General features: G+C 72.2%; 110 protein-coding genes, 3 tRNA genes, 1 other RNA gene and 1 riboswitch (1 of these 115 cut by a window edge). Of the genes, 56 read left to right on the plus strand and 58 right to left on the minus strand.

All coding sequences use genetic code 11. The annotated features are described in order from the left end of the window. Positions 1–125, plus strand: the end of a protein-coding gene (locus ACFQQL_RS04230; RefSeq protein ID WP_382391570.1) for a tannase/feruloyl esterase family alpha/beta hydrolase. 1,531 nt of this gene lie to the left of the window's left edge; the window shows 125 of its 1,656 coding nt (coding positions 1,532–1,656); the start codon falls outside the window, past its left edge; its stop codon occupies positions 123–125. A 17-nt stretch (positions 126–142) separates the two neighbouring features. Here the strand turns inward: ACFQQL_RS04230 and ACFQQL_RS04235 are convergent, their stop codons facing one another. From ACFQQL_RS04235 to ACFQQL_RS04245, 3 genes are all read right to left on the minus strand, one after another. Beyond that, complete coding sequence (locus ACFQQL_RS04235; protein ID WP_465253990.1) at positions 143–952, minus strand: MBL fold metallo-hydrolase; 810 nt, start codon at positions 950–952, stop codon at positions 143–145. A 4-nt stretch (positions 953–956) separates the two neighbouring features. Then, entirely contained in the window at positions 957–1,937 is a 981-nt protein-coding gene (locus ACFQQL_RS04240; protein WP_382391574.1) for a serine protein kinase RIO, read from the minus strand. Between the two features lie 1,012 nt (positions 1,938–2,949). Beyond that, complete coding sequence (locus tag ACFQQL_RS04245; protein ID WP_382391576.1) at positions 2,950–3,657, minus strand: transaldolase family protein; 708 nt, start codon at positions 3,655–3,657, stop codon at positions 2,950–2,952. 114 nt (positions 3,658–3,771) lie between these two features. Between ACFQQL_RS04245 and ACFQQL_RS04250 the strand changes: the two genes are divergently transcribed. The 7 genes from ACFQQL_RS04250 (at position 3,772) to ACFQQL_RS04280 (ending at position 10,067) form a co-directional block, all read left to right on the plus strand. Further along, positions 3,772–4,725, plus strand: a complete 954-nt coding sequence (locus ACFQQL_RS04250) for a ribokinase (protein ID WP_382391578.1) — start codon at positions 3,772–3,774, stop codon at positions 4,723–4,725. Next, positions 4,725–5,123, plus strand: coding sequence for a D-ribose pyranase (gene rbsD / locus ACFQQL_RS04255; RefSeq protein ID WP_382391580.1), 399 nt, complete (start codon positions 4,725–4,727; stop codon positions 5,121–5,123). The genes ACFQQL_RS04250 and rbsD overlap by 1 nt, the downstream gene beginning before the upstream one ends. Before the next feature lies 1 nt (position 5,124). Beyond that, positions 5,125–5,964, plus strand: coding sequence for a GntR family transcriptional regulator (locus tag ACFQQL_RS04260; protein WP_382391582.1), 840 nt, complete (start codon positions 5,125–5,127; stop codon positions 5,962–5,964). A gap of 96 nt (positions 5,965–6,060) precedes the next feature. Next, the gene (locus tag ACFQQL_RS04265; RefSeq protein ID WP_382391584.1) at positions 6,061–6,633 is read left to right on the plus strand and encodes a glucose-6-phosphate isomerase family protein; all 573 of its coding nucleotides are present in this window, start codon (positions 6,061–6,063) and stop codon (positions 6,631–6,633) included. A gap of 1 nt (position 6,634) precedes the next feature. Then, the gene (xylB, locus tag ACFQQL_RS04270; RefSeq protein WP_382391586.1) at positions 6,635–8,140 is read left to right on the plus strand and encodes a xylulokinase; all 1,506 of its coding nucleotides are present in this window, start codon (positions 6,635–6,637) and stop codon (positions 8,138–8,140) included. Further along, positions 8,137–9,141 (plus strand): NAD(P)-dependent oxidoreductase, encoded by a 1,005-nt coding sequence (locus ACFQQL_RS04275; protein WP_382391588.1) that lies wholly within the window; start codon positions 8,137–8,139, stop codon positions 9,139–9,141. Before xylB ends, ACFQQL_RS04275 begins: the two co-directional genes overlap by 4 nt. Then, on the plus strand, positions 9,138–10,067 hold the full coding sequence (locus ACFQQL_RS04280; protein ID WP_382391590.1) for a shikimate dehydrogenase family protein: 930 nt from the start codon (positions 9,138–9,140) through the stop codon (positions 10,065–10,067). Before ACFQQL_RS04275 ends, ACFQQL_RS04280 begins: the two co-directional genes overlap by 4 nt. 103 nt (positions 10,068–10,170) lie before the next feature. On the opposite strand, the gene ACFQQL_RS04285 is transcribed toward ACFQQL_RS04280, so the two are convergent. From ACFQQL_RS04285 to ACFQQL_RS04300, 4 genes are all read right to left on the minus strand, one after another. Continuing rightward, positions 10,171–11,193, minus strand: coding sequence for an ABC transporter substrate-binding protein (locus tag ACFQQL_RS04285; protein ID WP_382391592.1), 1,023 nt, complete (start codon positions 11,191–11,193; stop codon positions 10,171–10,173). Between the two features lie 61 nt (positions 11,194–11,254). Further along, positions 11,255–12,181, minus strand: a complete 927-nt coding sequence (locus ACFQQL_RS04290; RefSeq protein ID WP_465254020.1) for an ABC transporter permease — start codon at positions 12,179–12,181, stop codon at positions 11,255–11,257. A gap of 113 nt (positions 12,182–12,294) precedes the next feature. Continuing rightward, positions 12,295–13,839 (minus strand): sugar ABC transporter ATP-binding protein, encoded by a 1,545-nt coding sequence (locus ACFQQL_RS04295; protein WP_382391596.1) that lies wholly within the window; start codon positions 13,837–13,839, stop codon positions 12,295–12,297. 262 nt (positions 13,840–14,101) lie between these two features. After that, entirely contained in the window at positions 14,102–15,118 is a 1,017-nt protein-coding gene (locus ACFQQL_RS04300; protein WP_382391598.1) for a LacI family DNA-binding transcriptional regulator, read from the minus strand. Between the two features lie 167 nt (positions 15,119–15,285). On the opposite strand from ACFQQL_RS04300, the gene ACFQQL_RS04305 reads away from it, so the two are divergent. After that, the gene (locus ACFQQL_RS04305; protein WP_382391600.1) at positions 15,286–17,235 is read left to right on the plus strand and encodes a rhamnogalacturonan lyase; all 1,950 of its coding nucleotides are present in this window, start codon (positions 15,286–15,288) and stop codon (positions 17,233–17,235) included. A 64-nt stretch (positions 17,236–17,299) separates the two neighbouring features. Here the strand turns inward: ACFQQL_RS04305 and ACFQQL_RS04310 are convergent, their stop codons facing one another. After that, positions 17,300–17,866: a hypothetical protein gene (locus ACFQQL_RS04310; protein WP_382391602.1), complete on the minus strand. Its 567-nt coding sequence runs from the start codon at positions 17,864–17,866 to the stop codon at positions 17,300–17,302. 214 nt (positions 17,867–18,080) lie between these two features. Here ACFQQL_RS04310 and ACFQQL_RS04315 point away from each other — a divergent pair, with 214 nt between their 5' ends. The 5 genes from ACFQQL_RS04315 to ACFQQL_RS04335 all read left to right on the plus strand — a co-directional run bounded on the left by ACFQQL_RS04315 (position 18,081) and on the right by ACFQQL_RS04335 (position 23,975). Then, positions 18,081–18,455 carry an L-rhamnose mutarotase gene (locus tag ACFQQL_RS04315; RefSeq protein ID WP_382391604.1) on the plus strand — a complete coding sequence of 125 codons (375 nt, stop codon included), beginning with the start codon at positions 18,081–18,083 and terminating at the stop codon, positions 18,453–18,455. Then, complete coding sequence (rhaI, locus tag ACFQQL_RS04320) at positions 18,452–19,639, plus strand: L-rhamnose isomerase (protein WP_382391606.1); 1,188 nt, start codon at positions 18,452–18,454, stop codon at positions 19,637–19,639. The genes ACFQQL_RS04315 and rhaI overlap by 4 nt, the downstream gene beginning before the upstream one ends. A gap of 59 nt (positions 19,640–19,698) precedes the next feature. Then, positions 19,699–21,762, plus strand: coding sequence for a bifunctional aldolase/short-chain dehydrogenase (locus ACFQQL_RS04325; protein ID WP_382391608.1), 2,064 nt, complete (start codon positions 19,699–19,701; stop codon positions 21,760–21,762). 64 nt (positions 21,763–21,826) lie between these two features. Next, positions 21,827–23,317 (plus strand): rhamnulokinase, encoded by a 1,491-nt coding sequence (locus ACFQQL_RS04330; RefSeq protein WP_382391610.1) that lies wholly within the window; start codon positions 21,827–21,829, stop codon positions 23,315–23,317. Beyond that, positions 23,307–23,975: a DUF1961 family protein gene (locus ACFQQL_RS04335; protein WP_382391612.1), complete on the plus strand. Its 669-nt coding sequence runs from the start codon at positions 23,307–23,309 to the stop codon at positions 23,973–23,975. Before ACFQQL_RS04330 ends, ACFQQL_RS04335 begins: the two co-directional genes overlap by 11 nt. A 6-nt stretch (positions 23,976–23,981) precedes the next feature. Here the strand turns inward: ACFQQL_RS04335 and ACFQQL_RS04340 are convergent, their stop codons facing one another. Further along, positions 23,982–24,818 (minus strand): alpha/beta fold hydrolase, encoded by an 837-nt coding sequence (locus ACFQQL_RS04340; RefSeq protein WP_382391614.1) that lies wholly within the window; start codon positions 24,816–24,818, stop codon positions 23,982–23,984. A gap of 231 nt (positions 24,819–25,049) precedes the next feature. Between ACFQQL_RS04340 and ACFQQL_RS04345 the strand changes: the two genes are divergently transcribed. Genes ACFQQL_RS04345 through ACFQQL_RS04385 form a run of 9 tightly spaced genes read left to right on the plus strand, consistent with a single transcriptional unit; the run spans position 25,050 to position 34,362 of the window. After that, on the plus strand, positions 25,050–25,691 hold the full coding sequence (locus tag ACFQQL_RS04345; protein WP_382391616.1) for a YesL family protein: 642 nt from the start codon (positions 25,050–25,052) through the stop codon (positions 25,689–25,691). A gap of 30 nt (positions 25,692–25,721) precedes the next feature. Further along, positions 25,722–27,260 (plus strand): extracellular solute-binding protein, encoded by a 1,539-nt coding sequence (locus tag ACFQQL_RS04350; protein ID WP_382391618.1) that lies wholly within the window; start codon positions 25,722–25,724, stop codon positions 27,258–27,260. 59 nt (positions 27,261–27,319) lie between these two features. Further along, a complete protein-coding gene (locus ACFQQL_RS04355) occupies positions 27,320–28,330 on the plus strand; it encodes an ABC transporter permease (protein ID WP_382391620.1) in 1,011 nt (336 codons plus the stop codon). Between the two features lie 11 nt (positions 28,331–28,341). Then, entirely contained in the window at positions 28,342–29,220 is an 879-nt protein-coding gene (locus ACFQQL_RS04360) for a carbohydrate ABC transporter permease (RefSeq protein WP_382391622.1), read from the plus strand. Positions 29,221–29,261: 41 nt separating this feature from the next. After that, positions 29,262–31,955, plus strand: a complete 2,694-nt coding sequence (locus ACFQQL_RS04365; RefSeq protein WP_382391624.1) for an exo-rhamnogalacturonan lyase family protein — start codon at positions 29,262–29,264, stop codon at positions 31,953–31,955. 3 nt (positions 31,956–31,958) lie between these two features. Further along, positions 31,959–32,621, plus strand: a complete 663-nt coding sequence (locus ACFQQL_RS04370) for a ThuA domain-containing protein (protein WP_382391626.1) — start codon at positions 31,959–31,961, stop codon at positions 32,619–32,621. Positions 32,622–32,657: 36 nt separating this feature from the next. Then, complete coding sequence (locus tag ACFQQL_RS04375) at positions 32,658–33,296, plus strand: hypothetical protein (RefSeq protein ID WP_382391628.1); 639 nt, start codon at positions 32,658–32,660, stop codon at positions 33,294–33,296. Further along, positions 33,293–33,838: a DUF4352 domain-containing protein gene (locus tag ACFQQL_RS04380; protein WP_382391630.1), complete on the plus strand. Its 546-nt coding sequence runs from the start codon at positions 33,293–33,295 to the stop codon at positions 33,836–33,838. The genes ACFQQL_RS04375 and ACFQQL_RS04380 overlap by 4 nt, the downstream gene beginning before the upstream one ends. Beyond that, positions 33,835–34,362 (plus strand): hypothetical protein, encoded by a 528-nt coding sequence (locus tag ACFQQL_RS04385; RefSeq protein ID WP_382391632.1) that lies wholly within the window; start codon positions 33,835–33,837, stop codon positions 34,360–34,362. Before ACFQQL_RS04380 ends, ACFQQL_RS04385 begins: the two co-directional genes overlap by 4 nt. On the opposite strand, the gene ACFQQL_RS04390 is transcribed toward ACFQQL_RS04385, so the two are convergent. From ACFQQL_RS04390 to ACFQQL_RS04420, 7 genes are all read right to left on the minus strand, one after another. Further along, positions 34,300–35,613 carry a hypothetical protein gene (locus ACFQQL_RS04390; protein ID WP_382391634.1) on the minus strand — a complete coding sequence of 438 codons (1,314 nt, stop codon included), beginning with the start codon at positions 35,611–35,613 and terminating at the stop codon, positions 34,300–34,302. The genes ACFQQL_RS04385 and ACFQQL_RS04390 overlap by 63 nt on opposite strands. A gap of 161 nt (positions 35,614–35,774) precedes the next feature. Beyond that, a complete protein-coding gene (locus ACFQQL_RS04395) occupies positions 35,775–36,869 on the minus strand; it encodes an ABC transporter ATP-binding protein (protein ID WP_382391636.1) in 1,095 nt (364 codons plus the stop codon). Further along, complete coding sequence (locus ACFQQL_RS04400; protein ID WP_382391638.1) at positions 36,866–37,708, minus strand: ABC transporter permease; 843 nt, start codon at positions 37,706–37,708, stop codon at positions 36,866–36,868. The genes ACFQQL_RS04395 and ACFQQL_RS04400 overlap by 4 nt, the downstream gene beginning before the upstream one ends. Continuing rightward, a complete protein-coding gene (gene modA, locus ACFQQL_RS04405; RefSeq protein WP_382391640.1) occupies positions 37,705–38,442 on the minus strand; it encodes a molybdate ABC transporter substrate-binding protein in 738 nt (245 codons plus the stop codon). The genes ACFQQL_RS04400 and modA overlap by 4 nt, the downstream gene beginning before the upstream one ends. Beyond that, on the minus strand, positions 38,435–39,235 hold the full coding sequence (locus ACFQQL_RS04410) for an LLM class flavin-dependent oxidoreductase (protein ID WP_382391642.1): 801 nt from the start codon (positions 39,233–39,235) through the stop codon (positions 38,435–38,437). The genes modA and ACFQQL_RS04410 overlap by 8 nt, the downstream gene beginning before the upstream one ends. Next, complete coding sequence (locus ACFQQL_RS04415; protein WP_382391644.1) at positions 39,232–39,642, minus strand: TOBE domain-containing protein; 411 nt, start codon at positions 39,640–39,642, stop codon at positions 39,232–39,234. Before ACFQQL_RS04415 ends, ACFQQL_RS04410 begins: the two co-directional genes overlap by 4 nt. Positions 39,643–39,709: 67 nt before the next feature. Next, complete coding sequence (locus ACFQQL_RS04420) at positions 39,710–40,831, minus strand: maleylacetate reductase (protein WP_382391646.1); 1,122 nt, start codon at positions 40,829–40,831, stop codon at positions 39,710–39,712. A 123-nt stretch (positions 40,832–40,954) separates the two neighbouring features. On the opposite strand from ACFQQL_RS04420, the gene ACFQQL_RS04425 reads away from it, so the two are divergent. Then, entirely contained in the window at positions 40,955–42,187 is a 1,233-nt protein-coding gene (locus ACFQQL_RS04425) for a hypothetical protein (protein WP_382391648.1), read from the plus strand. Positions 42,188–42,215: 28 nt separating this feature from the next. On the opposite strand, the gene ACFQQL_RS04430 is transcribed toward ACFQQL_RS04425, so the two are convergent. The 5 genes from ACFQQL_RS04430 to ACFQQL_RS04450 are packed head-to-tail and all read right to left on the minus strand — an operon-like array spanning position 42,216 to position 46,393. Continuing rightward, positions 42,216–42,854: a hypothetical protein gene (locus tag ACFQQL_RS04430; RefSeq protein WP_382391650.1), complete on the minus strand. Its 639-nt coding sequence runs from the start codon at positions 42,852–42,854 to the stop codon at positions 42,216–42,218. Beyond that, the gene (locus tag ACFQQL_RS04435) at positions 42,851–44,212 is read right to left on the minus strand and encodes a hypothetical protein (RefSeq protein WP_382391652.1); all 1,362 of its coding nucleotides are present in this window, start codon (positions 44,210–44,212) and stop codon (positions 42,851–42,853) included. The genes ACFQQL_RS04430 and ACFQQL_RS04435 overlap by 4 nt, the downstream gene beginning before the upstream one ends. Beyond that, the gene (locus ACFQQL_RS04440; protein WP_382391654.1) at positions 44,209–45,021 is read right to left on the minus strand and encodes an ABC transporter ATP-binding protein; all 813 of its coding nucleotides are present in this window, start codon (positions 45,019–45,021) and stop codon (positions 44,209–44,211) included. The genes ACFQQL_RS04435 and ACFQQL_RS04440 overlap by 4 nt, the downstream gene beginning before the upstream one ends. Continuing rightward, positions 45,018–45,869 carry a zf-HC2 domain-containing protein gene (locus tag ACFQQL_RS04445; protein ID WP_382391656.1) on the minus strand — a complete coding sequence of 284 codons (852 nt, stop codon included), beginning with the start codon at positions 45,867–45,869 and terminating at the stop codon, positions 45,018–45,020. The genes ACFQQL_RS04440 and ACFQQL_RS04445 overlap by 4 nt, the downstream gene beginning before the upstream one ends. After that, entirely contained in the window at positions 45,866–46,393 is a 528-nt protein-coding gene (locus tag ACFQQL_RS04450; protein WP_382391657.1) for an RNA polymerase sigma factor, read from the minus strand. Before ACFQQL_RS04450 ends, ACFQQL_RS04445 begins: the two co-directional genes overlap by 4 nt. Before the next feature lie 134 nt (positions 46,394–46,527). Here ACFQQL_RS04450 and ACFQQL_RS04455 point away from each other — a divergent pair, with 134 nt between their 5' ends. Further along, positions 46,528–47,019 (plus strand): MogA/MoaB family molybdenum cofactor biosynthesis protein, encoded by a 492-nt coding sequence (locus tag ACFQQL_RS04455; protein ID WP_382391658.1) that lies wholly within the window; start codon positions 46,528–46,530, stop codon positions 47,017–47,019. A gap of 37 nt (positions 47,020–47,056) precedes the next feature. Here ACFQQL_RS04455 and mobA read toward each other — a convergent pair whose 3' ends face one another. Genes mobA through ACFQQL_RS04490 form a run of 7 tightly spaced genes read right to left on the minus strand, consistent with a single transcriptional unit; the run spans position 47,057 to position 54,672 of the window. Further along, positions 47,057–47,632, minus strand: coding sequence for a molybdenum cofactor guanylyltransferase (gene mobA / locus ACFQQL_RS04460; protein ID WP_382391660.1), 576 nt, complete (start codon positions 47,630–47,632; stop codon positions 47,057–47,059). Then, positions 47,629–48,099, minus strand: a complete 471-nt coding sequence (moaC, locus tag ACFQQL_RS04465; RefSeq protein WP_382391662.1) for a cyclic pyranopterin monophosphate synthase MoaC — start codon at positions 48,097–48,099, stop codon at positions 47,629–47,631. The genes mobA and moaC overlap by 4 nt, the downstream gene beginning before the upstream one ends. Beyond that, positions 48,096–49,370 (minus strand): molybdopterin molybdotransferase MoeA, encoded by a 1,275-nt coding sequence (locus ACFQQL_RS04470; protein ID WP_382391664.1) that lies wholly within the window; start codon positions 49,368–49,370, stop codon positions 48,096–48,098. Before ACFQQL_RS04470 ends, moaC begins: the two co-directional genes overlap by 4 nt. Positions 49,371–49,407: 37 nt before the next feature. Further along, a complete protein-coding gene (locus ACFQQL_RS04475) occupies positions 49,408–50,610 on the minus strand; it encodes a ThiF family adenylyltransferase (protein WP_382391666.1) in 1,203 nt (400 codons plus the stop codon). A 43-nt stretch (positions 50,611–50,653) separates the two neighbouring features. Further along, the gene (locus ACFQQL_RS04480; protein WP_382391668.1) at positions 50,654–52,087 is read right to left on the minus strand and encodes an Nramp family divalent metal transporter; all 1,434 of its coding nucleotides are present in this window, start codon (positions 52,085–52,087) and stop codon (positions 50,654–50,656) included. A gap of 39 nt (positions 52,088–52,126) precedes the next feature. Continuing rightward, on the minus strand, positions 52,127–53,338 hold the full coding sequence (gene manD, locus ACFQQL_RS04485; protein ID WP_382391670.1) for a D-mannonate dehydratase ManD: 1,212 nt from the start codon (positions 53,336–53,338) through the stop codon (positions 52,127–52,129). Beyond that, positions 53,335–54,672, minus strand: coding sequence for an MFS transporter (locus tag ACFQQL_RS04490; RefSeq protein ID WP_465254021.1), 1,338 nt, complete (start codon positions 54,670–54,672; stop codon positions 53,335–53,337). The genes manD and ACFQQL_RS04490 overlap by 4 nt, the downstream gene beginning before the upstream one ends. 250 nt (positions 54,673–54,922) lie before the next feature. Here ACFQQL_RS04490 and ACFQQL_RS04495 point away from each other — a divergent pair, with 250 nt between their 5' ends. The 5 genes from ACFQQL_RS04495 (at position 54,923) to ACFQQL_RS04515 (ending at position 59,830) form a co-directional block, all read left to right on the plus strand. Beyond that, positions 54,923–55,657, plus strand: a complete 735-nt coding sequence (locus ACFQQL_RS04495) for a GntR family transcriptional regulator (RefSeq protein WP_382391674.1) — start codon at positions 54,923–54,925, stop codon at positions 55,655–55,657. 88 nt (positions 55,658–55,745) lie between these two features. After that, positions 55,746–56,231: a MarR family winged helix-turn-helix transcriptional regulator gene (locus tag ACFQQL_RS04500; RefSeq protein ID WP_382391676.1), complete on the plus strand. Its 486-nt coding sequence runs from the start codon at positions 55,746–55,748 to the stop codon at positions 56,229–56,231. Next, positions 56,228–58,009: an MDR family MFS transporter gene (locus tag ACFQQL_RS04505; RefSeq protein ID WP_382391678.1), complete on the plus strand. Its 1,782-nt coding sequence runs from the start codon at positions 56,228–56,230 to the stop codon at positions 58,007–58,009. The genes ACFQQL_RS04500 and ACFQQL_RS04505 overlap by 4 nt, the downstream gene beginning before the upstream one ends. Positions 58,010–58,051: 42 nt before the next feature. After that, positions 58,052–59,278 carry an O-succinylhomoserine sulfhydrylase gene (metZ, locus tag ACFQQL_RS04510; RefSeq protein WP_382391680.1) on the plus strand — a complete coding sequence of 409 codons (1,227 nt, stop codon included), beginning with the start codon at positions 58,052–58,054 and terminating at the stop codon, positions 59,276–59,278. A 93-nt stretch (positions 59,279–59,371) separates the two neighbouring features. After that, the gene (locus ACFQQL_RS04515) at positions 59,372–59,830 is read left to right on the plus strand and encodes a MarR family winged helix-turn-helix transcriptional regulator (protein WP_382391682.1); all 459 of its coding nucleotides are present in this window, start codon (positions 59,372–59,374) and stop codon (positions 59,828–59,830) included. 113 nt (positions 59,831–59,943) lie between these two features. Here ACFQQL_RS04515 and upp read toward each other — a convergent pair whose 3' ends face one another. Next, complete coding sequence (upp, locus tag ACFQQL_RS04520; protein ID WP_382391684.1) at positions 59,944–60,582, minus strand: uracil phosphoribosyltransferase; 639 nt, start codon at positions 60,580–60,582, stop codon at positions 59,944–59,946. Positions 60,583–60,635: 53 nt separating this feature from the next. Here upp and tadA point away from each other — a divergent pair, with 53 nt between their 5' ends. Together tadA and ACFQQL_RS04530 are read left to right on the plus strand one after the other, a co-directional pair. Next, positions 60,636–61,133, plus strand: a complete 498-nt coding sequence (gene tadA / locus ACFQQL_RS04525) for a tRNA adenosine(34) deaminase TadA (protein WP_382391686.1) — start codon at positions 60,636–60,638, stop codon at positions 61,131–61,133. 41 nt (positions 61,134–61,174) lie between these two features. Further along, on the plus strand, positions 61,175–61,441 hold the full coding sequence (locus ACFQQL_RS04530; RefSeq protein ID WP_382391688.1) for an acylphosphatase: 267 nt from the start codon (positions 61,175–61,177) through the stop codon (positions 61,439–61,441). A 27-nt stretch (positions 61,442–61,468) separates the two neighbouring features. Here ACFQQL_RS04530 and ACFQQL_RS04535 read toward each other — a convergent pair whose 3' ends face one another. Continuing rightward, positions 61,469–62,344: an NAD-dependent protein deacetylase gene (locus ACFQQL_RS04535; protein WP_382393784.1), complete on the minus strand. Its 876-nt coding sequence runs from the start codon at positions 62,342–62,344 to the stop codon at positions 61,469–61,471. A gap of 200 nt (positions 62,345–62,544) precedes the next feature. Between ACFQQL_RS04535 and ACFQQL_RS04540 the strand changes: the two genes are divergently transcribed. Both ACFQQL_RS04540 and ACFQQL_RS04545 read left to right on the plus strand, forming a co-directional pair. Then, entirely contained in the window at positions 62,545–63,018 is a 474-nt protein-coding gene (locus tag ACFQQL_RS04540) for a hypothetical protein (RefSeq protein ID WP_382391690.1), read from the plus strand. A gap of 134 nt (positions 63,019–63,152) precedes the next feature. Then, positions 63,153–63,238 (plus strand) — tRNA-Ser (locus ACFQQL_RS04545). A gap of 94 nt (positions 63,239–63,332) precedes the next feature. On the opposite strand, the gene ACFQQL_RS04550 is transcribed toward ACFQQL_RS04545, so the two are convergent. The 9 genes from ACFQQL_RS04550 to ACFQQL_RS04590 all read right to left on the minus strand — a co-directional run bounded on the left by ACFQQL_RS04550 (position 63,333) and on the right by ACFQQL_RS04590 (position 71,820). Next, entirely contained in the window at positions 63,333–64,184 is an 852-nt protein-coding gene (locus ACFQQL_RS04550; protein ID WP_382391692.1) for an amidohydrolase family protein, read from the minus strand. Beyond that, positions 64,153–65,013 (minus strand): carbohydrate ABC transporter permease, encoded by an 861-nt coding sequence (locus tag ACFQQL_RS04555; RefSeq protein ID WP_382391694.1) that lies wholly within the window; start codon positions 65,011–65,013, stop codon positions 64,153–64,155. Before ACFQQL_RS04555 ends, ACFQQL_RS04550 begins: the two co-directional genes overlap by 32 nt. Then, entirely contained in the window at positions 65,006–65,905 is a 900-nt protein-coding gene (locus ACFQQL_RS04560; RefSeq protein ID WP_382391696.1) for a carbohydrate ABC transporter permease, read from the minus strand. The genes ACFQQL_RS04555 and ACFQQL_RS04560 overlap by 8 nt, the downstream gene beginning before the upstream one ends. After that, positions 65,895–67,196 carry an ABC transporter substrate-binding protein gene (locus ACFQQL_RS04565; RefSeq protein WP_382391698.1) on the minus strand — a complete coding sequence of 434 codons (1,302 nt, stop codon included), beginning with the start codon at positions 67,194–67,196 and terminating at the stop codon, positions 65,895–65,897. Before ACFQQL_RS04565 ends, ACFQQL_RS04560 begins: the two co-directional genes overlap by 11 nt. 47 nt (positions 67,197–67,243) lie before the next feature. Beyond that, positions 67,244–68,482, minus strand: a complete 1,239-nt coding sequence (locus ACFQQL_RS04570) for an amidohydrolase family protein (protein WP_382391700.1) — start codon at positions 68,480–68,482, stop codon at positions 67,244–67,246. After that, positions 68,479–69,273 carry an SDR family NAD(P)-dependent oxidoreductase gene (locus ACFQQL_RS04575; RefSeq protein WP_382391703.1) on the minus strand — a complete coding sequence of 265 codons (795 nt, stop codon included), beginning with the start codon at positions 69,271–69,273 and terminating at the stop codon, positions 68,479–68,481. The genes ACFQQL_RS04570 and ACFQQL_RS04575 overlap by 4 nt, the downstream gene beginning before the upstream one ends. Beyond that, positions 69,270–70,298 carry a pyridoxal-phosphate dependent enzyme gene (locus tag ACFQQL_RS04580; protein WP_382391705.1) on the minus strand — a complete coding sequence of 343 codons (1,029 nt, stop codon included), beginning with the start codon at positions 70,296–70,298 and terminating at the stop codon, positions 69,270–69,272. Before ACFQQL_RS04580 ends, ACFQQL_RS04575 begins: the two co-directional genes overlap by 4 nt. A gap of 34 nt (positions 70,299–70,332) precedes the next feature. Continuing rightward, positions 70,333–70,719 carry a RidA family protein gene (locus ACFQQL_RS04585; protein ID WP_382391707.1) on the minus strand — a complete coding sequence of 129 codons (387 nt, stop codon included), beginning with the start codon at positions 70,717–70,719 and terminating at the stop codon, positions 70,333–70,335. Positions 70,720–70,833: 114 nt separating this feature from the next. Continuing rightward, a complete protein-coding gene (locus tag ACFQQL_RS04590; protein ID WP_382391709.1) occupies positions 70,834–71,820 on the minus strand; it encodes a Gfo/Idh/MocA family protein in 987 nt (328 codons plus the stop codon). A gap of 70 nt (positions 71,821–71,890) precedes the next feature. Between ACFQQL_RS04590 and ACFQQL_RS04595 the strand changes: the two genes are divergently transcribed. Further along, positions 71,891–72,607: a ribonuclease activity regulator RraA gene (locus ACFQQL_RS04595; RefSeq protein WP_382391711.1), complete on the plus strand. Its 717-nt coding sequence runs from the start codon at positions 71,891–71,893 to the stop codon at positions 72,605–72,607. Positions 72,608–72,614: 7 nt separating this feature from the next. Here the strand turns inward: ACFQQL_RS04595 and ACFQQL_RS04600 are convergent, their stop codons facing one another. The 4 genes from ACFQQL_RS04600 to ACFQQL_RS04615 all read right to left on the minus strand — a co-directional run bounded on the left by ACFQQL_RS04600 (position 72,615) and on the right by ACFQQL_RS04615 (position 76,998). Then, complete coding sequence (locus tag ACFQQL_RS04600) at positions 72,615–73,235, minus strand: GntR family transcriptional regulator (RefSeq protein WP_382391713.1); 621 nt, start codon at positions 73,233–73,235, stop codon at positions 72,615–72,617. A gap of 86 nt (positions 73,236–73,321) precedes the next feature. Further along, positions 73,322–74,119: a creatininase family protein gene (locus ACFQQL_RS04605; RefSeq protein ID WP_382391715.1), complete on the minus strand. Its 798-nt coding sequence runs from the start codon at positions 74,117–74,119 to the stop codon at positions 73,322–73,324. A 3-nt stretch (positions 74,120–74,122) separates the two neighbouring features. Next, positions 74,123–75,607: an aldehyde dehydrogenase family protein gene (locus ACFQQL_RS04610; protein WP_382391717.1), complete on the minus strand. Its 1,485-nt coding sequence runs from the start codon at positions 75,605–75,607 to the stop codon at positions 74,123–74,125. Then, positions 75,604–76,998, minus strand: a complete 1,395-nt coding sequence (locus ACFQQL_RS04615; protein ID WP_382391719.1) for an Nramp family divalent metal transporter — start codon at positions 76,996–76,998, stop codon at positions 75,604–75,606. The genes ACFQQL_RS04610 and ACFQQL_RS04615 overlap by 4 nt, the downstream gene beginning before the upstream one ends. A gap of 149 nt (positions 76,999–77,147) precedes the next feature. Here ACFQQL_RS04615 and ACFQQL_RS04620 point away from each other — a divergent pair, with 149 nt between their 5' ends. From ACFQQL_RS04620 to ACFQQL_RS04650, 7 genes are all read left to right on the plus strand, one after another. Next, on the plus strand, positions 77,148–77,798 hold the full coding sequence (locus ACFQQL_RS04620; RefSeq protein WP_382391721.1) for an RraA family protein: 651 nt from the start codon (positions 77,148–77,150) through the stop codon (positions 77,796–77,798). Continuing rightward, positions 77,798–78,595 (plus strand): 2-dehydro-3-deoxy-D-gluconate 5-dehydrogenase KduD, encoded by a 798-nt coding sequence (kduD, locus tag ACFQQL_RS04625; RefSeq protein ID WP_382391723.1) that lies wholly within the window; start codon positions 77,798–77,800, stop codon positions 78,593–78,595. Before ACFQQL_RS04620 ends, kduD begins: the two co-directional genes overlap by 1 nt. Next, positions 78,592–79,680 carry a glycoside hydrolase family 88 protein gene (locus ACFQQL_RS04630; protein WP_382391725.1) on the plus strand — a complete coding sequence of 363 codons (1,089 nt, stop codon included), beginning with the start codon at positions 78,592–78,594 and terminating at the stop codon, positions 79,678–79,680. The genes kduD and ACFQQL_RS04630 overlap by 4 nt, the downstream gene beginning before the upstream one ends. 30 nt (positions 79,681–79,710) lie before the next feature. Next, positions 79,711–80,538, plus strand: a complete 828-nt coding sequence (locus ACFQQL_RS04635) for a 5-deoxy-glucuronate isomerase (protein ID WP_382391727.1) — start codon at positions 79,711–79,713, stop codon at positions 80,536–80,538. Positions 80,539–80,675: 137 nt separating this feature from the next. After that, complete coding sequence (locus ACFQQL_RS04640; protein ID WP_382391729.1) at positions 80,676–81,659, plus strand: zinc-dependent alcohol dehydrogenase; 984 nt, start codon at positions 80,676–80,678, stop codon at positions 81,657–81,659. Between the two features lie 7 nt (positions 81,660–81,666). Next, the gene (locus tag ACFQQL_RS04645; protein ID WP_382391731.1) at positions 81,667–82,044 is read left to right on the plus strand and encodes a 6-pyruvoyl trahydropterin synthase family protein; all 378 of its coding nucleotides are present in this window, start codon (positions 81,667–81,669) and stop codon (positions 82,042–82,044) included. After that, positions 82,041–83,090 (plus strand): glycosyltransferase family 4 protein, encoded by a 1,050-nt coding sequence (locus ACFQQL_RS04650; protein ID WP_382391733.1) that lies wholly within the window; start codon positions 82,041–82,043, stop codon positions 83,088–83,090. Before ACFQQL_RS04645 ends, ACFQQL_RS04650 begins: the two co-directional genes overlap by 4 nt. 57 nt (positions 83,091–83,147) lie before the next feature. Here ACFQQL_RS04650 and ribA read toward each other — a convergent pair whose 3' ends face one another. After that, positions 83,148–84,530, minus strand: coding sequence for a GTP cyclohydrolase II (gene ribA, locus ACFQQL_RS04655; protein ID WP_382391735.1), 1,383 nt, complete (start codon positions 84,528–84,530; stop codon positions 83,148–83,150). 643 nt (positions 84,531–85,173) lie between these two features. On the opposite strand from ribA, the gene ACFQQL_RS04660 reads away from it, so the two are divergent. Further along, the gene (locus ACFQQL_RS04660) at positions 85,174–86,010 is read left to right on the plus strand and encodes a TM2 domain-containing protein (RefSeq protein WP_382391737.1); all 837 of its coding nucleotides are present in this window, start codon (positions 85,174–85,176) and stop codon (positions 86,008–86,010) included. Between the two features lie 42 nt (positions 86,011–86,052). On the opposite strand, the gene ACFQQL_RS04665 is transcribed toward ACFQQL_RS04660, so the two are convergent. The 3 genes from ACFQQL_RS04665 to ACFQQL_RS04675 all read right to left on the minus strand — a co-directional run bounded on the left by ACFQQL_RS04665 (position 86,053) and on the right by ACFQQL_RS04675 (position 88,394). Continuing rightward, the gene (locus ACFQQL_RS04665; protein ID WP_382391739.1) at positions 86,053–87,054 is read right to left on the minus strand and encodes a bile acid:sodium symporter family protein; all 1,002 of its coding nucleotides are present in this window, start codon (positions 87,052–87,054) and stop codon (positions 86,053–86,055) included. A gap of 120 nt (positions 87,055–87,174) precedes the next feature. After that, positions 87,175–87,906 (minus strand): glutamine amidotransferase, encoded by a 732-nt coding sequence (locus ACFQQL_RS04670; protein WP_382391741.1) that lies wholly within the window; start codon positions 87,904–87,906, stop codon positions 87,175–87,177. After that, positions 87,903–88,394: a DUF4190 domain-containing protein gene (locus ACFQQL_RS04675; protein WP_382391743.1), complete on the minus strand. Its 492-nt coding sequence runs from the start codon at positions 88,392–88,394 to the stop codon at positions 87,903–87,905. The genes ACFQQL_RS04670 and ACFQQL_RS04675 overlap by 4 nt, the downstream gene beginning before the upstream one ends. Positions 88,395–88,520: 126 nt before the next feature. Here ACFQQL_RS04675 and ACFQQL_RS04680 point away from each other — a divergent pair, with 126 nt between their 5' ends. Continuing rightward, positions 88,521–89,831 (plus strand): uracil-xanthine permease family protein, encoded by a 1,311-nt coding sequence (locus ACFQQL_RS04680; RefSeq protein ID WP_382391745.1) that lies wholly within the window; start codon positions 88,521–88,523, stop codon positions 89,829–89,831. A gap of 12 nt (positions 89,832–89,843) precedes the next feature. Here the strand turns inward: ACFQQL_RS04680 and ACFQQL_RS04685 are convergent, their stop codons facing one another. From ACFQQL_RS04685 to ACFQQL_RS04700, 4 genes are all read right to left on the minus strand, one after another. Next, positions 89,844–90,455 carry a LytR C-terminal domain-containing protein gene (locus ACFQQL_RS04685; protein WP_382391747.1) on the minus strand — a complete coding sequence of 204 codons (612 nt, stop codon included), beginning with the start codon at positions 90,453–90,455 and terminating at the stop codon, positions 89,844–89,846. A 21-nt stretch (positions 90,456–90,476) separates the two neighbouring features. Beyond that, positions 90,477–90,800 carry a type II toxin-antitoxin system VapB family antitoxin gene (locus ACFQQL_RS04690; RefSeq protein ID WP_382391749.1) on the minus strand — a complete coding sequence of 108 codons (324 nt, stop codon included), beginning with the start codon at positions 90,798–90,800 and terminating at the stop codon, positions 90,477–90,479. A 49-nt stretch (positions 90,801–90,849) separates the two neighbouring features. Continuing rightward, positions 90,850–91,653: a C40 family peptidase gene (locus ACFQQL_RS04695; protein WP_382391751.1), complete on the minus strand. Its 804-nt coding sequence runs from the start codon at positions 91,651–91,653 to the stop codon at positions 90,850–90,852. Between the two features lie 4 nt (positions 91,654–91,657). Further along, a riboswitch (cyclic di-AMP (ydaO/yuaA leader) is annotated at positions 91,658–91,831 on the minus strand. Between the two features lie 243 nt (positions 91,832–92,074). After that, positions 92,075–92,162 (minus strand) — tRNA-Ser (locus tag ACFQQL_RS04700). 167 nt (positions 92,163–92,329) lie between these two features. Between ACFQQL_RS04700 and ffs the strand changes: the two genes are divergently transcribed. The 9 genes from ffs to thpD all read left to right on the plus strand — a co-directional run bounded on the left by ffs (position 92,330) and on the right by thpD (position 101,487). Further along, positions 92,330–92,425, plus strand: an RNA gene (ffs, locus tag ACFQQL_RS04705) — signal recognition particle sRNA small type. A 65-nt stretch (positions 92,426–92,490) separates the two neighbouring features. Then, the gene (locus ACFQQL_RS04710; RefSeq protein WP_382391753.1) at positions 92,491–94,791 is read left to right on the plus strand and encodes a DNA polymerase III subunit gamma and tau; all 2,301 of its coding nucleotides are present in this window, start codon (positions 92,491–92,493) and stop codon (positions 94,789–94,791) included. 9 nt (positions 94,792–94,800) lie between these two features. Further along, positions 94,801–95,400, plus strand: a complete 600-nt coding sequence (gene recR / locus ACFQQL_RS04715) for a recombination mediator RecR (RefSeq protein ID WP_382391755.1) — start codon at positions 94,801–94,803, stop codon at positions 95,398–95,400. Between the two features lie 177 nt (positions 95,401–95,577). Continuing rightward, on the plus strand, positions 95,578–96,858 hold the full coding sequence (locus ACFQQL_RS04720) for an aspartate kinase (RefSeq protein WP_382391757.1): 1,281 nt from the start codon (positions 95,578–95,580) through the stop codon (positions 96,856–96,858). Then, positions 96,855–97,928 (plus strand): aspartate-semialdehyde dehydrogenase, encoded by a 1,074-nt coding sequence (locus tag ACFQQL_RS04725; protein WP_382391759.1) that lies wholly within the window; start codon positions 96,855–96,857, stop codon positions 97,926–97,928. The genes ACFQQL_RS04720 and ACFQQL_RS04725 overlap by 4 nt, the downstream gene beginning before the upstream one ends. A gap of 292 nt (positions 97,929–98,220) precedes the next feature. Continuing rightward, positions 98,221–98,748: a diaminobutyrate acetyltransferase gene (ectA, locus tag ACFQQL_RS04730; protein ID WP_382391761.1), complete on the plus strand. Its 528-nt coding sequence runs from the start codon at positions 98,221–98,223 to the stop codon at positions 98,746–98,748. Between the two features lie 81 nt (positions 98,749–98,829). Further along, positions 98,830–100,095: a diaminobutyrate--2-oxoglutarate transaminase gene (gene ectB / locus ACFQQL_RS04735; RefSeq protein ID WP_382391763.1), complete on the plus strand. Its 1,266-nt coding sequence runs from the start codon at positions 98,830–98,832 to the stop codon at positions 100,093–100,095. A 43-nt stretch (positions 100,096–100,138) separates the two neighbouring features. Then, positions 100,139–100,531 (plus strand): ectoine synthase, encoded by a 393-nt coding sequence (locus ACFQQL_RS04740; protein WP_382391765.1) that lies wholly within the window; start codon positions 100,139–100,141, stop codon positions 100,529–100,531. Between the two features lie 56 nt (positions 100,532–100,587). Further along, positions 100,588–101,487, plus strand: a complete 900-nt coding sequence (gene thpD / locus ACFQQL_RS04745; protein ID WP_382391767.1) for an ectoine hydroxylase — start codon at positions 100,588–100,590, stop codon at positions 101,485–101,487. A 109-nt stretch (positions 101,488–101,596) separates the two neighbouring features. Here the strand turns inward: thpD and ACFQQL_RS04750 are convergent, their stop codons facing one another. From ACFQQL_RS04750 to ACFQQL_RS04775, 6 genes are all read right to left on the minus strand, one after another. Beyond that, the gene (locus ACFQQL_RS04750) at positions 101,597–102,082 is read right to left on the minus strand and encodes an NUDIX hydrolase (RefSeq protein ID WP_382391769.1); all 486 of its coding nucleotides are present in this window, start codon (positions 102,080–102,082) and stop codon (positions 101,597–101,599) included. A 57-nt stretch (positions 102,083–102,139) separates the two neighbouring features. Next, a complete protein-coding gene (locus ACFQQL_RS04755; RefSeq protein ID WP_382391771.1) occupies positions 102,140–104,299 on the minus strand; it encodes a PhoX family protein in 2,160 nt (719 codons plus the stop codon). A 113-nt stretch (positions 104,300–104,412) separates the two neighbouring features. Next, positions 104,413–106,470, minus strand: a complete 2,058-nt coding sequence (locus ACFQQL_RS04760) for a PhoX family protein (RefSeq protein WP_382391773.1) — start codon at positions 106,468–106,470, stop codon at positions 104,413–104,415. A gap of 123 nt (positions 106,471–106,593) precedes the next feature. Beyond that, positions 106,594–106,667, minus strand: a tRNA-Pro gene (locus ACFQQL_RS04765). 218 nt (positions 106,668–106,885) lie between these two features. Continuing rightward, positions 106,886–107,806 (minus strand): metallophosphoesterase, encoded by a 921-nt coding sequence (locus ACFQQL_RS04770; RefSeq protein WP_382393786.1) that lies wholly within the window; start codon positions 107,804–107,806, stop codon positions 106,886–106,888. Further along, a complete protein-coding gene (locus ACFQQL_RS04775) occupies positions 107,803–110,358 on the minus strand; it encodes a transglycosylase domain-containing protein (RefSeq protein ID WP_382391775.1) in 2,556 nt (851 codons plus the stop codon). Before ACFQQL_RS04775 ends, ACFQQL_RS04770 begins: the two co-directional genes overlap by 4 nt. Before the next feature lie 227 nt (positions 110,359–110,585). On the opposite strand from ACFQQL_RS04775, the gene ACFQQL_RS04780 reads away from it, so the two are divergent. The 3 genes from ACFQQL_RS04780 to ACFQQL_RS04790 are packed head-to-tail and all read left to right on the plus strand — an operon-like array spanning position 110,586 to position 111,618. Then, positions 110,586–110,954: a WhiB family transcriptional regulator gene (locus ACFQQL_RS04780; RefSeq protein WP_382391777.1), complete on the plus strand. Its 369-nt coding sequence runs from the start codon at positions 110,586–110,588 to the stop codon at positions 110,952–110,954. A 33-nt stretch (positions 110,955–110,987) separates the two neighbouring features. Further along, positions 110,988–111,155: a DUF4177 domain-containing protein gene (locus ACFQQL_RS04785; protein ID WP_382391779.1), complete on the plus strand. Its 168-nt coding sequence runs from the start codon at positions 110,988–110,990 to the stop codon at positions 111,153–111,155. Next, positions 111,148–111,618 carry a RidA family protein gene (locus ACFQQL_RS04790; RefSeq protein ID WP_382391781.1) on the plus strand — a complete coding sequence of 157 codons (471 nt, stop codon included), beginning with the start codon at positions 111,148–111,150 and terminating at the stop codon, positions 111,616–111,618. Before ACFQQL_RS04785 ends, ACFQQL_RS04790 begins: the two co-directional genes overlap by 8 nt. A 50-nt stretch (positions 111,619–111,668) precedes the next feature. On the opposite strand, the gene ACFQQL_RS04795 is transcribed toward ACFQQL_RS04790, so the two are convergent. After that, entirely contained in the window at positions 111,669–112,358 is a 690-nt protein-coding gene (locus tag ACFQQL_RS04795; protein WP_382391783.1) for a Crp/Fnr family transcriptional regulator, read from the minus strand. Positions 112,359–112,459: the final 101 nt, after the last annotated feature.

Below are 112,459 nucleotides of genomic sequence, written 5' to 3' on the forward strand. Positions count from 1 at the left end.
TGGCGGCGGACGCCAACGAGGACGCCGACCGGACGCGACCGATGTGCGAGTACCCGTCGTGGCCGCGCTACCACGGTCACGGGGACGTCGACGACGCGGCGTCCTACTCCTGCGTCGGCGGCTGAGCGCCGCGGGCCGCGGCTCACGGCAGCGCGATCCGCAGCCCCTCCTCCGCCAGCATGACCTCGCCGTCGAAGACCGCCGCCGCGTCTGCGCGGGAGCGCTCGCGGTCGTTGCCCGGCCAGAAGTGCGTCAGCAGCAGCCGCCGTGCGCCGGCCGCCGCGGCGGCCTGCCCGGCCTGCCGCGCGCTGAGGTGCAGTGACGTCGTCGCGGCGGGTGGCACCCCGCGGCGCTGGTGCCGGTCGCTCGCCTCGACCACGAACAGGTCGGCGTCCCGGCCGAGGTCCGCCAGCGCCGCGTCCGGGCCCGTGTCGCCCGTGTAGGAGACGCACAGCCCGTCGGCGGCCAGCCGCACGCCCGCGTTCGGGACGAAGTGCGGCAGCGCGCGGGAGGTGAGGACGAACGGTCCGACGTCGTAGGGTCCGGCAGGCAGCGGACGGTGCGCGAGCACGCGATCGACGTCATCCGGGTCCTCGTCCTCGAGGGACTTCAGCATCGCGAGCACCCGGGGCGGGGCGTACAACGGGATCGGGGCCGCGTCCCGGCGGCCGAACCACCGCGCCCGGAAGAGGCCGTGCAGATCGAGCATGTGGTCCGGGTGGTGGTGCGTGACCACGACAGCGTCGACGCCGTCCCCGACCGCGGATCCGAGGTGGGCGAGCAGGCGGCTCAGCGTGCCGTACCCGAGGTCCAGCACCACGCGGAAGCCCTCGTGCTCCAGCACGAAGCCGCTGCACGCCCGGCCCGGCTCGGGCCACGCGCCGCAGGAGCCGAGCACGGTCAGGCTGCTGCTCACCCGCCCAGCCTCCCACCGCCGCGGGGAGCTGGACATGTCCTTACCAGGCCTGCGCGAGCAGCTCGGCGAACAGGGCGTCCGGGTCGGCGACCAGGCCGCGCCCGGCGAACCACGTGCACACGGTGCGGCAGTCGCGGAGCAGCACGTCCGCGGCGAACGGGTTGCCCGCCAGGTCCACCACCTGCGGCAGGTCGATGATCACGAGCCGTTCGCCCTGCACGAGCACGTTGTACGGGGAGAGGTCGCCGTGCGCGTACCCGAGGCGGGCCAGCACGGACATTCCCCCGGTGAGCTGCTCCCAGTAGGACTCGAGCAGGTCACGGTCGGGTCGTTCCCGGGTGAGCCGGGGCGCGGCGACGAGCTCACCGTCGGGCTGCTCGGTGCCGATGAACTCCATGAGCAGCTCCGTGCCGTCGATCTGCACCGGGTACGGCACCGCGGCGCCCGCGGACCAGGCGGCGCTCAGCGCCGCGAACTCGGAATCCGCCCACTGGCCGGCGGACACGGCCCGGCCCCAGGTGGACTTTCGGTCCTCGAGCGCGCGCCTGTCGCGCGTCCGGCGGACCGTGCGCCCCTCGGTGTAGGTGGTGTCGCGCTCGAACAGGCGATGGTCGGCGCCGCGGTAGCGCTTCGCGACCAGGAGGCATCGCCGTGCGGACCTACCGTCGAGGAGGCCGTCGGCGGCGGCCGGGTCCGCGTGACCGGCCGCACCGTCCGGCACGGCGCGCTCGAGCAGGTAGGCGTCCGCCTCCTTGCCGGTCTTGAGGATGCCGAGCTCGGTGTCGACCGCGGCGTCCGCTGTGACGAGCCAGTCCGGGATCGGGTCGGGGCCGCGCTGGCCCTTGGTCACCGACCGCCAGGTGGACCAGCGTTGGTCCGGGTCGAGGCCGTTGCCGGCCAGCGCGTCGATCTCGTCCATGCGTTGCTGCTCGGCGGTGTGGCTGCGGGCGCGCCGCGCCGCGACCGTGCGCCGCGCGGCGCGCGGGTCGTCTTCGTGCGGTGATTCGGGAACCTTCGGCATGAGTGTGCTCCACGGGCGGGAGCACTCTGTGCGGCGCGGACTAGCCGGTGCTCCCTGGGTCGAGAAGGGTGTCCGCCGGGCATGCGACAACCACGACGACGGTCATCGGCGGCCCTCCTCTCGATCTCTGCCGCGTCTTCTTGCGCGGCCGGCCGCGGCACGAGCGCGCATTCCTCGCTCTCTCACGACCGGGCACGTCATCAGGCACGGCGCTGGACTCGGCAGGAGCCTGGCAGGTTCCTGCGGTGACGCTCCAACGATTTTCCGCCGGCTGCTGCCAGGGTTCGGCCGGGCGCGCGGATGCCCGGGCCCGGGGCGCACGACGGCTCGCCGGCGAGCGCGGTCACGCGTCGTCGCGCGGACCGCTGCTAACCTCCCGGGTGCAGGTGAAGGCCCCTCGCGAGTATGGGTCGCGAGGGGCCTTCGGTTGACCGGCACCGGTGACGCTGCCGATCGACATCTCAAGGTCTCCTGGTCCCGGCGGCTTCGTCACCCAGCCGCCGTCGGCTGGCGTCGACCCCGAGGGGGCCTGCCCGGCCGATGGACGCCGGTCCCGACCGAGGTCGGATCCGTGTCCGAGACGAGCCCATCGCTTGCGCTCCGGGCTCATCGGGTCGTCCGGCCCCGAAGAGCCGTCCGACCGGGTGACCAGCGAGTTCCGAGGAACTGGTCGGTACAGGACCGGTACACGTCCCGGAGGACTGTCCGTGTCGGCTTACCGACTGGACCCGAAGGTCCCTGCTGATCTGACCAACCAGGACCCTGAGGTCCGGCTGATCGGGGTGACCGACCCGAGGGCCGATCGGGTTGGACCAGCTTCTCTTGAGTTGTCAGCTCCTCCCCGAGGGGAAGTGCGTGAGAGAAGTTCTATGCCCGTTCACGGGTAGGGCGCAAGGGGTTTGAGCAAGATTCACAGGGCCGCCGCGTGTCGTCCACAGGAGTGGTGAGCTCGTCCACATGCGGCGGCCGGTTATGCACCTGGTGTGCACAGGTACCTGTGGAGAGCGCGAGGTCAGTCCCGCGCCGCACGCGGTGCGGATCCGGCCCACGTGCCGGGACCCACGCCCGACGGACTCACAGCCGCCGCGGACTCGAACGCCGCTGCCGCCGCGGTCGTGGCGGCGTCGTCGAGGAGCGACCACAGCAGCTCCGGGGCGGCCGTGAGGAGACCGACGCCAGCCTCCGTGAGGGCGACGGCGTCCTCCGGGCCGCGCAGGCTCGCGGCCAGGACGTTCGTCTCGCTGCCGGCGCAGAGCTTCTGCATGCGGGCGATGTCGTCGAGCGCCGCGTAGCCCTGCGCCCGCATCCGGCCGAGGTACGGAGCGATGTAGCGGGCTCCGACGGCCGCTGCGGCGAGCGCCTGCGCCGGCGTGTACACGGCGGTCAGCAGGACCGGTGCGCCGTCGTGCGCGAGCCGCGACGCGACGACGAACCCGGCCCGGGTCGCCGGCACCTTGACGACCACGCGCTCGCCGAGCTCGAGGATGGCGCGTGCGCGGTGCTCGAGCTGTGCCTCGTCCGCACCCCACGCCTGGAAGAAGATCTCCTCGGCCCCCGCGGCCGCCCATGTCTCGTGCAGGGCGGGGATGTCCTCGACGGTCCGACCGGCCCGGTCGAGGATCGTCGGGTTGGTGGTGACGCCCCGGACGAGCCGGCCGGCGAGCAGCGGTGCGACGGCGTCGACGTCGGCCGAGTCGACGTACAGGCGCGGGGCGGTCATCGTGTGCCTTCGTGGGCTCGGGCGGGCAGCGGCGCCGAGGTGTGCGGCGCGGCCGCTGATATTGTCATGACAGGTTTCGGGCGTCAAAGACGAACGCCCTCGGACGGAGGGGTTGTGGCGGATCACGGACGGCGCGGCGTGCTCATCGTGGGCTCGATCACCGCGGATCTCACCACGTTCTCGACCCGGCTGCCGGAACCCGGTGAGACCTTCCTGGGCGACGCGTTCACGCTCGTGCTCGGCGGGAAGGGAGCGAACCAGGCGATCGCCGCGGGGCGTTCCGGGGCCGAGGCGCGGATGGTCGGGTGCGTGGGCGACGACCTCTTCCGTGACCTGGTGACGGACGGCCTGTCCCGGGCCGGGGTCGACATCACGCACGTGCGCTCCGTGCCGGGGCAGACCGGGATCGCGCACATCCGCGTCGACGCCTCCGGCGAGAACGACATCGTGATGGTGCCGCTCGCCAACGCCGCGCTCGACGAGGCCCAGATCGACGCGGCGTTCGAGCAGTACGCGCCGTCGACCGCCGTGATGCTGACGCAGCTGGAGATCCCGTTCGCGCTCACCATGCACGCCATCCGGCGTGCCCACGAGGCCGGGGTGAGAGTGGTCCTCGACCCGGCGCCTGCGCACGAGCTCGACGACGAGATCTGGCCGCTCGTCGACATCGTGACACCCAACGAGACCGAGGCCGGGCTGCTGACGGGGGTGGCCGTCACCGACCGCGACGCCGCGGTCGAGGCCGGTCGCTGGTTCGTCGCCAAGGGGGTCGGCGCGGCGCTCGTGACGCTCGCCGGCGCGGGCAGCGTCCTCGTCACCGCCGACGGCGTCACGGACCATGCCCCGATCCCGGTCGACGTGGTCGACACAACAGCCGCCGGTGACGCGTTCGCCGGCGTCCTGGCCGCGGGTCTGGCCCAGGGGCTGGGACGCGACGAGGCGATCCGCCGGGCCGGTGCGGCCGGCGCGCTCGCCGTCACCAAGCGGGGCGCCTCCCCGAGCCTGCCGACCGCGACCGAGATCGACGAGCTGCTCGCCGCCCCGGCACCCGAGAGGACTCCCGCCTGATGCGCAAGACCCCCACCACCATCCACCCCCAGCTGAGCCGCATCCTCTCCGAGCTCGGACACACCGACGAGCTGTTCGTGGCCGATGCGGGCCTGCCCATCCCGTCCGGGGTGGAACGCGTCGACCTCGCCTACCGCAAGGGCGCGCCGGCCTTCCTCGACGTGCTCGACGTGATCCTCGACGAGATCGTCGTGGAGGGCGCCGTGATGCCCGCCGAGGTCGCCGAGGCGAGCCCCGAGATGCTGCGTGCGGTCCAGGACCGGCTGGCACCCCTCGAGGTGGTACTCGTGCCCCACGAGCAGTACAAGCGGCGCTCGCACGGTGCCCGCGCCGTCGTGCGCACCGGCGAGTACACCTCGTACGCGAACGTGGCTCTGATCGCCGGCGTGGACTACTGACGTGGTCACCGGCGTGCAGGCCGGCGCCCGCAGACGCATCCGGCGCGCGGCGGTCGTGCCGGGAGCGCTCGGTGACGCGATCGACCGGCGCTCGGCGCAGCCGATGTACGACCAGCTGCGCAAGAGCATCCTGGCGACGATCGAGGACGAGTCCCTGCAGCCCGGTGACCCGCTGCCCGGCGAGCTGCTGATGTGCGAGCTGTACCGGGTCTCGCGCACCGTCGTGCGCCAGGCACTCGGCCAGCTCGAGCACGACGGGGTGATCACCCGGGTCAAGGGCAAGGGCACGTTCGTCGCGCGCGGCAAGACCCCCGAGGCGCTGGCGCACCGGCTGACGGGCCTCTACGAGGAGGTCGCGGCGCGCGGCGGTCATGTCCACAGCGAGGTCCTGCGGTTCGAGCCCGAGTCCGCCTCCACGGAGGTCGCGGAGCGGCTGGGATGCGCCCCCGGTGACCGCGTCGTGGTCCTGGACCGGCTGCGTCACGTCGACGGCGAGCCGTGGTCGTGGTCGACGACGTGGATGCCGTACGCCGTCGGCTCGCTCGTCCTCGGCCTCGACCTCGCCGACCGCTCCCTCTACGGCGCGCTCGAGGAGCGCGGCATCAAGGTGACCAGCGGCGTCCGCGGGGTCGAGGCCGCGATCACGGACGAGCGGGAGGGGCGGCTGCTCGGTATCGGTCCGGGCAAGCCGGCGCTCCGGCTCACCAGCCTGACCCTGGACGCCGCCGACCGTCCGATCGAGTACTTCGTCGCCCTGCACAGGGGCGACCGCAGCCGCTTCGAGTTCACCCTCCGTGCGAGCGAGCCGCACGCGAGGGTCCGCCACGTCGACCCGACCTGACCGTGGCGGCCGGGGAGTGGCACCAACTTGTCATGACAGGTAGTTTCGAGGCGCGACAATGACCGCCGCCACACGAGCCGCCGAGGAGACGCCGCCGTGCCCGCCTTCGCCACCCCCCCGGTCGCCCCGTTCGCGATCTCCTTCGACCACGAGGCGGCACGCCTGGAGCCGGAGGGCCCGACCCTCACGCGCCGGATGAGCGACCTGGAGGGGCTCTTCGCGGACCACGAGGCGTGGCAGGCAGCCGTCGCGGACGGTGACCCGGTCGTCTACCGCGTGCAGTCCTCGCCGGTGCCGGAGGTCGATCGCGAGCTCCCGCAGTCGATCACCACGATCGAGCCGGGCACCACCGGCGGCGAGCTGTGGATGACCAAGGGCCACCAGCACCCCAACCACCAGGGAGAGATCTACCTGGGGCTGCACGGCGCCGGCGGGCTGCTGATGTACGACGGGACCCGGCACGAGTGGATCGACATGGCGCCCGGGACGATCGGGTACATCCCGCCCGGCTGGGCGCACCGGTCGGTCAACACCGGCGACGAGCCGTACTCCTTCCTCGCCGTCTACCCCGGAGGCGCGGGGCACGACTACGGCTGGGTCCTCGAGCACGGGATGGGCGCCCGCGCCTACCGGACGGCCTCGGGCCACGAGCTGCGCCCCTGGAGCTGACGTGCTCATCGCCCACGACCTGGGAACCACCGGGAACAAGGCGTCGCTCCATGACGCGACCGGCCGGATGCTCGAGCACGTCACGGTCGGCTACCCGGTCCACTTCGCCGACGGTGGTGTGGCCGAGCAGGACCCGGGGGACTGGTTCAGCGCTGTCGTCGAGGCGACGCGCGAGCTGCTCCGCACCAGCGGCGTCGACGGGACGAGCATCGGCGGCATGGTGGTGAGCGGGCAGATGATGGGTGCTGTGCTGCTCGACGAGCGGTACGAGCCGGTCCGTCCCGCGATCATCTGGGCGGACACCCGGGCCGGGCGGCAGGCCCGGCAGATCGTCGAGAGGATCGGCGAGCGCACGGCCTACGAGATCCTCGGCCACCGCGTCGACCCGACGTACTCCGTGTCCAAGGTCATGTGGGTGCGCGACCACGAGCCCGAGACCTTCCGAGAGGTCCGGTGGTTCTGCCTGGCGAAGGACTTCGTCGTCCACCGCCTCACCGGCCGCCTCGCGACCGACCCCAGCGACGCCTCGTCGACGAACGCCTACGACCAGCGCACCGGGACGTGGTCCGCCGACATCCTCGACGCCGCCGGGCTCGACGACGCGATCTTCCCGGAGATCGTCGCCTCGACCGAGGTCGTGGGGACCCTGACGGCGGACGCCGCCGCGGCAACCGGCCTGCCGCCGTCGACCCCGGTCGTGATGGGCGGCGGTGACGGGCCGATCGCCGCCGTGGGAGCCGGGGTGGTCGCACCCTCCGACGGCGCATACGTGTGCCTGGGAACCTCGTCGTGGATCTCGTTCGCCGCCGAGGCTCCCGTGCTCGACCCCGAGCTGCGCACCTTCACCTTCGACCACGTGGTCCCCGGCCACTACGTCCCGACCGCGACCATGCAGGCCGCCGGTGCCTCCGTCACCTGGATCAACGAGGTGCTCTCCGCCGAGCCGTCCGCGGCCTCGCTCGAGGCCCTCGTGGCCGCCGCGGACACCGGCGACGCGGCGACCGGCGGGCTGTACTTCCTGCCCTACCTCCTCGGCGAACGGGCGCCGCGGTGGGACGCCCAGGCCCGCGGCGCCTTCGTCGGTCTCGGCCGGCATCACGGCCGCCCCCACCTCGTGCGTGCCGTGCTGGAGGGCGTGGCGTTCAACCTCGCGGTGTGCCTCGAGGCCTTCCGCCAGGGCGGGACCGTCATCGACCGGGTGGACGCCGTCGGCGGCGGCGCCGCGAGCGACGCGTGGCTGCAGATCATGGCGGACGTCTGGGGCGTCCCCGTCGCCCGGCGCACCGTCGTCGAGGAGGCGAACAGCCTCGGCGCGGCGGTCGTGGCCGCCGTCGGGCTCGGGCTGGTGGACGGCTTCGGCGCCGCGCGCGACCTCTCGGAGGTCACCGCCGAGTTCCTTCCCGACGGCGAGCGGCACGAGGCCTACCGTGCCCGGCTCGCGCGGTTCGACGAGGCGTACGACCGCCTCGCGCCGTGGTTCCGGGGCGAGCAGACCCCGCAGTCATGACGACGATCCTCGTGACCTCCCGCTCGTTCGGCGGCGGGCGCGCCGACCTGGTGACCGACCTCGTGGGCCGGGGCCATCACCTCGTGCGCGGCCCGAGCGACCACCAGCTCGACGCCCTCGTCGAGCCGCTGGCCGCGGCGGACGCGTGGATCGCGGGCACGGGTCCGGTCACCGCCGCCCACCTGGACGCCGGCCCCGGGCTGCGGGTCGTGGCCCGCTACGGCGTCGGGTTCGACGCCGTCGACGTCGCCGCGGCGACGTCACGGGGTATCGCCGTGACCAACACGCCGGGCGCCAACACCGAGGCGGTGGCCGACCACGCCGTCGGGCTCATGCTCGCCGCGCTGCGGAAGACGGTCGCCGGGGACCGACGGGTGCGGCAGGGGGAGTGGGACGTCGTCGAGCGAGGCCACGAGCTCGGGGCGCTGACCGTCGGCATCGTGGGCTTCGGCCGCATCGGCCGGGGCGTGGCCGCACGGCTCGGCGGTTTCGGCTCCGTGGTTCTTGCGACCGACCCGATGCTCACCGCGGACGAGCTCGAGGCGGCCGGCGTCAGCGCCGCCTCGTTCGACGAGCTGGCCGCGCGCTGCGACCTGGTGACGCTGCACGCCCCGGGCGGCCGGACCCTCGTCGACGAGCGGTGGCTGGGGAGACTGGCCCGGCCGCCGGTGCTCGTGAACACCGCCCGCGCCGATCTCGTGGACGAGCCCGCGCTGGCGACGGCCCTCCGGGAGGGCCGGGTCGCCGCCTACGCCGCGGACACGCTCTCGGACAGCTCGTCCGCGCGCTCGCCCCTGCTCGACCCTGCGCTCGCGGACCGCGTCACGGTCACGCCGCACGCGGGCGCCCAGACCTGGGAGGCGGTCGACGCCATGGGGCGTGGCGCCGTCGAGAACGTGCTCGCGGTGCTGGCCGGCCGCCGGCCGCCGAACCTCGTGAACACGTGGTCGCCCGACCCGGCCGGCCACCCGCCCGCCCGCGACGAGAGGTCAGGTTCATGACAGGTTCCGCTCAGCCCGCACGAGCGGGGCGGATGGGGTTCGTCGGCGTCTCGACGGCGTCCTCCTCGATCATGCGGATCTTCCCCGTCTGGGCCGAGATCCTCGGCCTCCCGACCTCCACGCTCGACGGCCACGACCTGCCCCTGGACGCGCCGCCGGAGCGCTACCGGGACCTGGTGGCGCAGATCCGCGACGATCCGACGCATCGCGGCGCGCTGGTCACGACGCACAAGATGCGGCTCTACGATGCCGCGAGCGACCTCTTCGACGAGCTCGACGCCTTCGCCACGGCGTGCGGCGAGGTCTCGAGCATCTCCAAGCGCGGCGGCCGGCTGCTCGGGCACGCCAAGGACCCGATCACCGCGGGCCTCGCGCTGGACGAGCTCTGGCCGTCCGACGGGTTCGGCGGCGAGCGGGACGCCGTCGTCCTCGGCGCCGGCGGTGCCGGGCTGGCCCTGACCTGGTGCCTCGCCGAGCGTGACGACCTGCCGCGCCGCATCCGCGTCACCGACACGTCTCGCGAACGTCTGGACCACCTCGCCGCCGTGCACGCCGCACGCGGCACGGACGGCGCGCTGCTGGAGCTCGTGGTCGCGAACCCGGACACGACCGCGGCCGCGCTCGCGGCGGCGCCGCCGGGCAGCCTGGTCGTCAACGCCACCGGCCTGGGCAAGGACCGCCCGGGGAGCCCGGTGCCGGACGGTGTCCCGTTCCCGGAGGGAGCGCGGGTGTGGGAGTTCAACTACCGGGGCTCGCTGGAGCTCCTTGCGCAGGCGCGGGCGCAGCACGAACGGGGCGTCACCGCCGCCGACGGCTGGGGGTACTTCATCCACGGGTGGACCCAGGTGATCGGCGAGGTGTTCGACATCGCCATGACGCCGGAGGTCGTGGCCCGGCTCGCGACGGCGGCCGAACGCTTCCGCTAGACCGCCGCCGCGGCAGTGGGGCCGGCCCCACGACGAGGAAAGCCCCCGGCAGCTCGGCTGCCGGGGGCTTCCCGGGACACGCACCGGACGAGCCGGGAGGGGATCACTCGTAGAGCATCTCCTGGATCTCCGGGTCGTTCAGGTTCTCGGCGTCGTACCAGTACGAGCCGGTGTCGGTGAAGTCCTCGAGCTCCTCGCCGTTCGCGGCCGCGACGGCGGCCTCGACGACGGACCGGCCGATGCCCATCGGGTCCTGGGTGATCGCGCCGGCCATGGCGCCGCTCTCGATCGCACCGATCTGCGCCGCTCCGGAGTCGAATCCGACGACGGTGATGTCGCCGGGCGGGAGCCCGAGCTCCTGCACGGCGTTGACGATGCCGATGGCGGAGCCCTCGTTCGTCCCGTACAGGCCCGCGAGGTCCGGGTGGGCGCTGATCATCGTCTTGGCGATGTCCGCCGACCTCAGGTGGTCGCCGTCGCCGTACTGGATGTCGACGATCTCGATGTCGGGGTAGTTCTCCTCGATCTCGTTGACGAAGCCGTCGCGCCGCTCCACGCCGGTCGAGTTGATCTGGCTGTGCCCGACGATCCCGATCTTGCCCTCGCCGCCGATGATCTCCGCCATGTGCTCGGCGGCGAGCGCGCCCGCGGCGATGCTGTCGGTCGCCGCGAGGTTCTGGCTGTACTCGCTGTTGCACGGGGCGTCGAACTCGACGATCGGGATGCCCGCCTGCTCGGCCTGCTCGTAGAGCGGGACGCAGGCCTCGGGGTCGAGCGCGGCGTAGCCGATCGCGTCCGGCTGGCGGTCGATGGCCGAGCGCAGCATCTGCAGCTGGGCGTCGATCTCGGTCTCCGAGGCCGGGCCCTCGAAGGTGACCTCGACGCCCATCTCCTCGGCCTGCTCCTCGGCACCGGTCTGCACCGCCTGCCAGAACTGGTGCTGGAAGCCCTTCGAGACGAGAGCGATCTGCATGCCGCCACCGTCTCCGCCGCCCCCGTCACCGCCACCGCCGCCGGCGTCGCCGCCTCCGGCGGCCGGGTCCTCGATGGTCTCGCCGGAGCAGGCGACCAGGAGCAGTGCGCTGGCCAGTGCCGCGGTCGCGGCGGTACGTCTGATCAATCTCATGGGAACTCCGTTGTCTCGTGGGATGGTCGGCCGAGTCGCTGTTGTGTGGGACGGATGCGGGTCAGCCCCCTCTCCGGTTACGGAGCGAGTCGGCGAAGACCGCGATCGCGATGACCACGCCGAGCACCACGTTCTGCCACTCGGTCTGGATCGACATGATCCGCAGCCCGTTGATCACCACACCCATGATGAGAGCGCCGATGAGCGTCCCGACGATGGTGCCGCGCCCACCGAGCAGCGACGTGCCGCCGATGATCACCGCCGCGATCGCCTGGAGCTCGTAGCCGACACCGATCTGCGGCTGGGCCGAGGCGAGGCGTGAGGCGACGACGACGCCGGCGATGCCGGTGAAGCTGCCGGCCACGGTGTAGACCAGGACCTTCCAGGCCCTGGTGTTCACGCCCGAGAGCCGGGTCGCCTCCTCGTTCGAGCCGATGGCGACGGTGTACCGGCCGAACAGGGTCTTGCTGAGCAGCAGATGGGCGACCACCGCGAGCACGAACATGATGAGGACGGCGTTCGGCACACCCGGGATGGTGACTCCGAGGGCGATCTGGTTGAACGCCGGGATGCCCGAGAAGTAGATCGGGCGGACGTTGGAGATCACCAGCGAGAGCCCCTGCGCGACCATCATCATCGCGAGCGTCGCGATGAACGGCGGCAGCTTGAGGAACGCCACGTTCAGGCCGTTCACGAGGCCCATGAGTGCGCCGGTCAGGACGCCGGCGATCACGCCGACCGTCAGCGGGAGCCCCCAGTTCACGGCGACGATCCCGGTCATGACCGCGGAGAGCGTCATCCCGGTCCCGACGGAGAGGTCGATGCCGCCGGTCGTGATGACGAACGTGGTCCCGACGGCGAGGATGCCGATGACGGCCGTCGCGAGCATGATGCCCACGATGTTCGACCAGGTGAAGAAGTTGTCGCTGGCGATCGAGAAGAACCCCAGGAGCACGATCAGGGTGCCGAACGCGAGGCCCTGCTGCATCCACCGGCGCAGCGTCCCGTTCGCGCCGCCGGCCCGACCCTTCGCCGAGGGCCGATCTGCCGACGGCGGGGGCGCCGTCGCGTCGCCGCCCGGGCCGGTCTGGGTCGTCTCGGTCATACCGCTTCCTGTTCGTGGGTCGAGGCGTGGTCCGTCGCGACGAGGTCGTCGGCGATGGCTGTCGCGTGGTGCATGATCTTCTCCTGCGTCGCCTCGGCGTTGGTCAGGGTCCCGGTGACTCTGCCCTGGGACATGACGACGATGCGGTGGGAGAGCCTGAGGATCTCGGGCAGCTCGCTGGAGATGACGATGATCGACTTGCCCTCCGCGGCCAGCGCCGCGAGCAGGCCGTAGATCTCCTCCTTCGCGCCGACGTCGATCCCGCGCGTCGGCTCGTCGAAGATGAGGATGTCGCAGTCGCGCGCCAGCCACTTCGCGATGACGACCTTCTGCTGATTGCCGCCGGAGAGCAGCTTGACGGTCTGGCCGACGGACGGCGTCCTGGTGCCGAGCTGGTCGGCGTAGCGGCCGGCGATCGCCCGCGCCTTGCCGTCCCGGACGACGCCGAGCGGCCCGGTGACGCTGGGCATGGAGGCGAGCACGGTGTTGAACGTGACGCTCTGCTCGAGCATGAGCCCGAGCTGCTTGCGGTCCTCGGAGAGGTAGCCGATGCCGTGACGGACCGCGTCGGACGGCTGGTCGATCCGGACGGGCCGGCCGCCGACCTCGATGGTCCCCGAGCTTCGCGGGTCCGCGCCGATGACCGCGCGCGCCGTCTCGGTCCGCCCGGCACCGAGCAGGCCGGCGAAGCCGAGGATCTCCCCGCGGTGGAGCTCGAAGGAGACGTCGCGCAGGAGGGATCGGGTGGACAGGCCCGAGACCCGCAGCACGACTTCGTCGCTCGTGGCGTGCGGCGCCGGGCGGGCGTCGCTGTCGATGTGCCGACCGACCATCATCTCGATGATCGTCGGGACGTCGATGTCCTCCCGTTCGACCGTGCCGATGTACTCGCCGTCACGGAGCACCGTGACGCGGTCCGCCAGCCGCTGGAGCTCCTCCATCCGGTGCGAGATGTAGATGATCCCCGTCCCGCGTTCGCGCAGCGCGTCGATGAGGCCGAAGAGCGTCTCGACCTCCGTGTCGGTCAGGGCGCTCGTCGGCTCGTCCATGATCAGCACACGAGCGTCGAACGAGAGTGCCTTGGCGATCTCGACCATCTGCTGGGTCGCGACGGTGAGATCGCCGACCAGCGCGCGCGGGTCGAGCCGGATGCCGAGCTCCTCGAGCAGCTCCGACGTCTGCCGGTTGAGCCGGCGCTCGTCGAGGAACGGCCCCTTCCGCGGCTCTCGGCCGATGAAGATGTTCTGCGCGACCGTCAGGTCGGGCATGAGGTTCATCTCCTGGTGGATGATGCTGATGCCCAGCTCCTGCGCCGCGGCGGGGCCGGGTATCTCCACCTCCTGGCCCTCGACCCGGATGACACCGGCGTCCCGCTGATAGATCCCCGAGAGGATCTTCATGAGCGTCGACTTGCCCGCGCCGTTCTCCCCCACGAGCACGAGAACCTCGCCCTTCGCGAGCGTGAACTGCACCTCGTGCAGGGCTCGAACGCCTGGGAAGCTCTTGCTGATGCCCTCGACATCAAGCAGCTCTGACACCACGTCGTACCCGCTTCGGCTCGTCTGGGGAGGACCGCGCGCCGGTGAGCCGCGTCCCCAACTTGTACCTCGATGTATCTAACCCACTGAGTGGGTGTGCGTCCACTTCGGCCGGGTGACCCAGGCTACGTCTCGACGCCCCCGGGTCAACCACCGCAGTAATCGTTCTCAGCAGGGTAGGGCGTTCGGGCTCGTTCGCAGACCCGTACGGCCGCTTCTCACCCGGTGTGCGCGCCGCGAAGTCGTCCGGGAGCGTGGCGAGTGCTCAGCCGCCGCTCGAGGCGCGCACCACGAGCTCGGGCTGGTAGAGCACCTGCTCCGGCTCGGCCGAGGTGAGCAGCAGGTCGGCGGCCCGCCAGCCCATCTCGTGGGTCGGCTGACGGACGGAGGTGAGTGGCGTGGCGAGCTCCGCGGCGAAGCTGACGTCGTCGTAGCCGACCAGCGCCATGTCCTGCGGGCAGCGCAGGCCGCGCTCGCGTAGTGTCCGCAGGGCGCCCAGCGCCGTGAAGTCGTTGACGCAGAACGTGGCGGTCGCGCCGGCGTCACCGTCGAGCAGGTCGCGCATCGCGCGTGCGCCGTGGTCGGCGTTGAGCGACTCGACGGTGACCTCGACCAGCGACTCGGGATCACGTCCGGCGTCGGCCAGCGCCCGCAGCACGCCCTCCCGGCGGTCCACGCACTGCCGGATGGTCAGCGGCCCGTTGAGGAACGCGATGCGCTCGTGGCCCTGCTCGAGGAGGTGCGCGACGGCGAGCACGGCCCCCCGCACGTCGTCCACCGCGACCGAGGCCATGTCCGGCACCGGGCTCGAGCGGTCGAGGAGCACCACCGTCACGCCACGCTCCCGCATGCGCAGCAGGGTCTCGATGCCGGTGTGCGAGGGCGTGACGAGCAGCCCGTGCACCCCCTGCTCCTCGAAGCGCCGCAACAGCCGCTCCTCGCGCACGGTGTCCTCGTCGGAGCTGCCCAGCATCAGCGTGTACTCGTCCTCGGCGAGGCGGTCCTCGACGCCGCGCACGACCTCCGTGAAGAACGGGTTCGTGATGTCCAGGACGATCGCGCCGACCGTGCGGTTGCGGCCCTGACGCAGCTGGCGCGCGGAGGCGTTGCGGACGAAGGAGAGCTCCTCGATGGCCGCCTGGACACGGCTGCGGGTCTTCTCCGTGACGCGGTCCGGCCGGTTGAGGACGTTGGAGACCGTGCCGACCGAGACGCCCGCCAACCGGGCGACGTCCGCGATCCCGGCGCGCCGTGGAACGGCCGACCCGTTCGTCGTCGTCATCCCGCGCGTCCTGCCTCTGTGGTGCCCGTCGTGCCGCTGCCCGGCACCGTGAGCCGACGATAGCGCAACGCATGAATCGATTTACGCAGGTCTGGGCCTCACCTAGGATCGTCCGCACGTCGACGTCGACTCGACCGTCCACCGCCGGACGGTCCCGGGAGGAACCGATGGCGCACCTCCGACGGTCCGCGCTCGCGGCCGCCATTGCCCTGAGCACCGCGCTCGCCGCGCCAGCGATGGGCGCGCCCACGACCGGCGAGCACACCGGCGGCGCGGTCTCGCCTGCGGGCGCCCAGCGGCCGCTCCGGCAGGCCGAGCGGCTCGACCGTGCACCGGTCGCGGTCGCCACGCCCGACGGGGTCCACCTCAGCTGGCGCTCCCTCGGGACGGATCCGGGCAGCCTCGCCTTCCGGGTCTATCGCGACGGCGAGCGGATCACCCGGGCCCCGCTGCGCGGCGCGACGAACCTGCTCGACCCGGAAGGCGGGGTCGACTCGACGTACGTCGTCACCGTCGTCGGGCACGGGCCGGAGCGTCCGGTCACCCGGGAGTTCGGCGTCTGGTCCGAGCCCTACCTCGACATCCCGCTCGAGAAGCCGGCCGGCGGGGCGACGCCCGACGGCGAGGAGTACGGGTACGTCGCGAGCGACGCCGGCGTCGGTGACCTCGACGGCGACGGGAGCTACGAGCTCGTCATGCTGTGGAACCCGACCAACGCCCAGGACAACTCCCGGGCCGGCCACACCGGCCCCGTCTACGTCGACGCCCTCGAGCTGGACGGCACCCGCCTGTGGCGCGCGGACCTCGGGCGCAACATCCGGGCCGGCGCGCACTACACCCAGCTGGTCGTGTACGACCTCGACGGCGACGGTCGCTCGGAGGTCATGACCAAGACGGCAGACGGCACCCTGGACGGCCAGGGCGAGGTCATCGGCGACCCCGACGCCGACCACCGCAACGCGGACGGGTACGTCCTCGACGGGCCCGAGTACCTGACCGCGTTCGAGGGAGCCACCGGCGCGGCGATCGACACGGTCGACTACGTCCCGGCCCGCGGCGACCTCGCCGAGTGGGGCGACGACTACGGCAACCGCGCCGACCGGTTCCTGGCCGGAGTCGCCCACCTCGACGGCGAGCGCCCCAGCGCCGTCTTCAGTCGTGGGTACTACACCCGGACGGTGGTCGCGGCGTGGGACCTGGCGGATGGCGAGCTGCGGCAGCGGTGGGTCTTCGACAGCGACGAGGCCGGTGAGCAGTACGAGGGGCAGGGCAACCACAACCTCTCGGTCGCCGACGTCGACGGCGACCACCGCGACGAGATCGTCTTCGGCTCGATGACCATCGACGACGACGGATCGGTCCTGTACAGCACCGGCCTGGGGCACGGCGACGCCATGCACGTGAGCGACCTCGACCCGCGTCGCGACGGGCTGGAGGTCTTCGCGGTCCACGAGTCCATGGAGACCTCCGGGGATCGGGGTGCGACGTTCCGCGACGCCGCGACCGGGGAGGTGCTCTGGAGCATCCCCGCCACCACGGACACCGGCCGGGGCGCCGCCGGCGACATCGACCCCCGCTACGCGGGCGCGGAGGCGTGGGCCGTGGGCGGAGAGGCCTCGTGGGACTCGCCCGAGGGTTTCCTCATGTCGGCGGACGGGACGCGCATCGGCGACGCGATCCCGGCCGCCAACTTCCTCACCTGGTGGGACGGCGACCTGCTCCGGGAGATCACCGACCACGACTTCGACGACGAGGAAGGCGCCGGTGTCCCGACCGTCTCCGAGTGGGACTGGGAGTCCCGCGAGGAGGTCGAGCTCCTGCGCGACGAGGAGGTCCGCACGAACAACCACACGAAGGGCAATCCCGTCCTGCAGGCCGACCTGCTCGGCGACTGGCGGGAGGAGCTGGTCTTCCGCCACGAGGACTCCACCGCCCTGCGGCTCTACACGACGACGGACCTCACCGACCACCGGATCCACACCCTCATGCACGACCCCGTGTACCGCCTGGGTGTGGCGTGGCAGAACGTCGCCTACAACCAACCCCCGCACACCGGGTTCTACCTCGGGGTCGGCATGGCGCCACCCCCGCGCCCGGCCATCGACCCGGTGGGGTGACGGCCGGCCTCGCCACGTGCGGCTTGCGGGGCCGGTTCGGGTTCGGCTGGTTCGGGTGCGGTGCTCAGGCCGTGGTGACCTGGACGCGCCCGCCGCTGAGATGGTGGATGGCCGCGGCGACGTCGGTGAGTTCCTCCTGGATTCCCTTCCGGGCGACGCCGATGCCGTGCTTGACGTAGTGGCGCACTGCCCGGGGCGGCAGCACTGTCCGGACGGTGCGCTGCGCAACGGCGTCGGGGTGGAGCATGATCCGCAGCCTCGTGTTCTTGATGATCCGCGCGCCGGTGACGGCCTCCCACGGCGCGGAGAGCGGGCCCTCGTTGGTGCGGACCGTGATGCCCTGCGCGGTGAGCGTCATCGGTTCGTCGATGGCGATGCGGCCGCCGTAGACGTAGCTGTGGATGCTCAGCTGGAAGATCTGCCCGCACAGCAGGACCAGGAACGGCAGCATCATGAGCCAGCCCGTGCCCATGTCGTTCGCGTCGGCGAAGGCGGCGGCACCGAGTATCAGGGCCACGAGCACCGCGGCGAGGATGCCGTGCACCCACAGGATGGCCCCGTGGGTGCGCCGGACGGCGACTCGGTCGGTGTGCACCACGTACTCGGGCGGTGGCGAGGGCGGTACCGTCATGGTCGGTGACCTTGGCACGGCGTCGGCGCCGCGTACAGGCTCCGGTCAGGGGAGAACTCCCCGCCGGGGCCAGTGCGGCGCAGCCGGGTAGCACGGTGGCCGGCGTTGACACCCGCGGTCGCCGATCACTAGGTTGCGACCGTACGTGAATCGTTTCATACGTGTGCCGCGCGGTCCGCCCGGACTCCACGCGCACCGGTCTCGGAGGGACGCAATGGCGCGTGTCTGTTTCATCTCGAGAGTCCGCCCGGACCGGCTCGAGGAGTACCGCGAGCGGCACGCCGCGGTCTGGCCGGAGATGCTCGAGGCGCTGCGGGACAGCGGCTGGCGCGACTACTCCCTCTACCTCACGCAGGACGGGCAGCTCATCGGCCACCTGGAGACCGACGACTACGCCGCCGCCCAGGCCGCCATGGAGCGCACCGCCGTCAATGCCCGCTGGCAGGCGGAGATGGAGGAGTTCTTCGTCGCCGACGGCAGTCCGGACCAGGGCATGCGGGTGGTCCCGGAGATCTTCCACCTGGAGGACCAGCTCCGGGCCGCCGGCCTGCCCACCACCCCGAGCCGTACCGAGAAGGGAAACCGATGACCATCTCCCCGTCCCAGACAGCCGCCACGGTCACGGCCCGGGAGGCCCTCGCCGCGCAGACGATCGAGCTGCCCTCGTGGGCGTTCGGCAACTCCGGAACCCGCTTCAAGGTCTTCGGACAGCCCGGCGTCCCGCGCGACCCGTTCGAGAAGCTCGCCGACGCCGCCCAGGTCCACGCCTACACCGGAGTCGCGCCGCGGGTCTCGCTGCACATCCCGTGGGACCTGGTGGAGGACTTCGCGGCCCTGCGCAAGCACGCGGAGGATCTCGGCATCTCCATCGGTGCCATCAACTCCAACGTCTTCCAGGACGACGAGTACATGCTCGGGTCCCTGTGCAACCCGGACCCGAAGGTGCGCCGGAAGGCGGTCGACGCCCACCTGCGGTGCCTCGAGGTGATGAACGAGACCGGTTCGAGGGACCTGAAGATCTGGCTCGCCGACGGCCTGAACTACCCCGGCCAGGACGACCTGCGGGGCCGGCAGGACCGGCTCGCCGAGGGGCTCGCGGAGATCTACGCCGCCCTCGCGCCGCACCAGCGCATCATCCTCGAGTACAAGTTCTTCGAGCCGTCCTTCTACGCGACCGACATCCCCGACTGGGGCACGTCGCTGCTGCACTGCATGGCCCTGGGTGAGCAGGCCATGGTGGTGCTGGACACCGGCCACCACGCGCCGGGCACCAACATCGAGTTCATCGTGGCCCAGCTGCTGCGGGTCGGGCGCCTCGGTGCGTTCGACTTCAACTCCCGCTTCTACGCCGACGATGACCTCATGGTCGGCGCGGCGGACCCGTTCCAGCTGTTCCGGATCATGCACGAGATCGTCACCGCCGGCGCCCTGCGGCCCGACTCCGGCGTGAACTTCATGCTCGACCAGTGCCACAACATCGAGCCGAAGATCCCCGCGCAGATCCGTTCGGTCATGAATGTCCAGGAGGCGACCGCGAAGGCTCTCCTGGTCGACCGGGACGCGCTCGCGGCGGCGCAGCAGGACGGGGAGGTCCTCGGTGCGAACGCCGTCCTCATGGACGCCTACAACACCGACGTGCGCCAGCTCCTCGCCGACCTGCGCACCGAGCAGGGCCTCGACCCCGACCCGATGGCCGCCTACGCCGCCTCCGGCTACGGCGACCGCATCGCCGCCGACCGCGTCGGCGGGGCCCAGGCCGGTTGGGGCGCCTGACCGCGACCGACCCCGAGATCTCCAGCAGCCTCCGACGACGAGACGAAAGCGCACACACCATGACGACGCCCGACCAGCGCCCTGTCGAGGAGCTCATCGCCCGCTCCAACCGGCTCGGCTCGGACCCCCGCAACACCAACTACGCGGGGGGCAACACCTCCGCCAAGGGCACGGACACCGACCCCGTCACCGGGCAGGAGATCGAGCTGCTGTGGGTCAAGGGATCCGGGGGTGACCTCGGCACCCTGCGGCAGACCGGGCTGGCCGTGCTGCGCCTGGACCGGATGCGCGCGCTCACCGGCGTCTACCCCGGCGTCGAGCGTGAGGACGAGATGGTGGCCGCCTTCGACTACTGCCTGCACGGCAAGGGCGGCGCGGCGCCGAGCATCGACACGGCCATGCACGGCCTGGTCGACGCCCCGCACGTCGACCACCTGCACCCGGACTCCGGCATCGCCCTGGCCACCGCCGCCGACGGCGAGGCCCTGACCCGCGAGTGCTTCGGCGACCGCGTCGTCTGGGTGCCCTGGCGGAGGCCCGGCTTCCAGCTCGGGCTGGACATCGCGGAGATCAAGCGGGCCAACCCGCAGGCGATCGGCTGCGTCCTCGGCGGGCACGGGATCACCGCCTGGGGCGCGACGTCCGAGGAGTGCGAGCAGAACTCCCTGGACATCATCCGCACCGCCGAGCGGTTCATCGAGGAGCGGACCGCGGCCCTCGCCGCAGACGGGCGCCACCCCTTCGGCGCGGCCCGGGACGGCTTCGCCGCCCTCCCCGAGGACGAGCGACGCGCCAAGGCGGCCGCGCTCGCCCCGGTGATCCGCGGGCTGGCGTCCACCGACGCCCCGCAGGTCGGCCACTTCACCGACTCCGACGTCGTGCTGGACTTCCTCGCCCGCGAGAAGCTCGGCCCGCTCGCCGAGCTCGGAACCTCCTGCCCCGACCACTTCCTGCGCACCAAGGTCAAGCCCCTCGTCGTCGACCTGCCGGCCTCGGCCCCGGTCTCCGACGTCGTCGCGCGGCTTCGTGAGCTCCACGAGGCGTACCGCGCCGACTACGCCGCGTACTACGAGCGGCACGCGGACCCCGACTCGCCCGCCATGCGAGGCGCGGACCCGGCGATCGTGCTGGTCCCTGGCGTCGGGATGTTCTCGTTCGGTCGCAACAAGCAGACCGCACGGGTGGCCGGCGAGTTCTACGTCAACGCCATCAACGTCATGCGCGGTGCCGAGGCGATCTCCACCTACGCCCCCATCGAGGAGTCGGAGAAGTTCCGCATCGAGTACTGGGCGCTGGAGGAGGCCAAGCTCCAGCGGATGCCCAAGCCCAAGCCGCTGGCCACCCGCGTCGCCCTCGTCACCGGCGCGGCCTCCGGGATCGGCAAGGCGACGGCGACTCGCCTCGCCGCGGAGGGGGCGTGCGTGGTGGTCGCCGACCTCAACGAGGAGCAGGCCTCTGCCGTCGCGGAGGAGCTCGGCGGTCCCGACGTCGCGATCGGCGTCCGCGCCGACGTCACCAGCGAGCACGACGTCAAGGTGGCGGTCGCGGCCGCCGCGCTCGCCTTCGGCGGCGTCGACCTCGTGGTGAACAACGCCGGGCTCTCGCTGTCGAAGTCGCTGCTGGAGACCACCACGAAGGACTGGGACCTGCAGCACGACGTCATGGCCCGCGGCTCGTTCCTCGTCTCGCGGGAGGCGGCCCGGGCGATGATCGCGCAGGGCATGGGCGGTGACATCGTCTACATCTCCTCGAAGAACTCGATCTTCGCGGGGCCGAACAACATCGCCTACTCGGCCACCAAGGCGGACCAGGCCCACCAGGTGCGGCTGCTCGCGGCCGAGCTCGGTGAGCACGGGATCCGTGTCAACGGCATCAACCCGGACGGCGTCGTGCGCGGCTCCGGCATCTTCGCCGGCGGTTGGGGAGCCCAGCGCGCCAAGGTGTACGGCGTGCCCGAGGAGGAGCTGGGCAAGTACTACGCCGGCCGCACGCTCCTGAAGAAGGAGGTGCTGCCCGAGCACGTCGCCGCCGCGGTGTTCGCCCTGACCGGGCCGGACCTCGTGCAGACCACCGGCCTGCACGTCCCGGTCGACTCCGGTGTGGCGGCCGCCTTCCTGCGGTGAGGGCGATGGCCTGCACACGATTGACGACTCCGCACTTGATCGACGACTCGGCGGTGGGGGAGGAATGACGGAGCGGACCTACGTCGCGGTCGACCTCGGCGCCTCGAGCGGCCGGGTCGTCGCCGGGTGGCTCGCCGGCGGGCGCCTCGAGACCGAGGAGATCCACCGCTTCCCGAACGGCCCGGTCGCCCTCCGGGCGGGGGAGCGGACGGTCCTGCACTGGGACGTGCTGCGGCTCTTCGAGGGTATCCTCACCGGGTTGCGGGCCGCCGCCCGCGAGCACGACGTCGCGGGCGTCGGCATCGACTCGTGGGCCGTCGACCACGGCCTGCTCGACGCCGACGGCGCCCTGCTGGGCAACCCCGTCCACTACCGCGACGCCCGGACGGACGGCGTGCCCGACCGGGTCTTCGAGCACCTGCCGGCCCCTGACCTGTACGCCCGCACCGGCCTGCAGGTGCAGCCGTTCAACACGATCTTCCAGCTGGTCGCCGCCGCCGGCACGGTGCAGGCCGCCACGGCCCGTCGCCTCCTGCTGCTCCCGGACCTGCTCGGGCACTGGCTCACCGGCGCGGAGGTCGCCGAGGTCACCAACGCCTCCACCACCGGCCTGCTCGACGTCGCCTCGCGCACCTGGTCGACGGAGGTGACCGACGTGGTCCGCGACGCGTTCGGACTCGACGTCGCCGCCCTCCTCCCGGACCTCGTGGAAGCCGGCAGCGTGGTCGGCACGATCGACCCCGCCGTGCTCCGCGGGGAGGTGCCGCTGGTCGCCGTGGGCTCGCACGACACGGCCTCCGCCGTCGCCGCCGTGCCGGCCACCGAGCCGGACTTCGCCTACGTCTCCTGCGGTACGTGGTCGCTGGTCGGGCTCGAGCTCGACCGGCCGGTGCTCAGCGAGGCCAGCCGGGCCGCGAACTTCACCAACGAGCTGGGTCTCGACGGCACGGTTCGCTACCTCCGCAACGTCATGGGCCTGTGGCTGCTGCAGGAGTCGATCCGGACGTGGGAGGAGTCCAGCGGCCGTCGGGTCGACCTGCCGGACCTGCTCACCCGGGCGGAGGCGGCGGAACCGCTGCGCTGCGTCGTCGACGTCGACGACCCGGTGTTCCTCCCGCCCGGCGACATGCCCGCACGGATCGCGGACCTTGCAGCCCGGGCCGGCGAGCCGGTCCCGCAGGACGAGGTGGAGACGGTCCGCTGCATCATGGACTCGCTCGCGTTGGCGCACCGCCGCACCGTCCGCGAGGCCTCGGAGCTCTCCGGCCGTGACCTCTCCGTGGTGCACGTGGTGGGCGGCGGGTCGCAGAACGCGCTGCTGTGCCGGCTCACCGCCGATGCCACCGGCCTGCCGGTCGTCGCCGGGCCGGCGGAGGGCACGGCCCTGGGCAACCTGCTGGTCCAGGCCCGGGCGCTCGGCGACGTCGACGGCGGCCTGCCGGAGCTGCGCCGGATCGTCGCCGCCTCCTGCGAGCTGCGCCGCTACGAGCCGGACCTCGGTCTGGACTGGGACGCCGCCGAGGCCCGCGCCAGCGGAGGCCCTCGTGCCCGGTGAGGTCCTGTACCGCAACCCGCTGGCGACCGCGGAGGACGTGGCGGGCTTCCGCATGGAGGGCGACGGCGCGGTCACCTTCCCGCAGGGGCGCATGAGGCTGGAGAGTCTCCGTGACGCCTCAGAGGGGCAGGCCGCCAACATCGTGCTGTGGTGCCCGGAGACGTTCCCGGCCGGGATCGAGATCGGCTGGACGTTCCGGCCGGTGCACGAGCCGGGGCTGTGCATCATGTTCTTCGCCGCGTCGGGTCGCGGCGGGGAGGACCTCTTCGACCCCTCGCTCGCACCGCGCACCGGACCCTACGAGCAGTACCACTCGGGCGACATCGACGCCTACCACGTGTCCTACTTCCGCCGGATGTGGGAGTCCGAGCGGTCCTTCCACACGGCGAACCTGCGCAAGAGCCACGGCTTCCACCTCGTCGCACAGGGTCCGGACCCCCTGCCCGGTGTGCTCGACGCGCGTGGGGACTACCGCATGCGGCTTCGCCACGCGGACGGCACGATCACCTTCTCGATCAACGACCTCGTCTGCTTCCGCTGGCACGACGACGGAACGGTGGGTGGCCCCGCGCACGGCGTCGGCAAGCTCGGCTTCCGCCAGATGGCGCCGATGATCGGCGAGTACGCGAACCTGACCGTGACCCGGGTCGCCGGCTGAGGGCACCTACCCGAAGAACCGCAGCAGTGCGTCGGCCGTGGCCTGCGGCTCGTCCTCCGGGGCGAAGTGGCCCGCGCCGGCGATGTCCTCCCGGCGGGCACCGGGGATCGCGGCGACCAGCCGGTCGGCGACCTCGGTGTCCAACCACGCGTCGTGCTCACCCCAGAGCACCAGCGTCGGGGCGGTGACGCTGTCCAGCCGCGCCACCGCCTCGCGGGTGTCGTCGAAGCGGACTGCGCTGACCTGGTCGATCCAGCGCTGCTGACCGTCCGGTCCCGACCAGGGCGCCAGGTAGGCGGCGGCCACCTCGTCCGGCATCTCGTGGTGGGTCGCGGTGCGCAGGCGTGGGCCGACGAGGTCGGCGAAGACGTCCGTGGGCATCGTGCGGTAGGCGTCGGCGTGGCGCTGCATGTGCTCGGTGAACGGGGTGTTCCACGGTCCGATGACGGCCGCGTCGAGGAGCGCGATCCGGCGGGCCGGCACCCGCTCGACCAGGTGGGCCCGCATGACGATGCCGCCGCCGATGTCGTGGCCGACCAGGTCAGGAGCCTCGAGACCCCAGTGCCGCACGAGCTCGGCGAGCGTACGCGCCTGCGTCGCGATCGACGGCATCGCGCCGCGCCCGAGGGCGGAGTCGCCGAAGCCGAGCAGGTCCCAGACATGGACCGTGTGGCGGCGGGCGAGGGTGGGAACCACGTGCCGCCACAGGAAGGACGACGCGGGGGTGCCGTGGACCAGGACGACTGCGGGACCGTCGCCGAACACTCCGGTCGCGACCTCGCCGCCGGAGACCCGGACGCGGTCCGTCAGCGGCCACGCGGTGGGGGCGGTGCGCATGCTCATCACTCCAAGCGTAACGGGTAAAGAGCACTATACAGGTTACAGCCCGCGTCGCCACCGATTTCGCCCGGACGTCGGGTGGGGAAGGTCGGGGCACGGTATTGACCACTGAATGGATTCACCCTACGCTCGCGGCAATCGACGACGACCCACCTTCCGCGGCGTAACTTCCATCGATGTAAGCCCCGCAGGGAACCTGGCCGAGAAACCCCATCAGAGCGGACGAGAGGCGCCATGACATCTCGGATGTATGCGCTTTCCGAGTGGGTCCTGCGGGCCATGCTGCTCAACCTCCTCTGGCTGCTCGGCACCCTCGCCGGCGCCGTCCTCCTCGGCTTCGCACCCGCCACCCTCGCCGCGCACCACGTGGCCCGGCAGTACGCCCGCGGTACGGACGGCTACGTCCTCCGCGAGTACGTGGCCACCTACCGCCGCGAGTTCTGGCGCGCGCAGGCGCTGCTCCTGCCACCGGTGCTCCTGCTGCTGGCGGCCACGACCAGTGCCCTCCTCCTCCGCGGCAGCGCCCTGCCCGGGGCGGACGTCGTCGCGGCGGCATCCGCCGTCGTGGCGGGGTGCCTCGTCCTGGTGCTGCTGTACCTGCCGTCCCTCGCCGTCCACTACGACGTCCCGACGACGCGGGCGCTCTCGCGCGCCTTCCTCCTCGCCGTCGCGAACCTCCCCTCGACCGTGCTCCTCGTCCTGGTCCTCGCGGCCACCTGCTACGCCTCCGCACGCCTGCCCGGCCTGCTGCCCGTGATCTCCGTGGGCGGCTGGATCCTCGGTAGCACCGCGCTGTGCCTGCGCTTCTACGCCCAGAACGACGATGCCGTCGCCGCGTCCCACGCCCGGCGTGCCCACGTGGGCACCGCCTCCTGACCGCTCACGCACCACCACGAAAGGACGACCATGACTGCAAAGAAGCAGATGGCCGGGCTCGTCGGCGCCGCGGCGACGGCGAGCCTCGTGCTCGCCGCCTGCTCCGGCGGGGGAGAGGAGGGCGGCTCGCTCGAGACCATCGACATCATGGCGCCCTTGCTCAGCTCGACGGCCCCCGACCCCGACGGGCAGCTCCAGACCGCCGTGGAGGAGTACGTCGGTCACCAGCTCAACGTCACCTGGGTGCCCAACTCCAACTACACCGACCGCCTCAACGTGGTCATGGCGTCGGACGACATCCCGCACGTCCTCGTCGTGCAGGGCAAGACGGGCGCCTTCACCCAGGCCGCCGAGGCGGGCGCCTACTGGGACCTGACCGAGCACCTGGACGACTACGAGAACCTCACTCCGGAGAGCGAGGAGGTTCGCCTCGCCGCCAGCGTGAACGGCGACTCGTACGGGATCTACCGCATGCGCGACTCCATGCGGGCGGCCGTCATCATCCGCAAGGACTGGCTGGAGAACCTCGGGCTCGAGGAGCCTCAGAGCGTGGACGACCTCTACGAGGTGGCCCGTGCCTTCACCGAGGACGACCCGGACGGCAACGGTCAGGACGACACCACCGGCTTGATCATCCCGCAGTGGGGCGGGTACGGGAACCACGGCCCCTACGACCTGCTCGACGTGTGGTTCGGGGCGCCGAACCGGTGGGGCGTCGACGAGAGCGGCGACCTGTACCCGGCCTTCGAGCACCCGGCGTTCTTCGAGTCGCTCCGCTTCCTCAAGGACATGGTCGACAACGGCTACGTCAACAGCGACTTCGCCACGATGGACTCGGCCACCTGGAACGAGCCGTTCTTCAACGGCCAGGGCGGCATCATCATCGACGTGTCGTCCCGCGGCGCGGAGATCATGGATCTGTTCGCGGAGTCCGACCCGGAGAACTACGGCGACTACGTCACCATGGTCGGGAACCTGCGCGGCCCCGACGGCGAGCTGCGCGCCTATCCCACCTCCGGGTTCAGCGGCTTCATCTCGATCCCCCGTGCCTCGGTGCAGACCGAGCACCAGCTGCACCAGGTCCTCAGCGTGCTGAACGACCTCAGCGCCCAGGAGGGGCAGGTGCTGCTCAACCATGGCATCGAGGGCGTGAACTACGAGCTGCGCGACGGCCGCGTCGCGCCGCTCGAGTCCGGCTCCGAGGCCGAGGTGGTCGCCAACGACACCACGGCCTTCGCGCAGATCGGCACCCAGTCCAACGGGTGGCTCGGCCACGACCCCTGGTTCGAGCCCGGCAGCCCGGACGAGGAGCTGGACACCCGCCGGTGGGAGTTCCACGAGTCCGACCTGGAGAATGCCGTCTTCGACCCCGCGGCGGCGCTGGTCTCCCAGACCTACACCGAGCAGGGTGCGGTGCTGGACCAGATCATCACGGACGCCCGCATCCAGTACCTGGCGGGTCAGATCGACGAGGACGGCCTGCGAGCAGAGATCCAGCGCTGGCGCGACAGCGGCGGCGACCAGATCGTCCAGGAGATGAACGAGCTCTACGACGAGCTCGAGAACTGACGAACGACCGGCCGGGGGCGCGGACCGCGCCGCGCCCCCGGCGCGACCGCGAGGCAGAGATGACACACGACGCCGTGACCGGCGGAGTCGGCTCGCTCACCGAGCAGGCGAGGCCGATCTCCGACGAGCTCAGGATCGACGACCGGCAGCGGCCGGCGGACAACAGGCAGTCCTGGTGGCGACGCATCACGCACAACCCCTGGCTGTACCTCATGCTCGTGCCGGGCGTGCTGTATTTCGCCGTCTTCAAGTACGCGCCGATGTACGGCGTGACGATCGCCTTCCAGAACTACCTGCCGTTCCTCGGCTTCGGTGGCAGCGAGTGGGTGGGGCTGGAACACTTCGAGCGACTCTTCGGAGGCCCGGACTTCGCCCGGCTGATGACGAACACGCTGATCCTGGCGTTCCTCAACATCGTCATCGCCTTCCCGGCTCCGATCGTCGTGGCGCTGCTGCTCAACGAGCTGCGCGTCCACCTGGTCAAGCGATTCATCCAGACGGCGATCTACGTCCCGCACTTCCTCTCCTGGGCGATCGTCGCGGCGCTGACGTACCTGCTGTTCGCCGCCGACATCGGACCGTTGACCGTGCTGATCGAGCGGGTCCTCGGCGAGCGCGTCGAGTTCCTCACCGACCCGGACTTCTTCCGGCCGCTGATCATCCTGCAGACGCTGTGGAAGTCGACCGGGTGGGGCACGATCATCTACCTCGCGGCGCTCGCCGGCGTCGACAAGAACCTCTACGAGGCCGCGATGATCGACGGGGCCGGGCGGGCACGCCAGCTGTGGCACATCACCCTGCCCGCCATCCGGTCCACCGTGATCGTCATGCTCATCCTCACCACCGGGTCCTTCCTCGACACCGGGTTCGAGCAGATCTACCTCATGACGAACGCCCTCAACCGTGAGGTCGCCGACGTGTTCGACACCTACGTCTACTTCGCCGGGATCACCCAGGGTGCCTACAGCTACTCGACGGCAGTCGGCCTCTTCAAGGGCGTCGTCGGGCTGATCCTCATCTTCGGTGCGAACTGGCTCGCCAAGCGGTTCAACCAGACGAGCCTGTTCTAGGAGGCGTACCGATGGCCAACCGCAACAACTCCACCGCCGGCCGCGTCTTCGACGTCTTCAACGTCCTCTTCCTCGTCGGCCTGGCGCTGATGACCGTCCTGCCGTTCCTGTATGTCGTGGCGGCGTCCTTCGCCTCCGAGTCCGAGATCGCGGCCCGGCCGTTCTTCCTGTGGCCGGACGACCCGACGCTGGAGACGTACCGGTACATCTTCTCCACCGACACCTTCATCCGGTCCCTGCTGGTGACCATCGGCGTGACGCTGGTGGGCACGGTGGTGCAGGTGCTCCTGACGATGTCGATGGCGTACCCGCTGTCCAAGCACGACCTGGTCGGACGCTCGCTGCTGCTCAAGCTCGTCCTGTTCGCGATGGTGTTCTCCGGCGGGATGATCCCGACCTACCTCATCGTGCGGGAGGTGGGACTGCTCAACACGTACTGGGCGCTGATCCTGCCGATGGCGATCAACCCGTTCTACCTGATCATCGTCAAGAACTTCTTCCAGGAGCTGCCCGACGAGCTCCAGGAGGCCGCGCGGCTCGACGGCTGCACCGAGGTGGGCGTGTTCTGGCGCATCGTCATGCCGCTGTCCAAGCCGGTCATCGCGACGTTCTCCCTGTTCTACGCCGTCGCCATCTGGAACGACTTCATGTCGCCGCTGCTGTACATCTCGGACAGCGACATGTGGACCCTGCAGATGTTCGTCCGCCAGATGACCATCTCGACCGACCCGGCCACCACGATCGGGCAGATCGACCCGAACTACGTCCCGCCCGCCGAAGGTCTGAAGTTCGCGGTCATCGTCATCGCGACCGTTCCGATCCTGCTCATGTACCCCTTCCTGCAGAAGCACTTCGCCAAGGGTGTGCTCATCGGATCGGTGAAGGGCTGACACGGCGAGCGTCAGAAGCCACCCGAACCTCGAGGAGACCCATGCCTGAGCCCGCGTCCGTCCACTGGCTGGAGGGCACGCCCGCCGCCCTGAACGGCGGCGTCACCTGGGGCGTCCCCTGGCCCCGTGGCGCCGTGCCGGCCGGCACGACCTTCGGGCTGCGGTCCGCCGACGGCACGGACGTGCCCGTGCAGTCCTGGACGACGGCGACCTGGCCCGACGGGTCGGTCAAGTGGTCCGCGCACGCCGCGGCACCCGCGACGCCGGAGGCGAGCTACGACGTCGTGCCCGGGGCTGCGCCGGCGACCCCGAGTCGAGTGGTGCGGGTACTGCACGACGGCGACGGCGTCGTCGTCACGACCGGTCCCCTCCGTGCGGTGCTGCCCGGCCCGGGCGAGGTGCTCGTGGCGTCTCTCGAACGGGAGGGCCGCACCGTCGCGGTCTCCGGGCGGCTCGTCGGCGAGCTCGCCGGCGACCCGGACGTGCCGGGGCCGCGCACGCCGATGACCGGTGTCGTCGAGACGCTCGACGTCGAGCAGGACGGGCCCGTGCGGGCCGTGGTGCTGCTGACCGGCCGGTACCGGACGGCCGGTGCCGATGCGGGGACCGGGGAGCGGCGCGAGCTGCTCCCGTTCCGGGTGCGGCTGTCCTTCCACGCCGGCTCCGAGCAGGTCCGCGTCGCGCACTCGTTCGTGTGGGACGCCGACCCGGCGAGCACGTTCCTCGCCGGACTCGGGCTGCGCTTCGACGTGCCGTTGCGCGCCGCCACGCACGACCGCCACGTGCGGCTCGCCGGGTCCGCCGGCGGATTCCTCACCGAGGCGGTGCGCGGGCTCACCGGGCTGCGGCGCGACCCGGGCGAGGCGGTCCGTGCCGCCCAGGTGGCCGGGCGGCCGACCCCGCCCACGGCCGGGTGGGACCCCGCCGTCGCGGACCGCCTGCACCTGGTACCCGAGTGGAACGACTGGACCCTCGCACAGCTCAGCGCCGACGGGTACACGCTGCGCAAGCGCACCCGCCCGGGCCACGGCTGGGTGACCGTGCCCGCCGGCACCCGTGCCACCGGCTACGCCTACCTCGGTGACACCGCCGGCGGCCTGGAGATCGGGCTGCGCGACTTCTGGAAGCTGCATCCCACCCAGATCGACGTGCGTGGCGCCGCGAGCGACGCCGGCAGCCTCACCATGTGGCTCTACTCGCCCGAGGCGCGGCCGATGGACCTGCGCTTCTACCACGACGGGCTCGGTCAGGACACCTACGCCGAGCAGCTCGAGGGTCTGGAGATCACCTACGAGGACTACGAGCCGGGCTTCGGTGACGCGCGCGGCATCGCCCGCACCCACGAGCTGGTGCTGCGGGCAGCGGAGGCCACGCCGCCGCACGCGGAGCTCGCCGCCCGGGCCGCGGCGTCGGCCCTGCCGCCCGTGCTCACCGTGGCGCCGGGCCGCATCCACGCCGCCCGCGTGTTCGGGCCCTGGGCGCCGGTGGACCGCTCCACGCCCGCCCGCGCGGAGATCGAGGACCGGCTGGACTTCCTCGTCGACCACTACCGGCGGCAGGTGGAGCAGCGCCGCTGGTACGGCTTCTGGGACTACGGCGACGTCATGCACGCCTACGACGGCGACCGGCACAGCTGGCGCTACGACGTCGGCGGGTACGCGTGGGACAACTCCGAGCTCTCGCCGGACCTGTGGCTCTGGCTGTCCTACCTGCGCTCGGGCCGGCCGGAGACCTTCCGGCTCGCCGAGGCGCTGACGCGTCACACCGGTGAGGTGGACGTCTACCACGCCGGACCGTGGGCGGGCCTGGGCACCCGGCACAACGTCCAGCACTGGGGTTGCAGCGCGAAGCAGCTGCGCATCTCCACGGCCGCCTACCGTCGCTACCTCTACCACCTCACCGCGGACGAGCGGGTCGGGGACCTGCTCGAGGAGCTCGCCCACGCCGAGCAGACTTTGCTCGTGCTCGACCCGACCCGCAAGGTGCGCTCGGACGTCTACGCACCGGACCCGTCCGCGACCGCCGTCGGGCTCGGCACCGACTACTCGGCACTGCTCGCCACCTGGCTCACCCAGTGGGAGCGCCACGGCGACGCGCCCGCCGGCCGGGCGGCGCGGGCCAAGCTCGAGGGCACAATGACCGACATCGGGAACCTGCCGCAGGGCTTCCTCACCGGTGAGGCGCTGCTGGACCTGGCGACCGGCCGGTTCGACACCTCCCGCGACCGCATCGCCGTCTCCCACCTGAGCGCCGTGTTCGGGCTGGTGGAGATGGTCGCCGAGGTGACCGACCTCCTCGACGTCCCCGGGTTCGAGGACGCCTGGCTGCAGTACTGCCGGCTCTACCTCGCCTCCCCGGACGAGCAGGCCGCCGCGGTCGGTCGGCCACTGAAGGGCATCTCGCTCGTGCAGGCGCACTCCCGGCTCGCGGCGTGGGCCGCGGCCCGGACCGGGGACCGCGAGCTGGCCACGCGCGCCTGGCGGGCCTTCTTCGTCGACTCCGGCGACCAGCTCAACGTCAACTCCCTGGTCCGGCAGGAGACGTGGGACGTGACGCGCGTCGACGGTCCCGAGGTGCTCGAGCCCGTCGACGAGGCGCCCTACCTCTCCACGAACGACGCCGCCCAGTTCGGCCTGGCCGCGATCCAGAACCTCGCGCTGATCGGGGACGCGCTCGAGGACGCCCGGGCCGAGATCTTCGGCTGGTCGGGGCACGACCGGAGTCGAGATAGTTGACGCATGACCGCTGACTCCGTCCTCGTCTTCACACGTACCACCGGCTTCCGGCACGACTCGATCCCGGCGGGGGTGGCGGCGGTCCGTGTGCTCGCGGCCGACGACGGGCTCGACGTCGTGCACACCGAGGACCCCGGCGCCTTCACGCCCGAGACCCTCGCCGGCTACCGCGCCGTCGTGTGGCTCTCGGCGTCCGGGAACGTGCTCGAGCCGGACCAGCGGCGCGCCTTCGCCGACTGGCTCGCGGCGGGCGGCGGCTTCGCGGGCGTCCATGGCGCCTCGACGGCGGAGCCGGACTGGCCCGAGTACCAGCGGATCGTCGGTGCACGGTTCACCCAGCACCCCGCGATCCAGGCCGCGACGGTCCGGGTCGAGGACGCCGACCACCCCTCCACGGCGGGCCTGCCCGCCGTCTGGGAGCACACCGACGAGTGGTACGACTTCGCCACCGACCCGCGCGGCGCCGGGGTGCGGGTCCTGCTCACCGTGGACGAGTCCACCTACGACGGCGGACGGATGGGCGAGGACCACCCCGTCGCGTGGGCGAGCGAGTACGGGCAGGGGCGCTGCTGGTACACCGCGCTCGGTCACAGCACCGAGCTGTACGAGCAGGGCGGGCGCTTCCTCGTGCACCTTCGTGGCGGGCTGCGCAGCGTCTGGTCCTGAGGGCCGTCGTCGCTAGTCTGCACGCTGGAGGGAGACATGCCGACGACAGCCGCCCGGGGGACGTGGTCCTCGCTGCGCCCGTCGCTGCGCACCTGGTGGGGGCGGTACGTCGTCGTCTCGTGCACGGCGATCGTGGTGCTCGTGGGCGCCGTCGTGGCCGCCGGCGGCCTCCGGAGTGCCGAGGCGGTACCGCTGCCCGAGTGGCAGGCCGGCGAGCAGCACGACCTCGGCGAGGTCGAGGCGACCGTGCTGGACCACATGGTCACCGACGACGTCAGGGCCGACTACCTCGAGTACGTCGACGGTCCCGCGGTGGCGTGGCTCGTGGTCCGTGTCGAGGTCGCCGCCCACGAGGAGACGGTGGAGTTCGTCCCCGAGGTCGTCGCCCCGCCGGAGGGCGTCGTCATGGGTGACGAGCCGGAGACAGTCGTGGCCCTGCAGGACGGGACGACCGGACCCGCGATCCATCCCGGGCTGCCGCAGCAGGTCGCCTACTTCTGGCCCCTGCGGGACCCGCGGGACGTGCCCGACCCGCTCCGGATGGACGTGCTGGTCCGGCCCTGGGCGTTCAGCCCGACCTCCAACCGCTACACCTGGGGCCAGGAGGAGCCGGCGGCCCGGATCACGATCCCCCGCAACGATACGATGCCCGGCCTGTTCGAGGAGGAGTGGTGAGCCGCGCCGGCACCTGGCTGCTCGCGGCCGCGGTCCTCGCCGCCGGCATGCTCGCCACCCACGCCGAGACCGAGTGGCCGGTCGAACGGGGCTTCGCCCACCACGGTGCGGTCGGCGAGGAGCTGGTGGTGCAGCCGGGGACCGTCGTCGTCCACGGCGCCCGCGCGGCCGCCGCGTACTCGGACGGGTACGACGGCACGCTCGCCTCGGACGGCGTGTGGGTCGCGGTGGACGTCACCCTGACCGGAGGCCGCGAACCCGTCGACATCTCCACGTGGTCCCTGCGCGACGGCGCCGGCCGCCGGTACCTGGTCAGCGACCGGGCGCTCCCGGGCAGCTTCGGCGCCGTCCAGCCCGGCTCGCCGGTCCGCGGCGAGGTCGTCTTCGAGGTGCCGCGGGACGCGCTCGGCGATGTCGAGATCTGGGTCAACCACGGCATCGACGAGCCGCGGCTCGCGGACTATGCCGTCGTCCCCGTGCACGTCGAGCGGCTCGCGCACGAACCGATGACTGCCGAGCCGCCGGCCCTGGTGCCCCGATGAGATCGACGGTCGCGAACTGGGCCGCGCTCGTGCTGCTGGTGCCGGCGCTGACGGCGTTCGGCTGGATCGCGAGCGAGGAGCTGCGGCTCCAGTGGCGCACCGAGCCGCACGAGGCCGTCGGACCGGGGCCGGACGGGTGGGCGCAGATCGACCGGACCCGCGTGCGGATCGCCTCGTTCGAGGAGCTCCACGTCGTGACGGACGACGTCGAGCAGTGGGAGCCGCCGCAGGGGTACACGGTGTGGCAGGTGACCATCGACGTCGAGTCGGAGCTCCCGGAGGAGACGACGTGCGACGTGCGGCTCTTCGACGACGACGGGAACGCCTACACGGCCCCGGGAGCCGGCGTCGAGCTCCCGGTGTCGGCCTGGGGCACCCTGACCTGCGGCGGACCGGCGGACGACCCGACGTACTCGACGATGTTCCTCCTGCCCGAGTCCGCGCGGCCGACGGCACTCGAGCTATCCAGCGCGTTCGGGGCCTACAGCCACAGCCCCGAGTACTTCCGGCTCCCGGTCTCCTGAGCGCTGCAGGCGCAGGCTGCCCGGGAGGCCGAGGCTGCGCAGCAGCGAGTCGATCGCGGAGGCGACGAGCGCGAGGGTCAGGACCCGGACCACGACCGTCTCGAGCATGTCCAGCGGCGGCCACAGCAGCGCCCAGAAGTCCCCGATGCTTCGGGCACCGAAGATCAGGCGCGCCAGCTCGAAGAGGAGCGTGCCGGAGCGGTCCGCCGCGAGGAACGCCAGGCAGAACAGCAGCACCGGCTGCCAGCCGGCGCGCGCGATGAGGATCCCGGCGCCGACGACCCCGCCGAACCGCCGCTCCGGGTCGGTGAGGAGACGCAGGCCGCGATCGGCCCGGTCGTCGCCGAGCCGGCCCACCAGACGGTCGGTGACGGCCCGCCCGCGCAGGTCCCGCGCCCGCAGTACCCGCTCCGCGTGGACGCCGTAGACGATGCCGGCCACGGCCAGCCACGCGAGCGGAACCACGAACGCCGCCAGTGCGGCGTCGGCCACCGTCCCGAACCAGCCGAGCACCGTGGTGACCACGCCGCTGAGCTCGGGAAGGTCGATCGACACCGACCTCCACCACGCCTCGACCGCCACACCGACGCTCCGGGTGCGCCACCAGCCCGCGAGGCCCTCGAGGAACGACTTCACGACCCAGGCGGCGAGCACCAGCCACACGACCTCGCAGTACCCCCCGACCAGCCGGAGGACCGACCGGCGCGCCTCGTGACCCGGTGGCGTGCGGCGCACGAGCCGGGTGAGCACCTGCCGGAGCGAGAGGGCCACGGCGATGGTCACCAGGATGACGGCCGAGGTGCCCTGCGGCAGTCGGGTCGTGATGTCCTCGGTCTCGCCGAGGTCCTCGAACGTCGCCAGACCGAACGCGAGCACGTCCTCGTCCAGGTACCCGTAGTGCTCGTAGATGACGAGGAACGGCAGCATGGCGGCCGCGCTGCCGACCACGAGCGAGGTGATCACGCGCTCACCGGGCATCCGGGAGCGCATGGTGAGCAGCATCCCCACCACCGTCAGCAGCTGGACCAGCGGTGCCAGCGCGAGGACGAGCTGACTGAGGGCCACCGACGTCCGGTTGGCGAGCACGGTCGCCTGCAGGACGTACTCGCGCGCGACCACCGAGACGATCGCCAGGAGCAGCAGCATCGGCCAGTGCGCGCCGATGAGCCGGAAGGCGTCGGCGATGACGTCCCAGCCCGCACGCAGCACACCGGGTCGGCGGCCGGGTTGCTGCGCAGGGCCTGGGAGCACGGCGCCAGAGTAGCCGGAGCACGGCGGCGGACCTGGGGGGAGCCCGCCGCCGCGCCGGCCGGCCGACGCGCCGCACCCCTTCCTGCCGACGCGCCGTGGTGGTGACGCTAGGCGGCCGTCCTGGGGCGGACCTGCACGCAGCCTGAGGTGCGGGTGAACGCTCAGGCGGGCGAGAGGCGCACCTCGGCCGCCTTCACCGCGAGCACCACCTCGGTCCCCGGGGCCAGGTCGAGGGCGCCGACGGCGGCCGGGGTGATGTCGGCGGACATCGTGTGGTCGCCGGCGGCGCGGCAACGGACCCGCACGAGCTCGCCCTGCCGCTCGAGCACCTCGACGCGCGCCGGGACGGCTGTGCGCGGGCTGCCGCCCGGGGCGTGCGCGTGCACGGAGACCGCCCGCGGGGAGAACGTCGCCGCCACCGCACCTCCGGGCTCGCAGCCGGCGTCGGGCAGCCCGTGCAGGACCAGCCCGCCCGGAGCGGTCACCGACTCCCCGTCCGGTCCGAGCCGTCCGGCCACCAGGTTCATGCCGGCCAGCTGCGCGGCGAAGCTCGAGCGGGGCCGGGTGAGGACGTCGAGGGCCGCGCCGGTCTCGACCACCCGGCCGTCCTGCAGCACGACGACGGAGTCGGCCACCGCGAGCACGTCCAGCAGGTCGTGCGTCACCAGCACCGCGGCCCGGCCGGCGTCCCGCAGCACGCGCCGCAGCACCTGACGGACCTCGGTGGCGCCGGTGACGTCGAGGGCGGAGAGCGGCTCGTCGAGCAGCACGACCTCGGGGTCGGGCGCGAGGGCGCGCGCGAGCGCCACACGCTGGGCCTGGCCTCCGGAGAGCGTGCCGGGCATGCGTTCGGCGAGGCCGGCGGCCCCGACCGTCTCGAGCGTCGCCCGTGCCCGCCGTTCGGCGTCGGTGCGCGAGGCACCCGCGGCCCGCGGGCCGAACGCGACGTTGGCGAGGACGTCCAGGTGCGGGAACAGCAGCGGGTCCTGGGCCAGGAGCGCGACCCGGCGTGCGTGCGGCGGGAGCCAGGTCGCGGCGTCGGACACGCGGCGGTCACCGACCCGCACCTCGCCGTCGGCGGCGCGCAGCGTCCCCGCCGCCAGGGACAGCACGGTGGACTTCCCGGCGCCGTTCGGACCGAGCAGCGCCACCACCTCGCCGGCCGGCACCGTGACGTCCACGTCGAACCCGCGCTCGGGAACGCGGGCACGCACTGCCAGAGCGGTCCCGGTCGTCGCGTCCGTCCGGGCCGTCACGTCGCCGCCCTGGGTCGGGGTGCGGCGGGCGGCCGCTGGGTGGCCAGCACGATGACCGCGGCGACGGCGAGCAGGAGGACCGCCAGCGCGAGCGCGGCGGAGGGGTCGGTCTCCCGTTGCAGGTAGATCTCCAGCGGCAGCGTCCGGGTCACCCCCTGCAGCGACCCGGCGAAGGTGAGGGTCGCGCCGAACTCACCGAGGCAGCGGGCGAACGCGAGGGCCGTGCCGGTGCCGATCGCGGGCAGCAGCAGCGGCAGCGTGACCCGCCGCAGCACCGTGCCCGGGCGGGCGCCGAGGGTGGCCGCGACCGTCTCGTACCGCGCGCCCGCGGTCCGCGCCGCACCCTCGAGGGACAGCACGAGGAAGGGCAGGGCGACGAACGTCTGCGCGAGGACGACCGCCGTCGTGGAGAAGGCGATCGAGATGCCCAGGGCCTCGAGCCGCGCGCCGATCAGGCCGGTGCGTCCCAGCGTGGTCAGCAGGGCGAAGCCGGAGACCACCGGGGGGAGCACGAGGGGCAGCAGCACCAGCGTGCGGATGGCACGCAGCCCCGGCAACCGTGCCCGTGCCAGCACGAGCGCGAGCGGGACGCCGAGCACCAGGCACAGCGCAGTGGCCGCCACCGACGTGCGCACGCTCAGCCACAGCGCGGCGAGCGACGCCTCCGAGGTGAGCAGGGCCGGCAGGCGCGGCCACGGCACCTCGAGCAGCAGGCCGAGCACGGGGACCGCGACGAGCAGGGCGCCGAGGAGCGCCAGCAGCAGCGCCGTCCGCGGCAGGCCCGGGAAGCGGTCGGGCACCGCTGCGGCGTCCCGCGACGTTCGCGTGCCGGGACTCATGGTAGGTCGAAGCCCGCCTCGGCCAGCGCCTCTCGCCCGGGGTCGCCGGTCAGCGCGTCGAGCCAGGCGCGGGCACGCTCCGGCTGGTCCGTCCCCGCGACGACGGCGGCCGGGTAGGCGTTCGTCACCTGGTCGGCCTCGGGGACCTCGACCTGCTCGACCTCGCCACGGGCGCGCACGACGTCGCTGGTGTAGACGACGGCGGCGTCGGCCTGACCGGAGGTGACGGTCCCGAGCACGTCGGTGACGTTCGGCTCCTCGCTCGCCGGGTCCAGCTCGACCCCGGCCAGGTCGGCCAGCTCCAGGGCAGCCGCCCCGCACGGCACCTGGGGCGCGCACACCACGAGCGTCGCGTCCTGCAGGTCGTCCATGCCGGTGATCCCCGCGGGATTGCCGGCCGGGACCACGAGCGCGGGATGGTTGGCGGCGACGATCTCGGGCTCCTCGACGGCGCCGTCCTCGACCGCGCGGGCCATCGTCTCCTCGTCCGCGGTCACCAGGACGTCCGCCGGGGCTCCGGAGACGACCTGCGAGACGAGGTCGGAGGAGCCGGCCGCCGAGACGTTCGCCTCGATGCGCGCCTCCTGCGAGACCCGGTCGGCGACCTCCGCGAGGGAGGCCGCGACGAACACCGTGAGCTCGCCCTCCGGTTCCTCCGCGCCAGTGGCGCAGCCTCCGAGTGCCCCCGCCAGTAGAGCCGCGACCACGGCGCCGGTCAGGCGACGGCTACGCATCCGCCCTCCGGTCGGCGATTGCGTCGACGAGCGCCAGATGCTCCTCGAGGCCGTCCGACGCCGTGACGGCACGGGCGACGAGCTCGTCCACCTCGTCGGGGAACGGCTCCAGGCCGGTGCGGATCCCGGCGGCGTCGTCGGCGAGGACGGCGGACTCGATCGGCTGGTAGCCGTGCCGCGCGAAGTTCGCCGCGTAGGTGGGGATGGCCGCGTACTTCTCCGCCTCCCGGTGGGCCACCTCGCGCGCGGCCGGGCCGAGGGCGCAGCGGACGTACAGAGCGACGGCGCCCCCGGGGCCGCCCGCCTCCCGCACGTCACGGTCCCGGTCGCCGAGAGCCTCGCGCGCCACGCCGGGCGTGAGCCAGTTGAGCAGCACCCCGTCCGCCTCGGTCACCGCGAGGCGGCGCATGCGCGGGCCAAGGGCACCGACCAGCACCGGCACACCGAGCTCGTCACGCAGCGTCCGCACCGCGTCCCGTGCGGTGCCCAGCGGGTGCGGCCGGCGGCTGGCGCCGATGCCGAGCACGAGCCGGTCGGTGGGCAGGGCCAGGTCCGCCACGCGGGCGGCGACATCGTCGGCGGGATACAGGTCCACCGGCAGCACCCCGGTGGCGAGCCGAAGGGTCGAGGTGACCTCTGCAGCCGCCGCGAGGGCGGCGAGCGCGTCGCCGTCCCGGCCGGGCTGGTTCACCCACAGCGTGCGCAGGCCCGCGCGCTCGACGGCGGGCGCCAGCTCCCGCACGAGCTGCGGGTCCACCGTGGCGGTGATGCCGTAGCCGAGGTGTCTGCTCATGAGGTTCCTCCCGGTGTCTCGACGATGACGGTGGTCGCCTTCACGACCGCGGTGGCCAGCGAGCCGGGCTCCAGCCCGAGCTCCTCGGCGGCCTCCCGGCTCATGAGGGAGACCACGCGGTAGGGGCCGCACTGCAGCTCGACCTGCGCCATGACGCCGTCGGCGGTGACGTTGGTGACCAGCCCGGTGAAGCGGTTGCGTGCGGACCGGCCCACTCCGCCGTCGTCCGCGCGGTGGCTGCGGGCGGCGAGGTCCTGCGCGTGGCGAGCCAGCGCAGCGCCGTCGACCACCTTGCGCCCGGCCGCATCCGGCGACGCCGCGAGGCTGCCGCTCTCGACCCACCGGCGGACGGTGTCGGGGCTCACACCGAGGAGCGAGGCGGCCTCACTGATCCGAAAATGCGGCACGAATGACACTCTAGCGCCGCATATGCGACTCCAGTGCCGCCTTCTGCAGCCCTCGTGCCCGGGCCGGCTATGCGGCGTCCTCGCCGTACGCGGCGGTGAGCACGGCGCGGACCTCCGGCTTGCCGACCGGGCGCGGGTTGTCGACCGGCAGCGCCATGGTCACCCGGTCCACCGCCTCCTCGAGGCTGCGCAGGGGCAGCCCGATCTGGGTGAGCGTGCGGGGCGCCGCGACGGACGCCGCCAGGCCGCGCAGGCCGCTGACCGCCTCCGGCGCGCCGAGGGCCCGGGCGATCCGGTCCGCCGTCGCGGGCACCGCGGGGGCGTTGAGTGCCAGCACGTGCGGCAGCACCACCGCGTGCAGCGCGGCGCTGGGCAGGTGGAAGGCGCCGCCGAGCACGTGGCAGATGGTGTGGTGCAGGCCGGTGGACGTGGCCGCGAACGTCATGCCTGCCAGGTGCGCGCCGTAGAGGAGCTGCTCGCCCGCGGTGTACGCCGTGCCGGCCCAGGTGGTGACCGGGTCCGTGAAGGCGTGCTCGGGGGTCTGCGCCGCCGCCAGGCCGCGCGGACCGATGCTCCGCAGCCCGGCGGCGATCGAGCGCATCGCCTCGTCCGCCAGCGCGGCGCCGATCGGGTTGGCGCCGGGCGACCAGTAGGCCTCCACGACGTGCGCGACGGCGTTCAGTCCCGAGGTGACGGCGAGCTCGCGGGGCAGCCGGTCGGTCAGGTCGGGGTCGAGGATCACCGCGCGCGGCCGCACCGCCGGGTCCACGCCGGTCTCCTTGCGGCCACCGTGGGTCACGCTCCACAGCGGCGTCGCCTCGCTCCCGGAGTACGTCGTGGGCACCGCGACGACCGGCAGGTGCAGGTCGCGGGCCACGATCTTGGCCGTGCCGATCGTGGAGCCACCGCCGATGGCGAGCACCGTGTCCGCGCGGTTCAGCCGGGCGTGCCGGACCACCCGCTCGGCCACCGGTGCCGGCACGTGCTCGTCGATCTCGCCGAACCACGCGACCACGGCGTCGACGAACGGCTGGACGGCCGCCTCGGCCAGCGCGCGATGGTCGGCGTCCGCCACCACCATGATGCGGCCGGCACGGAGCCGGGCGATCTCGCCGGCCAGCGCTGTGCGGACGGTGCCGCGACCGAAGACGACTCGTGCGGGCGCCTGCTCGAAGGTGAACTCCTCCACGGTGCCTCCTCGTCCTTGCTCATCTGGGTGACATGATTCACACATTGTGGCCCCGGCGGGTTCCGGTTGTGGGAGCTCGCGCCGGTGGAGAGGGACCGATACGGGATCGCGGGAGGAGTGGGGGTGCGGACGGTATCCGGGTGGGTGGTCGGCAGGTCCCCGGTTCTTGTCGTCTTCTTCGGCGTGATCCTCGGCCTTCTCCTGCCGGCGCCGCTGCTGGCGTTCGTGCTGCCCGCTCCCGTGCCGTTGATCCTGGGACCGTGCCTCGGTGTCGCTGGCCTGGCCTGGCTGGTGAGCTGGATGTACCCGACGGTCCGCTTCGACGAGACGGACCTGTACCTGGGACGGCGGACCGTCCCGCTGACCTCGCTGACCCGGGTCGAGCGCACCTTCACCGGAGGCCACGGCCCGACGTATCTGATCTACCGTCTCGTCTCGTCGGCGGGTCCGCGCGCTCGCGTCCTCCTCGGCGGAGGGCCGCTGAAGCCGATCGGGCCGGACGGGCTGGCTGCGTTGCGCGACCTGATCGCGACCGCACCCGTGGTCGCGCCCGCCGACGGTCTGAGCGAGGACCAGCGGACCCTGCTCGCCCGCCTGAAGGTCGGTGCGGCGGTCGCCGTGAGCGCCGCCCAGGCGTTGCGCGAGATCGACGAGGCCCGCGGGGTACAGCCGCCCCAGGTGATCGAACCACCGTGGCACAGCGAGGAGGAGATCCGGCTCTTCCTGGAGGAGCACGACGCGGCGGAGCGGGCGATCGCCGCGCGACCGCAGGGTGCCGCGCGGATGCGGCGCGCCGCCGTCGGCGGGCTCGTCGTCGCCGGGCTGGCCGTTCTGGGTGGGGCGATCGTCGGGGTGGTGCTTGAACAGTCCGACGCGCTCACCGACGAGGCCAACATGCTGGTCGCCCTCGCCGTGGTCGGTGGGATCGTCCTCGGCCTGCTCGCCGGGCTCGTGCTGTGTCTGGCGCACGACCTCGACGTGCGCCGTGGCCACCAGATCGCGCGCCGGGCGGCCCGGGACCGTCAGGGTGGCGGGCAGGGCCTGCCCGTCCGGTACCTCGACGCGTTGGCGCTGCACGGTGACTGGACGGCACGGGTGCTCCTCGCGACCCTCGGCTCGCTCGGCCTCGTCGGCGTGATCGTGGGCATCGTGATCCACATCGAGCTCGGCGGCACCGCCGGTGCCGTGACCGCGATCGTCTCCGGTGTGCTGGGGGCCGCGGCGATACCCGGCTGGCGGCAGCTGACCCGACGACGGAACGAGCGCCTTCTCGAGGTGGTCGTCCTGGCCGGGCCGCAGGCGTCCCTCCTCGTGCACGGATCGCCCGTGGACCTCGCGGTCGGTGGAGCGCCCTGACCGCGGGGGGAGCGCCTGCCGTCCGGGTCTACTGCCGTGGCCCACGCACGGTGTACGCCACCACGCCCGTCACGCCGAGCGCGACGGCGGTCAGCAGCGCCGCGGTCGACCCGCCGGGCTGCGCGGACCAGGTGAGCGCCTGCCCCCACCACGGCGGTGACACCGGGAAGAGCTCGTAGGCGATCCGGGGGGCGGACCCGAGCCAGACCACCGGCCCGATCCACGCACGGTTCGCGCCCAGCGTCACGGCGCCGATCGTGAGGACGCCACCCGAGCCGACGGCGTTACGTCCCGCCTCCGCGAGGGGTCCCAGGCCCTGCCCGCCGACATGGGACGCCAGCACCAGGCAGAACGCCAGCGCCACGATCGACGCCGCGTGCAGGGCTCGGACCGATCGCCACGGCAGGGCGCCGGCTCGGTCGAGGTCGAGGTCGGACCCCGCGAGCCCGTGCCCGGCCGCGGCCACGGCCAGGGCGACGACCAGCTGACCGCAGGCGCGCGCCGCACCGGCACTGTCCATGACCGCCGCGACGCACCACAGCGCGCCGCCGCCGACCCACGCCACGAGGACGGACCCCACCACGCGGCGGTCGCGCGCGAGCAGCACCACCGCCCGGGCCACGGATCGGGCACCCCGGGGCCGGGCACGGTGCGTGCCGGGGCTCACGCGCCGTCGCCGAGCAGGAGCCCGAGGCGATCGCCCTCGGCGCAGCCGAGCTCGGCCTCCCGCAGGGCCGCCACCCGGGTGCGCTGCTCGTCCCGCGGCAGCGACCGGAGCGCGTCGTACACCGGGTGGGTGACGGACGCCGGGGGTACCCAGCCGAGGTCTTCGTCGAGGCTCTCCGGAGCGTACGGTCGCTCGCCGAGCAGCCAGGCGGCGGCGACGACGCGCGCGGTGGCGTACCGTTCCCATTCCGTCGGGGCGACGTCGGGGCACGCCAGGGTCCCCGCGCCCATCAGCAACGTCCAGGTCAGCTCGTCGCGGGTCATCTCGATCCGTCCGGCCTCGTCGGTATAGACCTCCGCGTGGAGGACCGACGGGTCGGGCGCGGGCAACCCGGGCTGGGAATCGTTGCCGTAGTAGATCGCGACGACGCGCGCCGGGGCTTGCGGCAGTCGCTCCCGGAGCACGGCCAGCACCTCCCGGCCCGGCTCGACCAGGTAGGGGAGCAGCAGCGGAGCGCCGCGGCGGGCGCACACCCGGGGTGCGTCCGAGGTGCAGACCTCCTCGATCGCCCCGTCGTCCAGGGCGACGCCGGCGGACAGGTGGGGCGGCAGGAGCGCCAGCGTGCCACCGAGGCCGGCCGCGATCGGCACCGCCGCGAGTCCGCGCAGGTGCCGGGTCGGGACGAAGAGCAGCAGGCTTGCGGCGGCGAGCGCCACCGCCCAGACGACCTGGGCGGTCAGGACCGGCGGCGTCAGTCGCTCGAAGGCGTTGATCCCCTCGGAGCTGCCCGGCGCGAGCAGCCACGCGCTCGGGTACCGCCCGTCGGCGTCGCCCTCGGGATCGGTGAAGACGGTGAGCGTGACGAGTCCGAGGAAGCCGCCGACCACCAGCAGCGGAGGCGTCACGACCCACGGCATCAGCCGGCCGACCGCCAGCCCGAGCCAGACCGCGGCGATGGGGTGGACGAGCGTCGCCACCAGCGCGGGGACCATCCAGGCCGGGACGTAGACCCCGGTCAGCCAGGCGTGGATCATCGCGGCGATGAGCGGAACACCGAACCCGAGGGCCGCGCCGATCCCGAGCGCCGCCGCGAGCGTGGTGCGCCGGACCCCGGACGGGCGGGGAGTCGCCGCCAGGAGCTCGTCGGTGCGGGAGCGCCGGTCGCGACGCGCCTGCCACGCACCGAGGCCGAGCAGCACCGGGATCAGCACGAGGAGCTGGCTCCGTCCGTCCCCGACGAGCACGGAGGCCGAACCGCCGTACGTCGCGACGGCCAGTGCGGCGGCCGCCGCGGCGGCCAGCGCGGCGAAGGGGGCGGCAGACCGCCGCAGCTCGAGGCGCAGGATGCGGAGGCTCACGGACGCGTCGCCTCTCGGTGCCGGCGCATGAGAGCCGAGTAGCCGCGCTCAGCGGCGCTGTCCCCCGGGTCGCCCGGAGCCGTCTCGCCGGCCGCGGCCAGGTCCTTCGGGGTCCCGGTCATGACGATCTGCCCGGTGTGGATCAGGCTCACGTCCGTGCACGCGGCGGCGACGTCCTCCACGAGGTGCGTCGAGACCAGGACGCAGGAGTCGGTCCCGAGGTCGCGCAGCAGCGCACGGAAGTCCAGCCGCTGGTCCGGGTCGAGCCCGGCGGTGGGCTCGTCCAGCAGCAGGATCCGGGGGTCGTTGACGATGGCCTGGGCGATGCCCGCGCGGCGCAGCATGCCGCCGGAGAGCGTCTTCATCCGATGGTCGGCGCGATCGGTCAGCTGCACCCGATCGATCGCGCGCTGCACCGCTGCCGGGATCGTCCCGGCCGGCAGCTCCTTCAGCCAGGCGACGTACTCGACGAACTCACGCACGGTGAAGTTGCGGTAGTAGCCGAACTCCTGCGGCAGGTAGCCGAGCCGACGGCGCACGGGCCGCAGGTCGTCGTGCGCGACGTCGTGGCCGAGGACGGTGAGCCTGCCGGCCGCGGGCCGCAGCACGGTCGCCACCGCACGCATGAGGGTGGTCTTCCCCGCGCCGTTGGGGCCGAGCAGCCCGTGGACGCCGTTCCGCAGCCGCAGGTCGAGGCGGTCGACGGCGAGGCTGTGCCCCGCGTGCACGGACAGATCGCTGGCCTCGACGGCCCAGGCGTAGGTGGTGGGCGCCAGGGGGTCGTCGGCTGCGGAGTGCCGGCCGGTCACCGGTTCCACCTCGGGTCGGCCGGGCGTGAGAAGCCCCGCCCGTAGGCGGCCAGGACGGCCGTCAGGACCACGGCGAGCGCCGCCCAGGCCGGGAGGAAGACCGGCTCGAGGATCGCCGAGGGCTCGCGCAGGACGAGGCCGGGGGCGATGACCAGACCCGCCCACGCGAGGGCGAGCCAGCGGCTGGCCCGCCGCACCCCGATCCGCGCACCGAGGGCGAGTGAGCCGGCGGTGAAGGCCAGGCTCGGCAGCAACCAGCGGACCGGCGCGACGCCCACGAGGAACCCCGCGACCGCGAGCACGGGAAGGGTGGCCAGGAGCACCATGAGCGTGCGGCGCAGCACCAGCTCGAGTCCCGCCCGGGGGCTGGATATCACCAGCTCGTGGGCCGGGTCGAGGCCGCGGGACCAGGCGGCGGCCACGCCCGCGAGGGGCGCCACCGGTGCGAGGAGGAGCACGAGGGACGGGTAGGCGTCGCCGTCGAGCGCGTCGAGGACGTCCAGGACCACCGCCACCGCCACGACCAGGACGGTCATGAGGATGCGGGGGAGCACCGCGGGTGCGATCCACGCCCGGCGCAGCCCGGCGAGGCGGTGCACGTGCGTGGACCAGGCCGACCGGGCCGGCATCTGGGGGACGGAGGAGGCCGCGTGGAGGACGCGCGTCCCGACGTCGGACACCAGCGCCGTGAGGTCGCCGGGCGCCACCCGCGCCAGCTCCTCCCGGCAGCGTCCGCATCGTTCGAGGTGGACCTCGACGGTCCATGCCGCGGCGCCGGCGTCCGCCAGGACACCGCGGCCACCGGCGTACCGCTCGAGGACCGTGGCGGGGATGTGCTGCTCGGTCACGACAACGCCTCCCTCAGCGCGATCCGCGCGCGGCGGGCGCGCGTCTTGACGGTGCCCTCGGGGATGCCGAGCAGCACCGATGTCTCACGGACGCTCAACCCGTCCAGCACAGTCGCCTGGAGGACCTGGCGCAGCTCCGGCGCGAGACCGCGCAACGCCGACCACAACGGCTCGTCGAGCGCGTGGGTCAGCACGGCGTCCTCCGTCGCGGGTGCGAACCGCGGCGCGTCGGTCGGTGCCGGCCGCCGCTCCCGCCCGCGGCGCCGGTACGCGTCGACCAGCCGGCGCGCGGCGATCGTCCAGAGCCAGCCGACGGCGCTGCCGTCCGCTCCGCCGTCGACGAACGACTGCGCGGCCCGCCAGACCGCGAGGTAGGTCTCCTGCATCGCGTCGGCAACCAGGTCGTCGTCGGCGCACCGTCGTCGCAGCCGGACCGCCAGCCACGGCGCCGTGCGCGCGTAGAACTCCTCGAAGGCGGCGCGGTCACCGTGCGCGATCCGCCGGAGGAGCCCCGACTCGTCCATCGTCACATCCAGGTAGACGTCGCCAACCGCCGCTGCGGTTCACCGGCCCATCATCGTCCCGATGCGGGAGCGCCGGGGCGGGTCCGGCGCGGCCTCGGCCGTGCGGCTCCGCGAGGTCGGGCTACCGTTGCCCTGTGCAGCCCGAGATCCCCGGCGTGGTCATCACCGTCTCCGACCGTTGCGCGCGCGGGGAGGCCGAGGACGTCTCCGGACCGGTGGCGGCGCGGCTGCTCGAGTCCGCCGGGCTGGCGACGTCCGTCGTCGTGGTGCCCGACGGCGTGCAGTCGGTACGGGAAGCCGTCCGTGCCGCGCTCGACGAGGGCGCGCGGCTCGTGCTGACGACCGGCGGCACCGGGATCTCACCCCGGGACCTGACCCCGGAGGGCACGCGTGAGGTGCTGAGCCGGGAGCTGCCCGGCCTGGCCGAGGCTATCCGCGCCCGCGGGGCCGCCTCCGTGCAGACCGCGGTGCTCTCCCGCGGGCTGGTGGGCATCGCCGCCGGCCGGGACGGGGAGGCGCTCGTGGTCAACGCACCGGGCTCGCCCGGCGGCGTCGACGATGCGGTCGCGGTGGTCGCGCCGTTGCTGGCGCACATCTTCGACCAGCTCGACGGCGGCGACCACTGACCTTTCTTGCTCCCGCGTCGCTCACGACGCGGTCGGCTCAGTCCGAGCCGACGTCGTCCCACGTGTCGACGTCCTCGGCCTCCCGGCCCTGGGCGGGGACCTCGGCGAGGTCGAGGCCCGCGACCAGTGCGTGCAGCGCCCCGCCGGTCCGCACGGCGAGGCGACGGCGCAGCACGCCGGCGCGGTAGACGGCCGTGAGCCACTGCGGCTGACCGGTGGCGTCGATCAGCACCGCGCCGTCGTGCGACTCGGCAGCGGCGACGAGTCGCGGCACCGCGGGGGCGGCGCGGGGGACGTCGCAGGCCAGCACGAGGACGAGGTCCGCATCGGGCGGCAGTGCCTCGAGGCCGGCCGCCAGGCCGGCCACCGGGCCGCCGTAGCGCGGGCTCTCCAGGGTGCGCCGCACACCGTCTGGCACCGACACCTCCTCGGGGGCGACGACCACCACGCGGGTCGCCTCCGTCGTCGCCGCGAGCGTGTGGTCCAGGAGGCGCCGGCCCTCGAGGACGACGTCCGGCTTGGACGCCCCGCCGAGACGGTCGGCGCGGCCGCCCGCCAGGATGACGGCGTCGAACGTGCTCGTCGGCCCGCCCGCGGCCGGCTGCCCGCTCACTCGGGCCGCCGCCAGTCACCGGAGCGCCCGCCGGACTTGGCGACCACCTTCACCCCGGTGATCTCCGCCGACCGGTCGACCCCCTTGACCATGTCCACCACGGCCAGGGCCGCCACCGACACCGCTGTCAGCGCCTCCATCTCCACGCCGGTCCGGTCAGCGGTGCGGACCGTCGCCGTGATGACCACCCGGTCGTGAGCCAGCTCGAGATCCACGGCGCAGCCGTGCACACCGATCGTGTGCGCCAGCGGCAGCAGCTCCGGGGTTCGCTTCGCCGCGGCGATCCCGGCCACGCGCGCCACGGCGAGCACGTCGCCCTTGGGCACCGTGCCCTCGCGCAGGGCCGCCATGACGGCCTCGCTGCACCGGACCTCGCCGGTGGCGACCGCCTCGCGGACGGTGGGCTGCTTGCCGGTGACGTCGACCATGCGGGCGTTGCCGGCCTCGTCCAGATGCGTGAGCTTCACGGGACCATCATGACGGTCACCGCGTCTCCCTCCGCCACGGACTCCACCTCGGCGTCGACGATGGCGAGGGCCTCGGCGGCCGCGAGCGAGGCCACCAGGTGGGACTGGGAGCCGCGCTCCGCGGAGGGGCGCACCCGCAGCAGGTGGTCGTCCTCCTCGTCGGTGCCGTCGAACGCGACCGGGATGTACTGGCACCGGCCGGGCGGCGAACGCCAGCCCGTCGCGGCGACGCCGTCCAGCAGGAGCGGCCGCAGCGAGTCGGCGTCGTCCGGGCGCGCGAAGCCGGACATCACCCGCAGCGCGGGCTCGACGAACACCATGAACGAGACGAACACGCTGACCGGGTTGCCCGGGAGGCAGAAGATCGGTACCGGCCGCTCGCCGTCGTGCAGCACGCCGAAGCCCTGCGGCTTGCCGGGCTGCATCGCCACGGCCCGGAACGCCACGTCGCCGAGCGGCCCGAGGACCTCCTTGACGACGTCGTACGCGCCGGCGCTCACCCCGCCGGTCGTCACGAGCGCGTCGACGCCGCCGAGGCGCCTGGCGAGCACGTCCCGCAGCTCGCTCGGCCGGTCCCCGAGGATGCCCAGCGGCACGGGTGTCGCGCCGAGCTGCTCGGCCAGGCCCAGCAGCAGCACGTTGTTCGACTCCGGGATCTGCCCCGGCCCGAGCGGCTCGCCCGGCGCGACGAGCTCGTCGCCCGTGGTGAGCACGCCCAGGCGCACCCGGGGGCGGACGGGCAGCGTGCCGTGCCCGGTCGAGGCGGCGGTGGCGAGGTCGCGCGGCCGCACGGTCCGGCCGCCGCGCAGCACCTGGGTCCCCGGGGTGACGTCCTCGCCGGCACGGCGCACGTGCGAACCGGCCGGGGCGTGGATCAGCACCTCCTCGGGGGCGTCCTTGCCGTCGGCGGGCCCGGCGGGCTGGTCGGTGCGCTCGACGGGGACGACGGCGTCCGCGCCGGGCGGGATCGGGGCGCCGGTCATGATGCGGGCGGCCGTGCCCGGACCGACCCGGGGGAGCGCGTCGGCCCCGGCCGGGATGTCCCCGACCACCCGCAGCCGGACCGGCCGGGACTCCGTGGCGTCGGCGACGTCCGCGGCGAGGACGGCGTAGCCGTCCATGGCCGAGTTGTCGAAGGGAGGGACCTCCACGCGCGCGACGACGTCCTCGACGAGCCGGCATCCCAGCGCCTCGGTGAGCGGCAGCTGTCGCACCGGCAACGGGGTGATCTGCGCCAGCACCGCGGCGCGGTGCTCCTCGACCGTGATCATGCAGCCGCCTCTCCTCGGGTCGGTTTGCGTGGGTCCGTCAGTACGTGGGCAGGTCCGGGTCGACGTCGGCGACCCACGCCAGCACGCCGCCGCGCACGTCGACCGCCCGGGCGCCGGCGTCGGTGAGCGCCCGGACCGCCTGGGCGGAGCGTTGACCGCTGCGGCAGTGCACGAGCAGCTCGCGGGCCACGCCGCCGGGTGGATGGAGGTCCAGCCTGTGCACCACGGCCTGCGGGTCGGCGAGGACGTCACCGAGCGGCACGTTCACGGCGCCCGGGATGGCGACGATCCCCCGCTCCGGCGCCTCCCGGACGTCGAGGAGGACGAAGTCGTCGGTGCCGCGGGCGCGCGCGTCCAGCCGGGCGGCGAGACCGGCGGCGGTGATGGCCGGAAGGTCGTCGGAAGGTGCCTCTCCATCGGCCGCCACGGGAGTCGGCGCCGGGGCGGCGTGGGGCCGTGGCCGGACGGGCAGCTCGCTCCACCGCTGGGCGAGTGCGTCGAGGACGAGGACCCGGCCGAGCAGCGGCTCCCCGGTACCCGTGAGGAGCTTGACCGCCTCGGTCGCCATGACCGACCCGACCTGCCCGCACATCGCGCCGAGCACCCCGGCCTGACCGCAGGAGGGCGTCGTGCCCTCGGGCGGCGGCATCGGGAAGAGGTCCCGCAGGGTGACGCCGGGGGGTGCGGGGGTCTCGTCGTGGGCCGCGGCGGGCCGGGACCAGAACACCGAGACCTGGGCGTCGAAGCGGAGGATCGACCCCCACACCACCGGGATGCCGAGCTCGGCGCAGGTGTCCGAGACCAGGTAGCGGGTCGGGAAGTTGTCGGTCCCGTCGAGCACGACGTGGTGACCACCGAGCAGGTCGCGCGCGTTGTCCGCCTCGAGGCGGCCGTGGTGCGTGCTGACCTGGACCTCCGGGTTGAGGGCCCGTACGTGCGCCGCGGCGGATTCGACCTTCGGCCGGCCGACGTCCGCCATGGTGTGGATCACCTGGCGCTGCAGGTTGGAGGGCTCGACCACGTCGTCGTCGATGATCGTCAGGTGCCCGACGCCCGCCGCGGCGAGGTACTGCAGGACCGGCGCACCCAGGCCCCCGGCGCCCATGACCGCGACGCGGGAGGCGAGCAGCCGACGCTGACCCTCGTGCCCGAGCGGGCCGAGCAGGAGGTGGCGGGAGTACCGCTGGACCTGGTCCCGGGTCAGCTCCGGCCCCGGGTCCACCAGCGGCTTCAGGCGCATGCCCCAACTCTAGGTCGCGCCGGCCACGTCGAGATGTCGGTGCTCAGCCGATCTCGACGAGCCCCACCGAGCTCAGCGCCGAGTACACGCCCAGCAGCAGGATGGCCACACCGCTGACCGTGACCGCCACGGTCGCGAACCGTCCGCCGCGCAGCTCAGGTTCGACGTAGGTGCGCCGGAGGTACCACGCGGCGACCGCCACCGCGGCCAGGAAGATCCCGCCCGAGAACCCGCCGACGAGGATCATCACGAACGGCGCGGACATCCACAGCAGGGTGAGCAGCCACGCGAGTGGCAGCGCCACGATGAAGACCCGCGTCCATCGGTTGCGGCTGCGTGAGTCGGTCCACGTGAAGCCACCCATGATGCTCACCGCGTTCGACCACTGCCGCGACCACGAAGGGATCGCCGCCCACAGGGTCGAGCCGAGCGCCGCCACCGCTCCGACGAGGTAGACGATCCGGCCCCACTCGCCGAGCGCTCCGGTGTAGGTCTCGGAGAGGACCATGATCATGTCGTTGCCCTCCGGGGCGAGTCCCTGCGGGTGGAGGACCGCGGCACCCATGACGTAGAAGGCCATGGTGGCGACCGTGTAGATCAGCCAGGACGTCATCGCGTCCTTCTGCATGACCGCGATCCACCCCTTGACACGGCGCCGGTACCCGGAAGAGCCGTCGTTGGGGCCGGACCAGCGGGCGTACCCCTTCTCCAGGCACCAGTACGTGTAGGCCGTGATCTCCTCCGACGCCACACCGGTGAGGCCGAACATGGCGAGCGCGACGCCGATGGCTCCCACGGGTAGCGACAAGGACAGTCCTGAGGCGATGTCGCCGCCGGAGTACCCGTACTCGGTGGCGGGCAGGCCGAGGGTGATGACCAGCGTCACGACGACGAAGAGCATCGTCAGGAACACGGCCACTTTCTCGATGAGCGCGTAGCGGTTCGAGTACAGGGTCGCGATCGCCACCACGGTGACCAGGACCGACCAGACCGTCAGGGACGTCGCCTCGAGCGGTCCGGAGCCGATCGGAAGAAGGATCGACAGTGCGGCGGCCAGGCCCCCGATGACGCCGCCGGTCTGGATGAGCTTGGACAGTGCGAACAGGATCCACAGGATGAAGATCCAGCCGAACCTGCCCACGCGTGGCGGGACGAGGGTGTAGCCCTCCATCGCGCCCCGACCGGTGACGATGGCGTACCTCGCCAGCTCGACCTGGACCGCGACCTTGACCAGCGTCGAGAAGACGACGAGCCACAGCAGGACGAACCCGGCCTCCGCCCCCAGGGCGGTGGCGGTGATGAGCTCACCCGCGCCGACGATGGACGCCGAGACGATGAGACCTGGCCCGAAGAACCGGAGCGATCCGCGCCAGGTCGTCGGTGGTTCGCGGACGTCGGCAGGGTCGAGGTGATACGGATCGCCACCGACGACGGTGCGCTCCGGCTGGGTCCCGGGGCTGCTCGCTGCTGCGGACACTGCGATCTCCTTCGATCCGGATGCCGGGCTCGTCCTGGCCTACCAGTCGTGGACGGAGCCGTCGAGGCGGCGGGCGACCGGGAGGTACTTCGGGTCGTACGGGAACCTCTCGGCGGCGGCCTCGTCAACCTCGACGCCCAGGCCCGGTGCGTCGGACGGCACGAGCATGCCGTCCGCGAAGCGGTAGCCGGGCCGGAACACCTCGTGGGTGAGGCGCATGTGCGCCATGTACTCCTGGATGCCGAAGTTCGGCACCGTCACGTCCAGGTGCACCGCGGCGGACAGTGAGACGGGGGAGAGGTCGGTGGCCCCGTGCGAGCCAGTCCGCACCTGGTACAGCTCCGCCAGGTTGAAGATCCGCCTGAGGTGGGTGATGCCGCCGGCGTGCGAGACGGAGGTCCGCACGTAGTCGATGAGCTGCTCGGTGATGAGGTGCTGGACGTCCCAGATCGAGTTGAGGATCTCACCGACCGCGATCGGGGTGGTGGTCCGCGAGCGGATGAGCCGGAAGCCCTCCTGGTGCTCGGCCGGCGTCGGGTCCTCCATCCAGAACAGGTTGAGCTCCTCCACGGACCGGCCGAACCGGGCAGCCTCGTTGGGGGAGAGGCGGTGGTGCACGTCGTGCAGGAGGTGCACGGTCGGCCCGATCGCGTCGCGGACCGCAGCCAGGTACTTCGGGGCCTGGTCCAGGTACTCCGGTGTCGACCACGCCTGCTCCTCCGGGAGGGCGGCGTCCGCCGGGTCGTAGACCTCGCCGCCGTGGCCCAGCCCGTAGACCCCAGGGACGCCCGCGAGACCGGCCTGCGCCCGCACGGCGAGGTACCCCTCGTCGCGGAACCGGGCGACGTCGTCGAGCAGCTCGGGGACGTCCGCGCCGGCGGCGTGGCCGTAGACCGTCGCCCCTTCGCGGGCCCTGCCGCCGAGGAGCTCGTAGACCGGCAGGCCGGCGACCTTGCCCTTGATGTCCCACAGCGCGACGTCGACCGCGGCGATCGCCGTCATGGTCACCGGGCCGCGGCGCCAGTAGGCGCCCTTGTACAGGTAGGACCAGGTGTCCTCGATGCGGGCCGGGTCGCGGCCCACCAGCAGCGGGCAGACGTGGTCCCGCAGGTAGGACGCGACGGCGAGCTCCCGGCCGTTGAGCGTCGCGTCGCCCCATCCCACGACGCCGTCGGAGGTGGTGATCTTGAGGGTGACGAAGTTCCGGCCGGGCGAGGAGACGATGACTTTCGCCTCGGTGATGGTGCTCATGGCCGTGCCCCTCCGCGCTCGCCGTCCCCGCCCGCTGCGGGCAGCGAGCGTACCGGCCAGTCGGCGTACTCGCGGCCGTCCCGGCGCGCCGGCGCCGTCTCCGGGACGAAGCGCAGCGCGACGATGCTGATGACGACCAGCACGGCGACGTAGAGCGCCGGCCACACGTAGCTCCCGCCACCGGCCATCATCAGTGCCGTCGAGGCGACCGTGAAGGGCCCGGACGCGATCATCGCGCCGAACTGCCACACGACCGAGACGCCGGAGTAGCGCGCCTGGGACGGGAACAGCTCGGGGAAGTAGGACGCCTGCGGCGCGTACGTGCCGGCGTGGCCGAGGGCGAGACCTGCGATGAGCGCGACGGTGATGATCGCGGTGTTCTGCGTCTCCACCGCCTCCAGCGCCGGGACGATGAGCAGCAGGTTCAGCACCGCGGCGACCAGGTACACCGGTCTGCGGCCCACGCGGTCGGTGAGGCGACCGAGCAGCGGGATGGCGACGATCTCGCAGATGATCGCGATGATCACCGCGTCGAGGATGATCTGCGAGTTGAGCTGGTTGGCCTCGGCATAGGCGACGAGGAACAACGTGTAGAACGGGAAGACGGCTGCCTCGACGAACTTCGTGAGCAATCCCCCGATGACCTCCTTGCGGTGGTCACGCGCGAGGGTCTTCAGCGGCGCGCGGTGCTCGGCCTCCTGCTCCTTGACGGCCCGGAAGGTCTTGGACTCCGGCACCCGCAGACGGATGTACAGGCCGATGACGACCACGAAGATGCTCAGCAGGAACGGCACCCGCCAGCCCCAGGCGAGGAAGTCCTCGTTCGGCATCGTGCCCATGAGCCAGGCGAACAGCGCGGTGGGGATGAGGTAGGCGACGGGCGAGCCGAGCTGGACGAAGCTGGCGTAGAACCCGCGCCGGTTCGCCGGCGCGGCCTCGGCGGTGAGGAGCACGGCCCCACCCTGCTCGCCGCCGACGCCGAAGCCCTGGATGAGTCGGACGAGGACGAGGATGATCGGGGCCCACACGCCGATCTGGTCGTAGGTGGGCATGAGCCCGACGGCGAACGTCCCCAGCCCGGTGAGCAGGAGGGTGAAGACGAGGGCGCGCTTGCGGCCGATGCGGTCACCGACGTGGCCCCAGACCACCCCGCCGAGGGGGCGGGCGAAGAAGCCGACCGCGTAGGTCGAGAAGGCGGCGAGCATGCCCACGAGCCGATCGGACTCGGGGAAGAAGACGTCGTTCAGCACCAGCGCCGCCGCGGTGCCGTAGATGAAGAAGTCGTAGTACTCCGCGATCGTGCCGATCACGGAGGCGGAGACCGTCCGGCGCAAGGTCTTCGGGTCGGTCGGCCGCTGGTGCTCCGCAGCGGCCGTCGGGCTCGCGCTGCTGCTCCCGTTCGGCTCGTGGACCGGGTCTGTGGTGGTCACGGTGTGCTCCTCGATGCGCTGCTGCTGCACGTCGTGGGCCCTGGTGGGCCATGGTTGGGCGGACAAACGCGCACTACCATACAAGTGTGCTGGGTAGGGTCAAGGCGAGGACGACAGCGCCGAGCTCGGCGCGACGTGGGCAGCAGGGGGTCAGGTGAAACGGCACGAGGTCGCGGCGCAGGGGCGGCGCCTTCGCCGCGCGACGGAGCTGAGGCGGCTCACCGCGTCCGGCCGGAACTTCCGAGGGGTCGTCCACCAGGAGCTGCGCGACCGCATCGTCCGGCTCGAGCTGGCCCCGGGAGCACACCTGTCGGAGAACGAGCTCTCGCGCGAGCTCGGCGTGAGCCGCACGCCGGTCCGCGAGAGCCTCATCCTGCTCGCGGAAGAGGGCCTCGTGACCGTGCTGCCGCAGGTCGGGAGCTTCGTCGCGCCGATCGACCTGGGCGAGATCACCACCGCCCAGTTCGTCCGCGAGTCTCTGGAGTGCGCTGCGATCGAGCGCGCTGCGCAGGAGCGTTCCGAGGCGGACCTGTCGGCGCTCGAGGTGCTCCTGGACCAGCAGGTGGCGGACGACCGTGCGCAGGACAACGAGGCCTTCTTCGGGCACGACGAGGACTTTCACGCCCGGCTGATGGTCGCATCGGGGTTCGGGTCCGTCTGGCGCACGGTCGGCCAGGCCAAGGCTCAGCTCGACCGGGCGCGGCGACTCTCGCTCGGTGACGTCCAGTCCCTCGCGACGCTCGTCGAGCAGCACCGCGCGATCCTCGAGCGCCTCCGTGAGCGTGACGGCGCAGGGGCCGTGGCTGCCCTCCGGGAGCATCTGCGCCAGGTGTTCACCGACGTCGCACAGCTGCGCGAGCGCCGGCCCGAGCTGTTCGCCGAGGACTAGCGTCCCGCGGGGTCGGCCGGCCAGTGCTGTGACTGACATCGCCCTCCTCGCATTAGATGCATGGTGCATGTAGGTGTATGGTCGGGACGTGCCTGTTTCACGTCTTGACGCCAGCGAGCGCCTGATCGACGAGGTCGGCGCCTTCCTCCGCCGGACCCGGGCGTCGAGCATCCTCGTCGCGCAGAGCTGCGGGCTCCAGGTCACCCACGTCCAGCTCCTCTTCGCGCTGCGGCGCCTCGGGGAGAGCCGGGTCGCGACGCTCGCCGAGACCCAGCTGGTCGACCCGTCGGTCGCGAGCCGGCAGGTCGCCGGGCTCGAGAAGCTCGGGCTGGTGGAGCGGCGCAGCGATCCGGAGGACGCGCGCGCGGCCCTGGTCTCCCTCACCGAGAAGGGCCACGCGAAGCTCGGCGAGGTGCGCCGTCGTCATCGCGAGGTGGTCACGGCGGCCCTGGCGGACTGGCCGGTCGAGCGCGTCACCCGGCTCACGGACGACCTGAGCGCGTTCGTCGTGGCGTCCGGTCCTGTCTACGACGAGCTCGCCGGTGAGAGGGCCGGCATCCTGGAGGTCGTGTGAGATCGCGTCCCAAGGACCTGACGCAGCGGCGTGCCTACGCCGGCATGACCCCCGAGCAGGCGGAGGTCGCGCACGCGGAGCACCGCCAGATCCTCAAGGTTCTGCCCGGCCTCCTGCTGGCGATGTTCGTCTCGACCCTCTCGATGATGATCGTGGGCAATGCGCTGCCGGTGATCGTGGGGGAGATCGGCGGGACGCAGCAGCAGTACACCTGGATCGTCACGGCCTCGATCCTCGCCTCCACCGTGGCCACCCCCATCGTCGGCAAGCTCGCCGACCTCTTCGACAAGAAGCGGCTCCTGCTCGGATCGATCGCCGTCTTCGCGGTGGGCTCCCTGCTGGCGGGGATGAGCGTCTCGGCCGGGATGCTGATCGCTGTCCGCGTGCTCCAGGGGCTCGGGATGGGCGCCATCATGGTGCTCGTCCAGATCACCATCGCCTCGATCATCCCGCCCCGCCAGCGTGGCCGGTACAACGGCTACCTCGGTTCGGTGATGGCCACCTCGACCGTCGCCGGTCCACTGGTCGGCGGCATCATCGTGGACGTCGAGTGGCTCGGCTGGCGCTGGTGCTTCTGGGCCATGCTGCCGTTCATGGCGGTGGCGCTCGTGGTGCTGTGGAAGAACCTGCAGGTGCCGACCGTCCGGCGCCCCGGGGTCCGCGTCGACTGGGCGGGTGCGGTGCTCGTCTCGCTCGCGGCGACGCTGCTGCTGCTCTGGATCTCCTTCGCGGACCACTCCTTCGCCTGGTTGTCCTGGCAGACGGCCGCCCTGCTCTCGGGGGCCGTGCTGGCGAGCGTGGCGTTCGTGCTGGTCGAACGGCGCACGCCTGAGCCGGTGGTCCCCCTGCACATCCTCACCGAGCGGAACACGGCCCTGGCGATCGTGGCGAGCCTCGCGGTCGGCACGGTGATGTTCGGCAACAACATCTTCCTCGGCCAGTACTTCCAGATCGGGCGCGGGTTCACGCCGACGGCCTCCGGCTGGATGATCCTGCCGCTCATGCTGGGGCTGCTCGTCTCCTCGACCGTCTCGGGGAACCTCGTCTCGCGTTCCGGCCGGTGGAAGCCGCACGTGCTCGGTGGCGTGACCCTGCTCGCCGTGGGCGTGGGCCTGCTGGTCTCGATCCGTGCGACGACCCCGCTGCCGCTGATCGCCGGGTTCCTGCTGATCGCCGGGCTGGGGCTCGGTGCCTCGATGCAGAACCTCGTGCTCGCCGTCCAGAACAGCAACAGCCTCGCCAACGTGGGTGCTGCCACCTCGACGGTGACCTTCTTCCGCACGCTGGGCGGCGCGGTGGGGATCCAGCTCCTCGGAGCGATCTACGCGCACCGGGTGACGTCGCTGACCGTCGAGGAGCTGGGCGCCAGGGGGATCGACCCGGGTCAGATGGACGCGCAGTCGTCCTCGCTCGACCTGTCGGTGCTGCCGCCGCCGGTGGTCGAGGCGATCCGCGACGCCTACGGGAACGGCGTGAGCACCGTGTTCCTGATCGCGGCGGGCATCGCGGTGCTGGGCGTGATCGCCGTCCTCCTCATGCGCTCGACCATGCTGCGCAGCACATGGGACGTCCCCGAGCCCGCTCGGCAGGCGCTCGAGGACGACGCCGGTCCCGGGACGGCCGCGGCCCCGGGGGATCTCACGCCGGCTGCGACGGCGATGGTGGACCGCTCGGCAGTGCCGCGTGCGGACGGGGCGGAGCCGGCGCCGGAGCATGGCGCACCTCGGTCATCTCGTCATGCGAGTCAGGCCTCGGCGGGCAGGAAATCGTCCGAGTGACGCGGGAGGATCGGCTCCGACGCCGACCCCGGAGGAGCCACCGTGCCCGACCTTCCGTGTCCGATCGACCCTGACGGCCTTCGTCCGTCGACCCTCGCGGTGCGCGGCGGTCAGCGCCGCAGCGCCTACCAGGAGACGTCCGAGCCGCTCTACCTCACCCAGGGTTTCGTCTACGACACGGCGGCCGAGGCGGCCGCGGCGTTCGCCGAGGAGATCGACCGGTACACCTACAGCCGGTACGCGAACCCGACCGTCACCACGTTCGAGGAACGGCTCGCCCTGCTCGACGGCGCCGAGGAGGGCCTGGCGACGGCGACCGGCATGGCGGCGGTCTTCACCGCCGTCGCCTCGCTGGTGCGCTCCGGGTCGCGGATCGTGGCGGCGCGGGAGCTCTTCGGGTCCACAGTCACCGTCTTCGACGAGATCCTGGCCGGCTGGGGCGTGCGGACCGACTACGTGGTGGGGACCGACGTCGAGCAGTGGGCGGCGGCGCTCGCGACGCCGGCCGACGTCGTGTTCCTCGAGTCACCGTCCAACCCGATGCAGGACGTGCTCGACGTGCGCGAGATCGCGCGGCTGGGTCACGAGGCCGGGGCCGTGGTCATCCTCGACAACGTCTTCGCGACGCCGGTGCTCCAGCGACCGCTCGAGCTCGGCGTCGACCTCGTCGTGTACTCGGCGACCAAGCACATCGACGGCCAGGGCCGTTGCATGGGCGGCGCCATCCTGGGCAGCCGCGAGCTGCTCGGCGGCCGCATCCGGACGATGTATCGGATGACGGGCCCGAATCTCTCACCGTTCAACGCGTGGGTCCTCACCAAGGGCCTGGAGACGCTGCCCCTGCGGGTGCGGGCGATGTCCGCGAGCGCGCTCGAGCTGGCCGGGTGGCTCGAGGCGCAGCCGGGGGTGGCCTCGGTGCGGTACCCGTTCCTGCCCTCCCACCCGCAGCACGCCCTCGCGCGGGCGCAGATGAGCGGCGGCGGGTCGGTCGTGACGGTCACGCTCGAGGGCGGTGGTGGGGCGGGTTCCGGCGTCGAGCCTGCGTTCGCGTTCCTCGACGCGCTGCGCCTCATCGACCTCTCCAGCAACCTCGGCGACGCCAAGACGCTCGCGACCCATCCGGCGACGACGACGCACTGCCGTGTGCCCCCGGACGCACGCCGGGGCATGGGCATCTCCGAGGCCACCGTGCGGCTCTCGGTGGGCCTGGAGGACATCGAGGACCTACGGGAGGACCTGGCCCGCGGTCTGGCCGCCCTGCGAGCCTGAGCTCGGGTCCCGCACGCCGGCAACGACCTCGAGACCGGATCAGCGAGGGTATCTTGACAACACCCTGTCATGCTATGACAGCATGCTGTCGTCATGCCCGGATCACACCCCAGCGACGAGGCCGAGGCCTACCGGCTCCTCATGGCAGACGTGTACGAGCTCGCGAGCGCGGCGCGGCGCACCAGCGACCGGGTGGCGGCGCGGCACGGGCAGTCGGTGGCGCGCTGGCACGTGATGAGCGTGGTGGCGGAGGAGGAGGTGAGCGTGCCGGGGGTCGCCTCCCGCCTCGGGCTGACGCGGCAGAGCGTCCAGCGGGTCGTCGACCGGCTCGCCGCGGACGGGCTCGTGGCCAGGCGGGACAACCCACGCCATCGTGCCTCCCCGCTGGTCGGTCTCACCCCGGCGGGGCGCCGGGTCCTCGACCGGCTGGTGGCGGACGCCGACGCGGATCGCGAGGCGATGCTGGCAGCCGGGGGCGTGCACCGGCGGGACCTGCTGGCCGCGCGGCAGACCGTCCGGACCCTGCTCGCCCTGCTCCGCTCGCGGGGGTAGGCCGGCCTGGCCGGACGTAGGGTGAGCGCCGTGACGGCGAAGCGCGCATGCCTCGGCGGCCCTACCTCCACGGGCTGATGGCGGCCGGCCGCAGCCCCGGCGTCAGTCCACGGTCAGTCCACGACGCCGTAGAGCCGGTCGCCCGCGTCACCCAGGCCGGGGACGATGAACCGCTGGTTGTTGAGGCGCTCGTCGACCGCCGCGGTGACGATGCCGACGTCACCACGCTCACCCACGGCCTGCTCCAGGGTCTGGAGCCCTTCCGGGGCGGCGAGCAGGCAGATCGCCGTGACGTCGACCGCGCCCCGTTCGAGGAGGTACTCGACGGCGGCGATCAGGGTGTGGCCGGTGGCCAGCATCGGATCCAGCACGAAGCACTGACGGCCCGAGAGGTCGTCGGGCAGCCGGTTGGCGTACGTGATCGCCTCGAAGGTCTGCTCGTCGCGCTGCATGCCGAGGAAGCCGACCTCCGCCGTCGGCAGCAGGCGGCTCATGCCGGCGAGCATGCCGAGCCCCGCGCGCAGGATCGGCACCACGATCGGGCGCGGCGCCGCGAGGTGGATGCCGGTGGTGCGCGCCACCGGGGTGTCGATCTCGACCTCGGTGACGCGGACGTCCCGGGTGGCCTCGTAGGCGAGGAGCGTGACGAGCTCGTCCACCAGCAGCCGGAAGGTGGGGGACTCCGTCCGCTGGTCACGCAGGACGGTGAGCTTGTGGGCGATGAGCGGGTGGTCGGCCACGTGGACGCGCATGGGGCCAACCTACCGGCCGCCATGGCCGGGCACGGCCCTGCCATCATGGCGGCATGACGGCTGGACCGGGCTCGCGTGCCACCCCGGAGGTGGACGCCGCCATGGTCGAGGCGCTGCGCCTCGCCCAGGAGGCCGCGGACGACGGCGACGTACCCGTCGGCGCCGTCGTGCTGGGCCCCGACGGCGCGCGACTGGGCGGCGGCCGCAACCGCCGGGAGGTCGACGGTGACCCGACCGCGCACGCCGAGATCCTCGCCCTCCGGCAGGCGGCGGCAACGCTCGGTACCTGGCGTCTGGAGGGCTGCACCCTCGTCGTGACGCTCGAGCCGTGCACCATGTGCGCGGGCGCCGTGGTCCTCTCGCGTCTCGCGCGGGTCGTGCTCGGCGCCTGGGACCCCAAGGCCGGCGCCACCGGCTCGGTCCGCGACGTCGTGCGGGACGCCCGTCTCAACCACCGCGTCGAGGTGATGTCCGGTGTCCGGGCCGCGGAGAGCGGCGAGCTGCTGCGCGACTTCTTCGACGCGCGCCGCGGCACCGCGGAGCAGGCCTGAGGCGACGTGCGTGCCGCGCGCCGCCTCGGGAGACTGGCCGCATGATCCGCCGACACCTCGTCGTCCACGGCCGCGTGCAGGGCGTCGGGTTCCGCTACACGTGCGAGGAGGTCGCCGCCCGCCTCGGGGTGAGTGGCTGGGTCCGCAACCGGCCGGACGGCACGGTCGAGATCGTCGTCGAGGGCGAGCCCGACGCCGTCGGGAAGCTCGTGGAATGGGCGGACCGGGGCCCGCGGCTCGCCGACGTCGCCCGCGTCGAGGCGAGTGACGAGGAGCCGGAGGGGCTGCGCGGGTTCCGGACCCGGTAGCGAGCCGGGAGCAGCTGCGCGGGAACCTCATGCGCCGAGGGCGCGGGCCAGTGTCGGGAGTGCCTCCGAGGTCCCCACGTGCACGCGGAGGTGCGCCAGGTCGTCGCCTCGGGTGGTGCCGCGGTTCACGATCCCGACCGGGCGGCCGGCCTTCGCCGCCCGCCGGACGTACCGCAGCCCGCCCATCACGGCCAACGACGATCCCGCGACCAGCAGTGCCTCGGCCTCGTCGACGATCGCACCGGCCTCCTCGACCCGGTCCCGCGGGGTGTTGTCACCGAAGAAGACGACGTCGGGCTTGAGGATGCCGCCGCACCGCGGGCAGTCGGCGATCCGGAACTCCGCCGTCGAGTCCAGCACCACGTCCGCGTCCGGTGCCACCTCGAGGTCAGCCACGGCGCTCAGACTGTCCAGCCAGTGCGGGTTGAGGGCGACGAGCGTGGCGTCGTGCTCCTCGCGGCTGAGCACCAGTCCGCAGGCAAGGCACAGCACGCGGTCGTAGCGGCCGTGCAGGTGGACCACGTGCCGCGAGCCGGCCCGCACGTGCAGCAGGTCGATGTTCTGCGTGATGAGCCCGGTGAGCAGGCCGGCGCGCTCCATGGCGGCCAGCGCGTGGTGGCCCGGGTTCGGCTCGGCCTGCTGCAGGTGCCGCCAGCCGATGTGGTTGCGTGCCCAGTAGTGACGACGGAACCGCTCCGAGGAGACGAACTGCTGGTGCGTCATGGGCCGGCGCGGACGGGCACCGGGAGAGCGATAGTCCGGGATGCCGGAGTCGGTCGAGATCCCCGCGCCGGTCAGCACCGCGAGCCGCCGCCCGGACAGCAGCTCCACGAGCGGCTGCAGGGCCGCCTGGACGTCCTCCGGGTCGGGCAGCGCCCCCTCGGCCGGCGGCGCGATCGTCATCGGCCGCACGACGAGCCGCGGCGGCGACCCGCTGGGGAAGAGGTCCGCCACGGTGTGCTGCGCGGGGCGGGGACGGTCGCTCTCAGGCACCGCGCCAGGTTACGGCGGGATCCGGCCGCGGGCACCGCGTCAGGTTACGACGGCGTGACAAGGCGGCGTTTCGCGAGCGCGACGGTGGGGGACGCCCGTACCGTCGTGACATGGACAGCACGGCTGGTGCGGACCTGGCCGTCCGCGGCCGCGAGGTGGTCACGTCCTACCTCGCGGGGGTCGACGTCGCGTGGACCGATGAGGACGAGGAGCTCGTCGAGATCCTCAACGGCGCGGGGCACCTGCGCCGCATCCGGGTGTCGGTGACCGACGGTGACGTGTGGCTGCTGCAGCGCGCCCTGCTCGACGAGGAGCCGGAGATCGAGGGGGGCTGGTGGTCGTTCGTCCGGGTGCGCCGGGACGCCGCGGAGCCGGAGGTCTACCTGGCCGCGGAGGACGGGGTGCGCGAGCTCATGCACCGGCTCACCCGGCGGGAGGCGGCGGTGGGTGCCGGCACGGAGCCGACCGAACAGGTCGAGCCCGCCCCGGCGCCGGTCCAGATGCGGGACGAGGCGGTCCGCGTCTGCGACGGCGACCTGCGACCCCTGCTGCGGTCCTGGCGCGAGCTGACCATGGGATTCTGAGGCCTCGGCTCGACGAGAGGGAGCATCCGGCGGCCGGTGGCACCCGCTCGCACGAGCTTCTCGCCCGACGTGACCCGTCGCACGCACCCACGGTTTGGGGCGCCATGAGGCCGCCCGGTACCATCGACGGCCGAGGTAGCGTGTCCGAGCGGCCGAAGGTGCAGCACTCGAAATGCTGTGTGGTTAACAGCCACCGTGGGTTCAAATCCCACCGCTACCGCGCTGGTGAGGTGTCGGGACATCGTGCACACGGTGTCCCGACATTTCGCTTTCCGGGGCTGTGTGTCCGGGCGCGAACGTGGCAGGGGCCGCGTCTACCGCCGGTAGATGCGTGCGGCATTCGCGAGCAGGACCTTGTTCCGGTCCGAGGTCGGTATGCCCGAGAGGTGGTGGCGGGCTGCCTCGAGGCTGGAGGAGTACTCCCCGTAGGAGAGCGCGTGCGGCAGGTCGCTGCCCCACAGCAGCCGGTCCGCCCCGAACACCCGGAGGAGTTCCGAGACGAGCCCGGTGAGGTCCTGGAACGGAGCCGTGTGGCCGGAGAGGGCTCCGAACGCGGACAGCTTGAGGTAGACCTCGGGCACGTCTGCCAGCGCCAGCATGTCGTCGACGAAGCGGCGCGGCGTTCCGGGACGGCAGTAGCCCAGATGGTCGATGACCACGGTGACGGTCGGATGTCGCCGAGCCATCGTCAGCACGGCGCGGAGCTGATGCGGCTCGACCAGAAGACTCAGGACGGCATCGACTCCCTCTGCCGCACGCCAGACGTCTGCGCCGGCCAGCGGCCAGCTCCGGTCGCGACCAAGGCCGACCATGCGGATGCCCCGGTAGCCCGCGCGGGGTGTGAAGCGGGTACGGAGCTCCTCGACCGACGGCGGCCGCAGCGGGTCCGCCAGGCAGACGCCGACCAGTCGGTCGGGGAACCGACGCAGCACCTCGTCCAGGTAACCGTGGTCCGGCCCGTACACCCTCGGCTGGATGACGGCGGCTGCCGCGACACCGGCAGTCCCCAGGTCCCGGACCAGATGTTCCACCGGGTACGGGCTGCGTGGCACGGGCACGTCGTCGTACGGACCAAACGGGAAGGCCGCCGTGTCTGCCGACCACACGTGGGTGTGAGTGTCGAACGCCACAGGGTCAACCAACGGTGGCCCCCTCCGTGATGCCACGATCGATCGAGCGTTGCGCGACGAGGTAGACGACCAGCACCGGCACGAGCGCGAGTGCCGCCGCGGCGAGCATGAGGTTCTGCTGCGGCCGCTCGGCATTCGCGAACTGGACGAGACCCTGTTGGACCGGCATCAGCTCGGCGTCGCGGAAGACCACCAGGGCGAGGGTGAACTCGTTCCACACGTGCACCAGGTTGAGCACCGCCGACGCGGCCAGTCCCGGCCGCGCCAGCGGCAGCATGACGCGCGTGAAGATCCGCCACTTCGAGGCGCCGTCGATCACCGCCGCCTCCTCGACCTCCACCGGGATGGCCCGGAAGAAGCGGATGAGGATGAACACGCTCAGGGGCAGGGTGCTGGCCGTCATCGCGGCCACATAGCCGATCCGGGTGTTCGTCAGACCGAGGTCCAGCAACGTCGAGTAGAGCGGCAGGAAGATGGCGGACGCCGGAACCATCAGCATGGCCAGGGTCACCCCGAGGGCGAACAGCCGAGCGGGGAACCGGTGCCGCGCGAATCCGTACGCCGCCATCGCCGCGAGCAGCACCGAGACCGGGACGACGACGGCGCTGTAGAGCACGCTGTTGCCGACGTACTGGTAGAACCTGCCGTCGGTCCACACGTCGGCGAAGTTCGACCAACGCAACGTGCCGGGCAGGATGCTCTCCCCGCGGTTGATCTCGGCGGTCGACTGGAGCGCACCCGTGTACAGCAGCACGAGGGGGCAGAGCGTCGCCAAGGCGCCCGCGACGAGGAGCGCGTACACCGCTGCCCGCGAGGGGCGGAGCCGACGCGTGCCGGCGCTCGCGGTCGACCTGGCCCTACGCATCGGGACTCCGTCTCGCGACCACGAACTGCACGACGGACAGCACCACGAGGACGAGTCCGAACACGATCGACATGGCAGCGCCCAGCCCGAACTCGTAGTTCTCGAACGACTCCTTGTAGATGCGGAGCGTGGGGACCTCGGTGCGGAATCCCGGACCGCCGTCCGTCGTGACGAGCACCGTGCCGAAGATCTGCAGCGCGAGCAGGACGGAGACGACCGAGACGACCACCGTGACCGGGCGCAGGAGCGGCCAGACCACGTACCGGAACCGGGCCCACGCACCCGCGCCGTCGAGCATCGCGGCCTCCCTGACGCTGGAGGGGATGTTCTGCAGACCGGCAAGGAACAGCAGGAACCCGAAGCCCCAGTGGGACCACACGTACACGAACGCGACGGCCCAGAAGGCGGTGTCCGGCTCCCCGAACCACGCGTGCCGCCACGTCTCCGACCCGATCACCGCCAGCAGCTCGTTGACCGGACCGATCGCAGGATCGAGCAGCCAGTCCCAGAGGAAGCCGAAGACGACCGGTGACAGCATCCACGGAAGGAAGAACACGGCTCGGAAGAAACGGGCACCCCGCGGATCGGTGTTCACCGCGAGGGCCATGACCAGGCCGAGCGCGCCGCCGACGAGCAGGCCGACCGCACCGAAGCCGAAGGCATTGCCCATCGACCGCCAGAACACCTCGTCGCCCCAGAGCCGGTGGTAGTTCTCGAGCCCGACGAAGGTCGGCGTGAACGAGATGCCGTCCCACTCCTGCAGGCTGAGCAGCGCCCCACGGAACAACGGGTAGACCTGGAGGGCGGCGATGAGGACCATGGCCGGCAGGACGAACGCGGCGCCCGTGAGCTGAGCCCGGCGGGACCGCGACGTCGCGCCCCTAACCCTCATCCTGCGCCGCCTGCACGTTCGTCAGGATCCCCGCCGCGTCGTTGTCGCCGACCAGGAGCTGCTGGACGCCGCGTGAGAGGGCGTCGGCGACCGGTGTCAGCAGGGCAGCCTCGGGCGGCATGATCCGGTCCATGTGCTCCGCGAACGGCGTGATCCTGGGGTCGAGGTCGTCGGGCGAGGACATGACGGCGGGGTTCACCGGGATGGTCGGCAGTGCCCGGGCGTAGTGTCGCTGCTGCTCAGGTGCGGTGAACCAGCGCAGGTACTCCACGATCTCCTCCACGCGAGGGCTGCGGGCGTTGATCGCGACGCTCTTGCTCTTCCCGCCCTGGATGCGCATCTCGGCGGAGGTCGGCGGCGGTGGGAGGAACGCCCCGAACCCGTCGAACTCGGCGTCCAGGCTCTGTCCCACCGGGATGCTGCTCGAGAATCCGAAAGCCGTGGCCAGATTCTTCTGGGCGAAGAACGCCTGCTCGACGTCGGGCATCTGCCAGGTGGTCGAACCGGGCGCGAGCACGTCCGCGTCCCTCAGCTCCTGGAGGAGCTCCAGGACGGTCCGCCACTCGGCACTGGTCCACGGGTGCTCGCCCGCCGTCGTCGCCACGACGGTGTCGACCCCGAGCAGGTTGCTGCCGAAGGTCAACGCGAACGCCTCCGGGCCGTAGGTCTGGCCCGGGTTCATCCCGAAGGGCTGGTCGGTCACGTTCCGGAGCTGTCGGAGCGCGCTGACGAACTCGTCCCAGGTGGCGGGCGGTTCCTCGGGGTCGAGGTCGGCCTGCCGCCACAGGTCGTGGTTGCAGAGCATCATCCAGCAGTTGCCGTCGAACGGCACCGAGTAGATGCCGGGCTCGACTCCCCACCGGTTCTCGGCTGCGTACGTCGTGTAGGCCAGCAGCTCGGGGCTGAAGCTGTCGCGCCAGCCGTCGTCCATCACGTCGGTGAGGTCCAGCGGCCATCCGCCGTCCACGTAGGGGGCGTGGTCGTTCAGGGTGCCGCCGAGCGTCGGGTAGTAGAGGTCGGGCATCTCCCGCGCCTGGGCCCGGGCGCGCAACGCCTGGTCGTAGTCCTGAGCGATCGTCTCCACCCGGATCCTGACTGCGGCCTCGTCCCGGTAGCGGGCGTTCAGCTCCTCGAGCACCGGCTCCTGGCCGGTCGAGGCGTTGAGATAGCTGATCGCCCCGTCCGACGCCGAGGACTCGGGGCGACATGCCGCCAGACCCGGGATGGCGACCATCGCGGCCAGGAGACTGCCGCGGCGAAGCACGGACCGTCTGGTGAGCGTGCCGTTCATGGAACTCCTCCTTGAGTGGGAGCGACAACGTGGTGAGGTGCGGACGCCTACCGGGTGGCGAGGCGGCCGGGACCGGCGACGGGTATGCCCGCCTGGAGGACCATCTGCGGGGAGCCGAGTAGATCGGGGTCGGTCCGGAGGTCGCCGTCGTAGACGCAGATGTCCGCCACCCGCCCGGGGAGCAGGGACCCGAACGTGGCTCCCTTCCCCATCGCCTCGGCCGGCAGACCGGTCGCGCGCCAGAGCACCTCCGCGAGGCTGAGCTGCCATCGACGTGCGGCCTGGGCCAGGAGGTCGGGAAAGTCACCGACCGCCGGACCGAAGGCGTCACTGGTGAAGAAGGTGCGCGGCGCGAGCTCCGGCAGGCTGCGCAGCAGCCGCCACCGGTCCTCGGGGACGTCCGCCTCCGGCGGCTCCTGACGGGCGTCGACCTCCCGGAGCGGCACCATGGCGGCGCCGAGGTTGAGGTCGACGTAGACCTTCCTCGCCGCCATCTCGGCGATGACCTCGTGGTCGACGTCGAGCCGCCCGTCCTGCGCGGCCAGGAAGTTGCAGTGTGCGATCACCTGAACGCCGGCGAGAACCGCACGCCGGATTCCCTCCGTGGCGTTCGCGTGCGCGACGACCTGTACCCCCAGCCGGTCGGCCTCGGCGACCACGGCAGCCAGCTCGTCGGTCGAGTACTGCGCGCTCCGCCGGTCGGTGTGCGGGTCCATCGAGCCGCCCGTGGCCATCACCTTGACCGCGTCCGGCCGTTGCGGTGCCAGGTCTCGCAGGCGCGCCCGAAGCTCCTCGGTGCCGTCGGCGGTCACGCCGAGGAACTCCCCGTGCCCGCCGGAGGTGGTCAGGCACGGTCCGCATGCGAGCACCCGGGCGCCGCGGACGAGCCCCGTCCGCAGGAGCCTGCGGACGTCCAGAGCAATGCCCTCGGGCGAGCCGCAGTCGCGGACCGTGGTGACGCCTCGGCTCAGGGCGGACTGGGCGCCGGCCAGCGCCCACGCCGAGTAGCCCTGTGGTCGTGGGGCCATGTCGGGCCAACCCGGGTCCGTGGGGCGGCCGTACGCGAGGTGGACGTGTGCGTCGACCAGGCCCGGCGTGAGGGTCGAGGTGTCGAGATCCCGCCGTCTGGCGTCCGCTGCCGCCGGGTGGGCCAGGACGGCGGTCGCAGGCCCGGCGGCGACGATGCGGCCGTCGTCGAACAGGATCGCGGCGTCCTCGACGCCCGGACCTCCGGTCCCGTCCAGGAGCAGACCGGCCACGATGACGCCGGCTCCGGGAACGCTCATCCGCGCTCACCGTCCAGACCGGCTGTCCTGCGCGACGGCGCCGTCCGGTAGCGCAGGGAGGCGCCGCCGTCGACCGCGAGGACGTGACCGTTCACGAAGCGCGACCGCGGGTCGGTGAGGTAGAGCACGGCGTCGACCACGTCCTCGGTCGTCCCCCAGGAACCGTCGAGCGCATCGGTGCCCGCCGCGGGTCTCGAGGACGGGTCCGTCCAGATCGGTCCGGGCGCGACGGCGTTCACGCGGATCGCCGCCGCCGCCCACTCGCCGGCGAGGCACTTGGTCAGCATGATGAGTCCGGCCTTGCTGACGCAGTAGTCGACGGTTCCGGCGTTCGGGACGAGTCCTTGCAGGGACGCCATGTTGACGATGGACCCACCGCCGGGTCCCATGCTGCGTGCCACCACCTGCGAGCAGATGAACGCGCCGGTCACGTTCACGTCGAGGACGCGCCGCCAACGCTGGAGCGGCATGTCGAGCGCCCTACCACCCACCTGGCCACCTGGCCGGACAGAGGTGAGCGCTGCGTTGTTCACCAGGGCCGTCGGCGTGCCGTAGCGTGCGGCGGCCTCGTCCACGGCCCGCTCGACGGCACGGGCATCTGTCGTGTCGGCGACGTACGACGTGGTGTCGGGGCCGAGTGCCAGCGCGACCTCCTCGACGGCCGCGCGGTCGACGTCGAGCAGTGCGACCGCGGCGCCGGCCTCGGCCGCCGCCCGGGCGACGGCTGCGCCGATTCCGTGGCCCGCCCCTGTGACGACCACGACCTGTCCTGCCAGATCCCTGAGCGTCACGATGCTCCGTAGGGCCTGCCACGACCGTCGTGGGCGAAGAGCGCGGGCAGCCCTCCGGTGTGGACGAAGACCGGTGTGCGGCCGCCCTCGACGTTGCCGTCAGCCACGTCCTGGACGAGGCCGGACATCCCTTTGGCGGTGTAGACCGGGTCCAGCAGCAGCCCGTCCACCTGGGCACAGCGCGTGAGCAGCTCCCACACCGGGCCGGACGCGACCGCGTAGTCCGGTCCGCCGTGGTCCAGGACGACCACGTCCCTGGCGCGGATCGGGCTGGTCAGGCCGAGGAGGGTTGCGGCGTCGGCGGCGAGGGCCGCAATGCGCTCGGCGATGCCCTCCGGCAGTGGGCGCCACCCCACGCCGGTCACGGTCCAGTCGAGCCCGAGCAGGCGCGCGCCCAGCAGGAGGCCCGTCAGGACGACACCTTCGGAGGTCGCGAACACGGCGACCTTCTCCACGTCCCGGGCCCGCAGCTGCTCGGCCATCTCGAGGACGCACCGCAGGTAGCCCAGCACGCCGAGCGGGTGGACGGAGGACTCCAGCACGTACGGACGACGCCCCCGGCGGCGGTGCTCCTCGGCCACCGCGTGCATGCGTGCAGCCGTCGCCCCGCGATCGGTGATCCGGGGATCGTCGTCGACCCACTCGATCTCGGCGCCGAGCAGGGATGTGATCAGGTAGTTGCCGCCAACGGTCCCGGCGCGACCGCGCCGCAGGATCAGAACCGGGCGCATCCCGGCACGAACGGCGGCCGCCGCGCACAGGCGCGCATGGTTGGACTGCGCGACCCCGCCGCCGGCGACGAAGACGTCGCAGGACTGCGACTGCGCATCGGCGACGATGTACTCGAGCGCGCGCACCTTGCTGCCGCCGAACGCCAGGCCGGTGAGGTCGTCCCGCTTGACCAGCAGCTCCGGAACGCCCAGCTCCGCGGCCAGCCCGGGCAGTGGTTCGAGCGGGGTCGTGGCGTGCGTGAAGGTGAGCCTGGGGAACGCCTCCAGCGCAGAGGTCAACTCGTCACGGGTCACGCGCGAACCCGCGTCCCCGCGGCGCTGCGTGAGGTCAGTCCCCGGGCACATGATGGGCAACCGCCGAGATCTCCACGCGGAACTCGGGCCGGCCCAGCCGGGAGATCTCCACCGTGGTCCGGCTCGGGTACGCGCCTTCGGGGAAGGTGTCGCGGTAGGCGGCGTCGACCGCGTCGATGTCCGTGATGTCGGTGAGGAAGACCTGCGTGCTGACGACGTCGGACATCCGGGAACCGGCCGCCTCGAGAGCGGCTCGGACGTTCTGAAGCACCTGGGCGACCTGCTCACCGGCGTCCTCGCCTGCCGTCGAGCCGTCCGCTCGCACCGGTACCTGGCCAGAGACGTAGACCCACTCCCCGGACGACGCCGCGGGTGAGTAGGGGCGGCCAGAGTGCCACGAGCGGCTGGTGTGCGTGTTCACGATTCGTCTGCCCTTCGTCGGGTGGTGTATTGGTATACCACCATGCCACCGAGTGCGTCCAGGGCGTCACGGCATGGGGTGCTCGTCTCGGCGCGGGTCAGCGTTCGACGTGGGTCAGAGCTCGACGTCCGTCAACGCGCCCTCGTCCTCGCAGGAGCGGTGCACGGCCTCGATGACGGCCACGGACTCGGTCGCGTCGGATGCGGTGACGGGTGCGGGTCGCCGGCTCCGGACGGCGCCGACGAAGCCGGCGATCTCCTCACGGATGTCCCCGATGGGGGCGCCCGCGTGCCCCATCGGCCAGTGGAACACGTCCGGTGTGCGATGCCGGCCGCTCCGCTCGTCGATGACGTGCACGCTGTCGTGGCCGAGGTCGCAGGTGACCGCGCCGTCCGACGCGACGACCTCGAGCCCCGCGGTCATTCCTGCCGGGAAGCTGCTCGGCCAGATCCACGACCAGTCGAAGCCGATCGCCGCGCCGTTCTGGAGGACCAGCTCGCCTCGAACGACGTCGTAGGTCCTGCTGAGGACGGAGTGGCCGATCGCGCGGACCGCCGCGATCCGTTGCCCGGTGACGTAGCGGACCAGATCGACGTCGTGGATGCCGAGGAACCACGCGACCGAGGTTCGGCCGGCGATGCGGGACGCCGTAGCGGTGCTGCTGCATCGCCAGATCCTCCCTGCCTGCAGGTTGCCGAGCTCGCCTTCGCGGACGGTGGCGCGCAGTGCCGCCACACGCGGGTCGAAGCGCAGGATCTGGCCCACCATGATCTGGTCCGGGCCGGCGAGATCCATCATCGTCCGGCACTCCGTGACGCTCGTGGCGAACGGCTTCTCGATGAGCAGAGGCGTCCCGCGCTCGAGGAACGGGCGCAGGGCGGAGAGCCGTACGTGGTCGGGCAGGCATGCGGAGACGGCGTCGACGTCGCCGAGCTGGGCCGGGTCGCGCAGGACGCGGCAGGGGAGCCGTCCGAGCAGCTCGTGCCGGGTGGGGTCGGGCTCGACGATCGCCACGAGCTCGACGTCCGGCAGGCTCGCGTACACCTGGGCGTGGAGGATGCCCATCACCCCGCCGCCGAGAACCGCGCATCGAAGGGTCATGGTTCGCGAGCTCCTCGTGATCGGCGCGTGGTAGATGGCATACTGGTATACCAACCATAGGAGGTGGCGCGTGCACGAGTCCATGTCGATCGAACCCGAGCTGCGAAAGGCGCTGCAGCGCGTGAGCGTGGCGACGTTGACGACACAGCTGTTCGTCCGGGGTTTGCGCTCGACCTACCTGTCCGGTCCGGTCCCCTTGCGCCCCGACCAGCCACAGATGGTCGGTCCCGCCTATACGGTGCGCAGCATCCCGGCCCGCGAGGACCTCGACGTCCTGAGCGTGTTCGACGACTACGACCACCCGCAGCGTCGAGCGATCGAGGAAGCGCCGCCCGACTCGGTGCTCGTCATCGACTCGCGACGGGACACGACGGCCGCCTCCCTCGGCCACATCCTGGCGACGCGGTTCGAGGTGCGCGGTGGCGCCGGGATCGTCACGGACGGATCGGTCCGGGACGTCGACGGGTTCAGAACGCTCACGATGCCCACGTTCGCCGACGGTGCCGCGCCGACGACCAACCTGGCGCGCCACCATGTCGTCGACCTGAACCAACCCATCGCCTGCGGTGGAGTGGCTGTGTACCCGGGCGACGTCATGGTCGGAGGGTCGGACGGTGTCATCTGCATCCCCGCACACCTGGCGGAGGAGATCGCCGAGGAGGCGCTGAAGCAGGAGCAGCTGGAGGATTTCATCCTGGAGCGGATCAGGTCCGGCCATCCGCTCCGGAACAACTACCCGGCGAGCACGCAGACCCTCGAGATCTACGAGCGAGAACGGCGCTCCTAGCCGGATCTCAGGACAGGTGGTCCGTCCGGCTGTCCAGGGCGCGGCGGATGTGGTCGTGCATGAGCTGCTCGCCCTCGTCTGCCGATCCGGCGACGGCGAGCTCCAGGAGTCGCCGGTGCTCGGACTGTTCCTGGGACGTCATCTTCTGGTCATCCCACACGACCGAGACGGTGGCGAGCGCCGTCAGGTCCTGCAACCGGTCGAGACTCTCCACGATGAGCGGGTTCGGGCACGCGCCGTACAGACACTGGTGGAACGCGCGGTTGGCGAGGACCGCAGCGGGCCAGTCGGCGCGAGCCCTGAGGAGTTCGGAGCGCTCCAGATGCTTGCTCGCCTCGTCGGTGTCGATCCTGCCGGTGCGGATGCTCTCGGCGTACGCCCAAGGCTCGAGCAGCAGGCGTTGTTCGTACACATGCCGCGCGTCCTGCGCCGAGAGCCTGCGCACCACGGATCCGCGATTCCGCGTCGTGGTGACCAGCCCGGATGCCGTGAGCTGGATGAGCGCCTCCCGGACGGGCGTCTTCGAGACTCCCAGCTCGGCCGCGAGCCGGCGCTCGACCAGCACCTGGTCGCCCGGCAGCCGTCCGCTGAGGATGGACTCGCGCAGAGCGGCCGCGATCAGGTCCATCTGACTCGTGGCCCGCCCCAGAGGCCCGGTCAGGATCGACGGCTCCGCGCTCACATCCGGTTGGTCTACCACCACGTGCGGTCCCTTCACTGCTCCGACGGCGATCCGGCCGCCGTCGGCTGCGACAGCACGCGCCGGACGATGTCGACCAGGCGCGCGACCGCCTCGTTGACCAGTTCCTCGCCTGCGTCGGCACGGGCCAGGTCCGGGCGTCCGACGACGCCTGTCGGGTTGATCTTGTCGAACGATCTCACGGTACGCACATGGTCGCCGCCGAACAGGTGCTGGTCGGGCCACGACGTCGGCGTGCCGCCCTCCGGCACGAGACGGGCACGGACGAGCTCGGGCCACAGGAACAGCATCATCGACGTCTCCATGGCGCAGGCGTGCCCCGCTGATCGAGGGTCGTCGAACAGTCGCGCGACGATGTCGCCGAGGAGCTCGAAGTACGAGACGGACCACGTCGGGACACCTTGGGCAGCAAGGTCCGCGGCCGCGACCTGGAGCACGCCCCGGTTACCGCCGTGACCGTTGACGATCACCACGTGGTTGCCGTCGGCGTGCAGTGCGGCGCAGACGTCGGTGAGGAGCGCGACGAAGGTGGATGTCCGGAGACTCACGGTGCCGGCGAAGGTCGTGTGGTGCCAGGAGCACCCGTAGCTGAGCGGTTCCGCCACGGTCACCGCATCTCCGAGCACCCCGGCAACGCGGTGGCACAGGGCGGTCGCCAGCCAGGCGTCGACCCCGAGCGGGAGGTGCGGACCGTGCTGCTCGACGGCGCCGGCCGGGACGAGCACCGCTCGCGGCGTCGACGCCTGCTGCCGCTCCGGGCTGGTCCTTCGGGCATACGACGTGGCGGGCGGGGAGGTCGGACGGTCATTCATGACTCAGAAGCCTCTCAGGTCGACGCTGATCGTCTTGAGATCGGTCATCGCCTCGAGTGTCTGCAGGCCCCCGATCCGGCCGAGGCCGCTCGACGTCCCGCTGCCCCCACCGAACGGGAGGTGGAGCTCCCAGTAGGTCGACGGGCCGTTGATGACCACGGTCCCCGTCCGTGCCGCTTCCGCCACACGCATCGCACGGCCCATGTTGCGTGTCCACACCGCACTCGCCAGGCCGAACTGCCGGGACTGCAGCGCCTCCAGCACCTCCGCGATGTCGTCGAAGGGTGTCAGCGGTGCGATCGGACCGAAGCTCTCCTCGGCGAAGAGGGTGGCGTCCCGTGGGACGCCGGTGAGGACGGTCGGCTCGTAGTAGTTCTCCGTCGGGCGGCCAGGTGCCCGGCCGCCGCCGGTCAGGACTCTGGCACCGAGGTCGACGGCATCGGCGATGTGACGGTCCATCTTGTCCGCCACGTCGTGGTTGTTGAGCGGCCCCAACGACGTACCCGGATCTTCCGGCGCGCCGAGCCGGCGCTCCTGGGCCAACGCGGCCACGAGCGCGCCCAGCTCCGCCTGGATGCTCCGCTCGACGAGGACCACCTCGCTGGCCGAGCAGATCTGCCCGGCGTTGGTGAACGACGCGGCAGCGATCGCCTCGGCAGCCAGCTCGAGGTTCGCATCTGCGAAGACGATCGTCGGACCGTTGCCCCCGAGCTCGAGGAGCTGAGCCTTGCCGGCAGCTCGATGAGCGATGTGGCGCCCGGTGGTGACGCTGCCCGTAAAGCCGACTGCGTCGACGTCCGGGTGGGCGACCGCGGCGTCACCCACGACTGAGCCCTCACCCGTGACCAGATTGATGACCCCCGGCGGTACGCCCGCCTCCTCGAGGATCTCCGCGAGAGCCACCGCGCACAGGCTGGTGCTCGGTGCCGGGATCCATACCACGGTGTTCCCGGTCGCGAGCGCAGGTGCAAGGTACTCGGTCGGGATGTTGACCGGCGCGTTCCACGGGGTGACGACCGCATACACGCCACGTGGCTGCCGGACGGTGGAGACGCGCTTGTGAGGGTCTTCGACCGGGATCGTCTGGCCGTAGAGGTGCTTCACGTGGGCGGCAGCGTTCCGGTAGCCCGTTGCGGCCTTTCGGACCTCGGGCAACGCCTCGCGGTGGAGGGGCTTTCCCTGGTCCGCCGAGACCACCGCCGCCAGATGGGCCTCGTTCTCCAGGATGAGCTGTGCGATGCGCTCGCAGATCGCCGCTCGCTCCCAGACCGGCAGCAGGCGGTAGTCGTTGAAGGCGGCGCGGGCCGCCCGGACCGCGGCATCGACGTCCTCCGCGGTTCCCCGCTGGAGCGTGCCGATGGCGCGACCCGTCGAGGGGCTCGTCGCGGTGAACGTCTGACCATCCGCACCGGACCGCCAGGACCCGCCGATCCAGAGGTGCTTGGGTCGGGGCTCCTCCTGGCCGTTCATCGCCGTCCGCGACGTCACAGCTCGAGCCCGAACGCGGAGGCGATCGTGTAGGCGCCGATGAGGGCTATCGCAAGGCTGCTGACGACCAGAGCAACCGTGAACGCGGCGCCGCCGCGCAGGTGTCGCGGGGTCGACCGCCGCAACATCCAGATGGCGACCATGGTCGCCAGCAGGAAGCATCCGCTCACGATGCCGGTGATCTGCACCATCACCACAGGCAGGCGGATGAAGAGGTACGACGCGCCCCACGCCACCGGCAACGCGACGGTGAAGACCTTGAACCACGTCTCGCGCGACGCACGGTCCGTCCAGTCGATGAGGCGGGCGTTGGACATCAGGTCGGTCATGATGTGGCCCCATGCCGCGACACCGACCCACAGGGTGGACAGGAGGACGGCAACCGCTCCGATCAGGAAGATTGCGGTCGCCCACTCGCCGAGCGTGTCCGAGTACAGCCGGCTGAGCGCGTCGATCATCTCGGAGTCGCCCTCGGGCACGATGTTCTGCGAGTGCAGGACGGCCGCGCCCATCAGATAGAACGCGAGCGTCGAGAACGTGTACACCACCCACGAGACCATGGCGTCCTTCTGCATCACGCCGATCCAGCCCCTGGCCCGGGCCGCCCACTCCGGCGAGCCGTCGTCAGGGCCCGTCCAACGGGCGTAGCCCTTCTCGATGCACCAGTAGGTGTAGAGCGTCATCTCCTCGGCCGCGACCCCGGTCAGTGCGAACATGGCGACGGCGGCGCCGAGCGCACCGGGCGGCACCGCGAACTCCATGCCGCGGAGCACGTCGTCGGCGGTGTATCCGAAGTCCGTGAACGGAAGTCCGACGGCGATCAGCACTGTCAGCACGGAGAACACGACAACCATGCCGATCGCCAGCTTCTCCAGGCGCCGGTAGCGGTTGGAGTAGAGCAGCACCACGGTGGACACGACCACGACGGCGACCCAGAACGTGGTCGAGCCGACACTGTCCGGACTTCCGATGGGCAGCAGAAAGCTCATCGCCAGTGCGACTCCACCGACCACGGCGCCACTTTGCAGAACCTTGGCCACCGCGAGGATCGCGAGGATCACGTTCGGCCAGGCCAGCGACCCGATGCGTCCGGAGATGGTGTTGAAGCCCGTGACCGCGGTTCGCCCGGTCGTGATGGTCCAGCGAGCCAGCTCAACCTGGAGTGCGACCTTCACGAGCGTGGCGACGACCACCAGCCAGAGCAGGACGAAGCCCACCTGTGCCCCGAGGGTCGTGGTCACGATGAGTTCCCCCGAGCCGACGATCGAGGCGCTCGTCACGAGCCCCGGGCCCAGATAGCGCAGGCTGGCCCTCCAGCCTCGCGGCGGCTCCTTCACATCCTCCGGCGCCAGTGCGTAAGGGTCCCGCTCGGCCGGAATGGCAACGGTCATGATGATCGCCTCCTCGCGTGGCATACTGGTATACCATCCTGTCTCGGGAATGACCAAGAGTGCCTGGACGAAGGAGCGCGACGAGGCCTCGTCGCCCGTGACGACATGCCGCCGAGTTGCCGAACGATGAGACCACTGGGGGTCCGCCGATGACGATCGACCTGCGTGCCGTGCGCGAGAGGTTGACCAGCCCGCTGCTGAGCGACGCGATCGAGGCGCTTGGTGGTGTGCCGCGCTGCCTCGGACATGACGTGGCTCCACTACTTCCGGGGTCGGTCGTCGCCGGATGGGCGTTCCCGGTCCGGCTCGAACGGGTCGACGAGCGGCCCGACGTGCCGTATCGCGGCCTGCTCGCGGCCCTCGACGCCGTCGGCGCGGACGAGGTCTTCGTGGTCCCGACCGGACGGGCAACGGACGTGGCCGTGTGGGGCGAGCTGCTGTCCACCTCCTGTCAGGCCCGTGGCGCCGCGGGTGCGGTGACCGACGGCCTGGTCCGCGACACCCGGCAGGTGCGCGGTCTGGGTTTCCCGGTGTTCGCCACCGGCACGCTACCGCTGGACATCAACGGTCGGTTCGAGGTCGTCGCGCACCGCGTCCCGGCAGAGGTCGACGGGGTCGGGATCGAGCCGGGGGACCTGATCTTCGGAGACTCCGACGGCGTCCTGGTGATCACCGCCGCCGAGGCCGACACCGTCGTCGCGGACGCCCTGGCGAAGGCCGACGGCGAATCACGGTTCCGCGCCGCCGTCGCGGGGGGCATGCTGCCCGGGGAGGCGTACGAGCGGTTCGGAGTCCTGTGATGTCACGAGCGACGCCGGTGACCGCGGATCTGTCGTTGACGGGCCGGGTGGCCATGGTGACCGGTGCCGGGACAGGGATCGGCCGGGCGATCGCCGTCGGGCTGGCCGGCGCCGGCGCCGACGTCGTCGGGCTCTACCGCACGCACCAGGGAGACACCGAGGGGCAGGTCGCGGCCCTCGGCCGCCGCTATCTCGGCGTCCGCTGCGATCTCGCCGTCGCCGGCGAGGCGGACCTCGCGGCGCTGGTCCGTGACGCTCGCGAAGAGCTCGGCGGTCTCGACGTCCTGGTCAACAACGCCGGCATCATCCGCCGCTCACCGGCGCTGGAGCACAGCCGGGAGGACTGGGACGCCGTGCTCGAGACGAACCTCGGGGCCGGCTTCCGGCTCAGCCAGGCCTTCGCACGTGCGCTCCCGGAGCGCACGGCGGACGGCCGGGGGAGTCGCGGCAAGATCATCAACATCGCCTCCATGCTGTCGTTCCAGGGAGGCATCAGCACGGCCGCCTACACGGCGAGCAAGTCGGCGCTCCTCGGCGTCACCCGGCTGCTCGCGAACGAGTGGGCACCGCTCGGCATCAACGTCAACGCCATCGCGCCCGGCTACGTCGAGACCGAGGCGACCGAGGCGTTGCGCGCCGACCGCGACAGGAGCGAAGCCATCCTCGGACGCATCCCCGCCGGCCGCTGGGGCCGGCCGGACGATCTGCAGGGTGCCGCCGTGCTCCTCGCCTCGGCCGCGTCGGACTACATCCACGGCGCGGTGCTGCCGGTCGACGGGGGGTGGCTGGCCCGGTGAGCGTCGACGGTACCGTCCCGCCGCAGGACGCCGTGTGGTCGTCCGCGGCCCTCGCGCACTTCCGCGAGGAGATCTTGGCGCACGAGGCGCACCAGCTGAACACCGGCTGGGAGGACGTCCTCGTGCCGCTCGGTCTCGAGCTGGCCGGCCGGGCGTTCGGCGACGCGACGATGCGCGCGTGGGTCCGGACCTGGGTCGAGTACCACCTGGGCGTCGCCACGGTTCGCCAGTCCGTGGAGAGCTACCGGCCGCAACGGTCCGGCGAGCCGCTGCGCGGTGTGGTGCTCTCGCCGTACTGCGGCGAGTGGGGGGTCGCCATGGTCCTGGCACTCGTCGAGCACCCCCGCGCCATGGAAGCGGCACGGGAGATCGCCGACCACATCTGCGACGACGGACTGCGGGCGCGTGACGGTGCGCTGCTCCACGGGCCCTTCTCGCTCCGGGTGTGGGTCGACACCCTCTACTACTCCGCCGTTCCGCTCGCCCGGGTCTACGCGGCCACCGGCGAGGAGCGCTACGCCCGCGAGGCGATCCGGCAGTGCCTCCTGCACGCCGAACACCTGCGTGACCCGTCCACCGGCGACTTCGTCCACGATGCCGACCCGGTGACGGGGCAGCGGACCGCATCACCGTGGTCCCGCGGCAACGGATGGATCGTCATGGCGCTCGCCGACACGCTCCGGCACATCCCGCACGAGATGCACGGGTGGTCCGAGGTCATGGAGACCTACCGCTCCCTGGTCGCCGCGATGATCCGCGTGCAGCATCCGTCCGGGCTCTGGCGGATCGTGCCGGGCAACGACGAAGCCCACCTGGAGACCTCCGGCTCCGCCATGATCGCCACCGGGATCGCCGTCGGTCTCGCCGAGGAATGGCTCGACCCCAGCCTGGCCGGCGCCGTCCAGCGGACCTGGCGCGAGCTCCCGGGCTGGATCGACAAGGGCGGGCGACTCCAGGGATGCCAGACACCCGCCGGCCACGGCGGTTGGGAGACGCACAAGAAGTCGTCCCTCGGCAGCCGGACCTACGGGGACGGCAGCCTCCTCCGGCTGGCCGCGGAACTGCGCGGTGCGGCGCTGATCTGACCTCTCAACCGACCCAAGGAGGAGTCCACCATGGCTGAGTACGGCCAGGAGTACTTCGAGGACATCGGCACGTCCGCCGGCGTCAACACGTTGCGGGCGAACACCTGCCGGCTCATCGACTTCGCGCTCGTCGTGCTCCAGGACGGCGAGGCGCATCGCTTCGAGACGGCGTCGCGCGAGTTCGGGATCGTGGTCCTCACCGGCACCGTCGACGTCGCCGTGGGCTCCCGGGTGTTCTCCGGCGTCGGTGGTCGAAGCTCCGTCTTCGCGGCGCCTCCGTCGATGGTCTACGCGCCCTGCGGCGCGGAGGTGACCGTGACCGCGTCCGGTGATGCCGAGGTCGCGCTGTGCTCGGCGCCGTCCGAGAGCGACCTCGAGCCGTACCTCGTCGGTCCGGACGATGTGACCCGCGGGACCTGGGGACAGCACAACACCACGCGCGACTACGCGTTCACGATCGACGCCACGCGACCGAGTGAACGCCTCTACGTCGCCGAGGTCACCGTCTCCAGCGGCAACTGGGCAACCTACCCACCGCACAAGCACGAGGACGACGCACCCGAGCGGGGTGAGCTGTTCCAGGAGGAGATGTACTACTACCGGGTCTCGCCCGCGACGGGGTTCGGATTCTGCGGTCTGTACGGCGGCAAGGTCGGCTCGGACTACGCGTTCGTGGTGCGCGACCGGACGATGCTGAAGATGCCGCACGGATACCACGTGGTCACCGCGGCGCCGGGGTACAAGGTCTGGTACCTCGCCCTGTTCGCCGGGAACTCGAAGGGCGCCGCGCCGCAGACCGACCCGGACCACGCCTGGTACCACAACGTCGAGACCGTGCTCGGCAACCTCCGCCCGTGACTCCGGCGTCCTGACCGAGATCCGTCCACGTGTCCTGATCTCGGTCCTCACCGGCGACGGGAGGCGCGTGGCCTCGCCGCGAGCTCACCGGGCGGGCCACCGTGCCGGGCCGGCACGGGCACGACACAATCGGCACCATGTGGACCGCCTACTGGACGACGGCGCCCGGCGTGGGAGAGCTGCGCACCGAACGCGGCCGGGCACCCGGCGAGGGCGAGGCGCTCGTTCGCACCCTCCGGTCGGGGATCTCGCGTGGCACCGAGACCCTGATCCACACCGGTGCCGTCCCGGCGCAGGTGGCCGGCCTCATGCGGGCGCCGTTCCAGGCCGGCGACCTGCCCGGCCCGGTCAAGTACGGCTACCTCAACGTCGGCGTCGTCGAGGACGGGCCCGCCGACCTCGTCGGCCGGCGCGTCTTCGTCCTCCATCCGCACCAGGACCGGTACGTCGTCCCGGCCGCCGCGCTGACGCCCGTTCCCGACGACGTGCCGACCGACCGGGCCGTGCTCGCCGGGACGGTGGAGACGGCCGTCAACGTCCTGTGGGACGCCGCCCCGCGGCTCGGTGACCGGATCGCCGTCGTCGGGACGGGCATGGTGGGCGGCATGGTCGCCGCGCTGCTGCGGACCTTCCCGCTCGGGCGGCTCCAGATGGTCGACCCCGACCCGGCCCGCCGTGGGCTCGCCCACGCCCTGGGCGTCGACCTCGTGCACCCGGACGACGCGGCCGGCGACTGCGACGTCGTCGTGCACTGCTCGGCCACCGAGGCCGGACTGGCGCGAGGCCTGGAGCTGCTCGGGGATGAGGGCGAGCTCGTCGAGGTCTCCTGGTACGGCACCCACGGCCCTCGCGTCCCGCTGGGCGGTCCGTTCCATGCCCGTCGGCTCACCATCCGCGCCAGCCAGGTGGGCGCCGTCGCCGCTGCGCGTCGTGCCCGCCGATCGACGGCGGACCGTCTCGCCCTCGCAGTGCGCACCCTGGCCGACCCGGTCTTCGACGCCTTCCTCACCGGCCGCTCCGACTTCGCCGACCTGCCGGCCACCATGCCCCGCCTGGCTGCGGGCGAGGGTTCCCCGCTCTGTCATCTGATCGACTATCCCGAGTCCGCCGAGAGCCAGTAGGAGACCCGTGTACGCGCTCACCGTCCGCGACCGCATGATGATCGCCCACTCGCTCCCGCACCCCGTGTTCGGCCCTGCGCAGGGTCTGCACGGCGCCACCTACGTGGTCGAGCTGACCATCCGGCGCGCCGAGCTCGGAGAGGAGGCCTTCGTCATCGACATCGGCGAGGCCACCACCCTGCTGCGCGAGGCGCTTGCCGATCTCGACTACGCCAACCTCGACGATCACCCGGAGCTCGCCGGCACCCTGACCACCACCGAGGCCCTCGCCCGATTCGTCGCCGACCGCGTGGCCGGTCGGCTGGCCGGCGGCCCGTACGCCGGTCTCGACGTGACGCTGCGCGAGCATCCCGACGCCTGGGCCACATACAGCCGAGACCTGTGATCGCCTTCGTCAGCTGGGACGACACCCGCCCCTCGGGCGGCAACACCTACGACGCCGCCCTGGTCGCGGCGCTGCGGTCCGCAGGCAGCAGCGTCACCGTCCATGCTCTCCCGGGATCGTGGCCGGTGCCCGAACCGGCCGCGCTCGTGGCACTCGCGGACGTGCTCCAGGAGCATCCGGTGAGCCTCGTGGACGGCATCGTCGCGTCCGCGGCGCCCGACCAGATCGAGGTCGCGGTCGCGGCGGGTCGCCGCGTCGTCGTCCTGTTCCACATGGCCACGGCTGACGAGGTCGGCCTGCCGGCGGTGGAGCGGGACCGCCGCGAGGACCTCGAGGGAAGGGCGCTGCGGGCGGCGAGCGCCGTCGTCGCAACCTCGGCCACGGCGGCCGACAGCCTCGCCGGCCGTCACGGGCTCACGGACGTTCGCGTGGCCCGCCCCGGTGCCACGCCCTCGCCCGTCGCCCCGGGCAGCAGTGCCGAGCCCCGGTTGCTGAGCATCGGCACGCTCAGCGCGACCAAGGACCAGGCCACGGCCGTGCGTGCCCTCGGGCTGCTGCGTGACCTCCCGTGGAGCGCCCGCTTCGTCGGGCCGGCCGACGTCGAGCCCGCGTACGCGCACCAGGTCAGCACGCTCGTCGACGAGACCGGCCTCGCCGATCGTGTCCGGCTCACCGGTGGCCTCACCGGCGACGCGCTCGAGCAGCAGTGGCGCGACGCCGACCTGCTCCTGCTGACGTCACGGACGGAGACTTTCGGCCTGGTCGTCACCGAGGCGCTCGCCAGAGGCGTCCCGGCGGTGGTCAGCGCCGGGACCGGGGCCGTCGAGGCGCTCGGGCGCGGTGCGGGGCCGCCGAGGGAGACGCTGCCCGGTTGCTCGGTCCGCGCGGGCGACTCTGCCGCGCTCGCCACGGTGCTGCGCCGCTGGCTCACGGAGCCTGACCTGCGGTCGGACTGGCGACGGGCCGCGCTCGCACACCGCGACCGGCTGCCGGGCTGGAGCACCACGGCCGCCGTCGTGCAGGGCGTCCTCGGGGTCGACGGGTAGGAGTCGGAGGCGTCGGAGCGCAGGCGGTCCGTGACGCCGACCCTGACGCCGACGTGACTACCGCAGGGTTCGCCGCGACGCGGACAGGTCGAACTCGGTGCACACGTCGTCGCCGAGCACGAACCGGCGCACCGGTGCCCCGACGGCGTCGGCCAGCCGGTCCGCGCCGTCGAACCGGATACCCGGGATCCCGTCGCCGATGAGCAGCGGCGCCGTCGTGAGGAACAGCCGGTCCAGGACCCCGGCGGCCAGGAACGCGGACACCAGGCGGCCACCGCCCTCCACGAGGACCCGGCCGAGACCGCGTGCCCGCAGCACCGCGAGCACGCCCGCCGGGTCGAACCGGCCCGCGGCGTCCAGCGGCAACCGCACCACGTTCACGTGCCGCGCCGCGGTGCCGTTCGGCCCTTCGGCGTCGTTGCCGAGCACCCACAGGGTCGGGGCAGCATCGTCGGTGAACACCCGGGACCCGCGCGGGGCACGTCCGCCCGGGTCGAGGACCACCCGCACCGGGTTCGCCCCCGGCACCGCCCGCACGGTCAGCCGGGGGTCGTCCGCGGCGACCGTGGCGGCCCCGACGACCACCGCATCCACCAGCGCCCGCAGCCGGTGCAGGTGCGTGCGGTCCTGCTCGCCGGTGACGAACTCCGCGTCGCCGGTGCGTGCCGCGATGAAGCCGTCCATGCTCTGGCCCAGCTGGGCGATGGTCAGCGGCGACCCGGCTGCGACCAGCGGACCGTATCGGTCCAGGAGCATCGCATCCGTGCCGGCGGCGGCCTGGTCCGGAACCCGGCCGGTCAGCATCTGCGTCCACGGGTCCGGCAGCGCCGCGACCGTGTCGTGCCGCATACGGCGTCGCTTGGTGTCGAGGTAGAACGCGTTCTCCGGACGGTCCGGCACGGTGAGGACGTGCCGCGAGACCACCTGGATCCCGAGCTCGCCCAGTCGTTCGGCCTTCTCCGGGTTGGCCGACATCAGACGCACCCGCGTGGCGCCGAGGTCGTGCAGGATGTCCGCGACCTCCTCGTAGGTGCGGGCGTCCGCCGGGTAGCCGAGCTCGAGGTTCGCGTCCACGGTGTCCAGGCCGGCGTCCTGCAGCGCGTAGGCACGCAGCTTGGCGAGCAGCCCGATGCCGCGACCCTCGTGGCCGCGCACGTACACCAGGGCGCCGCGGCCCTCGCGCGCGATTTCCGCGAGCGCGGCCTGGAGCTGTTCACCGCAGTCGCAGCGTCGCGAGCCCAGTGCGTCACCGGTGAGGCACTCGGAGTGCACGCGCACCAGCGGCGGGGTGGCGGCGTCCGAGGCGACGTCGCCCATCACCAGCGCGACGTGCCCGAGTCCGCCGGCACCGTCGTAGCCGTACATCTCGAACGTCCCGTGGGCGGTCGGCAGCGTCGTCGCGACCGTGCGTCGCACTCCCAGACCAGGCAGATCGGTCACCGTAGAACTTTGACACACCGTGCCTGCCCGTGCCCCACGGAAAGCTGCTCATCTCGGCGCTGATCAGGGTCCGCGCAGGGCCGGACGTGCGACCGGCGGCTGACGGGTGTTCACCGACGCGACATCCGGGAGCCCTGCCGTGCGCGCACTCCGTCCGCTCGGCGAGCGACCACCGTGCCCGCACGCCACGCCACCCGCGTCCTGACGGGCGGAGCCGCGTTCGTCACTGCCCACGGGCTGGCCGGCGAGCCCACCGCCGAGCCGAGCGAGGACTCGAGCGGAACGGACGAGGACGAGGAGCCGGACTCTCTCCCGGAGACGCGGGGCCGCGCAGCGCCACGCTCCCGGGCGCGACCGGGCTGCTCGGCGCCGGAACCGTTCTGATCTGGCTGCGCCGTCAGCCTGGCCTGAGGCCAGGCTGACTACGTCTGAGACCGACGCGAAAGCACGATCTGTGGACCGTCGTCCGTAGATCGAGTCGCGTGCCGAACGGCGCGATCCAGCTTTGGTAGAGCCGTTGCCACATCCGCGCGGTAGCACTAATGTCACGCAACCTAGGCAGTTCGAGGTCGTTGGGGCCAATGGCGGCGCCAGAGGTTCGAGTGATCGCGCCGCGACTCGGCCCCGAGAGGGGGAGCTTGCCATGACTGCGCCAGGGGTGGAGCCCGAGAACCCGCAACAGCAACCACCAGTAGAGCCGGGCGGCAAGCGCAAGGTCGATCGCAGCTGGTTCGCGCGGCACAAGATCCTCACCGCGCTGGGTGTCATCGTCGTCATCATCGTCATCGCCAGCATCGCGACGCAGGGCGGTTCACCAGAAGCGCCCTCTGGAGAAGAGCCGACTGATGCGGGCCAGGGTGAGGCGGATCAGGGCCAGCAGCCCAACGATGACGAAGGAGAGACCGAGGAGCAGGCTCCCGAGAACGAGGGCCCGGCCGATCCGTTCGCTGATCTGTATCCAGGCTTTGACGAGGTGAGTGAGAGCGGCAGCGGAGACGCAGTGGTGGCCGTGCCCGCGTCCGTCGCGATGGTGACGGCAACGCACGACGGCTCAGGCAACTTCAGCATCACCGTGATCGACGAGGCGAATCAGCCAACAGGCGACCTGCTGGTGAACACAATCGGGTCGTACTCGGGTACGACTGCTTATGGGCTGAACCAGCTTGGTGAACCCGCCAGCATCCAGGTGACCGCCGATGGTGCATGGACGCTCGACTTCGCCCCCATGTCGACAGCGCCGGAGCTGACGTTGCCTGCGGAGAGCGAGGGGGACAGTGTCTTCCGGTACACCGGAGACGCGGGAACGTGGGCAGTCAGCCACTCCGGGCAATCGAACTTCACTGTCACGGAGTACCCGGAACTTATCCCGAGCTTGCTTGTGAACGAGATCGGGAATTATTCGGGGAGCGTTCCCGCAGTCGCCGGGCCGGCAATTGTGACGATCACAGCCGACGGCACATGGTCCATCCAGCCGGAGTAGTGCGGCTCTCCCGCTCAGCGGCTCTGCCGGATTCGGGGTCGGTCAGTCATCCTCGACGGCACGACGACGCAGGATCGCGGCGAGGATCGCGCCGGACACGTTGTGCCACACCGAGAACACCGCACCTGGCAGGGCCGCGAACGGACTGAAGTACTGAGCCGCGAGGCCCGCGGCCAGGCCCGAGTTCTGCATGCCCACCTCGATGGCGACCGTCCGGCGGGCGCGCTCGGGCCGTCCGGTGAGCGCCGCGAGGCCGTAGCCGAGCAGGTAACCGAACCCGTTGTGCAGCACGACGGCGACGAGCACCAGGAGGCCGGCGGCGACGATCGCGTCGGCGCTACCGGCGACGACGGCCGCCACCACCAGGGCGATCGCCGCGACCGAGATCCACGGCAGCACGGGCAGCGCGCGGCGGACCGCCTGCGGCAGCAGCAGCCGGACCACCAGGCCGAGCGCCACCGGCACGAGGACGATCTGGACGATCGTCAGCGCCATGGACGCGGCGTCGACCGGCAGGTACTGGCCCGCGAGCCACAACGTCAGCAGCGGCGTCAGGAGCGGAGCGAGCAGGGTGGAGACCGACGTCATCGTCACCGACAGCGCGGTGTCGCCCTTCGCAAGGTAGGTCACCACGTTCGAGGCCGTCCCGCCCGGCGCGCAGCCGACGAGGATGACGCCCGCGGCCAGCGCAGGATCCAGCCCCAGGGCCTGTGCGATGAGCCAGCCCACCACCGGCATGATGACGAACTGGCCCACCACGCCGATGAGCACCGGCAGCGGCCGGGCGACGACCATCGCGAAGTCCGGCGGCGTGAGGGTCAGACCCATCCCGAACATGATGATGCCGAGCAGCGGGTTGATGGCCGGCTCCAGAGTTCCGAAGACCCCGGGGAGCGCGAAGCCCAGGACGCCGCCCGCGATGATCAGCAGCGGGAAGACGGTCACCGCGATCCGGCCGCTCCGCTCCTCCGCGGCGCTCGTCGCGGTGGTGGGGCGGTCCGGGCCCTCGTCCCCACCGGCAGGGACGGGATCGATCGTGCTCATGGGCGCCGATGATCCTCCGCGTCGGGCCGCAGGCCGTCGTTCGCCCACGATCCGGACGAGGTGGGCCACCGGCTGGACGCGCGGGCCGGAGGCGCTCGGGCCGCAGCGGGGAACCGCCGCTCAGCGGGCGTACTGGGCGACGAAGGCCGCGATGATCCGTTGCGGCACGCTCACGTCGACGCCGCGCACACGCGCCTCCACCACGGCCTGCTGACCGGGCGCGAAGTAGCCGGCGTCACGGTAGATCCGGATCCGTTCGACGATCCCCGGCTCGTCGAGCTCCGGGTGGAACTGGGTGCCGTAGAGGTTGCGGCCGACCCGGAACATCTGCACCGGGCACACCTCGCCCCGGGCGAGCAGCACCGCGGAGTCCGGGAGCTTGGAGATCGCCTCCTTGTGCCCGACGTAGGCCGTGAACGACGGCGGAAGGTCGGCCAGCAGAGGGTCCGCCGCACCGTTCTCGGTCACCTCGACGGTGATCGGGCCGACCGGCTCGGCGTGCGTCGAGTCCAGCACGGCACCGAGCTGCCGACCCAACGTCCCCACCCCGTAGCAGGCGCCGAAGAACGGGAAGTCCACCGTCACCAGGCGCCGGATCAACGTGCCGAGGTCGTGCTCCACCCGCCGTTGCGTGTCCGACTTGTGCTCCTCGGGGATCGAGCTGGTGAACGGGCTGCCCCCGAGGATGACGCCGGAGTAGTGCTCGAGATCGATCTCCGGCAGCGGCCGCGACTCCAGGCGCACCCGGTGCAGCTCGTGCTCCGCCAGTCCTCCGTATTGCAGGAAGGCGGCGTACTCGGCGTCGGCCGCCGCGTCCTCGGGTCGCGTGCCCAGCAGCAGGAAGGGCCTCACGTCCCGGCCCACAGCGCCAGGGCCAGCAGCGCCCACATCACGGTGAGGGTGTAGCCGAGGACGAGCCCGGTGATCGCCAGCCCGCGTCCGCCCCAGTAGCCGTCGGTCATCCGGTGCAGCGCGAGGTGCCCGCAGACGACCGCGGCGAGGCCGACCCCTGGCAGCAGCGCCAGGACGCCGAGGATCACCGCCGCGACGGCGAGCGGGTGGTTGACCGGCTCCGGCGCGGTGTAGCCCTCGTCCGCGAACGACGTGGTGGCCAGGGCCGCCTCGGTCCCCGGGAAGACGAGCGGTTCCTCCCGCTGCGCGGACACACCGGTCGTGGGCAGACCCAGCCGTTCGGCGTCCGCGGGGGACGCGTGGTCGTAGGTGGCGGAGGCGCCGTAGTCGCCGTACGGACTCGGCGCCGGCGTCGCCCGGCGCGGGCCGGAAGGTGCGGCGAAGGGGTTCTCCGGCTCGGGGCCCTGCCCGGCCGCGCGTGTGTCCATCCCTGCCTCCTGACGTCGGCTCCAGGATCGCACAGCGACATCGGCCGGCGGAGGCTCGCGGTCACCTGTGACAGGGCCGAAACAGGAGCGCACTAGGGTGTGCTCGCGACACGGAGGGAGAACGCGATGGGCGCGCGCACGTGGTGGCGGTGGACGGTGCACGGGGACGGGCGGCACATCGGTCCCGGCGAGGTGGTCGCGCCCGAGGAGCGGCTCAGCTGGCCCCTGACCATCGGCATCGGCGCGCAGCATGTCATCGCCATGTTCGGGGCCACGTTCCTGGTCCCCGCGATCACGGGGTTCCCGGCCTCCACCACCCTCTTCTTCTCCGCCGTCGGCACCATCCTCTTCCTCGTCATCACTGCCGGCCGGGTGCCCAGCTACCTCGGCTCGAGCTTCGCCTTCCTCGCGCCGATCGGCGCGGCCACCGCGACGGGAGAGATGTCCAGCGCGCTCGGCGGCATCATCGCCGTCGGCCTCATGCTCATCCTCGTCGGCGCCGTCGTGCACGTCGCCGGATCGAGGTGGATCGACGCGGTCATGCCACCGGTGGTGACCGGTGCGATCGTCGCGCTCATCGGGCTCAACCTGGCGCCTGCCGCGTGGCAGAACGTCCAGGAAGGAGCCGTCACCGCCGTCGTCACGATCGTGGCGATCCTGCTCTCCGCGGTGCTGTTCCGCGGGTTCCTCGGCCGGCTGTCCATCTTGCTGGGCGTGGTCGTCGGCTACGCCGTCGCCGCCGTGCGTGGCGAGGTGGACTTCACGGACGTACGGGCGGCACCCTGGGTCGGCCTGCCCGAGTTCGTCGCCCCGAGCTTCGACCCGACGTTGCTCGGACTCTTCGTCCCCGTCGTGCTGGTGCTGGTCGCGGAGAACGTCGGGCACGTGAAGTCGGTGGCGGCCATGACCGGCCGCGACCTGGACCCGGTCATGGGCCGGGCGCTCCTCGCGGACGGCGTGTCCACGGCGCTTGCCGGCGCCGGCGGAGGGTCCGGCACCACGACCTACGCCGAGAACATCGGCGTGATGGCCGCGACGAAGGTGTACTCGACGGCCGCGTACGTCGTCGCCGCGGCGTTCGCGTTCCTGCTCAGCCTCTCGCCGAAGTTCGGCGAGCTCGTCGGATCGGTCCCGCTCGGCGTCCTCGGCGGCGCGGGCACCGTGCTGTACGGGATGATCGGCGTCCTCGGCGTGCGGATCTGGGTGCAGAACCGCGTCGACTTCTCCAACCCGATCAACCTGAACGTCGCCGCCGTGGCGCTCGTCGTCGCGATCGCCGACTACACCTGGGTCGCGGGATCCATGACGTTCGGCGGCATCGCGCTGGGATCCGCTGCGGCCATCGCCGTCTACCACGGGATGCGCGGGATCGCTCGCCTCCGCGGGACGGACCCGACGCCGGTCGACGCGGACGCGCCGCGCGACCCGGTCCGCTGAGAGCGAGGAGGCTCAGGCGCGGCCGGAGGTCTCCACCGGCCGACAGTCCTCCGGGCCGGCGAGCGGCTCCTCGGGGTCGAGCGCCGCGATCTCGTCCGGCGTGAGCATGGCCTCGTACTCGGCGCCGAGGACGACGTCGACCGCCTCGTTCTCGCGACCGTCCGCCAGCGACACGACCGAACCGGGGAAGAGGCGAGCCAGCGAGTAGGCGGCCGTCACGCCCTGCGGACCGGTGATGATCTGGACGGCGCCCTCGAACGCGCCCTCCGGCCAGTTCGCCGCGTCGTTGACCAGCACGCCGGCGCGGCTGAGCGCCTCGCCGGTCTCGCCGGCCAGACCGTTCCGGTCCGTGCCGTTGTAGACGACCGCCGTGATGCTGCCGAGGTCGAGCGGCGTTGCGTCCTCGGGCGGGCACGGCTGGACCACCGGCTCCTCCGAGGGCTCCTCCCTGGAGAAGTCACGGGCGAAGGGCGACGGCAGCAGCCCGGACCACATGGCGCCCGCGATGAGCGCCAGGACCAGGAGGATCGTGACCAGGCCGCCGAAGATGACCGTCTGCCGTTGCTGGAGACGACGGCGGCGAGCCGCTCGGGCCTCGCGGGCTGACGTGATGGGGGCTGTCACAGGAGGAAACGGTAACCGACTCTAGGCCGCTGTCGTCGGACGTCCTTGGTCGTCGAGCTCCAGGACCCGGGCGTGCAGGACCTGGCGCTGCTGCAGCGCGGTGCGCAGCGCCCGGTGCAGGCCGTCCTCCAGGTACAGCTCGCCACGCCACGACACCACGTGGGCGAAGAGGTCACCGAAGAACGTCGAGTCCGACGCCAGGAGGTGCCGCAGGTCCAGCGTGCTCTTCGTCGTCACGAGCTGGTCCAGCCGCACCTGTCGCGGCGGGATCTCCGCCCAGTCGCGGTCGGTGGCCAACCCGTGGTCGGGATACGGCCGGCCATCACCGACACCCTTGAACATCACGCGAGCGATCCTAGGACGTCGCCCCGGGCGATCCTGCCCGGGACGGGCGTCAGGCGACTCGGATGAAGACCGGGTTCGACATGTAGATGGGCGACTCGTAGAGCGGGGTCGAGGGGTTCCGGGCGGCGATGTGCTGGCCGTTGCCGGTGTAGATCCCGATGTGGCCGGGCTCCCAGACCAGGTCGCCGGGCTGCGCCTCGGCGGCGGAGACCACGTAGCCGGCGGCGTACTGGCCGTCGGTGGTCGACGGCAGGGAGATGCCGACCTGGGAGTAGACGTACTGCGTGAAGCCGGAGCAGTCGAAGCCGGCCGGGGTGTTCCCGCCGTAGACGTACGGCGTGCCGATGTACTGCCGGGCGATGGCGACGATCTGCGCGCCGATCCCGGAGGCCGGCGCGGAGGAGACCGTCTCGCTGGTCGACGGCGCGGCGGAGCTCGCCGACGACGTGGTGTCCTCACGGTAGGTGTCGCGGGAGACGGCGGACTCGCGCTCGACCACCGGCTCCGGCTCGGGCTCCGGCGGCGGGGGCGGCGGCGTCGCCTCGGCCTCTGCCGCGTCGACCGACCATGATGCGTCGGCGGAGGTGCTGACCTCGGGGGTGGTGACCAGCGCGGTGCGGGCCTCACCGGTGACGGTGACGTCGGCCTGCGGCTGAGCCTGGGTGGTGGTCGTCTCGGGCGCCGCGGCCGCGGACGAGGCGGCCATGGTCAGCGCGAGCGACGAGGACGCCATCGTCAGGACGCCACGGCGGGCACGGACCTTCGAGAAGGACAGCGACGAGAACGGGGTGAGCGGGCGGACCGGTGCGCGGTGCCGGGCCGAGCCACGGCTACCGGTGGGGACCTCAGACAACGAACGAACCTCTCCTGACCGCCTGCGGGGTGAGCTGTCGGGTTCGGGCCGGAGCAGCCCGGCACGGTCTGGACCGTGCTTCACCCCAAGACCTCCCTGAGGAGGTCGGTTGAACCGTGGTTCCCCCGTCCCTGCCGACCGATCTGCTCGCACCGGCTCCGAGTGCGGCGGCAGGGTTCGGCTTCCCGCCTCGGAGACTCCACGCGGAGGGGCCCGCGGAGCGGTGCCGACGCTATCGCGAAAGGGTGGTCGATGTCACGTTTCGGTCACGCCCGTGTGGATGGCGTGGCATCTGGTGCCAGAGATGCCCGTGAGAGCGCGGATACCGGAGCTGCCGCTCCACCGTGCCGGCGTGTCGCGACCCGCTGCCGAGCCGGAGCTCCGGGGGCGACGTCGGGGGCACGGCCACGCGACGTCACCGTGGCGGAGGATGGGGGATTCGAACCCCCGAGGGCGTTAACCCAACACGCTTTCCAAGCGTGCGCCATAGGCCACTAGGCGAATCCTCCTGGGTGGGACGCCTCGCGGCGCCGGGAGACGAGACTACCGGAGGCCGTCCCGCCGGCTCGACCTGCGCCCCCCGCCGGAGGGGTGGAGTTCGTCACCGTCGTGCCGCACGGCGCAGGATTGGACGCGCAGGTTGGACGTGGTCGCGCCGCGGTCCGTAGACTCGGCGATCGACCCCTCGTGCGGCGTCATCTTGCCGAATCCCCCAGGGCCGGAAGGCAGCAAGGGTAAGTGAGCTCTGGCGGGTGTGCGGGGGGTCCTTTCGTGCCGTCGTCGCCTGTTGTGGACCGCTGTGTGCCAGGTGTCGGTCCGCCCGGCTAACCTCGATCCGTGAGCACCGCCCTCTACCGCCGCTACCGGCCGGAGACCTTCCAGGAGGTCATCGGCCAGGGGCACGTCACGGAGCCGCTCATGGCGGCGTTGCGAGGGGACCGCGCCAACCACGCCTACCTCTTCTCCGGCCCGCGCGGCTGCGGCAAGACCACGTCCGCCCGGATCCTGGCGCGCTGCCTCAACTGCGCGCAGGGGCCGACGGACACCCCGTGCGGGGAGTGCCCCTCGTGCGTGGAGCTGGCGCGTGACGGCGCCGGCTCCCTCGACGTCGTCGAGATCGACGCGGCCTCCCACAACGGGGTCGACGACGCCCGGGAGCTGCGCGAGCGCGCCAGCTTCGCGCCCGCCCGCGACCGGTACAAGATCTTCATCCTGGACGAGGCCCACATGGTCACCGCGCAGGGATTCAACGCCCTGCTGAAGCTCGTCGAGGAGCCGCCGGACCATGTGAAGTTCGTCTTCGCCACCACCGAGCCCGAGAAGGTCATCGGCACCATCCGCTCGCGCACGCACCACTACCCGTTCCGGCTGGTGCCGCCCGAGCAGCTCCTCGGCTACCTCGAGCAGCTGTGCACCGCCGAGGGCGTCGAGGTCGGTGGCGGGGTGCTGCCCATGGTCGTGCGGGCCGGCGGCGGATCTGTCCGGGACACACTCTCGGTCCTCGACCAGCTCCTCGCCGGTGCGCAGGACGGCCTCGACTACGACCGCGCGCTCGCGCTGCTCGGCTACACGGACGTCGCACTGCTGGACGACGTCGTCGACTCCCTGGCCGCGCGCGACGGCGCCAGCCTCTTCCGTGTGGTCGACCGCGTGATCGAGTCCGGCCACGATCCTCGCCGGTTCGTGGAGGACCTGCTCGAGCGGCTGCGCGACCTGGTGATCATCGCGATGGCGGGCGAGCAGGCCGTCGCTGCGCTGCGCGGCCAGCCGGCCGACCAGCTCCAGCGCATGCAGACGCAGGCGCGCAACCTCGGACCGGCTCAGACCTCCCGTGCCGCGGACCTGGTGAACGACGCCCTCACCGAGATGTCCGGTGCCACCTCGCCCCGGCTGCAGCTGGAACTCCTGTGCGCCCGGTTGCTGCTCCCCGCGGCGGACGACCGGGACGCCGGCTACGGCGCCCGGCTCGACCAGCTCGAACGGCGGCTCACCGGGGGAGAACCGGTCGGCGCCACGCCGGCTGCCACCTCGGCGGCAACGGCCCGGCCGGCCGCGACCGCCACGACGCAGACCACCGACGGCGGGCCCGGCGCCGCCGGCAGCGCCACGGAGGCGCCCGCACCCGCCGTGCGGCCCGACGAGCCGGCTCCGGACTCGGCGAGGTCCGTCGAGGAGCCCTCCCGGGCCCCCGTCACGGCGGACGCACCGCCCGCGGCGCCGACCGACGATCCGGCCGCGGCGGTTCCCGAGCCGCAGGGCGGGGGGCCGGAGCCACAGAGCCCTCCGGAGCCCTCGGCCGCGCCCGCCGAGCAGGCGGCCCCGGCGCCCGAGCCCCGGCCGGACCCGTCATCGCCCGCACCAGAGCCGGGCGGTGACGTGGACGCCGAGATGATCCGCCGCCGCTGGGACGAGGTCCTCGCGACGCTCGCCGACCTGCGCCGCGTGACGTGGACCCTCGTCCACCAGCACGCCCAGGTGGGGACGGTCAACGGCGGGACGCTGCAGCTCCGCTTCGCGAGCGCCGGCCTGGCCTCCACCTTCCGCGGCGGTGCGCACGCCGGGCACGTCGAGCGGGCGCTGGAGCAGCGGCTCGGGGTGCGGCTGCGCGTCGAGGGCGTGGTCGACGACGGTGGCGGCGCGCCACCCGTCGCCGCTCCACCTCCACGGCCGAGCGGAAGCTCCGCCGTGGAGGAGGCGCGCACGAGCTGGGCGACGCCCGCCTCGCCGCCACGGCCCACCGCGACCCCCGACCGCGGTGCGGCCCGCTCCGCCGGCTCGGCCGCCGTCGCGGGCGGTCCCTCCGGCCGGGACGCGGCCGAGGAGCCGGCCGACGACGACCCCGAGCCGGCCCGCGCCACGACCGTCGTGCGGCCCGGCCCGGTCTCCGCGGGCACACCCGGGAGCGCGGCCTCCGGGCCGTCGGCCGGCTCACCGTCCGCCGCCTCGTCCCCGTCCGCCGCCACGTCCCCGTCCGCCGCCACGCCGGCGCGCCCGCGGGTGGCCCCGGCTGACGACGTGCCCTCCGCGGACGACCCGGACGCCGAGGGGTCCGGCATGGTCGGCGCGCCGCTCGTGGCGCAGATCCTCGGCGGCACGGTGATCGAGGAGATCACCACCCCGGACGCCGCGGGGACGTAGGCTGTCCCGGTGTACGAAGGTGCGGTCCAGGACCTGATCGACGAGCTCGGCAGGCTTCCTGGCGTCGGCCCCAAGAGCGCCCAGCGCATCGCCTTCCACATCCTCGCCACGGATGCGGACGACGTGTCCCGGCTCGCCCGCGCGCTGACCGAGGTCAAGGCCAAGGTCCGCTTCTGCGAGGTCTGCGGGAACGTCTCTGAGCAGGAACGTTGCCGGATCTGCGCCGACCCGCGTCGCAGCTCGGCCGTCCTCTGCGTGGTCGAGGAGCCGAAGGACGTCGTGGTGATCGAGCGCACCCGTGAGTTCGCCGGGCGCTACCACGTGCTCGGCGGCGCCATCAACCCTATCGACGGGGTCGGGCCAGACGACCTGCGCATCCGGGAGCTGATGACCCGGCTCGCCGACGGCGAGATAGAGGAGGTCATCATCGCCACCGACCCGAACATCGAGGGGGAGGCCACCGCGACCTACCTGACCCGCATGATGCGCGGGATGGGGATCGCCGTCTCCCGGCTCGCGTCCGGCCTGCCCGTCGGCGGCGACCTCGAGTACGCGGACGAGGTGACCCTCGGCCGGGCCTTCGAGGGCCGTCGGCGCGTCGAGGTCTGACGTTCCGCGGGCATCCCCCGCGGCCCGTCCCGACGGCGCGGAGGATGTCCGGCAGATGGGCATCGGGCGCCTCTCCGGTGCCCCGCGCACGGCGCCGTCCGTACTATGGACCGGTCCACGAGACCGCCCGGCGCTCGGGCGGCGAGAAGTCCCAACCCCTAGGAGTTGTTCCTCCCCGTGGCCCTTGTCGTCCAGAAGTTCGGAGGCTCGTCGGTCGCCGACGCAGCCAGCATCCAACGCGTCGCCCGCAGGGTGGTCGCCACCAAGGAGGCGGGCCACGACGTGGTCGTCGTCGTCTCGGCGATGGGCGACACGACGGATGACCTGCTCGACCTCGCGGGCCAGATCACGGCGAACGCCCCTGCGCGCGAGATGGACATCCTGCTCACCGCCGGCGAGCGGATCTCGATGGCGCTGCTCGCCATGGCGGTCACCGAGCTGGGCGTCCAGGCGCGGTCCTACACCGGCCAGCAGGCCGGGCTCCGCACGGACCGGCGCTACGGCAAGGCCTCGATCGTCGCCATCGGGCCCGACCGCATCAACAGCGCTCTGTCCGAGGGCAAGGTGGCCATCGTCGCCGGCTTCCAGGGCGTCAACGAGCTCAACGACGTCACGACCCTCGGCCGCGGCGGGTCCGACACGACCGCCGTCGCGCTCGCCGCGGCGCTCGAGGCGGACGTGTGCGAGATCTACACGGACGTCGACGGGCTCTTCACCGCCGACCCGCGCATCGTGCCGGCCGCGCGTCACGTCAGCCACATCACGTACGAGGAGACGCTCGAGCTGGCCGCGAACGGCGCGAAGGTCCTGCACCTGCGCGCCGTGGAATTCGCCCGGCGATACGGCGTTCCACTGCATGTCCGTTCGTCGTTCTCGCAGAAGGAAGGGACCTGGGTCACCGACGCCAGCGTCACCGCTCCGGGCCAGGAGGAAAACATGGAAGACCCGATCATCTCCGGTGTCGCGCACGACAACAGCCAGGGCAAGATCACCGTCGTCGACCTGCCCGACGTCCCCGGCATCGCGGCACGGCTGTTCCAGGTCGTCGCGAGTGTCGACGCCAACATCGACATGATCGTCCAGAACGTCTCCACCCACGGCACGGGACGCACGGACATCTCCTTCACGCTGCCCGAGGCCGATGGCCGCGCGGTGCGCCAAGCCCTGGCCGACGCCGCCGACGACCTGCAGTACAGCGAGGTCCGCTGGGACGACCAGATCGGCAAGCTCTCTCTCGTGGGTGCCGGGATGCGCTCCCACCCCGGCGTCTCGGCACGGCTCTTCGACGCCCTGTCCGAGGCGGGCGTGAACATCGAGATGATCTCGACCTCGGAGATCCGCATCTCGGTGGTCACCCGCGCCGAGGACCTCGTCGCCGCGGTCCGCGCGGTCCACTCCGCGTTCGAGCTGGACGCGACCGAGACCGAGGCCGTGGTCTACGGAGGGACCGGACGATGACGACGACGGAGCGCCAGGTCGGGCATGGCATCACCCTCGCGGTCGTCGGCGCCACGGGCCAGGTGGGCCGCGTCATGCGCACCCTGCTCGAGGAGCGCGACTTCCCCGCGGCCCGTGTGCGGTTCTTCTCCTCCGCCCGGTCCGCCGGCACCACGCTCCCGTTCCGCGGCACCGAGGTTCCCGTCGAGGACGTCGCGACGGCGGACCTGTCCGGCATCGACATCGCCGTCTTCTCCGCCGGCGGGACGGCGTCGCGCGAGCACGCACCTCGGTTCGCGGCCGCAGGCGCCGTCGTCGTGGACAACTCCTCCGCCTGGCGCATGGACCCGGAGGTCCCGCTGGTGGTCTCCGAGGTCAACCCGCACGCCCTCGCCGACCGCCCCAAGGGCATCGTCGCGAACCCCAACTGCACCACCATGGCGGCCATGCCCGTCCTCAAGGTGCTCGACACCGAGGCCGGTCTGACCCGCCTGGTGGCCTCGACGTACCAGGCGGTCTCGGGTTCCGGCCGTGCGGGCGTCGCCGAGCTCGAGGGTCAGGTCCGGGCCGCTGTGGAGCAGGACGTCGCCGCGCTCACGCTCGACGGGGCCGCGGTGAGCTTCCCCGAGCCGACGGCGTACGTGGCGCCGATCGCCTTCGACGTCGTCGCCCTCGCCGGAGACCTCGTCGAGGACGGGTCCGGGGAGACGAACGAGGAGCAGAAGCTGCGCAACGAGTCGCGCAAGATCCTCGAGCTGCCGGACCTGCCCGTCTCGGGCACCTGCGTGCGGGTGCCGGTCTTCACCGGGCATGCCCTGTCCATCAACGCGGAGTTCGCCCGGCCGATCAGCCCGGACCGGGCGCGCGAGCTGCTCGCCGACGCCCCCGGCGTCGAGCTGGCCGAGGTCCCGACGCCGCTCGCCGCAGCCGGCCAGGACCCGAGCTACGTCGGCCGGATCCGCCAGGACCCGTCCGTCCCCGGCGGCCGCGGGCTCGCCCTGTTCGTGACGGGGGACAACCTCCGCAAGGGGGCGGCTCTCAACACGATCCAGATCGCCGAGCTCCTCGCCGCGGAGCTCGTCCAGGTCTGACCCGGGTGCACCGACCTCGCGCGAGGCGGCTGGGCCAGGCTAGGAGCCTCGACCCCCGGCCGCCTCGCCGCGGTGTGGGCGCCGTCACGTGCACGGCCGTGACCGGGTTCACGGCCCCCACCAGCCGTCTCAGCATGCGGACCGCATTTGGGGTGCGCGGTCCGAACCGCCCGCCGCGAGGTTTCCCGCACGAGGCTGCCGGGTCCGTGCGACCGAGGCGTCCCGAGGCGCCGCGAACCGCGCCGTGGTCCGGTTTCCCTGGGCGCCGAAGGTGCATACGGTAGAGGGCGGTATGCCGATGACGACGCAGGACGACACCGACGATCCGCCGCACGCGGCGACCACGCCCGACCTCACCATCCGCCCGACGACGCGGGCGGACGGTGCTGCGATGTGGCGCCTGGCGCGCGACGGCGGAGTGCTCGACCTCAACTCGTCGTACGCGTACCTGCTCTACGCCCAGGACTTCGCCGACACCTGCCGAGTCGCCACGCTGGACGGCTCGGTCGTCGGCTTCGTCTTGGCGCACCGGCCCCCGGCGCGGCCCGGCAGCCTCTTCGTGTGGCAGGTCGGCGTCTCGCCCGAGGCGCGCGGCCGCCGCATCGCCGCGAGGATGATCGAGGACCTGCTCGACTCCCTCGACGTCGAGACGCTGGAGGCCACGGTGACCGAGTCGAACACCGCGTCCCGGGCGCTCTTCAGCGGCATCGCCGCGCGACGAGGCGCCGAGCTGACGTGGCGCGAGTTCGTCCGGGGTGGCGACTTCCCGGACGAGGGCCACGAGGCGGAGCCGCTGCTGCAGATCCCGGTCGGGCACTGACGCGCCCGGACCGGCACGAGACCAGGCCCGAGACCGGGCACGAGGAGGCCGCCACCGGCGGCCACGGACACGAAGGAAAGCATGCCCCTCACACCCACGACAGACGGCACGGAGCACGAGTCCGGAGTCCGCAGCTACTCGCGCAGCTGGCCGGTCGTGTTCGACCGCGCGGTGGGATCCACCCTCTACGCGGAGGACGGCACCGAGTACCTCGACTTCTTCGCCGGTGCGGGGACCCTCAACTACGGGCACAACAACCCGACCCTGAAGAAGGCCCTCCTGGAGTACCTCTCCGGGGACCACATCGTCCACTCCCTCGACATGCTCACCACCGCGCGGCGTGAGTTCCTGCGCACCTTCGCCGAGCAGATCCTCGAGCCCCGCGGCCTCGACCACAAGGTCATGTTCCCCGGACCCGGCGGCGCGAACGCCGTCGAGGCCGCCCTGAAGCTGGCCCGCAAGGTCACCGGCCGCGAGGCCGTGGTCTCCTTCACCAACGCCTTCCACGGCATGACGCTTGGCGCGCTGTCCGTCACGGGCAACTCCATGAAGCGCGGCGGTGCCGGCATCCCGCTGGTGCACGCCACACCCATGCCGTACGACGACTACTTCGACGGCGACATCCCCGACTTCGTCTACTTCGAGCGGATGCTCGAGGACGCCGGCTCGGGGCTCAACGAGCCCGCCGCGGTGATCGTCGAGACTCTCCAGGGCGAGGGCGGGATGAACACCGCGCGGATCGAGTGGCTCCGCGGTCTGGCCGAGCTGTGCAAGCGGCACGACATCCTGCTGGTCGTCGACGACATCCAGATGGGCTGCGGACGTACCGGCGGCTTCTTCTCCTTCGAGGAGGCCGGGATCGTCCCGGACATCATCACGCTGTCCAAGTCCATCTCCGGCTACGGCCTGCCGCTCGCCCTGACCCTGGTACGCCCCGAGCTCGACGTCTTCGAGCCCGGCGAGCACAACGGCACCTTCCGCGGTTTCGCCCCGGCGTTCGTCACCGCCACCGAGGCGATCCGCACCTACTGGTCGGACGACGCGCTCCAGCGCTCGACGACCGAGAAGGGCGCACTGGTCGAGGGGGCGCTCAACGCGCTGGTCGCCAAGCACCCCGACGCCGGCTTGGTCGCCAAGGGACGTGGCCTGGCACGTGGGCTGCAGTTCGAGAACGCCGAGCAGGCCGGCCAGGTGTGCCGCGAGGCGTTCCGGCGCGGGCTGATCATGGAGACCTCCGGCCCGCTCGACGAGGTGGCGAAGTTCCTGCCGCCGCTGACCATCACCGAGGACGAGCTGAAGCGCGGCCTCACGCTCTTCGGCGAGGCCGTCGACACAGTCCTGTCCTGACTCTCCTGTCCTGACCGATACCCCAGAAAGGGCATCCACGAGCATGATCGTTCGCACGACCGACGAGATCACCGACACCGAGCACGACATCAAGACCGAGAACTGGCGCAGCAAGCGCATCGTGCTCGCCAAGGAGGGTGTCGGGTTCTCCGTGCACGAGACCACCCTGTACGCGGGGACGGTCAACGAGTTCTGGTACGCCAACCACATCGAGGCGGTGTTCGTCGTCGAGGGCGAGGGGCAGATCACGGATCTGGCGTCCGGTGAGACCCACCAGCTGGGCCCCGGCTCGCTCTACCTGCTGAACGACCACGACAAGCACCGCGTGGAGCCGCGTACCGAGATGCGCACGGTGTGCGTGTTCAACCCGCCGGTCACCGGTCGTGAGGTGCACGACGAGAACGGCGTCTACCCGCTGGTGACCGAGACGAGCTGAACTCGCCGCGTGCGTGACGTCACGATCCCGGGCCTGCCCGGGAGAAGGGATAGTTCATGACCGCGACGATCGACCCGACCACCGATCTGTATCCGACCCGCCTGTCCGGGCCGGGGGCGATGATCCAGCGTGAGCACCCGACGGTGTGGGGCTCCGCGGAGGACGGCCCGTTCGACGCCGCCGCTCTGCGGGCCCACGAGGATCGTGGCTTCACGATCCTCGAGGACTTCATCTCCGGCCAGGAGGTCGAGGCCTACACCGCCGAGCTCAACCGGCTCGCCTCCGACGAGTCCCTCAAGAGCGACCACCGCGTGGTCACCGAGAAGGTCTCGGGCGAGGTCCGCTCGGTGTTCGAGGTCCAGAAGCTCAGCGAGAAGCTGGACGCCCTCAGCCGCGACCCGCGGCTGCTGGACCGGGCGCGCCAGCTGCTCGGCTCGGACGTCTACCTGCACCAGACCCGGATCAACTTCATGCCCGGGTTCAAGGGCACCGGGTTCTACTGGCACTCGGACTTCGAGACCTGGCACGCCGAGGACGGCATGCCCGCGCCCCGCGCGGTCAGCTGCTCCATCGCGCTGACCCGGAACTACCCCTTCAACGGGGGCCTCATGGTCATGCCGGGCTCGCACCGCACCTACGTGCAGTGCGTGGGGGAGACGCCGGAGAACAACCACGCCTCCTCCCTCAAGGAGCAGAAGATCGGCGTGCCGAGCGAGGACGACATCACCCAGATGGCCGAGGAGTTCGGCGTCGACCAGTTCACCGGTCCCGCCGGGTCGGCCCTGTGGTTCGACTCGAACATCATGCACGGCTCCGGGAACAACATCACGCCGTTCCCGCGCTCGAACATCTTCATGGTGTTCAACAGCGTGGAGAACGCCCTGACCGAGCCGTTCGGCGCGTCGTCGGCCCGGCCTGAGCACATCGCGAGCCGGGACACCACGCCGCTGCGCTAGTCCGGGTGCGGGGCTGGCTCGGGCGCAGGCCGCCCGAGCCAGTCCGGCCGCCGGCCGACCGCGGCACCGAGGCTGCTCACGGCACCGCCCGCGCGCCGTGATGCCCGGGTCAGCGGACGAACGCGGGACCCGCCGAGGGGTCCGCGCGATACTCCAGCGCCCACCGCAACCGTTCCCGCGAGGTCGCGGTGAGCGGCTCCGGCAACGCGTCGAGCGGGAACCACCCGACCTCGAGGGACTCGTCGTCCCCCACACGCGCCTCGCCCGCGACGTACCGGCACAGGAACGTCAGGTCGAGGTACTGGGCCAGGTCCCCGTTCGCGTGCGTCACGGGCGCACCGGCGCGGACGGACGTCAGGGCCACCGCCTCGGCCTCGACCGCGGTCTCCTCCGCGATCTCCCGCACCAGCCCGACCGCCGGCTCCTCGCCCGGCTCCAGGATCCCGCTGACCAGTGCCCACCAGCCGGTGTCGGCGCGGCGCACCATGAGGACCCGGTCGGCGGCGTCCAGCACCACTGCCGTCACCCCCGGCAGCCACAGCAGGTCGTGGCCGACCTGATCGCGGAGCGCGGTGATGAACGGCGGGATGGGCACCGCTCGACCCTACGGTCCCGGGCGGCGTGACGGCCGGTCAGCCGGCCGGCGGGTGGCTCACCGAGTCTCCGGCAGGCTGCTCGGCGGCTCGTTCGGGTCGCCGGAGTCGTCGCCCGGGGCGGGCCCCTCGGTCGGTTCCTCGGTGGGTCCGTCGGTCGGTTCCTCGGTGGGCCCCTCGGTCGGCTCCTCGCCGGCCCGGGCCGCGGTGACGACGACGGACGGGCGCGGGACGGAGCTTCCGCCGTCGGGCCAGTTCGACGCGGGGCTCTCGAAGCTTGCGCCGTCGATCTCCCCGGGGTGTTGGACCGCGACGATGACCCGGTCCTCGGTGACGACCGGGCCGCACGTCTCGGCCCCGGTCGGCACCGCCAGGAACTGGCGCACCTGGCCGCGCAGGTCGCCCTCCAGCGGCACCTGGTACAGCGCGTCGTTCCAGCCGACGGAGTCGGGCTGGCCGTCGGTGCTGATCCACAGGTTGCCCGCCGGGTCGAACGCCAGGTTGTCGGGGCAGGAGATGGTGGACACCTGGGACTTGTCGAAGCCGGCGAAGTAGGTGCTCGGGTCGTCCGGCGACCCGCAGACCAGGAGGATCCGCCAGGCGAAGGCCGTGGCGCCGGCGTCCTCGTTCTCCTCGACGATCTCGATGACGTGACCGTCCTTGTTGTCGAAGCGTGGGTTGGCCTCGTCGACCTCCGCCTCGCCCTCGACACGGTCGGTGTTGTTGGTGCACGCCACGTAGACGCGTCCCGTTGCGGGGCTGGGCTCGACGTCCTCGGGCCGGTCCATGCGGGTGGCGCCGACCGCGTCACCCGCCTGACGGGTGAAGATGAGCACCTCCTCGGCGGACATGCCCGGCACGTGCGAGGTGGTGCCGGAGACGAGCGGGATCCACTCGCCCGAACCGTCGAACTCACCGTCCTCCGGCAGCGTGCCGACGCCGTCGATCTCGGCGGCCGGGCTGTCCCCGGTGAACCGGGCGACGTACAGCGTCCCGCTGTCCAGCAGCGTGGCGTTGTTCGCGTCGTCGCCCTCGACGTAGACGCCGTCGGAGACGAACTTGTACAGGTAGTCGAACACCTCGTCATCGCCCATGTAGGCGACCGCGCGGCCGTCCTCCGCGATGTTGATGGTGGCGGCCTCGTGCTTGAAACGTCCGAGAGCCGTGCGCTTGCGGGGGGTCGAGGACGGGTCGAACGGGTCGACCTCGACGATCCACCCGAACCGGTTGATCTCGTTCGGCTCCTGGGCGAGGTCGAACCGCGGGTCGAAGGTCTCCCAGAGCCGCTCGGACGCCCCCTCGGTCGCGCCGTAGCGCACAAGCCGCTCCTGCGCCGTCGGGTCCGTGACCGCCGACGAGTTGGCGAAGTACTGGTTGAAGTTCTCCTCGGCGGTCAGCCAGGTGCCCCACGGCGTCAGGCCGCCGGCACAGTTGTTGAGGGTGCCGAGGACGGTCCGGCCCTCCGGGTCGGCCGAGGTCTGCAGGTGCTGCGAGCCTGCCGCCGGACCGGTGAGCTCGAACTCCGTGGTCGCGGTGAGCCGGCGGTTGAGCGGCGCGTCGAGGACCGGGGTCAGGGCGCCGGAGTCCTCGCCCCGCAGGGTGACCACCGACAGGCCGTGGGCCGCCCACGCGGTCGCGACCTGGGCCTCCGTCGGGCTGGCCGCGTCGTACGCCGGGAACATGAGTGTCTCGTCGGTGTACTCGTGGTTCACGACCATGAGGAACTGGCCGTCCTCGAGCTCGAACAGGCCGACGTGGTCGTTGTTGTAGCCGAACTGACGGGCCTGGCCCTCCGCCGTCTGGTTGGCCGGGTCGAACTCGGCGGCGTCGGAGAACAGGGGGTCACCCCATCGGATGACGATGTGGGGGACGTAGCCGTCGGGGACCACGAAGGCGTCCCCGGTCTGCTGGTCGATCGGCTCGAAGACCAGCCCTTCCGGACCGCCCGACGGCGGGGGCTCGGTGGCGGCGAGGACCCGGTCGGCGAGGGCGGCGCTCGTGCCGGCGGTGGCGGCTAGGACCAGGCCGGCCTTGAGGACGGAGCGACGTGAGAAGGCGGCGGCCGCGACGTCCCCGAAGTACGGGTTCCCCGACCTGTTGGGGACCTCGTGGAAGCAGGCGTTGCCGCAGCGGTAGCGGCAGGTCAGCGCGGACCGGCCACCGCCGTGTCCGGGCAGCAGCGGAAGGAACGTGCGGCGTGCAGGGGGCTTGGGCGGCATCTTCGCTCCTCGGAGGGGGATGGACGCGCACACGCTAGGCACCTCAGGTGGCCGCGAGGCTGGGGGGAGGTGAACGCCAGGAGAACTTGCCGGTGGGGGCGTCGAGGAGCGTCTCAGGCCTGCCCGATCCGCCTCCCGTCCGCGCGGTAGGTGACGACGACGGACGGCCGCGGCACCGACGTCCCGCCGTCCGGCCAGTGCGACGCCTGGTCCTCGTACGTCGCGCCGTCGATCTCGCCGGGGTGCTGCACGGCGACGAGGACGCGCCGGTCCGTGATCACCGGCCCGCACGTCTCCGCGCCGGTCGGCACCGCGAGGAACTGGCGCACCTCGCCCCGTCTGCGACCCGAGACCGCGACCCCGTAGAGGGCGTCGTTGGTGCCGAGGCTGCCGGGCTGGCCGTCGGTGCTGATCCACAGGTTGCCGTGACTGTCGAACGCCACGTTGTCCGGGCACGAGATGGGGGAGACCTGGGACTTGTCGAAGCCGGCGAAGTAGGTGCTCTCGTCCTCGGGATCGCCGCACACGAGGAGCAGCCGCCAGCCGAAGGTGCCGGCAGCAGCGTCACCGTGCTCCTCCGCCAGCTCGAGCACCTGGCCGTGCTTGTTCTCGGCCCGCGGATTGGCCTCGTCGGCCTGCTCCGGGGTGCGCGCCGTGTTGTTCGTCAGGGCGGCGTAGACCACGCCGGTGCGTGGGTGGGGCTCGACGTCCTCCGGGCGGTCCATCTTCGTGGCACCCATGGCGTCCGCGGCCTGGCGGGTGAAGACCAGCACCTCCTCGGGCGTCATGCCCGGCACGTGCGAGGTGGTGCCGGAGACCAGGGGGATCCACTCGCCCGAGCCGTCGAACTCGCCGTCGCCCGGCAACGCGCCGCTGCCGTCGATCTCCGCGGGAGGACTGTCCCCGGTGAGACGCGCGACGTAGAGCGTGCCGTTCTCCAGGAGCGTCATGTTGTGCGCGCGGTCGCCGCGGCGGTACCTCTCGTGCGAGACGAACTTGTACAGGTACTCGAAGCGTTCGTCGTCGCCCATGTAGGCGACGGCGCGGCCGTCGTCGCTGAGCCGTATCGTGGCGCCCTCGTGCTTGAGGCGGCCGAGCGCCGTGCGCTTCCTCGGCGTCGAGGACGGGTCGTACGGATCGACCTCGACGACCCAGCCGAACCGGTTGACCTCGTTGGGCTCCTGCGCGAGGTCCCAGCGCGGGTCGAAGCGCTCCCACTTGCGCTCCGACTCCCCGTCGAGCACGCCGTAGCGGGCGAGGCGCTCCCGGGCGACCTCGTCGGTGACGGCCTCGGCGTGTGCGAAGTACTGGTGGAAGTTCTCCTCGCCGGTCAGCCAGGTGCCCCAGGGGGTGAGGCCGCCGGCGCAGTTGTTGAGGGTGCCGAGCACGGTCCGCCCGTCCGGGTCCGCGTGGGTGCGGACGTACTCGGACCCGGCGGCCGGTCCGGTGAGCTCGAAGGCTGCGGTCAGCGGCAGCCTGCGATTCAGCTCATGGTCGACGACCACGTCGAGCGCGCCCGAGCGGCGGCCCCGGCGGGAACCGGTGACGGCCACGACGGTCAGGCCGTGCGCCGCCCAGGCGACCTCGACCTGCTGGCGGGTGGGGTTCTCCGGATCGTACGCGGGGAACATGATCTCTTCGTTGGTGTACTCGTGGTTGACCACCAGGACGTGGTCGTCGCGGTGGTGCCCCAGCGGCAGCAGGCCCAGGTGATCGTTGTTGTAGCCGAACTGGCGGGCCTGCGCGGCGGCCGTCTGGTTCTCCGGGTCGAACTCCGGCGCGTCGGAGAACAGCGGGTCGCCCCACCGGACGAGGACGTCGTGCAGGTACCCCGGCGGGACGGTGACGCGATCCCCGGTCTGCTGGGAGATCGGCTCGAAACGCAGCCCGACGGCGGGTCCTCCGGGAGCGTGCGGTGGCGGACCCGCCGCAGCGGGTCCCGCCTGCGTCGCGGCCGCACCAGTCGCGAGCGCGACGACCGCTCCGGCCCTCAGCACGGAGCGTCGGGAGAGTGCCTCGGTCAATACGTCGCCGAAGTACGGGTTCGCAGACGTGTTGGGGGCGGCATGGAAGCAGGCGTCGCCGCATCGGTACCGGCAGGTCATCGCCGCCCTGCCGCCCCCGTGGGCGGGCACCAGGGGGAGGAGCGTGGGACGTGCTGTGCGTGGCATTGTGCATCTCCTCGTCGAGATCGGCGCTCACATGCTGGCAGCCTGTCACGGCCGTCGCATCTGGTGGAGGTCGGGCGGCACGACGACGGCCCGGGCCCTCACGTGGAGGACCCGGGCCGGTTGTCGGGGTGGCGGGATTTGAACCCACGACCTCTTCGTCCCGAACGAAGCGCGCTACCAAGCTGCGCCACACCCCGAGGTGGGACCGGCGGCTCCTCGCCCTCCGCCTCCGGTGGGTCCTCGTTCCTCGGACCCACGCTCCGCCTCGGGCTCGTCGCCAACCGATCAGCCGGTCCAGGATAGCCGAGCGGGCACGCTGCCGTGAAACGCGATCGAGCCGCCTGCCGGTGTTTGAGACACATGCCACGCAGGACCCGTCGACGCAGCCACCGAGGCGGCCCGACCTCGCAGGCCCTCAGCCCTGGCGAGGTACCAGGGTGAGCAGGCTGGCCTCCGGCGGGCAGGCGAAGCGCACGGGGGTGTAGGGGCTGGTGCCGAGCCCGGCCGAGACGTTCAGCCAGACGGAGTGCTCGCCTCCCACGGTGCCAGGTCGCGAGTCCGGCCAACCGTGCAGACCGGAGGCGCGGCGGCGGTCGAGGTCGCAGTTCGTCACGAGAGCACCGAACCCGGGAACGCACAGCTGGCCCCCGTGGGTATGGCCCGCGAGGATGAGGTCGGCACCGTCGTCGTGCATGGCGTCGAGCACGCGGCGGTACGGCGCGTGGGCGACACCGAGGTGCAGCACCGCACGGTCGTCGTCGTCGGCGTCCGGGAAGACGTCGAGGTCGAGGTGCGGGTCGTCGACGCCGACGAGGGAGAGCTGGGCGTCGCCGACGGTGACGCGGTCCCGGCGGTTGTTCAGGTCCACCCAGCCGGCACGGGAGAGCGCCGCAGCGAGCTCGCCCGAGGGCAGCCGCTCGTCGGGCACGCGCTTCTCGGCGTCGGGAAAGAAGTACCGGATCGGGTTCTTCGGCTCGGGCGCGTAGTAGTCGTTCGAGCCGAAGACGAAGGCGCCGGGACCGTCGAGGAACGGCGCGTACGCCTCCAGCACGGACGGCACCGCGAGCCGGTGAGCCATGTTGTCGCCGGTCGTCACGACCAGGTCGGGCTCCTCTGCGGCGAGGTCACGGACCCAGGCGACCTTGTCCCGCTGGCTGGGCACGAGGTGAAGGTCGGACAGGTGCAGCAGTCGGATCGGTGCCGCACCTGCGGGCAGCACCGGGACGGTATGGCGCCGCAGGGTGTAACGGGTCGCCTCGGTCAGCGCCCACCCGAGCCCTCCGGCTGCCGCGAGGGCGAGGCCGGCGCCGAGGCGCCGCAGGCCGACGGCGCTCAGCCGTTGCCCCAACCGCCCCAGCCGGAGCCACCGCCCCAGCCGGGCCACGAGTTGTTGGGACCGCCACCGAAGCCGCCGCCGCCGTTGCCGCCGTGGCCGCCGCCGCCGCCGTTGCCGCCGCCGCCGTTGCCGCCGCCGCCGTTGCCGCCGCCGCCGTTGCCGCCGCCGCCGCCGCCGTTGCCGCCGCCGCCGTTGCCGCCACCGCCGTTGTCGTCGTCGTCCGGCTCCGGCTCGGGCTCGGGCGCGGGCGCGGGACCCAGGCTGGGCAGGATGGTGACGTTGGAGCCGGCAGAGACGGTGCCGTAGGGAGTGGTCCCGGCGGCGTAGCCGGGCGTCACGTTCGCGTAGATCGGATCACCAACGCTCACCTCGAAGCCCATGTCCTCCAGCGTGGCCGTCGCCTCGTCGATGCTCATGCCCGCGACATAGGGGATCGGGACCTGCTCGCCGTAGATCTCGTCGGTCCCGGCCTCGGGGAAGTTCCGGTGCTCCTCGCCCTCCAGGGCGCGCTCCATGTACGCGCGCCACGTGGGGGCGGGGATGGCGCCGCCGTAGACGAGCTCGTGGTACTCACCGTCGATGGTCGAGTCGAACATCGACCGCGTGCCCTCCTGGAAGCCCATCCAGATGGCGGCCGAGAGCTGCGGCGTGTAGCCCACGAACCAGGCGGCCGAGTCGTCGTTCGCCGTCCCGGTCTTGCCGGCGGCCGGCCGCCCGTCCGGCAGAACCGCCTGGTAACCGGTCGAGTCGGTCGGGGGTGTGACCACCTCCTGGAGGGCGTGGTTCACCCCGTTCACGACGTCGGGCTCGAGAACCTGCTCGCACGAGGGGTCGAAGGACGCGATCTCGTCGCCCGACCGGTCGGTGATGTGGGTGATGGCCCGCGGGTCGCAGCGTTCGCCCTGGTTCGCCAGCGTGGCGAACGCGACCGACTGGCTCAGCGGGGTGATGGTGTTCGAACCGAGGACCGCCGCCGGGTTGGGCGTGAGCGGGTCGCCGGTGCCGGTCTGGATGCCCATGCGCTCAGCGTTCTCGACGATGTTGCACATGTTCATCTGGTTGGCCATCTCGACGAACGTGAGGTTCACGGACTGCCGGGTGGCCTCCTGGACGGTCATGTAGCCGCCGCCGATGCCCTCGAGGTTGTTCGGCTCGTACGTGTCCTCGTAGCGGCCGCACGGGATGTTCCAGGACGAGGCCGGGAAGTAGTCGTTCGAGGAGTTGACGGTGTCCATCAGCGAGTGACCCTGCTTGAGCCACTCGATCAACGTGAAGACCTTGAAGGACGAGCCTGACTGGAAGCCGCTGCCCCCGCCGTGGCTCCGGCCGACGTTGAGGTTGACGGTGGTGGCGTTCGGATCGTCCTCGCTCGGGTTGCCCCAGTTGGTGTTCTGGACCATCGAGCGGATGTAGCCGGTTCCGGGCTCGACGGCGTTCAGCGCCATCTTGATGCCGGACTCGTCGTTGATCGGCACGGCCCCGGTCACGGCGTCCTGGGCGGCCTGCTGCCGCTCCGGCTGGAGCGTGGTGTGGATGACCAGCCCGCCGCGGTACAGCTGCTGCTGCCGGTCCTCGCGCGAGGATCCCCACTCCTCGGACAGGAGGAGCTCATCCACCACGTACTCACAGAAATAGGCCGAGATGCCTGCCGCCGCACAGCCGTTGGGCGTGGGGGAGACGTTCAGCATCTCCTCGATCGTCGTGGCCCTCGCCTCGTCGTACTCCTCCTGGGTGATGTACCCCTGGTTGTGCATGGCGCTGAGGACGAGGTCGCGGCGCGCCTTGGCATTCTCCGGGTTCTCCACGGGGTCGTGCCGGGCCGGCGACTGGGTGATCCCCGCCAGCAGCGCACCCTCCGCGACGCTCAGGTCCGCGGCCGACTTGGAGAAGTAGTACTGGGCCGCGACCTCGACGCCGTACTGCGACGGGCCGAACTGCGCGATGTTCAGGTAGCCCTCGAGGATCTGGTCCTTCGTGTACTGCTGCTCGATCGTGATCGCCAGGCGGGCCTCCTCGAGCTTGCGGCCCAGCGTCGTCTCGGTGGCCTGCTGGATCAGCTGCTCGTCACCGCTGAGCCGTCCCTGCTCGATGAGCATGTTCTTCACGTACTGCTGCGTCAGGGTGGAGGCGCCCTCCGTGGCACCGCCCGTGATGTTGTTGACGAACGCCCGCATGATGCCCTCGGGGTCCACGCCACGGTGCTCGTAGAATCGCCGGTCCTCGATCGCCACCACGGCGTCGCGCATGGCCGGGGCGATCTCGTCGATCTGGACGACGACGCGGTTGTCCGCGTAGATGGTGGCGAGCAGGGACCCGTCGGCGGCGACGATCTGGCTGCTCTGGGACGGTTCCGGCACGGCCAGCTCGCTCGGCAGGTCCTGGAACATGTCCTCGGTCGACTGGCTCACCGCACCGACGGCACCCACCGCCGGCATGACCAGGCCGGCCGCGAGCACACCGCCGAGCCCGGAGACCAGGACGAAGGCGAGCAGCATGACCAGCAGCTGTGCCGGCCGGACGGCGCGCCCGGACGCTGACGACGGAGACGACATGCAGCCCAGGGTACGCAACGGACGGAGGGGAACGGGGCGAGGCGTGGCGGGTTCCACACGGGTTCGCGGGTGGCTGAGGGCCCTGTATCCGACCGGTTGATGGCGGTTCGGTCACGTCTTGGTCACGTCTGGGTCACGACCCTTCCCTGCGGTTCAACTCGCGCCCTAACGTCGCGAGCAGCAGCACGAGGGTCCGGGCCCGCCGGGGCCCGGCGAGGAGGGACCTGATGCCCGTCGACGACGACCAGACCTGGGCGTCCCGCGCCGCCTGCGCGGGTTGCGAGCCGGACAGGCTCTTCGTGCAGGGAGCCGCGCAGCGCGAGGTGCGCGAGCTCTGCTTCTCCTGTCCGGTGCGACTGGACTGCCTGGCCGATGCACTGACCTCCCACACCGCCTTCGGGGTCTGGGGCGGGCTGACCGAACGGGAGCGCCGGGCCGTGCTGCGGCAGTATCCGCACGTGACCAACTGGGCCGAGTGGCTCCGCGAGGCCGACGACGAGCTCGTGGACGAGCTGCAGGCCGACCGGCCGCCACGGGTCATCGCCCGCATGCGGGCCCAGCAACGGGCGCGGCTCGAGGAGGCGCGGACCGCCTGACGGCGGGGAGGGGCAGCCTCCTAGGATGAGCGCATGACAAAGTGGGAGTACGCCACCATCCCCCTGCTGATCCACAACACCAAGGGCATCCTCGACCAGTGGGGCGAGGACGGCTGGGAGCTGGTGCAGGTCGTGCCCGGGCCGCAAGGCTCCAACAATCTCGTGGCCTATCTCAAGCGGCCGAAGGGCGCCGGTGAGTAGCCCCTCGGCGCGGCTGGCCGAGCTGGGCCTCGTGCTGCCCGCGGTGCCAGCGCCGGTCGCGTCCTACGTGCCGGCCGTGCGGCACGGCGACCTCGTCTTCAGCTCGGGCCAGCTCCCGATGGTCGACGGCGCTCTCGGCGTCACGGGCAAGGTCGGGACCTCGCCCGGCGCGGTGAGCGGGGACGTCGCGCGCGACGCTGCGCGGACGTGCGCCCTCAACGCCGTCGCCGCGGTCGCCGCCGAGGCCGGCGGCATCGACGCGATCACCGCCGTGGTCAAGGTGACCGGCTTCGTCGCCTCGGAGCCGGGTTTCGGTGGCCAGCCGGCCGTCGTGGACGGTGCCTCCGAGCTGCTCGGCAGCGTGTTCGGAGACGGCGGACGGCACGCGCGCAGCGCGGTCGGCGTCGCCGTCCTGCCGCTCGACGCGCCGGTGGAGATCGAGATCGTCGTCGCCGTCTCCTGACCGGTCGCCGACTCGTCACACTTGTGCGGGAGGGTGGCGCGTGGGACGGGTCAGCGGGCCCGGCGGCGGAGGCGGTCCACCTCGATCAGCAGCACCGCCCGGCCCTCCAGGCGGATCCAGCCGCGGGAGACGAACTCGGCCAACGACTTGTTGACCGTCTCCCGGGAGGCGCCGACGAGCTGCGCGAGCTCCTCCTGGGTGAGGTCGTGCGGGACGTGGACGCCCTGGTCGGTCGTCCGGCCGAAGCGGTCGGCCAGGTCGAGCAGGGCCTTCGCCACCCGGCCGGGGACGTCGGAGAAGACGAGGTCGGCGAGCGACTCGTTGGTTCGCCGGAGCCGGCGGGCGAGTGCCCGAAGCATGTGCTTGGCCAGCTCGGGCCGGGTCTCGAGGAACGACATGAGCGCGGAGTGCTCGAGGGTGAGCAGCCGGCTCGGCGCGACCGCGGTCGCCGTCGTGGAGCGAGGGCCCGGGTCGAAGAGCGTGAGCTCGCCGACCAGCTCGCTCGGCCCGAGCACGGCGAGCAGGTTCTCCCGGCCGTCCGACGCCGTGTGCCCGAGCTTCAGCTTGCCGTCGACGATGATGTAGAGCCGGTCACCGGGGTCGCCCTCGTTGAACAGGGTCTCTCCGCGACGAAGGGTCGTCTCGGTCATGAGGGACCGCAGCCCTGCCTGGTCCTGCTCGTCCAGCGCGTCGAAGAGCGGCACGCTTCCGATGACGTTCTGTTCCACCTCAGGTCCCATCGATCGTCTTTCCCGCGCCCGCCCCGGGGTCGCGACGGCCCCCATCCTGCCATCACCTGTGACGGAGGGCACATGTCTTCGGGTGTGGGCGGGTCGATCTA

Origin of the sequence: Georgenia alba (assembly GCF_042665525.1) — a bacterium.
Classification (GTDB): Bacteria; Actinomycetota; Actinomycetes; order Actinomycetales; family Actinomycetaceae; genus Allobogoriella; species Allobogoriella alba.

Bases quoted from the DNA above. Each gene is read 5' to 3' on its own strand.
- ACFQQL_RS04235 (WP_465253990.1), bottom strand. From the start codon at position 952: ATGTCCAGCTCCCCGCGGCGGTGGGAGGCTGGGCGGGTGAGCAGCAGC.
- ACFQQL_RS04240 (WP_382391574.1), bottom strand. From the start codon at position 1,937: ATGCCGAAGGTTCCCGAATCACCGCACGAAGACGACCCGCGCGCCGCG.
- ACFQQL_RS04245 (WP_382391576.1), bottom strand. From the start codon at position 3,657: ATGACCGCCCCGCGCCTGTACGTCGACTCGGCCGACGTCGACGCCGTC.
- rbsD (WP_382391580.1), top strand. From the start codon at position 4,725: ATGCGCAAGACCCCCACCACCATCCACCCCCAGCTGAGCCGCATCCTC.
- ACFQQL_RS04275 (WP_382391588.1), top strand. From the start codon at position 8,137: ATGACGACGATCCTCGTGACCTCCCGCTCGTTCGGCGGCGGGCGCGCC.
- ACFQQL_RS04280 (WP_382391590.1), top strand. From the start codon at position 9,138: ATGACAGGTTCCGCTCAGCCCGCACGAGCGGGGCGGATGGGGTTCGTC.
- ACFQQL_RS04285 (WP_382391592.1), bottom strand. From the start codon at position 11,193: ATGAGATTGATCAGACGTACCGCCGCGACCGCGGCACTGGCCAGCGCA.
- ACFQQL_RS04290 (WP_465254020.1), bottom strand. From the start codon at position 12,181: ATGCAGCAGGGCCTCGCGTTCGGCACCCTGATCGTGCTCCTGGGGTTC.
- ACFQQL_RS04300 (WP_382391598.1), bottom strand. From the start codon at position 15,118: ATGACGACGACGAACGGGTCGGCCGTTCCACGGCGCGCCGGGATCGCG.
- ACFQQL_RS04305 (WP_382391600.1), top strand. From the start codon at position 15,286: ATGGCGCACCTCCGACGGTCCGCGCTCGCGGCCGCCATTGCCCTGAGC.
- ACFQQL_RS04310 (WP_382391602.1), bottom strand. From the start codon at position 17,866: ATGACGGTACCGCCCTCGCCACCGCCCGAGTACGTGGTGCACACCGAC.
- ACFQQL_RS04315 (WP_382391604.1), top strand. From the start codon at position 18,081: ATGGCGCGTGTCTGTTTCATCTCGAGAGTCCGCCCGGACCGGCTCGAG.
- rhaI (WP_382391606.1), top strand. From the start codon at position 18,452: ATGACCATCTCCCCGTCCCAGACAGCCGCCACGGTCACGGCCCGGGAG.
- ACFQQL_RS04325 (WP_382391608.1), top strand. From the start codon at position 19,699: ATGACGACGCCCGACCAGCGCCCTGTCGAGGAGCTCATCGCCCGCTCC.
- ACFQQL_RS04330 (WP_382391610.1), top strand. From the start codon at position 21,827: ATGACGGAGCGGACCTACGTCGCGGTCGACCTCGGCGCCTCGAGCGGC.
- ACFQQL_RS04340 (WP_382391614.1), bottom strand. From the start codon at position 24,818: ATGAGCATGCGCACCGCCCCCACCGCGTGGCCGCTGACGGACCGCGTC.
- ACFQQL_RS04345 (WP_382391616.1), top strand. From the start codon at position 25,050: ATGACATCTCGGATGTATGCGCTTTCCGAGTGGGTCCTGCGGGCCATG.
- ACFQQL_RS04350 (WP_382391618.1), top strand. From the start codon at position 25,722: ATGACTGCAAAGAAGCAGATGGCCGGGCTCGTCGGCGCCGCGGCGACG.
- ACFQQL_RS04355 (WP_382391620.1), top strand. From the start codon at position 27,320: ATGACACACGACGCCGTGACCGGCGGAGTCGGCTCGCTCACCGAGCAG.
- ACFQQL_RS04360 (WP_382391622.1), top strand. From the start codon at position 28,342: ATGGCCAACCGCAACAACTCCACCGCCGGCCGCGTCTTCGACGTCTTC.
- ACFQQL_RS04365 (WP_382391624.1), top strand. From the start codon at position 29,262: ATGCCTGAGCCCGCGTCCGTCCACTGGCTGGAGGGCACGCCCGCCGCC.
- ACFQQL_RS04370 (WP_382391626.1), top strand. From the start codon at position 31,959: ATGACCGCTGACTCCGTCCTCGTCTTCACACGTACCACCGGCTTCCGG.
- ACFQQL_RS04375 (WP_382391628.1), top strand. From the start codon at position 32,658: ATGCCGACGACAGCCGCCCGGGGGACGTGGTCCTCGCTGCGCCCGTCG.
- ACFQQL_RS04385 (WP_382391632.1), top strand. From the start codon at position 33,835: ATGAGATCGACGGTCGCGAACTGGGCCGCGCTCGTGCTGCTGGTGCCG.
- ACFQQL_RS04400 (WP_382391638.1), bottom strand. From the start codon at position 37,708: ATGAGTCCCGGCACGCGAACGTCGCGGGACGCCGCAGCGGTGCCCGAC.
- modA (WP_382391640.1), bottom strand. From the start codon at position 38,442: ATGCGTAGCCGTCGCCTGACCGGCGCCGTGGTCGCGGCTCTACTGGCG.
- ACFQQL_RS04410 (WP_382391642.1), bottom strand. From the start codon at position 39,235: ATGAGCAGACACCTCGGCTACGGCATCACCGCCACGGTGGACCCGCAG.
- ACFQQL_RS04450 (WP_382391657.1), bottom strand. From the start codon at position 46,393: ATGGACGAGTCGGGGCTCCTCCGGCGGATCGCGCACGGTGACCGCGCC.
- ACFQQL_RS04470 (WP_382391664.1), bottom strand. From the start codon at position 49,370: ATGATCACGGTCGAGGAGCACCGCGCCGCGGTGCTGGCGCAGATCACC.
- ACFQQL_RS04475 (WP_382391666.1), bottom strand. From the start codon at position 50,610: ATGCGCCTGAAGCCGCTGGTGGACCCGGGGCCGGAGCTGACCCGGGAC.
- manD (WP_382391670.1), bottom strand. From the start codon at position 53,338: ATGAGCACCATCACCGAGGCGAAAGTCATCGTCTCCTCGCCCGGCCGG.
- ACFQQL_RS04515 (WP_382391682.1), top strand. From the start codon at position 59,372: ATGCCCGGATCACACCCCAGCGACGAGGCCGAGGCCTACCGGCTCCTC.
- upp (WP_382391684.1), bottom strand. From the start codon at position 60,582: ATGCGCGTCCACGTGGCCGACCACCCGCTCATCGCCCACAAGCTCACC.
- tadA (WP_382391686.1), top strand. From the start codon at position 60,636: ATGACGGCTGGACCGGGCTCGCGTGCCACCCCGGAGGTGGACGCCGCC.
- ACFQQL_RS04530 (WP_382391688.1), top strand. From the start codon at position 61,175: ATGATCCGCCGACACCTCGTCGTCCACGGCCGCGTGCAGGGCGTCGGG.
- ACFQQL_RS04535 (WP_382393784.1), bottom strand. From the start codon at position 62,344: ATGACGATCGCGCCGCCGGCCGAGGGGGCGCTGCCCGACCCGGAGGAC.
- ACFQQL_RS04540 (WP_382391690.1), top strand. From the start codon at position 62,545: ATGGACAGCACGGCTGGTGCGGACCTGGCCGTCCGCGGCCGCGAGGTG.
- ACFQQL_RS04555 (WP_382391694.1), bottom strand. From the start codon at position 65,013: ATGCGTAGGGCCAGGTCGACCGCGAGCGCCGGCACGCGTCGGCTCCGC.
- ACFQQL_RS04560 (WP_382391696.1), bottom strand. From the start codon at position 65,905: ATGAGGGTTAGGGGCGCGACGTCGCGGTCCCGCCGGGCTCAGCTCACG.
- ACFQQL_RS04565 (WP_382391698.1), bottom strand. From the start codon at position 67,196: ATGAACGGCACGCTCACCAGACGGTCCGTGCTTCGCCGCGGCAGTCTC.
- ACFQQL_RS04570 (WP_382391700.1), bottom strand. From the start codon at position 68,482: ATGAGCGTTCCCGGAGCCGGCGTCATCGTGGCCGGTCTGCTCCTGGAC.
- ACFQQL_RS04590 (WP_382391709.1), bottom strand. From the start codon at position 71,820: ATGACCCTTCGATGCGCGGTTCTCGGCGGCGGGGTGATGGGCATCCTC.
- ACFQQL_RS04600 (WP_382391713.1), bottom strand. From the start codon at position 73,235: ATGGACCTGATCGCGGCCGCTCTGCGCGAGTCCATCCTCAGCGGACGG.
- ACFQQL_RS04605 (WP_382391715.1), bottom strand. From the start codon at position 74,119: ATGAATGACCGTCCGACCTCCCCGCCCGCCACGTCGTATGCCCGAAGG.
- ACFQQL_RS04615 (WP_382391719.1), bottom strand. From the start codon at position 76,998: ATGACCGTTGCCATTCCGGCCGAGCGGGACCCTTACGCACTGGCGCCG.
- ACFQQL_RS04620 (WP_382391721.1), top strand. From the start codon at position 77,148: ATGACGATCGACCTGCGTGCCGTGCGCGAGAGGTTGACCAGCCCGCTG.
- kduD (WP_382391723.1), top strand. From the start codon at position 77,798: ATGTCACGAGCGACGCCGGTGACCGCGGATCTGTCGTTGACGGGCCGG.
- ACFQQL_RS04635 (WP_382391727.1), top strand. From the start codon at position 79,711: ATGGCTGAGTACGGCCAGGAGTACTTCGAGGACATCGGCACGTCCGCC.
- ACFQQL_RS04640 (WP_382391729.1), top strand. From the start codon at position 80,676: ATGTGGACCGCCTACTGGACGACGGCGCCCGGCGTGGGAGAGCTGCGC.
- ACFQQL_RS04660 (WP_382391737.1), top strand. From the start codon at position 85,174: ATGACTGCGCCAGGGGTGGAGCCCGAGAACCCGCAACAGCAACCACCA.
- ACFQQL_RS04665 (WP_382391739.1), bottom strand. From the start codon at position 87,054: ATGAGCACGATCGATCCCGTCCCTGCCGGTGGGGACGAGGGCCCGGAC.
- ACFQQL_RS04675 (WP_382391743.1), bottom strand. From the start codon at position 88,394: ATGGACACACGCGCGGCCGGGCAGGGCCCCGAGCCGGAGAACCCCTTC.
- ACFQQL_RS04680 (WP_382391745.1), top strand. From the start codon at position 88,521: ATGGGCGCGCGCACGTGGTGGCGGTGGACGGTGCACGGGGACGGGCGG.
- ACFQQL_RS04725 (WP_382391759.1), top strand. From the start codon at position 96,855: ATGACGACGACGGAGCGCCAGGTCGGGCATGGCATCACCCTCGCGGTC.
- ectA (WP_382391761.1), top strand. From the start codon at position 98,221: ATGCCGATGACGACGCAGGACGACACCGACGATCCGCCGCACGCGGCG.
- ectB (WP_382391763.1), top strand. From the start codon at position 98,830: ATGCCCCTCACACCCACGACAGACGGCACGGAGCACGAGTCCGGAGTC.
- ACFQQL_RS04740 (WP_382391765.1), top strand. From the start codon at position 100,139: ATGATCGTTCGCACGACCGACGAGATCACCGACACCGAGCACGACATC.
- thpD (WP_382391767.1), top strand. From the start codon at position 100,588: ATGACCGCGACGATCGACCCGACCACCGATCTGTATCCGACCCGCCTG.
- ACFQQL_RS04755 (WP_382391771.1), bottom strand. From the start codon at position 104,299: ATGCCGCCCAAGCCCCCTGCACGCCGCACGTTCCTTCCGCTGCTGCCC.
- ACFQQL_RS04760 (WP_382391773.1), bottom strand. From the start codon at position 106,470: ATGCCACGCACAGCACGTCCCACGCTCCTCCCCCTGGTGCCCGCCCAC.
- ACFQQL_RS04775 (WP_382391775.1), bottom strand. From the start codon at position 110,358: ATGTCGTCTCCGTCGTCAGCGTCCGGGCGCGCCGTCCGGCCGGCACAG.
- ACFQQL_RS04780 (WP_382391777.1), top strand. From the start codon at position 110,586: ATGCCCGTCGACGACGACCAGACCTGGGCGTCCCGCGCCGCCTGCGCG.
- ACFQQL_RS04785 (WP_382391779.1), top strand. From the start codon at position 110,988: ATGACAAAGTGGGAGTACGCCACCATCCCCCTGCTGATCCACAACACC.
- ACFQQL_RS04795 (WP_382391783.1), bottom strand. From the start codon at position 112,358: ATGGGACCTGAGGTGGAACAGAACGTCATCGGAAGCGTGCCGCTCTTC.